The 115343-nt window shown below is 51.0% G+C and carries 104 protein-coding genes, 1 tRNA gene and 1 other annotated feature (2 of these 106 only partly in view); of the genes, 87 read left to right on the top strand and 18 right to left on the bottom strand.

All coding sequences use genetic code 11. From position 1 onward, the window contains the following. The 4 genes from recQ to PJDR2_RS22495 all read left to right on the top strand — a co-directional run. Positions 1 to 1053 carry the end of a DNA helicase RecQ gene (gene recQ, locus PJDR2_RS22510; protein WP_015846031.1) on the top strand. It extends 1113 nt beyond the left edge of the window, so the window shows 1053 of its 2166 coding nt (coding positions 1114-2166); its start codon lies off the left edge, out of view; the stop codon is at positions 1051 to 1053. Between the two features lie 112 nt (positions 1054 to 1165). Next, positions 1166 to 1591, top strand: a complete 426-nt coding sequence (locus PJDR2_RS22505) for a hypothetical protein (protein WP_015846030.1) — start codon at positions 1166 to 1168, stop codon at positions 1589 to 1591. Positions 1592 to 1674: 83 nt separating this feature from the next. After that, a complete protein-coding gene (locus tag PJDR2_RS22500; RefSeq protein ID WP_015846029.1) occupies positions 1675 to 2631 on the top strand; it encodes a sugar kinase in 957 nt (318 codons plus the stop codon). A gap of 2 nt (positions 2632 to 2633) precedes the next feature. Continuing rightward, on the top strand, positions 2634 to 3428 hold the full coding sequence (locus PJDR2_RS22495; RefSeq protein ID WP_015846028.1) for a DeoR/GlpR family DNA-binding transcription regulator: 795 nt from the start codon (positions 2634 to 2636) through the stop codon (positions 3426 to 3428). Positions 3429 to 3473: 45 nt separating this feature from the next. Here PJDR2_RS22495 and nagA read toward each other — a convergent pair whose 3' ends face one another. Together nagA and nagB are read right to left on the bottom strand one after the other, a co-directional pair. Next, complete coding sequence (gene nagA / locus PJDR2_RS22490; RefSeq protein ID WP_015846027.1) at positions 3474 to 4652, bottom strand: N-acetylglucosamine-6-phosphate deacetylase; 1179 nt, start codon at positions 4650 to 4652, stop codon at positions 3474 to 3476. Continuing rightward, positions 4652 to 5377: a glucosamine-6-phosphate deaminase gene (gene nagB, locus PJDR2_RS22485; RefSeq protein ID WP_015846026.1), complete on the bottom strand. Its 726-nt coding sequence runs from the start codon at positions 5375 to 5377 to the stop codon at positions 4652 to 4654. Before nagB ends, nagA begins: the two co-directional genes overlap by 1 nt. Before the next feature lie 259 nt (positions 5378 to 5636). On the opposite strand from nagB, the gene fni reads away from it, so the two are divergent. Together fni and PJDR2_RS22475 are read left to right on the top strand one after the other, a co-directional pair. Next, positions 5637 to 6707 (top strand): type 2 isopentenyl-diphosphate Delta-isomerase, encoded by a 1071-nt coding sequence (fni, locus tag PJDR2_RS22480; protein WP_015846025.1) that lies wholly within the window; start codon positions 5637 to 5639, stop codon positions 6705 to 6707. An 85-nt stretch (positions 6708 to 6792) separates the two neighbouring features. Then, complete coding sequence (locus PJDR2_RS22475; protein ID WP_015846024.1) at positions 6793 to 7779, top strand: MBL fold metallo-hydrolase; 987 nt, start codon at positions 6793 to 6795, stop codon at positions 7777 to 7779. A gap of 47 nt (positions 7780 to 7826) precedes the next feature. On the opposite strand, the gene PJDR2_RS22470 is transcribed toward PJDR2_RS22475, so the two are convergent. The 3 genes from PJDR2_RS22470 to PJDR2_RS22460 all read right to left on the bottom strand — a co-directional run bounded on the left by PJDR2_RS22470 (position 7827) and on the right by PJDR2_RS22460 (position 9849). Further along, the gene (locus tag PJDR2_RS22470) at positions 7827 to 8546 is read right to left on the bottom strand and encodes a sulfotransferase family 2 domain-containing protein (RefSeq protein WP_015846023.1); all 720 of its coding nucleotides are present in this window, start codon (positions 8544 to 8546) and stop codon (positions 7827 to 7829) included. Then, positions 8543 to 9178, bottom strand: a complete 636-nt coding sequence (cysC, locus tag PJDR2_RS22465; RefSeq protein WP_015846022.1) for an adenylyl-sulfate kinase — start codon at positions 9176 to 9178, stop codon at positions 8543 to 8545. Before cysC ends, PJDR2_RS22470 begins: the two co-directional genes overlap by 4 nt. Before the next feature lie 131 nt (positions 9179 to 9309). Next, positions 9310 to 9849 carry a phosphatidylglycerophosphatase A gene (locus PJDR2_RS22460; RefSeq protein ID WP_015846021.1) on the bottom strand — a complete coding sequence of 180 codons (540 nt, stop codon included), beginning with the start codon at positions 9847 to 9849 and terminating at the stop codon, positions 9310 to 9312. A gap of 133 nt (positions 9850 to 9982) precedes the next feature. On the opposite strand from PJDR2_RS22460, the gene PJDR2_RS22455 reads away from it, so the two are divergent. The 3 genes from PJDR2_RS22455 (at position 9983) to PJDR2_RS22445 (ending at position 12582) form a co-directional block, all read left to right on the top strand. Then, positions 9983 to 11047 (top strand): GerMN domain-containing protein, encoded by a 1065-nt coding sequence (locus PJDR2_RS22455; RefSeq protein WP_015846020.1) that lies wholly within the window; start codon positions 9983 to 9985, stop codon positions 11045 to 11047. A gap of 160 nt (positions 11048 to 11207) precedes the next feature. Continuing rightward, entirely contained in the window at positions 11208 to 11945 is a 738-nt protein-coding gene (rph, locus tag PJDR2_RS22450; RefSeq protein WP_015846019.1) for a ribonuclease PH, read from the top strand. Positions 11946 to 11949: 4 nt separating this feature from the next. Then, positions 11950 to 12582, top strand: coding sequence for an XTP/dITP diphosphatase (locus PJDR2_RS22445; RefSeq protein ID WP_015846018.1), 633 nt, complete (start codon positions 11950 to 11952; stop codon positions 12580 to 12582). Positions 12583 to 12783: 201 nt separating this feature from the next. Here the strand turns inward: PJDR2_RS22445 and asnB are convergent, their stop codons facing one another. Further along, positions 12784 to 14628 carry an asparagine synthase (glutamine-hydrolyzing) gene (asnB, locus tag PJDR2_RS22440; RefSeq protein WP_015846017.1) on the bottom strand — a complete coding sequence of 615 codons (1845 nt, stop codon included), beginning with the start codon at positions 14626 to 14628 and terminating at the stop codon, positions 12784 to 12786. Positions 14629 to 14760: 132 nt separating this feature from the next. Here asnB and PJDR2_RS22435 point away from each other — a divergent pair, with 132 nt between their 5' ends. Both PJDR2_RS22435 and PJDR2_RS22430 read left to right on the top strand, forming a co-directional pair. Beyond that, positions 14761 to 15102, top strand: a complete 342-nt coding sequence (locus PJDR2_RS22435; protein WP_015846016.1) for a hypothetical protein — start codon at positions 14761 to 14763, stop codon at positions 15100 to 15102. 166 nt (positions 15103 to 15268) lie between these two features. Continuing rightward, positions 15269 to 15874, top strand: a complete 606-nt coding sequence (locus PJDR2_RS22430; RefSeq protein ID WP_015846015.1) for an AAA family ATPase — start codon at positions 15269 to 15271, stop codon at positions 15872 to 15874. Between the two features lie 95 nt (positions 15875 to 15969). Here the strand turns inward: PJDR2_RS22430 and PJDR2_RS22425 are convergent, their stop codons facing one another. Next, positions 15970 to 16644: an NAD(P)H-dependent oxidoreductase gene (locus tag PJDR2_RS22425; protein ID WP_416202277.1), complete on the bottom strand. Its 675-nt coding sequence runs from the start codon at positions 16642 to 16644 to the stop codon at positions 15970 to 15972. A gap of 194 nt (positions 16645 to 16838) precedes the next feature. Between PJDR2_RS22425 and PJDR2_RS22420 the strand changes: the two genes are divergently transcribed. Further along, positions 16839 to 17240: a winged helix-turn-helix transcriptional regulator gene (locus PJDR2_RS22420; RefSeq protein ID WP_015846013.1), complete on the top strand. Its 402-nt coding sequence runs from the start codon at positions 16839 to 16841 to the stop codon at positions 17238 to 17240. A 111-nt stretch (positions 17241 to 17351) separates the two neighbouring features. Here PJDR2_RS22420 and PJDR2_RS22415 read toward each other — a convergent pair. Next, positions 17352 to 17428 (bottom strand) — tRNA-Arg (locus PJDR2_RS22415). Positions 17429 to 17693: 265 nt separating this feature from the next. Between PJDR2_RS22415 and PJDR2_RS22410 the strand changes: the two genes are divergently transcribed. The 19 genes from PJDR2_RS22410 to PJDR2_RS22320 all read left to right on the top strand — a co-directional run bounded on the left by PJDR2_RS22410 (position 17694) and on the right by PJDR2_RS22320 (position 40359). Continuing rightward, entirely contained in the window at positions 17694 to 18581 is an 888-nt protein-coding gene (locus tag PJDR2_RS22410) for a hypothetical protein (protein WP_015846012.1), read from the top strand. A gap of 88 nt (positions 18582 to 18669) precedes the next feature. Next, a complete protein-coding gene (gene tig, locus PJDR2_RS22405) occupies positions 18670 to 19974 on the top strand; it encodes a trigger factor (protein ID WP_015846011.1) in 1305 nt (434 codons plus the stop codon). A 220-nt stretch (positions 19975 to 20194) separates the two neighbouring features. Continuing rightward, positions 20195 to 20782 carry an ATP-dependent Clp endopeptidase proteolytic subunit ClpP gene (gene clpP, locus PJDR2_RS22400; RefSeq protein ID WP_015846010.1) on the top strand — a complete coding sequence of 196 codons (588 nt, stop codon included), beginning with the start codon at positions 20195 to 20197 and terminating at the stop codon, positions 20780 to 20782. Between the two features lie 26 nt (positions 20783 to 20808). After that, positions 20809 to 22065 carry an ATP-dependent protease ATP-binding subunit ClpX gene (gene clpX / locus PJDR2_RS22395; RefSeq protein ID WP_015846009.1) on the top strand — a complete coding sequence of 419 codons (1257 nt, stop codon included), beginning with the start codon at positions 20809 to 20811 and terminating at the stop codon, positions 22063 to 22065. Positions 22066 to 22154: 89 nt separating this feature from the next. Next, complete coding sequence (ispG, locus tag PJDR2_RS22390) at positions 22155 to 23264, top strand: flavodoxin-dependent (E)-4-hydroxy-3-methylbut-2-enyl-diphosphate synthase (RefSeq protein ID WP_015846008.1); 1110 nt, start codon at positions 22155 to 22157, stop codon at positions 23262 to 23264. Positions 23265 to 23435: 171 nt separating this feature from the next. Next, positions 23436 to 25139, top strand: a complete 1704-nt coding sequence (gene lonB / locus PJDR2_RS22385) for an ATP-dependent protease LonB (RefSeq protein ID WP_015846007.1) — start codon at positions 23436 to 23438, stop codon at positions 25137 to 25139. A gap of 36 nt (positions 25140 to 25175) precedes the next feature. After that, a complete protein-coding gene (gene lon / locus PJDR2_RS22380; RefSeq protein WP_015846006.1) occupies positions 25176 to 27686 on the top strand; it encodes an endopeptidase La in 2511 nt (836 codons plus the stop codon). Continuing rightward, positions 27683 to 28288, top strand: a complete 606-nt coding sequence (yihA, locus tag PJDR2_RS22375; RefSeq protein ID WP_015846005.1) for a ribosome biogenesis GTP-binding protein YihA/YsxC — start codon at positions 27683 to 27685, stop codon at positions 28286 to 28288. Before lon ends, yihA begins: the two co-directional genes overlap by 4 nt. Positions 28289 to 28469: 181 nt before the next feature. Further along, a complete protein-coding gene (locus PJDR2_RS22370; RefSeq protein WP_015846004.1) occupies positions 28470 to 29060 on the top strand; it encodes a hypothetical protein in 591 nt (196 codons plus the stop codon). 364 nt (positions 29061 to 29424) lie between these two features. After that, positions 29425 to 29823, top strand: coding sequence for an adenosylmethionine decarboxylase (gene speD / locus PJDR2_RS22365; protein WP_015846002.1), 399 nt, complete (start codon positions 29425 to 29427; stop codon positions 29821 to 29823). A gap of 195 nt (positions 29824 to 30018) precedes the next feature. Next, the gene (hemA, locus tag PJDR2_RS22360) at positions 30019 to 31389 is read left to right on the top strand and encodes a glutamyl-tRNA reductase (RefSeq protein WP_015846001.1); all 1371 of its coding nucleotides are present in this window, start codon (positions 30019 to 30021) and stop codon (positions 31387 to 31389) included. 46 nt (positions 31390 to 31435) lie between these two features. Next, entirely contained in the window at positions 31436 to 32251 is an 816-nt protein-coding gene (gene ccsA, locus PJDR2_RS22355) for a cytochrome c biogenesis protein CcsA (RefSeq protein WP_015846000.1), read from the top strand. A 14-nt stretch (positions 32252 to 32265) separates the two neighbouring features. After that, a complete protein-coding gene (locus tag PJDR2_RS22350; protein WP_015845999.1) occupies positions 32266 to 32904 on the top strand; it encodes a precorrin-2 dehydrogenase/sirohydrochlorin ferrochelatase family protein in 639 nt (212 codons plus the stop codon). A 19-nt stretch (positions 32905 to 32923) separates the two neighbouring features. Beyond that, a complete protein-coding gene (gene hemC / locus PJDR2_RS22345) occupies positions 32924 to 33895 on the top strand; it encodes a hydroxymethylbilane synthase (RefSeq protein WP_015845998.1) in 972 nt (323 codons plus the stop codon). A gap of 4 nt (positions 33896 to 33899) precedes the next feature. Beyond that, on the top strand, positions 33900 to 35462 hold the full coding sequence (gene cobA, locus PJDR2_RS22340; protein ID WP_015845997.1) for a uroporphyrinogen-III C-methyltransferase: 1563 nt from the start codon (positions 33900 to 33902) through the stop codon (positions 35460 to 35462). A gap of 54 nt (positions 35463 to 35516) precedes the next feature. Then, a complete protein-coding gene (gene hemB / locus PJDR2_RS22335) occupies positions 35517 to 36512 on the top strand; it encodes a porphobilinogen synthase (RefSeq protein WP_015845996.1) in 996 nt (331 codons plus the stop codon). 6 nt (positions 36513 to 36518) lie between these two features. Then, positions 36519 to 37820, top strand: coding sequence for a glutamate-1-semialdehyde 2,1-aminomutase (gene hemL, locus PJDR2_RS22330; protein WP_015845995.1), 1302 nt, complete (start codon positions 36519 to 36521; stop codon positions 37818 to 37820). A gap of 35 nt (positions 37821 to 37855) precedes the next feature. Then, entirely contained in the window at positions 37856 to 38854 is a 999-nt protein-coding gene (locus PJDR2_RS22325) for an RluA family pseudouridine synthase (RefSeq protein ID WP_015845994.1), read from the top strand. 107 nt (positions 38855 to 38961) lie between these two features. Then, positions 38962 to 40359 carry a LysM peptidoglycan-binding domain-containing protein gene (locus PJDR2_RS22320; protein WP_015845993.1) on the top strand — a complete coding sequence of 466 codons (1398 nt, stop codon included), beginning with the start codon at positions 38962 to 38964 and terminating at the stop codon, positions 40357 to 40359. 76 nt (positions 40360 to 40435) lie between these two features. Here the strand turns inward: PJDR2_RS22320 and PJDR2_RS22315 are convergent, their stop codons facing one another. Beyond that, positions 40436 to 41038 carry a TetR/AcrR family transcriptional regulator gene (locus PJDR2_RS22315; protein WP_015845992.1) on the bottom strand — a complete coding sequence of 201 codons (603 nt, stop codon included), beginning with the start codon at positions 41036 to 41038 and terminating at the stop codon, positions 40436 to 40438. Between the two features lie 234 nt (positions 41039 to 41272). Between PJDR2_RS22315 and PJDR2_RS22310 the strand changes: the two genes are divergently transcribed. From PJDR2_RS22310 to yajC, 36 genes are all read left to right on the top strand, one after another. After that, entirely contained in the window at positions 41273 to 42775 is a 1503-nt protein-coding gene (locus tag PJDR2_RS22310) for an MDR family MFS transporter (RefSeq protein WP_015845991.1), read from the top strand. Between the two features lie 72 nt (positions 42776 to 42847). Next, positions 42848 to 43082 (top strand) — a binding site (T-box leader). A gap of 265 nt (positions 43083 to 43347) precedes the next feature. Next, the gene (locus PJDR2_RS22305) at positions 43348 to 45999 is read left to right on the top strand and encodes a valine--tRNA ligase (protein ID WP_015845990.1); all 2652 of its coding nucleotides are present in this window, start codon (positions 43348 to 43350) and stop codon (positions 45997 to 45999) included. 27 nt (positions 46000 to 46026) lie between these two features. Further along, positions 46027 to 47403: a bifunctional folylpolyglutamate synthase/dihydrofolate synthase gene (locus tag PJDR2_RS22300; protein ID WP_015845989.1), complete on the top strand. Its 1377-nt coding sequence runs from the start codon at positions 46027 to 46029 to the stop codon at positions 47401 to 47403. A 7-nt stretch (positions 47404 to 47410) separates the two neighbouring features. After that, entirely contained in the window at positions 47411 to 48799 is a 1389-nt protein-coding gene (gene murC, locus PJDR2_RS22295; protein ID WP_015845988.1) for a UDP-N-acetylmuramate--L-alanine ligase, read from the top strand. A 154-nt stretch (positions 48800 to 48953) separates the two neighbouring features. Then, complete coding sequence (locus PJDR2_RS22290; protein ID WP_015845987.1) at positions 48954 to 50444, top strand: SPOR domain-containing protein; 1491 nt, start codon at positions 48954 to 48956, stop codon at positions 50442 to 50444. Between the two features lie 62 nt (positions 50445 to 50506). Next, positions 50507 to 50749, top strand: coding sequence for a DUF4321 domain-containing protein (locus PJDR2_RS22285; RefSeq protein ID WP_015845986.1), 243 nt, complete (start codon positions 50507 to 50509; stop codon positions 50747 to 50749). A 38-nt stretch (positions 50750 to 50787) separates the two neighbouring features. Beyond that, the gene (locus PJDR2_RS22280; protein WP_015845985.1) at positions 50788 to 51414 is read left to right on the top strand and encodes a Maf family protein; all 627 of its coding nucleotides are present in this window, start codon (positions 50788 to 50790) and stop codon (positions 51412 to 51414) included. 203 nt (positions 51415 to 51617) lie between these two features. Continuing rightward, positions 51618 to 52304, top strand: a complete 687-nt coding sequence (gene radC, locus PJDR2_RS22275; RefSeq protein WP_015845984.1) for a RadC family protein — start codon at positions 51618 to 51620, stop codon at positions 52302 to 52304. A 41-nt stretch (positions 52305 to 52345) separates the two neighbouring features. After that, positions 52346 to 53374: a rod shape-determining protein gene (locus PJDR2_RS22270; protein ID WP_015845983.1), complete on the top strand. Its 1029-nt coding sequence runs from the start codon at positions 52346 to 52348 to the stop codon at positions 53372 to 53374. Between the two features lie 77 nt (positions 53375 to 53451). Continuing rightward, positions 53452 to 54288 carry a rod shape-determining protein MreC gene (gene mreC / locus PJDR2_RS22265; RefSeq protein ID WP_049790071.1) on the top strand — a complete coding sequence of 279 codons (837 nt, stop codon included), beginning with the start codon at positions 53452 to 53454 and terminating at the stop codon, positions 54286 to 54288. Between the two features lies 1 nt (position 54289). Continuing rightward, positions 54290 to 54823, top strand: coding sequence for a rod shape-determining protein MreD (mreD, locus tag PJDR2_RS22260; RefSeq protein ID WP_015845981.1), 534 nt, complete (start codon positions 54290 to 54292; stop codon positions 54821 to 54823). A 66-nt stretch (positions 54824 to 54889) separates the two neighbouring features. Further along, the gene (locus PJDR2_RS22255; RefSeq protein WP_015845980.1) at positions 54890 to 55546 is read left to right on the top strand and encodes a septum site-determining protein MinC; all 657 of its coding nucleotides are present in this window, start codon (positions 54890 to 54892) and stop codon (positions 55544 to 55546) included. A 13-nt stretch (positions 55547 to 55559) separates the two neighbouring features. Then, on the top strand, positions 55560 to 56351 hold the full coding sequence (minD, locus tag PJDR2_RS22250) for a septum site-determining protein MinD (RefSeq protein ID WP_015845979.1): 792 nt from the start codon (positions 55560 to 55562) through the stop codon (positions 56349 to 56351). A gap of 7 nt (positions 56352 to 56358) precedes the next feature. Then, on the top strand, positions 56359 to 57507 hold the full coding sequence (locus tag PJDR2_RS22245; RefSeq protein WP_015845978.1) for an FtsW/RodA/SpoVE family cell cycle protein: 1149 nt from the start codon (positions 56359 to 56361) through the stop codon (positions 57505 to 57507). 503 nt (positions 57508 to 58010) lie between these two features. After that, entirely contained in the window at positions 58011 to 58991 is a 981-nt protein-coding gene (locus tag PJDR2_RS22235) for a peptidoglycan DD-metalloendopeptidase family protein (RefSeq protein WP_015845977.1), read from the top strand. Next, positions 58984 to 59865, top strand: coding sequence for a M50 family metallopeptidase (locus tag PJDR2_RS22230; protein ID WP_015845976.1), 882 nt, complete (start codon positions 58984 to 58986; stop codon positions 59863 to 59865). Before PJDR2_RS22235 ends, PJDR2_RS22230 begins: the two co-directional genes overlap by 8 nt. A gap of 84 nt (positions 59866 to 59949) precedes the next feature. Next, positions 59950 to 61200 (top strand): Rne/Rng family ribonuclease, encoded by a 1251-nt coding sequence (locus PJDR2_RS22225; RefSeq protein WP_041613567.1) that lies wholly within the window; start codon positions 59950 to 59952, stop codon positions 61198 to 61200. A gap of 163 nt (positions 61201 to 61363) precedes the next feature. Beyond that, positions 61364 to 61675, top strand: coding sequence for a 50S ribosomal protein L21 (gene rplU / locus PJDR2_RS22220; RefSeq protein WP_015845974.1), 312 nt, complete (start codon positions 61364 to 61366; stop codon positions 61673 to 61675). A gap of 12 nt (positions 61676 to 61687) precedes the next feature. Further along, positions 61688 to 62023 (top strand): ribosomal-processing cysteine protease Prp, encoded by a 336-nt coding sequence (locus tag PJDR2_RS22215; protein WP_015845973.1) that lies wholly within the window; start codon positions 61688 to 61690, stop codon positions 62021 to 62023. Positions 62024 to 62040: 17 nt separating this feature from the next. Continuing rightward, entirely contained in the window at positions 62041 to 62352 is a 312-nt protein-coding gene (gene rpmA, locus PJDR2_RS22210; protein WP_015845972.1) for a 50S ribosomal protein L27, read from the top strand. Positions 62353 to 62507: 155 nt separating this feature from the next. Beyond that, positions 62508 to 63245 (top strand): Spo0B domain-containing protein, encoded by a 738-nt coding sequence (locus PJDR2_RS22205; RefSeq protein ID WP_015845971.1) that lies wholly within the window; start codon positions 62508 to 62510, stop codon positions 63243 to 63245. 13 nt (positions 63246 to 63258) lie between these two features. Further along, positions 63259 to 64578 carry a GTPase ObgE gene (gene obgE, locus PJDR2_RS22200; RefSeq protein WP_015845970.1) on the top strand — a complete coding sequence of 440 codons (1320 nt, stop codon included), beginning with the start codon at positions 63259 to 63261 and terminating at the stop codon, positions 64576 to 64578. Between the two features lie 146 nt (positions 64579 to 64724). Further along, a complete protein-coding gene (locus tag PJDR2_RS22195; RefSeq protein ID WP_015845969.1) occupies positions 64725 to 65162 on the top strand; it encodes an ACT domain-containing protein in 438 nt (145 codons plus the stop codon). Between the two features lie 18 nt (positions 65163 to 65180). Next, positions 65181 to 66467: a homoserine dehydrogenase gene (locus tag PJDR2_RS22190; RefSeq protein WP_015845968.1), complete on the top strand. Its 1287-nt coding sequence runs from the start codon at positions 65181 to 65183 to the stop codon at positions 66465 to 66467. Between the two features lie 60 nt (positions 66468 to 66527). Continuing rightward, a complete protein-coding gene (gene thrB, locus PJDR2_RS22185) occupies positions 66528 to 67502 on the top strand; it encodes a homoserine kinase (protein ID WP_015845967.1) in 975 nt (324 codons plus the stop codon). Next, positions 67499 to 68371 (top strand): prephenate dehydratase, encoded by an 873-nt coding sequence (gene pheA, locus PJDR2_RS22180; protein ID WP_015845966.1) that lies wholly within the window; start codon positions 67499 to 67501, stop codon positions 68369 to 68371. Before thrB ends, pheA begins: the two co-directional genes overlap by 4 nt. A gap of 157 nt (positions 68372 to 68528) precedes the next feature. After that, positions 68529 to 70865 carry a LysM peptidoglycan-binding domain-containing protein gene (locus tag PJDR2_RS32050; protein WP_015845965.1) on the top strand — a complete coding sequence of 779 codons (2337 nt, stop codon included), beginning with the start codon at positions 68529 to 68531 and terminating at the stop codon, positions 70863 to 70865. Positions 70866 to 71021: 156 nt separating this feature from the next. After that, entirely contained in the window at positions 71022 to 71675 is a 654-nt protein-coding gene (locus PJDR2_RS22170) for a BofC C-terminal domain-containing protein (RefSeq protein WP_049790069.1), read from the top strand. Positions 71676 to 71836: 161 nt separating this feature from the next. Next, the gene (ruvC, locus tag PJDR2_RS22165) at positions 71837 to 72337 is read left to right on the top strand and encodes a crossover junction endodeoxyribonuclease RuvC (protein WP_015845963.1); all 501 of its coding nucleotides are present in this window, start codon (positions 71837 to 71839) and stop codon (positions 72335 to 72337) included. Next, a complete protein-coding gene (gene ruvA, locus PJDR2_RS22160; RefSeq protein WP_015845962.1) occupies positions 72334 to 72972 on the top strand; it encodes a Holliday junction branch migration protein RuvA in 639 nt (212 codons plus the stop codon). The genes ruvC and ruvA overlap by 4 nt, the downstream gene beginning before the upstream one ends. A 20-nt stretch (positions 72973 to 72992) precedes the next feature. After that, positions 72993 to 73994 (top strand): Holliday junction branch migration DNA helicase RuvB, encoded by a 1002-nt coding sequence (gene ruvB, locus PJDR2_RS22155; protein ID WP_015845961.1) that lies wholly within the window; start codon positions 72993 to 72995, stop codon positions 73992 to 73994. A gap of 5 nt (positions 73995 to 73999) precedes the next feature. Continuing rightward, positions 74000 to 74443 carry a thiol-disulfide oxidoreductase DCC family protein gene (locus tag PJDR2_RS22150; RefSeq protein ID WP_015845960.1) on the top strand — a complete coding sequence of 148 codons (444 nt, stop codon included), beginning with the start codon at positions 74000 to 74002 and terminating at the stop codon, positions 74441 to 74443. Further along, positions 74443 to 76548: a SpoIID/LytB domain-containing protein gene (locus tag PJDR2_RS22145; protein WP_015845959.1), complete on the top strand. Its 2106-nt coding sequence runs from the start codon at positions 74443 to 74445 to the stop codon at positions 76546 to 76548. Before PJDR2_RS22150 ends, PJDR2_RS22145 begins: the two co-directional genes overlap by 1 nt. Positions 76549 to 76555: 7 nt before the next feature. Then, the gene (gene queA / locus PJDR2_RS22140) at positions 76556 to 77602 is read left to right on the top strand and encodes a tRNA preQ1(34) S-adenosylmethionine ribosyltransferase-isomerase QueA (RefSeq protein WP_015845958.1); all 1047 of its coding nucleotides are present in this window, start codon (positions 76556 to 76558) and stop codon (positions 77600 to 77602) included. Between the two features lie 47 nt (positions 77603 to 77649). Beyond that, positions 77650 to 78786, top strand: coding sequence for a tRNA guanosine(34) transglycosylase Tgt (gene tgt, locus PJDR2_RS22135; protein ID WP_041613565.1), 1137 nt, complete (start codon positions 77650 to 77652; stop codon positions 78784 to 78786). A 33-nt stretch (positions 78787 to 78819) separates the two neighbouring features. After that, positions 78820 to 79134 (top strand): preprotein translocase subunit YajC, encoded by a 315-nt coding sequence (gene yajC, locus PJDR2_RS22130; RefSeq protein WP_015845956.1) that lies wholly within the window; start codon positions 78820 to 78822, stop codon positions 79132 to 79134. Between the two features lie 86 nt (positions 79135 to 79220). On the opposite strand, the gene PJDR2_RS22125 is transcribed toward yajC, so the two are convergent. Further along, complete coding sequence (locus PJDR2_RS22125) at positions 79221 to 79613, bottom strand: TIGR04086 family membrane protein (RefSeq protein WP_015845955.1); 393 nt, start codon at positions 79611 to 79613, stop codon at positions 79221 to 79223. 149 nt (positions 79614 to 79762) lie between these two features. Here PJDR2_RS22125 and PJDR2_RS22120 point away from each other — a divergent pair, with 149 nt between their 5' ends. Continuing rightward, a complete protein-coding gene (locus tag PJDR2_RS22120; RefSeq protein WP_015845954.1) occupies positions 79763 to 81082 on the top strand; it encodes an ArsB/NhaD family transporter in 1320 nt (439 codons plus the stop codon). 116 nt (positions 81083 to 81198) lie between these two features. Then, positions 81199 to 81966 carry a DUF421 domain-containing protein gene (locus PJDR2_RS22115; protein WP_015845953.1) on the top strand — a complete coding sequence of 256 codons (768 nt, stop codon included), beginning with the start codon at positions 81199 to 81201 and terminating at the stop codon, positions 81964 to 81966. Positions 81967 to 82045: 79 nt separating this feature from the next. Here PJDR2_RS22115 and spoVB read toward each other — a convergent pair whose 3' ends face one another. Then, a complete protein-coding gene (gene spoVB / locus PJDR2_RS22110; RefSeq protein ID WP_015845952.1) occupies positions 82046 to 83608 on the bottom strand; it encodes a stage V sporulation protein B in 1563 nt (520 codons plus the stop codon). Between the two features lie 156 nt (positions 83609 to 83764). Here spoVB and PJDR2_RS22105 point away from each other — a divergent pair, with 156 nt between their 5' ends. From PJDR2_RS22105 to PJDR2_RS22035, 17 genes are all read left to right on the top strand, one after another. After that, on the top strand, positions 83765 to 84046 hold the full coding sequence (locus tag PJDR2_RS22105) for a post-transcriptional regulator (protein WP_015845951.1): 282 nt from the start codon (positions 83765 to 83767) through the stop codon (positions 84044 to 84046). A 94-nt stretch (positions 84047 to 84140) separates the two neighbouring features. Then, entirely contained in the window at positions 84141 to 85373 is a 1233-nt protein-coding gene (gene secD / locus PJDR2_RS32535; protein ID WP_015845950.1) for a protein translocase subunit SecD, read from the top strand. Further along, positions 85363 to 86283 (top strand): protein translocase subunit SecF, encoded by a 921-nt coding sequence (gene secF / locus PJDR2_RS32530; RefSeq protein ID WP_015845949.1) that lies wholly within the window; start codon positions 85363 to 85365, stop codon positions 86281 to 86283. The genes secD and secF overlap by 11 nt, the downstream gene beginning before the upstream one ends. Positions 86284 to 86380: 97 nt before the next feature. Then, positions 86381 to 87271, top strand: a complete 891-nt coding sequence (locus PJDR2_RS22095) for a cation diffusion facilitator family transporter (RefSeq protein WP_015845948.1) — start codon at positions 86381 to 86383, stop codon at positions 87269 to 87271. A 25-nt stretch (positions 87272 to 87296) separates the two neighbouring features. After that, positions 87297 to 89330: a single-stranded-DNA-specific exonuclease RecJ gene (gene recJ / locus PJDR2_RS22090; protein WP_015845947.1), complete on the top strand. Its 2034-nt coding sequence runs from the start codon at positions 87297 to 87299 to the stop codon at positions 89328 to 89330. Between the two features lie 45 nt (positions 89331 to 89375). After that, complete coding sequence (locus PJDR2_RS22085; RefSeq protein WP_041614551.1) at positions 89376 to 89888, top strand: adenine phosphoribosyltransferase; 513 nt, start codon at positions 89376 to 89378, stop codon at positions 89886 to 89888. Positions 89889 to 90205: 317 nt separating this feature from the next. Further along, positions 90206 to 91165, top strand: coding sequence for an ABC transporter permease (locus tag PJDR2_RS22080; protein WP_015845945.1), 960 nt, complete (start codon positions 90206 to 90208; stop codon positions 91163 to 91165). Positions 91166 to 91202: 37 nt separating this feature from the next. Beyond that, the gene (locus tag PJDR2_RS22075; protein ID WP_015845944.1) at positions 91203 to 92102 is read left to right on the top strand and encodes a carbohydrate ABC transporter permease; all 900 of its coding nucleotides are present in this window, start codon (positions 91203 to 91205) and stop codon (positions 92100 to 92102) included. Between the two features lie 123 nt (positions 92103 to 92225). Beyond that, the gene (locus PJDR2_RS22070; RefSeq protein ID WP_041614550.1) at positions 92226 to 93914 is read left to right on the top strand and encodes an extracellular solute-binding protein; all 1689 of its coding nucleotides are present in this window, start codon (positions 92226 to 92228) and stop codon (positions 93912 to 93914) included. 117 nt (positions 93915 to 94031) lie between these two features. Continuing rightward, entirely contained in the window at positions 94032 to 94835 is an 804-nt protein-coding gene (locus PJDR2_RS22065) for a response regulator transcription factor (RefSeq protein ID WP_015845942.1), read from the top strand. Position 94836: 1 nt separating this feature from the next. Continuing rightward, positions 94837 to 96603 carry a sensor histidine kinase gene (locus PJDR2_RS22060; RefSeq protein WP_015845941.1) on the top strand — a complete coding sequence of 589 codons (1767 nt, stop codon included), beginning with the start codon at positions 94837 to 94839 and terminating at the stop codon, positions 96601 to 96603. A gap of 119 nt (positions 96604 to 96722) precedes the next feature. Further along, positions 96723 to 98906, top strand: a complete 2184-nt coding sequence (locus tag PJDR2_RS22055) for a RelA/SpoT family protein (protein WP_015845940.1) — start codon at positions 96723 to 96725, stop codon at positions 98904 to 98906. 17 nt (positions 98907 to 98923) lie between these two features. Further along, complete coding sequence (dtd, locus tag PJDR2_RS22050; protein ID WP_015845939.1) at positions 98924 to 99367, top strand: D-aminoacyl-tRNA deacylase; 444 nt, start codon at positions 98924 to 98926, stop codon at positions 99365 to 99367. 91 nt (positions 99368 to 99458) lie between these two features. Beyond that, positions 99459 to 99626 (top strand): hypothetical protein, encoded by a 168-nt coding sequence (locus PJDR2_RS33260; RefSeq protein ID WP_015845938.1) that lies wholly within the window; start codon positions 99459 to 99461, stop codon positions 99624 to 99626. A 786-nt stretch (positions 99627 to 100412) separates the two neighbouring features. Beyond that, the gene (hisS, locus tag PJDR2_RS22045) at positions 100413 to 101663 is read left to right on the top strand and encodes a histidine--tRNA ligase (protein ID WP_015845937.1); all 1251 of its coding nucleotides are present in this window, start codon (positions 100413 to 100415) and stop codon (positions 101661 to 101663) included. A gap of 24 nt (positions 101664 to 101687) precedes the next feature. After that, the gene (gene aspS, locus PJDR2_RS22040) at positions 101688 to 103490 is read left to right on the top strand and encodes an aspartate--tRNA ligase (RefSeq protein WP_015845936.1); all 1803 of its coding nucleotides are present in this window, start codon (positions 101688 to 101690) and stop codon (positions 103488 to 103490) included. A gap of 84 nt (positions 103491 to 103574) precedes the next feature. Further along, positions 103575 to 104330: a ThiF family adenylyltransferase gene (locus PJDR2_RS22035; RefSeq protein WP_015845935.1), complete on the top strand. Its 756-nt coding sequence runs from the start codon at positions 103575 to 103577 to the stop codon at positions 104328 to 104330. Positions 104331 to 104608: 278 nt separating this feature from the next. On the opposite strand, the gene PJDR2_RS32045 is transcribed toward PJDR2_RS22035, so the two are convergent. The 3 genes from PJDR2_RS32045 to PJDR2_RS22020 form a co-directional block, all read right to left on the bottom strand. Next, on the bottom strand, positions 104609 to 107896 hold the full coding sequence (locus tag PJDR2_RS32045; RefSeq protein ID WP_015845934.1) for a PAS domain S-box protein: 3288 nt from the start codon (positions 107894 to 107896) through the stop codon (positions 104609 to 104611). A 153-nt stretch (positions 107897 to 108049) separates the two neighbouring features. Next, positions 108050 to 109537 (bottom strand): methyl-accepting chemotaxis protein, encoded by a 1488-nt coding sequence (locus tag PJDR2_RS22025; RefSeq protein ID WP_015845933.1) that lies wholly within the window; start codon positions 109535 to 109537, stop codon positions 108050 to 108052. Between the two features lie 39 nt (positions 109538 to 109576). After that, a complete protein-coding gene (locus PJDR2_RS22020) occupies positions 109577 to 110146 on the bottom strand; it encodes a GNAT family N-acetyltransferase (RefSeq protein ID WP_015845932.1) in 570 nt (189 codons plus the stop codon). Between the two features lie 285 nt (positions 110147 to 110431). On the opposite strand from PJDR2_RS22020, the gene PJDR2_RS22015 reads away from it, so the two are divergent. Next, positions 110432 to 111742, top strand: a complete 1311-nt coding sequence (locus PJDR2_RS22015) for a replication-associated recombination protein A (RefSeq protein ID WP_015845931.1) — start codon at positions 110432 to 110434, stop codon at positions 111740 to 111742. 38 nt (positions 111743 to 111780) lie between these two features. On the opposite strand, the gene PJDR2_RS22010 is transcribed toward PJDR2_RS22015, so the two are convergent. The 4 genes from PJDR2_RS22010 to PJDR2_RS21990 all read right to left on the bottom strand — a co-directional run. Continuing rightward, positions 111781 to 112950 (bottom strand): GHKL domain-containing protein, encoded by a 1170-nt coding sequence (locus PJDR2_RS22010; protein WP_265525069.1) that lies wholly within the window; start codon positions 112948 to 112950, stop codon positions 111781 to 111783. A gap of 482 nt (positions 112951 to 113432) precedes the next feature. Beyond that, positions 113433 to 114224 (bottom strand): ABC transporter ATP-binding protein, encoded by a 792-nt coding sequence (locus PJDR2_RS22000; protein WP_015845929.1) that lies wholly within the window; start codon positions 114222 to 114224, stop codon positions 113433 to 113435. A 21-nt stretch (positions 114225 to 114245) separates the two neighbouring features. Continuing rightward, a complete protein-coding gene (locus PJDR2_RS21995; RefSeq protein ID WP_015845928.1) occupies positions 114246 to 115289 on the bottom strand; it encodes a FecCD family ABC transporter permease in 1044 nt (347 codons plus the stop codon). Further along, positions 115286 to 115343, bottom strand: partial view of a FecCD family ABC transporter permease gene (locus PJDR2_RS21990; protein ID WP_015845927.1) — the 3' end only. 929 nt of this gene lie beyond the right edge of the window; 58 of the gene's 987 nt are visible here — the last part of the coding sequence; its start codon lies off the right edge, out of view; it ends in the stop codon at positions 115286 to 115288. The genes PJDR2_RS21995 and PJDR2_RS21990 overlap by 4 nt, the downstream gene beginning before the upstream one ends.

The following is a 115343-nucleotide window of genomic DNA, read 5'->3' as shown; positions in this document are numbered from 1 at the left end:
CAGCGCTGTCTTCAGCAATACATCGTCGATTATTTCGGCGAGAAAGGCGTTGAGCCTTGCGGAAAATGCAGCAACTGTCTTGATAAAAGCGAGCTGGTTGACCGGACGGCCGAAGCACAGAAGGCATTATCCTGCGTGGGCCGGATGAAAGGGCGGTTTGGCGTTACGATGGCGGCCAAGGTGCTCAAAGGCTCGCGGGACAAACGTCTGCTCGAGTTTGGTCTGGACCGGCTGACGACTTACGGACTCTTCAGTAATTGGCCTGAGAAGGAGATTGCCGACTGGCTGTACTGGCTGGTGGCGGAAGGATATCTCAGGATGAGCGAAGGACAGTATCCGACCGTATCGCTCACGGCAAGCGCTCTGCCGATACTGGAGGGCAATGAGACCGTGATGCAGCGCCTGCGGACCAGCGTTCGCAGAAGCGCTTCAGGAGACGGCGGAGCAGCCTCTTCTCCTCTGTTTGATGCCCTTAAGCAATGGCGCAAGGAGGCGGCGGCGAGAGAGAATGTGCCTCCGTTTATGCTGTTCTTTGATGCGACGCTGAAGGAACTGGCGGATGTGCGTCCCGTTACGGAAGAGCAGCTGATGCAGACGAAAGGGATTGGCGCGGCCAAAGCAAGCAAATACGGAGAGGAAGTACTGGCTATTATTCAGGCGCATGCCGGAAGCGGTGGAAATAACGCTACGGCCAGCATCAACACGGTGCCAAAACGGCCGGCAGCGCGTCCTCCGGCATCCTCGGAGGAAACGCCAAGCCATGTTCAAACGCTTGAGCGGTTTAATGCCGGCCTGGAGACAGCAGCTATTGCGGAAGAGCGTGGACTAAGCCGGGTAACGATAGAGGGTCACTTGATCCGCTGTTCGGAAGAAGGCTATGAGCTCGAGTGGAGCCGGATCATTCCGGAGCAGTATGAGGACCGGATTGTACAGGTCATCGGGGAGCTGGGATGGGACAAGCTGAGGCCTCTTAAAGATGCTCTGCCGGAGGAAGTCGACTATTTCGCCATCCATGGAGTAATCGCCAAACACGGCTTTAAGACAAAATCTTGAACATTGCCGAAAATGCTCTTGAAATGCCGTATTCCTTAGGGCTCGGCTTTGTGTTTCAGACAGCCATTTAGTATACTTATTGGTAGATTACGCATATGCAGGAGGGTATTTTATGAATGATGTGTTTTTCTTTTTACACTTGCTAGGGGCAGTCGGGATGGGCTTTTATATCGTGCTTCCGATCATGATTGGCAAAGCGACAAAACTTGCCGGCCTTGGGCAAGGCGGACTGGCTGACGGCCTTGTGTCGGCAAACCGGATTGTGCAATATGCGCTTATTGTTCAACTGCTGACTGGAGGCTACATGATGTCGCAGGCGGATTATTCCGTTGCCTGGATGATTATCGTAACCGTTCTGTTCCTTGCCATCGCAGCTATCTCCGGCATTATGTCGAAGCCGCTTAAGCGTATCGTATCCTCGATTCAGGACGGACAAAGCGCGACAGGCCATATCGCAAAAGCACGCACGTTCAGCTTGATCGTATTGGTTCTTTACGTGGTTGTCATTTATTTCATGGCTTTCCCGATGTACAAGTAACAGTCAACGCTTACGAAGTAAGAATTACCATAGTAGTCAAAGGACGACTACTCAAATGGTAATTCTTTTTAGGAGGAGAAATCATGCATCAGTCATCACCAGACGTAGTAACCTTTGGGGAATCGATGGCATTGTTTATGCCGCAGGAGCATAAAGCTCTGGAACGGGCAACAACGCTGGAGCAAGGCTTCGGCGGCGCGGAAAGCAACGTGGCAATCGGACTTGCAAGACTCGGTTGCTCCGTAGGCTGGTTCGGGGCGCTTGGCAGCGACCCTTTTGGCCGCATGATTGTGAAAACGCTTCGCGGAGAAGGCGTTGATGTATCGCGCGTAAAATTCAGCGACGAGGCTCCGACCGGCATGATGTTCCGCGAACAGGTGGCGGGCCGCCTTGCCGTTCATTACTACCGCAAGCATTCTGCGGCAAGCCGTATGACTCCGGAGGAGCTGGATGCGGATTATATCCGCGGTGCCAAGCTGCTGCATATAACAGGCATTACAACGGCTCTTAGCGAGAGCGCGAAGCAAACGGTGCTTCGGGCCGTGCAGATTGCGAAAGAGGCTGGCATAAAAATTTGTTTCGATCCGAATCTTCGTCTTAAGCTGTGGTCGATTGAAGAAGCTCGCGAAGTGCTGCTCCCGCTTGCTGAAGCAGCGGATTACTTCCTGCCGGGCTGGGACGAGCTGAAGCTTCTGTACCAGACGGATGACTTTGAAGAAGTGAAGGCAAAGCTGAAGCAGCTGAAGGCTGTTACGGTTATTAAAGGACTTGGCGATACAACGGTTGTCCTCGAGAATGGCGAGGAAGCAAGCGTACCGTTCTATCCGGCCGAGAAGGTAGTCGATACGGTTGGAGCAGGTGACGGCTTCTGCGCGGGCTTCCTGGCTGGCGTAATGAGAGGCATGACGCCGGTGGAGGCGGTTGGCCTGGCCAGCATCAACGGATCGCTTGTCGTGCAAATGCGCGGTGACTGGGAGGCTCTTCCGGAGTGGAGCGCCGTTGAGCAGCGCATGTCCTCTAAAGCGTGGGTGGAGCGATAACAATGGTTGATTCGAACGTTTCTGGATCCAAAGGGCAGCGCCGCCGCGAAGCGATATTGCAGCTGCTCAAGCAGCAAGGACGCATTACGATCCAAGAGCTGGTGGAACGCTTTGATTGCTCGGAGGCGACGGCTAGACGCGATTTGGAGCATATGGAAGCGACTTATCCGATCATTCGAACCATCGGCGGTGCGATGTACGACGGCATGAATACGGTCCGCGACACTGCGTTTGCGGAACGGGAAGGGCTGTCGTATTTGGAGAAGGAGCGTATCGCTGCCAAAGCGGCATCGCTTATCGAAGAAGGCGATGTTATTGGTTTGTCGGGCGGAACCACGAACTATCTGATTGCCAAGCTGCTTAAGCTGAGAAGCGGGATCACTGTTGTTACCAATGCCGTTAATATCGCGATGGAGCTTGCGGGCAGCAGTGTCCAGGTTGTCGTAACCGGCGGCATTATGCGTCATAACAGCTTTGAGCTATGCGGGCCGCTAGGCGAAGGAATGGTCGCGCATTTGAATATCGGCAAAATGTTTATCGGGGTGGACGGCATATCCGCTAACGGCGGGATTACGACCTATTCCGAACAGGAAGCTCAGATAGCAAAGGCGCTTATCAAGCGTTCCCATACCACGTATGCGGTGTTTGACCAGACAAAGGTCGGCAAGACCTCGCTGTTCTCGATCGCTGCACTGCCTGAGCTGCAGGCTTTTATTACGGATGTGCCGTTAACGGGAGATTTGTCGGACAAAGCCGGACAGCATCAGATCGTTGTCCATGTAGCAGAACAGAAATAGAAAGAGCGGTTGAAGGGGAAATCCCCTTTTCAACCGCTCTTTTATTTACTCTGCCGAATATACCTGTTTGCCGCTTACCCATGTCGATCGTACTTTGCCGAAATCGGGTTCGGCAAGAACCAGATCTGCTTGTTTGCCAACCGCGATGGAGCCGGTTCGCTCGAACAAGCCGAGCTGTCTTGCCGGGTTGGCGCTGGCATAACGGCTGATCTCATTAACGGATAACCCGGAATTCTCCAACATGTAACGGAAAGCGTTAATCATCGTCAAGCTGCTGCCGGCCAGATTGCCTTCCTGCAGCCTCGCTACGCCATCCTGTACGATAACGGGCAGTCCTCCAAGATCATACAAGCCATCCGGTCTTCCGGCCGCGGAGATCGCATCGGTAATAAGAATAAGCTTATCCTCCGGCTTGGAGGAAGCAAGCAGCTTGATCGCTCCCGGATGCACGTGATGGCCGTCGGCGATAAGCTCCGCGTAAATCCGGTCGTCGGTCAGCACGGCGCCTACGGTGCCCGGCTCGCGGTGATGAAGCGGGCGCATAGCGTTATAAGTATGAACGGCATGCGTAAGTCCGGCTTCCGCTGCTTGCGTCATCACTTCAAAGGTTGCATCGGTATGGCCGCATGCGACAACGACGTTATGGTCGGACAGCCATTTGATTGCATCGACGGCGCCTTCATTCTCGGGAGCAAGCGTCAGCAGCTTGAGAATGCCCGGATAACGCGCCGTCCAATCCTCCAGCCAGTCGATACGCGGCGGCGACAGGAATGCCGGATTCTGGGCTCCGATCCACTTGAGGCTGATAAAAGGTCCTTCCAGATGGACGCCAAGCAGCGGGGCATACGGCATGTCATTTTTCATATAAGCGCTGGTGGCCTTGAATACAGCTTCTATGGCTTCTTGCGAAGCCGTTACGGTTGTAGCCAGCATCCCCGTCGTGCCTTGGGAAGCATGGAACTTCGTGATCGTGTCATAGCTTTCCGCATTGGCATCCATAAAATCTCCGCCAAAACCGCCATGCACGTGGACGTCGATAAAGCCAGGAAGCAGCCAAGCGCTTTGTCCGTCCAGGACATGATCAATGCCTGTTGTCTCTTCCTTGCCTTCATTAATGCTAGCAATAATACCATCCTTGATGCTTACGCTGCCTTCGACAATCCGGTCTTCCAGAACAATCCGTACGTTATGAATGAGCAGCGATTTGCCGCCTTGTTGTGTCATTACCCCAACATCCTTCCTGCCTCGCGGTCAAGGAGCACGGTTACGCGCGGATGCGTCTGGAGCAAGGATGCCGGTACCTCCGTCGTAATGGGCCCGGTCAACGCTTGTTTGACGATATCCGCTTTATCCGCGCCACGCACCACGAGTACAATCGAATTTGCCTTCAAGATCGAGCCAACGCCCATCGTAATCGCGTATTCCGGTACTTCGTCCATGCTTGCGAAAAATCTCGCATTCGCTTCACGCGTCTCATCCTTAAGCTTCACAACGTGAGTCTCGCCCGATAAAGCATGGTCCGGCTCGTTAAAGCCGATATGCCCGTTATGGCCGATCCCTAGAAGCTGAACGTCAACCTGCCGTTCCAGCAGCATGCCGTCATATTGCGCGCATTCTGCATCCAAATCCTCCGCCATGCCGTTCGGAAGGAAGGTCTGCGTATCCGGAATATCGATATGAGCGAATAAGTGCTTGTTCATATAATAAGCGTAGCTTTGATCATTGTAAGGCTTCAGCCCGACATATTCGTCGAGGTTAAACGTCGTAACATCGGCGAAGGACACATCGCCTTTGCGATATTTCTCTACCATTTTGGCATAAATGCCTACGGGTGTCGATCCTGTTGCAAGTCCTAGTACCGCGTTTGGCTTTGATTTAACGATATCGATAAAAAGATCGGCCGCAAAGGCGTCCAGCTCTAATTGCGTGTCAAAAATTCTTACGTTCATGGAAGATGCCCCCTCAATCTCATTTGATTCTATTCTAAATTATAATATTCATTTTAACAACAAAATTGATTGTAAAATTCATTTTAATGATTGTAAACGTCAAAAATATAGTCAGTCTTTGTCCTATCCTTGCTCCGCTCCTGATCGCTGGGTTATGATGAACAAAAGTATTCTCGCAAAGCTTAAAGCTTATGCTAAAATGCCTGTTGCATTTATGTATAAGCGGAGGTTGGCTATACAAATAGGAGGATTGCCCTATATGACAGTAGAGCAAATATCGGGGGCAAGCGCTTCCACATCGAAACGCAAAAGCGAGCATATCCGCATCTGCCTGCAGGAGAACGTAGCGGGCGAAGGCATTGAAACGGGCTTTGACCAATTTCGTTTCCGTCATAATGCCCTTCCCGAAATTGCGTTTGACGATATCAGGCTGGATACGGAATGGCTGGGGCGCCGTATGCGTACGCCGCTGCTGGTCAGTTCGATGACTGGGGGCACAAACGAAGCAGGTGCGATAAACCGGCGCCTGGCTGAAGCGGCAGAAACAAGAGGCTGGGCGATTGGTTTGGGATCGATGAGGGCCGCAATTGAACAAGAAGAATTGGCGGCTTCCTTTTATATAAGAGATATCGCGCCTTCCGTTCCTGTGATCGCGAATCTGGGCGCTGTTCAGCTTAATTACGGATATGGGGTCGATGCCTGCCGCAAGGCGGTGGAAATTGCGGAAGCCGATGCGCTTGTCCTTCATCTAAACAGTATGCAGGAAGTGTTTCAGCCGGAGGGGGATACGAACTTCCGCTCGTTGCTTCCCCGGATAGGGGAGGTATGCCGCGCTTTATCCGTGCCTGTGGGAATCAAAGAAGTAGGCTGGGGGATTGACGCTGATACGGCTGCAGCTCTTGCTTCGGCAGGTGCAGCTTTTATAGATGTAGCGGGAGCGGGCGGCACGTCCTGGAGCCAGGTTGAAAAATACCGCCAGAATGACCCGATGCGAAGGCTCGCGGCCGAAGCTTTCGCCGGCTGGGGAATTCCGACTGCCGAGAGCGTCAGGGAAGTGAAAAGCCGGCTGCCGAATACGACGGTAATAGCAAGCGGAGGCCTGCAGCATGGCGTAGACGCAGCGAAGTCGATTGCGCTTGGAGCCGATATTGCCGGCTTTGGACGGGCGCTTCTTCCGCGTGCGGCGAACGGGGAGACTCGGGTTTCGGTTGAGCAGCTGATTGAACAATTCGAACGTATTGAATTTGAATTGCGTGCGGCCATGTTCGGAATTGGCGCCGCGGCGATATCCGATCTTCAGCATACAACCCGGCTTATTCCAGCGCGGTAAACAAGTAAGTATGGGAAGTAAAGCGAATACTAGACTGTCGGCAGGGTTACGATGGTTGAATGGCGTATAGGGAGGCACAGCATCCATGACGGTGGAGACAAAGGTATGGGACGGCGGATGGATTCAAGTGAAAATTCCGCTTCCTTTTTCATTAAAATGGGTTAACAGCTATTTGATTCCCGAGGACGGCGGGACTTATACCGTGATAGATCCCGGTCTGCATACGGACGACGCGCTTGCGGCCTGGGAGGAGGTATTCCTCAACCACGCTCTAACTTTGGAGCAGATCAATCGTATTGTGCTTACGCACCAGCATCCGGACCATTACGGGTTAGCCGGGTATTTCCAGGAGCGGACGGGCGCGCCTGTATATATCTCGGAACGTTCCCACGGATATACGCGGCGTTTATGGGGAGAGAGCAGCACTTACGCGGAGGAGCTCCGCGCGCATTTCGCCATCCACGGGATGCCGGACGAGCTGACGCTCGATATTAAGAACAACCTGGACGGATTTGTCCGCCAAGTATCGCCGCAGCCTGAAGTGACTTATCTGAAAGCTGGAGGGACCATTCGGCTTGGCGGAACGGAATGGCAGATGATTGATGCTCCGGGACATGCTTTTGGGCAATTGTGCTTCTACGAGCCTAATAAGGAAACGATGATATGCGGGGATCAGGTATTGCCCCGTATTACGCCCAATATTGCTTTTAATCCGGGAGAGGAAGAGGATCCGCTTGGCTGTTTCTTGAACAGCCTGGACGAGCTGTCAGGATACAAGGTGAAGCTTGCTTTCCCGGGCCATCGGGAGCCGTTTGCCGATTTTGCCAACCGGATCGTTGAAATAAAAGAGCATCATAAACGGCGGCTGACTAAAATGCGGGACATGCTTAGAGAGCCAAGCAGCGCTTTTGAGGTATGCGAGCATTTATTTGGCGGTCATCTGCGGACGAATCCTCATAATTTGCGTTTTGCTATGTCGGAGACGATTGCCCACCTCCATTATTTGGAGAAACGGGGGAAAGTGATTCGGACGGGTACGCCGGATACGGTCATGTTCCGGACTGCCGAGTAAAAGAAGAAGAATCGAGAAGGCTTCACGGTTGTGAGGCCTTTTTTGTTTTAACTTCCGGCCGCTCTTAAATAGGCTTTGAGCTGATTCGTTTGTTCAGACGACAAGTTCAATACGCTTTTGTTAAATCGATTGCAGGCATGCTCATACAGTTTCCGGTCAATCTCGTTTTTTAGAATGACATTTTTAATGGCTTCGCTGGATAAGGTGCTGTACGCCGGACGGTTAGGCGTTACGTTGACTTTAGGGTAATACAGCGGTTTCCAGTTCATGATTTGAGCAAGCAGAAATAACGAAATGTCATATTGCTCCGTAAGGCCGACAAATGCGAAATGTTTGTCTAGGTGAGCACGGGCTTTTTTGAAATTCGGATACGGGTTATTGAGCTCGCCTGATATCATTCTAGCTTGAAGATTGCAGTACTCGGCATCGTAGTAAGGGTTAAGAACATACTCCTCGAAGGTCAGCTCTTTATCGTAAGAAACTTTGTATGCAGGATTTTTATACTTGAAGTAAAAATGGGAGAGGGTCCGTTCGAGAGGATGCCGGAGCATGGTAATATACCGGTAAGGCCTCTTCGTAAAATGATGAATGCCGTAAATGAAATGCCCGCTTAAGGCATCCGCGTCGATAAGCTGTTCACTTAATTGCAAACCGTCTTTCAGCGTATGGAAATGAACGGTGTTCGGACAATTATCGGTGATCGCCTGGGTAAACGAGGAGCCAGCCGTTTTGGGAATATGCAAATATAGCAGCAGGTTGTTTGTCATGATTCCGTCTCTTTTTCCAGGCTTGAACGGTCAAGCTGCCTGCTCCGGATATAGGCCATCACTTGGGTAACCGAATCGTATACGGTATGTTCATCTGTCTTAAGTACAAGCTCTGCTTGAAGAGGCGGCTCATAAGGCGCAGAAAGGCCGGTAAAATGCCTGATTTCCCCGGATCGTGCTTTTTTGTAAAATCCTTTCGGATCTCTTCGCTCGCATTCCTCAACCGTGCAATGCACGTACACCTCGATAAAATCGCCGGGTTTACATGTTGCCCTCACTTTGTCCCGGTCTTGTCTATAGGGGGAGATCGCGGCCACAATCGTAATAATGCCGGCATCGGCAAGCAGCTTCGCTATTTCGCCAATCCTTCGGATATTCTCCGACCGATCCTCTGGATCAAAGCCCAGGTCCCGGTTTATCCCGTGCCGGAGATTGTCGCCGTCCAGAATATAAGTGCGGCAGTGCTGCTTATACAGTTCCTTCTCTAGGGCTGCAGCAACGGTAGATTTGCCGGAACCGGACAAGCCGGTCAGCCACAAGATACAGCTCTGGTGACCATTCATCTGCTCTCTGTCTTCCCGGGCCACACAGGAGGTATGCCATGCCACATGTCTCTCATTCCTCTCTTTCATCCTGCCTGGTCACTCCTCTCGCATTTTGCTTTACTAATAAAATATTCCAAAATTTAGAAAAGGTTCAGAGAGAAGTCAAGCCATAGAAAAAGCTGTCCTGCAAATGCAGGACAGCTTTTTTCTGCCAGTTTCTATTCCTTCAATCGTTCCGCTTCTTCTTCGCGTCCTGCTTGCTTGCGGTGAGCCAGACGGCTTGCGGCTGCAGCGGCAATTGCTCCAACGATATCATCCAAGAAGGTATGGATTTGACCGTCGTTCTTGTCATTCAGCTTTTTCAGAATACCCGGCTTCAGCTTGTCGATATAGCCAAAGTTAGTAAACCCGATGCTGCCGTATACATTAACGATGGAAAGAGCCAATATTTCATCGCATCCGTACAGGCCTTCGTCATTTCGGACCATCTCTTGCAACGGAGCCATCAGCTTTCCTTCTTCTGCCAGAAGATCGAGCTGGATGCCGGTTAATACGGCATTCTGCACTTCTCTTTTGGACAGAACGGCTTCCACGTTTGTAATGCACTCGTCTAACGTCAGTTCAGGATAATAATCCTTCTGAAGAAAATGCACGAGCTGTGCAATGGATGTTTTGGATACGCCGCGTTTGTCGAGCCATTCGTTGGTGGCTTCCGCGACTTCGCGGCTGTTTAAGCTGTAAGTGACTTGTTTGAACAATTTAGTTAACCCCCTCAGATTTTGTGGACAAAACTGGTCTAAAAAAGGGAAGGGCTCGTATACATAGTACTACAAATCAACAAATGTACAAAGTCGCCGAACAGGCAATAACTTAATTTGGGAGGAAATTTCAATGACTCAAACAAGATGGATTCGCCGTGCAGCAATTTGCGGTGTACTGGTTTTTCCCATTCTTGCAACAGGATGCGGCTTGATTTCGCAGGATGCAAAAGGGGAGATCGATCCGCCGCAGCAAACCGCATCAACAGGTAATGTAGACGGTACAACTACCGGACAGGCTGTTATGCCTGGACAAGATGATGATTCCAACCTGACCGTTTATCTGGAAGACCGGAACGGCTACCTTGCACCGGTATCGCTGAAAGCATCGCTTACCGAGAATGCGGTAGAGGAAGCCGGCAAGAAAGCTCTCGAAATTATGGTGGACGGCGGAAGCTTCGCAAGCCAGCTGCCGGAAGATTTCCGTGCGGTACTGCCAAAAGGCACGGAAGTGAAGTCGCTTCACATCGATCAAAAAACGCAAGTCGCTACGGTTGAATTTGGCGGAACGTTTACGGATTATCCCGCAACGGACGAGCGTACAATCGTTGAAGCCATTACTTGGACATTGACGGCAATGGGAGCAAAAGGCGTTGAAGTGTGGTATGACGGCGCCAAGCTGCCGGAAATGCCGCAGGGCGGCTTCCCGCTTGACGAGCCGCTTACGCGCTCCGTAGGGATCAACCTTGAGGCTGCTGACGGAGTCAACTATTTGAACTCCACGCCGGTAACGCTCTACTTCTCGTCGCAAACCGCTAATGACGAACAGTATTATGTCCCAGTTACGCGTTTGATTAACCGTTCCGACGAAACGTCCGCGCAAGCAGCTATGGAGCAGCTTATAACCGGTCCTCTGAACGCTAAAAATCTGACAGCTGTTCTTACTAACGATGTTGAAGTGAACAGCATTAAACAGAAGGATGATACGGTTACGGTAGATCTGAAGGATCAGGCGTTTGAAACGGGTCTCCCTGCTCCGGCCGAGATGCTCGAAGCTATCGTCCTGTCGATTACGGAGAACACCGGTGCCGCCCAAGTCCAAATTACGCTGAACGGTCAGACGGTAACCGACGAAAATAACGTGGATTACAGCAAGCCGGTATCCCGTCCGCATCATGTCAATGCGATAAAAAGCTAAGCAAGCATCAAGAAGAAAAGCAGTCCCGTACTGGTCGCTGAGACCGGTCGGGACTGTTTTTTGTCGGAAAAGATGCTTTTCGCATGCTGCTTTGGTAAAATAGGAAAGATTGCATAGCTAGTACATAAGCGAAAGCGAATGATTCAGGAGGAACAAAAGAATGAGGACAGACGGTCGGCAACCGAACCAGCTTCGGCCCGTTACGATAACGACAGGGGTTAATAAATATGCGGAAGGCTCCGTTCTGATTGAGGTTGGCGAGACAAAGGTTATTTGTACCGCCAGCGTAGAAGAGCGGGTTCCGCCTTTCATGAAAGGACAAGGCAAGGGCTGGATTACGGCCGAATATTCGATGCTGCCGCGTGCTACCCATTCCCGTAACCATCGGGAGTCGGCAAAAGGCAAGCTGTCGGGCCGTACGATGGAAATTCAGCGTCTGATCGGACGCGCGCTGCGCTCTATTGTGGATCTGCAGGCGCTGGGCGAACGGACGATTACCCTGGACTGCGATGTTATCCAGGCGGATGGCGGTACGCGCACAACGTCGATTACCGGCGCATTTGTAGCGCTATGTCTCGCCGTTAACAAGCTGTCGAAAACAACGCAATTTCCAAAATATCCGATTACGGCTTTCCTCGCCTCGGTTAGCGTTGGCGTTATTCAGGAGCGCGAGCTGCTGGATCTGAACTACGACGAGGATTCCAAAGCGAAGGTCGACATGAATGTGGTCATGACCGGAGAAGGCAAATTCGTCGAGCTGCAAGGCACGGGGGAAGACTCGCCGTTCTCGCGCGAAGAACTGAACAAGCTGCTCGAGCTGGCAGAAGGCGGGATCGAGGAATTGATCGAGAAGCAGCGTGAGGCACTAGGAGAGATTGCGGACCGGATTGGAGGGTAACGAAGTGGCACAGCCTATATTGATCGCGACGAAGAATGAGGGCAAGGTGAAGGAATTCGCCCATGCCTTCGCAAAGCTTGGCCGTACGGTTGTCAGCCTGAACGAATATCCGGATTTCCCGGATATTGTGGAAGACGGCGATACGTTCTCCGCCAATGCCCGGATCAAAGCGAAAGCGGCAGGAGATGTATTTAACGTACCCGTGCTCGCCGACGATTCCGGCCTGCGGGTAACGGCGCTGGGCGGAGCTCCCGGAGTCTATTCGGCCCGTTACTCGGGCGAAGGCGCTACGGATGCCTCTAATAACGCCAAGCTGCTGGAAGAGCTGAAGTGCCTGAATGCACCGGATGCAGCAGAACCGCTTGCGGACGGCACACGGCTGTTAAGCTCTGCGCAATTCGTCTGCGTGCTCGCTTTATACGATCCGGCTAACGGAGAGTTTGTCGAGACGGAAGGCACGGTTGACGGCTATATTGCCGAGCGGCCTCGCGGAGACGGCGGATTCGGCTACGATCCGTTATTCTGGCTTCCGCAGCTTAACCGCTCGATGGCGGAGCTGTCCAAGGAAGAGAAGCAGGCGATCAGCCATCGCGGCAATGCTCTCGCTAAGCTGATCGAGAAGCTGAAAACTAACTAAATAATGCTTACACAAAAAAACGTCACCGGCTTATACCGGTGACGTTTTTTTCTCTTTTAAGGTTTGGTGAGCGGAGCGATCGAATGATTCTTGAAAAGCGCAGCGTCCGCCTTTGCTCGGGGATTCTAACCTTTAGTCAACTTTATTCAAGGAATCCCCGAGCAACAGCGGTTGAAAGAACATTCGAATGCGCAGCGATTATCACTTCACGCTCACTCCATACTCCTTCAGCCAAGTATTCACCTGATATAAATAAGCAAACAGCTGCGGCCCCGACATCAGCTGACCAAACCACGGTATATTCGACTTCGCCGAATCCGATTCGGCCAGCTCTCTGATCTTGCTCACATTAATGAGCGGAAGCAGCGGAGAGGAAGGATCGTTTAATATATCAAGCATAAGCCCTTTAACGGCCGAGAGATAATTCGGATTATGCGTTTTTGGATAAGGGCTTTTCTTGCGCGTCAGCACATCGTCGGGCAGCACGCCGCGTAACGCCCGGCGAAGGATACCCTTTTCGCGGTCGCCGGCCGTTTTGATTTCCCAAGGGATATTCCAGACATATTGAACAAGCCGGTGATCGCAAAACGGTACCCGCACCTCCAGCCCGGCAGCCATGCTCATCCGGTCCTTGCGGTCGAGCAGAGTCGGCATGAAGCGGGTGATGTTAAGGTAAGACATTTTGCGCATTTTGCGTACCGTCTCGGACTCTCCGTCCAGATGAGGCACTTCAGCAATGGCCTGCGCATAACGGTCGTTAATATAATCAATCGGCTTGATCCATGCCGCAACATCCGGTGCTAGCAGCTCAGCCCGCATGGAGGAGGCAAGGGACCATGGGAACGTATTGGCGCTCAGCGCTTCCTCGCGGTGGAACCACGGATAACCGCCGAAGATTTCGTCCGCCGCTTCACCGGAGATTGCTACGGTAGCGCCTTTTTTAATCTCTCGGCAGAACAGAAGGAGGGAGGCGTCGACGTCTGCCATGCCTGGCAAATCGCGTGCCAGCGTTGCATCGCGGAGCGCGCCAACCAGTTCCGGCGTATCGAATTGGATCGGATGATGAATCGTATCCAGATGGGAAACCATGCGTTCAATCCATGGAGCGTCGCTGTTCGGCTGAAAGGCATGCGCTTGGAAGTGCTTGTCGTTATCCCGGTAATCTACGGAGTACGTATTTACGTTGCCTTGGCCGGTCTGCTCGTAATAACTTACGGCTAGCGCCGTTAATGCGCTGGAATCGAGACCTCCGGAGAGCAATGTCCCAACCGGCACGTCCGATACAAGCTGGCGCTCGGTTGTATCCTTAAGGAGCTCGCGGACATGCTCGGCGGTCGCTTCCACATCCTCTTCGTGGGGGATGGTCTCCAGGCTCCAATATTTTGTCTTGCGGACGCCGGAACGGGTAACCGTCATGCATTGCCCCGGCAGCAGCTCCGTAATATCTTTGTATACGCCTTGGCCCGGCGTGCGGGCAGGACCGATGATAAAGATTTCCGCCAAGCCTTCAGCTCCTACTTCCGCTTTGACAGCCGGATGGGCCAGAATGGCTTTCGGCTCGGAACCGAAAATAAAAAGTCCATCCGCAAAGCTGATGAACAACGGTTTGACGCCTAGTCTGTCGCGGGCCAGGAACATCTCTTGTTCGGTAACATCCCAAATCGCAAAGGCAAATATGCCGTTGAACCGTTCGACGCAAGCCTTGCCCCATTCCATATAAGACACCAGAAGAACTTCCGTATCGCAGTGGGTCGTAAAGGTTCTGCCGCGGTCCTCCAGCTCTTTCCTCAGCTCAAGCGCGTTGTAAAGCTCGCCGTTATAGACAACGACATATGTGTCATCGCCCGAGCGCCGAATCATCGGCTGAGCGCCATTCTCGGGATCAATAACGCTAAGCCTGCGGTGGCCTAGAGCGCAGTGGGATGAAATCCATGTACCCGATGCATCAGGACCGCGCAGCGCTAATGTCTCGGTCATCTTGATCAGGCTGCTGCTGTCCTGGGTTAAATCCCGGGTCCAATCGATCCAGCCGGTTATTCCACACATAATCTCATTCCTCTCTTCTGCTGGACTCCTGTAGCGATAATATCCGTTATATGCGGAAAAAAGGGATAAAATGTCTGTCCGCCGGGGGATGCTAAAAGCGCATGTTTGTAAAAAGGAGCTGAGTATTCACCTATGTCAGGCGATGAGCGTAAAAAATATTATGTCTCGGTCCAGGCCGGTCAAATTTTGCAGGATCAGGGAGCGGCCTCTTACGAGCTGGAGATTTTGGCTAACGATGAGGAATTTAATCAGCTGCAGGTGATGTTCGAGGATCTATCCAGCATGGACGAGGCGATAACCGGACATTACAATTACGCGGTAGGCACACTGCAGGACCTTCCGAGCGACAAACGGATGAATGCAGGTTACGATGCCATTCTCCGCGATATTTATCTGTTTATACATGAACATGGAACCGAGACCACGAGCAAGCATGTAGAAGCGATGGGAATTTTGGATCCGGGCCGTCTATAAGTTAGAGCAACAAGGGATAATGGACACTCTCAGGAGATCATTATCCTTTTTTTTGTAAGGGAATTGTCCGGAACTGACGGATTTTGTTACCTTTGTGATACCTTTATTGGGCAAGGGATGGTACAATGGGAGGATAAAACTAGTTTTAAAGTGGAGGCATCAAGCATTGCAAAAGTTAGTGTTTTTCGTAGGTGTAGCAGGTACGGGCAAGACAACCGTAGCCAGAAAAATTTCGGAACGCATTCCGGCTGCTTTTCTGGACCGCGATACGGTAGGGGGACGTTTCGTTGAGGCGATGCTGGAACGTAACGGGCTCGACAAGAACGACCGCGATTCGGATTTCTACAAACAAAACCTTCGCGATTTGGAATACGATACGACCAAAGATATTTGCATCGAGAATCTGGCTGCTGGACAAAACGTATTTATGATCTCTCCTTTTACGGCGGAGCTTAAAAATAATGCTTGGATAAAGGAAGTCATCTCGGCTGCAGGTTTGACTAGAGAGCAAGTGGACGTAAAAGTAATCGTAGTAACTCTGGAGAACATCGAGCTGCAGAAAAACCGGATTATCGGGCGTCAGACTGAACGCGATCAATGGAAGCTGGATAACTGGTCGCATTTCGAGAAACGCGTAGCCTTTGTACCGGATATTCATTGGGAAATTCCGCAATCGTCCATCCTTGTTTATGACAACAGCTGCGAAATGACGGACGGGCAGATAGAGAAGCTTTATCAATTCATAGCGGACAAATCCGCAGCTATCGTATAAATCATTAAGAACGGCGATAGCCGTTTCACCTTGATCCGCAACGCCTTGAAGAAAACCGTAACGCCTTGAAGAACAAGGCGTTGCGGTTTTCTTTCTTAATGAACCCACTCCACAACTTCATCAATCGGGCGCCGGGCTTGAGGATGTTTTGGCTCAGACGCGCGATATCCGAAAGTTACCATTACAGATAGATCGTATAACTCCTCATCCAATACGCCGGCATCTTTCAATATAGCCGTAACCTTATCTTTGTTGTATCCTTCCATCGGGCATGAATCGATGCCGATTTGCGCAGCGGCCGTCATCATGTTGGCAAGCGGAATATACGTTTGCTTGGATGCCCAGTCAATCAGCGTTCTTTCGTTATCGAGGATGCGAAGGTCATTCTCTTGGAATTCCTTGTACACCACGGGGATAGGCTCGAATGCCTCATCCGACAAGCCCTTGATATTTTTGTAAATGTACTCGACATATTTGGAATCGTATCTTACATCTTTTCGGGCAAGAAGAATGACCAGGTGGCTTGCAGTCGGGAGCTGTCCTTGTCCGCCGAAGGCAACTTCGCGGATCTTCATCCGGAGTTCTTCGTTCTGAACGACGAGGAACCTCCACGCCTCAAACCCGACGGAGCTCGGGGAAAGTCTTCCCGTTTCCAAAATAAATTGAAAATCCTCATCGGAGATTTTCCGGTCGGGATCAAATTGCTTGGTGGCATGCCGGAATGCGTATGCATCCAGAATATCTTTCTTTTTTTGCACGTTATTCATTATAAGTGTCTTCCTTTCATGTATCACAGGGTATGGATCAACGCGTCGATAAATTAGATCTTACATTCACGAATGCATTACAACAAGTACGCACAATTTTGTTGGATAATATCAATATTGTGCTATAGTATTAAAAAGGATACTAATGGACTGGCAAGGAAAAAAGCTTATAGTTTCAATGCAAAGGAGTTTTTATCATGGATAATAAAACGGATATCATCAATTTCGGGTGCCCGGTGACCGTGACGGTAGACGTCATAGGCGGGAAATGGAAAGGCGTTATCTTGTACCATTTAACGGATGGGCCTAAACGCTTTAACGAGCTGCGCAGACTGTTTCCCCGGATCACGCAGCGCATGCTTACGCTGCAATTGAGGGAGCTGGAAAGTGACGGCGTCATCCACAGGGAAATTTATAAGGAGATTCCGCCAAGGGTAGAATACTCGCTTACCGAGTTTGGAGAAACGTTAAGGCCGCTTATCGTTCTTATGAGGGACTGGGGCGTGACCCATGAGAAAGCGGTTCTGACAAATCGCGAAACCAATAATGTAATGGCTAGGAATAGCGAGTCAATTAGCAGCTGCGGGGTTGAAGCGTAACGGAAGATATAGCTTTAGGGGAATTTCGATCGTGGTGTATCTGAAAGCAACGCAAAAAACCCGCAATCCCTTGATAAACAAGGTATTGCGGGTTATTAGTAGGCATAAAAATGGCGTCCCAGGAGGGATTCGAACCCCCGACCGCACGCTTAGAAGGCGTGTGCTCTATCCGGCTGAGCTACTGGGACACGTAAGAATTAGTATAGCATGTAATTGCTTAACTTGGCAAGAAGTAATTTTCGAAATAACTTAAACTACATCCGCGAATCAAATTCGCTTGGTAAATATAGCATAGGCGCGAATAGAAAATCAAGACTAAAGGGAAGTAAGTTTTTATATTTATAGGTTCCGTGATATAATCGAACGCAAGCAATAGGCAGACGAATGATACGGTTTGACCGATAAGGCGGTGATACCATAACTACACCAGACAACGTATATTTATTTCCGAAGATGCTGGATCATTATCAAATTCAGCTCACCCGCATGCTGGAATCCGAGCAATACGGCGAAGCCAAAAATCTGCTCCGTTTCCTGCTGCAGTGCCGCGGTGAGGATGAACGGCATTATGAGGAATGGGGCAGCCTCCTTACCTGGCTGGAAATGGCATTCCCGGGCTCCGAGGAAGCCGGCTTGCTGACCGGCGCTAACGATGAAGAGGGAGAGAGCGAAGAGAGTTTCCGGGAGCAGCTCTTGAACCCGCCCGAGCAGGATGAGGCTTATATCAAGCAAGTGCTCTATATCATGGAGCATCATCCGATGGTTGATCAGCAGATCCTGGCGCTGGAACGCGCGGCATACATACACTCTTCGGAAGTGGACCAGTTCATGCTGGACTGGCTCTCGAGCGGCAAGACCATTCACCCGGCTGTGCAATTCAAGGCTTTGCAATGCCTGAAGAAGCGGGAAATATCCGGATCGGTCATGCTGGACCGGATGGGCGAGAAGGTAGAGCTTGACATAGAGGAGACGCCGCTGGCGCTGGATGATTTTCCGCAGCCCGTCATCCGGATTCTGGAGCGGGTGGAGGCCGTGACGGAAGCGGATGATCCGACTCTTCCTCATTTTGCCAGAGAAATGTGGAAGGAAAGTCTCCAATTTCTGTATGGAACTTCTGCTTACCAGTGGATGCAGAGAGAGGACGACGAGACGGTCGACAGCTATGCGGCTGCGCTCCATCTTACCTTGCTGCTTACGGTTTACGGCTCTGCGAACGATGATGATATCCGCGAAGCGTACGGCATAACCGAACCTTTGAGGTTCCGTTATGAACAGGCATGCAGGACTCTTCGGCAGGTTGCTGCCATGCAGCAATCTACCGAAGATGATCATCAGCCTTGAAATGATGGCCAAGGTTGATTATAATAGAGTGGTTTATGAAGCGAATACTAATTGGCGTGATGCGTAATTTTGGAGGGGAAAGCATAAAATGAAAGCAACTTGGGAAAAAATAGACAAGAACCTCGTGTCGATCGACGTTGAGGTTGATGCTGAGAAAGTCGCTGCAGCACTTGATCAAGCATTTAAGAAAGTCGTTCAAAAGGTAAACGTACCTGGTTTCCGCAAAGGTAAAGTGCCTCGCGGAATGTTCGAATCCCGTTTCGGCGTGGAAAGCCTGTACCAGGATGCAATCGACATCCTGCTGCCGCAAGCTTACGAAGAAGCAGTAAAAGTGACGGAACAACGTCCAGTTGACCGTCCTGAAATCGACGTTGAACAATTCGCTAAAGGCCAATCGTTCAAATTCAAAGCAAAAGTTATCGTTCGCCCTGAAGTAACGCTTGGCGAGTACAAAGGTCTGGAAGTTCCATCCTTTGAAGCAACAGTCAGCGAAGAAGAAGTGAACGCTGAACTGGAGCGCCTGCAACAACGCCATGCCGAGCTGACTGTCCTTGAAGAAGGCGCTGCTCAAAACGGCGACATCACTGTAATCGACTTCGACGGTTATGTAGACGGCGAAGCGTTCGACGGCGGCAAAGCTGAAAGCTACTCCTTGGAACTGGGTTCCAACTCGTTCATCCCGGGCTTCGAAGATCAAGTTGTGGGCATGCAAACAGGCGACTTCAAGGATGTTGAAGTAACATTCCCTGAAAGCTACCATGCTGAGAACCTGGCTGGCAAACCAGCTGTGTTCAAAGTGAAACTGCATGAAATCAAACGTAAAAACCTGCCGGCTCTTGACGATGAGTTCGCAAAAGACATCAGCGAATTCGACACTCTTGAAGAGTACAAGCAGGATCTTGTCTCCAAGCTGAAAGAAAACAAAGAAGGCGAAGCGGAACGCAACCTGCAAAACGCTGTAATCGAAAAAGCGGCTGAAGCTGCTGAAGTAGAAGTGCCGGAACCAATGATTAACACTGAAGTTGACTTTATGCTCCGCGATTTCGAGAACCGTCTTCGCATGCAAGGCATGAACATCGACCTGTACTATCAGTTCTCCGGCCAAAGCGAGCAAGTTCTGCGCGACCAAATGAAAGAAGACGCACAGAAACGCGTTCGCAACAACCTGGTTCTGAATGCAATCGCTAAATCGGAAAACATTCAAGTTTCCGAAGAAGACGTAAACGAAGAACTCGAATCCCTGTCGAAAGCTTACAACCGTCCTGCGGCTGAGCTTCGCGACGTCTTCGAGAAAAACGGTCAATTCGACAGCTTGAAAGAAGACATCGAGCTGCGCAAAACGATTGAATTCCTCGTTGAAAACAGCAAAACAGCTGAAGTTGCTGGAGCGTAATAGATCAATTGAATAAATAGGAAGGAAAGGCACGTCATCGTCAGATACGTGCCTTCTTTTCACCCTACATAATGAAAGAGCTTTACCTGAAGAATGATCTTCAGTACATATCGAGCGATGCTCACCGTATACTGTATTATGGAAAAATGACATTGATCATTTGACGTGATACAATAGAAAACATGAACCAAAAAGCCATAATAGAAAAGAGGTTGGTCGCATGAATCTGGTACCTATCGTAGTTGAACAAACGAATCGCGGAGAACGGTCTTACGATATTTACTCGCGCTTGCTCAAGGACAGAATCATTTTTCTCGGGAGCGCTATCGATGATGATGTAGCAAACTCAGTTATCGCACAGCTGCTTTTTTTGGCGGCCGACGACCCGGAGAAAGACATCCATTTGTACATTAACTCACCTGGCGGCTCGGTAACAGCCGGTATGGCGATTTATGATACAATGCAATATATTAAGCCTGACGTATCTACGATTTGTATGGGCATGGCAGCAAGCATGGGCTCGCTCCTCCTTACAGCCGGCGCGAAAGGCAAACGTTTCGCTCTTCCGAATGCGGAAGTTATGATTCATCAGCCGCTTGGCGGCGTTCGGGGCCAGGCATCGGATATCAAAATCCATGCGGACTGGATCCTGAAGACGAAGCAAAAGCTGAATGAAATTTATGTGGAGCGTACCGGTCAGCCTTACGAGAAAATCGACCGCGATACGGACCGCGATAATTTCATGAGCGCGGAAGATGCTCTGAATTATGGTTTGATTGACAAAGTAATAACAACTCCGGTATCCTAAGGATTTAATCGAAGGGGTGAAATGGCATGTTTAAATTCAATGATGAGAAGGGCCAGCTGAAATGCTCGTTCTGCGGAAAATCCCAGGAGCAAGTACGTAAACTGGTAGCCGGTCCCGGCGTTTATATATGCGACGAATGTATCGAGCTCTGCACGGAAATCGTGGAGGAGGAGCTTGGACATGAGGAAGAGCTTGATCTGAAGGACATTCCGAAACCAAAGGATATCCGCGCTATTCTTGATTCGTATGTAATCGGACAGGAATTTGCGAAGAAATCCCTTTCCGTTGCGGTATACAACCATTACAAACGGATCAACTCGCAAAGCAAGATTGAAGACGTTGAGCTTCAAAAGTCCAATATCCTGCTTGTAGGTCCTACCGGCTCGGGTAAAACTTTGCTTGCTCAAACAATGGCAAAAATCTTGAACGTACCGTTTGCGATTGCGGATGCAACTTCGCTGACGGAAGCCGGCTATGTCGGTGAAGACGTTGAGAACATTTTGCTCAAGCTCATTCAAGCTGCGGATTACGATGTGGAGAAGGCTGAACGCGGCATTATCTATATCGATGAGATTGATAAAGTAGCCCGCAAATCCGAGAATCCGTCGATTACTCGCGATGTATCCGGTGAAGGCGTGCAGCAGGCATTGCTCAAAATCCTCGAAGGCACGGTTGCATCCGTACCGCCGCAAGGCGGACGCAAGCACCCGCACCAAGAGTTTATTCAAATCGATACAACGAACATCCTGTTCATTTGCGGTGGTGCATTTGACGGTCTGGAATCGCTGATCAAACGCCGTATCGGCAAAAAAGTGATCGGTTTCAGCTCGACTGGCGAGGTTCAAAAGGACTTGAAGCCGGGCGAATACCTGTCCATGGTTCTGCCGGAAGACTTGCTTAAATTTGGCTTGATCCCAGAGTTCGTAGGCCGTTTGCCGGTTATCTCGACTCTAGAGCCCCTCGATGAAGCAGCCCTGATGCGTATTTTGTCCGAACCGAAGAATGCTTTGGTGAAGCAATACCAGAAGCTGCTTGAGATGGATAACGTGAAGCTGGACTTTGAACCTGCTGCTCTGGAAGCAATCGCTAAAGAAGCGATCAAACGGAACACGGGTGCCCGCGGCTTGCGTGCCATTATCGAGGGTATTATGCTTGAAGTAATGTACGAAGTCCCTTCGCGCGACGACGTGAGCACTTGTCTCATTACGGAGAAAAACGTAAAAGACAAAATCATGCCTGAGCTGACTGCGAAGAAGGGCAAGAAGAAAGAAGAAAGCGCCTAAGTTCATTACCGTCATCGCCTCCACCCTTTGGCCGCGGATTTTTCGCTAGTCAAAGGGTGGACTTTGACGTTCATGGGAGAGATCATTTTATGTATTTGCGCAAGGATACTGTGCCGGTCAAAGTCGGTAACCTGACGATTGGCGGCAGCAATGAAGTCATCATTCAGAGTATGTGTACTACAAAGACGGCTGATGTAGAGGCTACAGTAGCCGAGATTTTGCGTCTGGAAGAAGCGGGCTGTCAGATTGTGCGGGTTACCGTCAACAATAAGGAAGCTGCTGATGCGATTAAGGAAATTAAGAAACGGATTCATATTCCTCTTGTTGCCGATATTCATTTCGACTACCGTCTTGCCCTTCAGGCAATCGAGAACGGCATTGATAAAGTCCGGATTAACCCGGGCAACATCGGCCGACGCGAGAAGATTGAAGCTGTCGTAAAGGCCTGCAAGGAACGCGGAATTCCAATTCGGATTGGCGTTAATGCCGGTTCGCTTGAGAATCATCTGCTTGAGAAATACGGCTACCCTACGCCCGAAGCGATGGTGGAGAGCGCGCTCTTCCATATCGGCATTCTGGAGGAGCTGGATTTCCATGATATTATCGTATCGCTGAAGGCGTCCGACGTTCCGATGGCGATTGCGGCTTACAGCATGGCTGCGGAGAAAATCAAGTATCCGCTGCATCTTGGCATTACCGAAGCAGGTACTCTTCATTCCGGTACAATCAAGAGCTCCGCTGGTATCGGCGCACTGCTCGCGATGGGCATCGGCAATACGGTGCGCATCAGCCTCAGTGCGGATCCGGTGGAAGAAGTTAAGGTAGCCCGCGAGCTGCTCAAGACCTTTGGTCTGATTACCAACGCGGCAACCCTGATTTCCTGTCCGACTTGCGGACGACTGGATATCGATCTCTTCTCGATCGCAAACGAAGTCGAAGAGTATATTTCCAAGTTGAAGGTACCTATCAAGGTATCTGTACTTGGCTGTGCGGTTAACGGCCCGGGTGAAGCACGCGAGGCGGATATCGGTATCGCCGGAGCAAGAGGCGAAGGCATGCTGTTCCGTTACGGAGAGATGATCCGCAAAGTGCCTGAAGCAGAGCTCCTTAACGAGCTTAAGAAGGAAATCGATGAGATCGTACGCGTATTCGAGGCGACTGGCGAAATTCCAGGACGCAGCAATCATGCGCATGCATAACGAACTCTCTGCCATCTGAGAATAGAGGCATTCTGAAGCAACCCCAATCGGCGGTTGACGAGGAATGCCTCTTTTTTCTTCCGGAAGCGATTATTACCTGCGGCAAGGGGCAATACTACCAATTACGTACTCTTTTGCCGGAATAGTTCGCTTTGAGAGGAGAAGATGTTAATGAGTTTAAGTATGGTTTTGATGCTGATCCAAGTTTTTTTTGCTGTGGTTATTGGTTTATATTTCTGGAATCTGCTGCGCAATCAGAAGACGAACCGCTCTGCGGTCGATCGGGAATCGCGCAAGGAGATGGATAAGCTGCGCAAGCTGCGCTCCGTTTCCCTGACAAAGCCGCTTGCGGAGAAAACACGCCCGCAAGCGATGCAGGACATTGTCGGACAGACAGACGGTCTGCGCGCGCTTAAGGCGGCGCTTTGCAGCGCTAATCCGCAGCATGTCATTATTTACGGACCGCCGGGTGTCGGAAAGACGGCGGCTGCCCGCGTTGTATTGGAGGAAGCGAAGAAGAATCCTTCCTCGCCGTTTCTGAATGAAGCGAAGTTTACCGAGATTGACGCAACTACGGCCCGGTTCGACGAGCGGGGTATTGCCGATCCACTGATCGGCTCCGTTCACGACCCGATTTATCAAGGAGCAGGGGCGATGGGCGTAGCCGGCATTCCGCAGCCGAAGCCGGGTGCGGTAACGAAAGCGCATGGCGGGATCCTGTTTATCGACGAAATCGGTGAATTGCATCCAATCCAAATGAATAAGCTGTTAAAAGTACTGGAAGACCGCAAGGTGTTTCTGGAGAGTGCTTATTACAATTCGGAGGATGCGAATATCCCGCTTTATATCCACGATATTTTCCAAAACGGTCTGCCTGCCGACTTCCGTCTTGTGGGAGCGACAACACGTTCGCCGCAGGATCTGCCTCCGGCTATTCGCTCGCGCTGCATGGAGATTTATTTCCGTCCGCTGCTCGCAAGCGAGATTGCGTCGATTGCCGAGAATGCCGTTAAGAAAATCGGCTTTGGTCCATGTCCGGATGCCGTGGATGTGGTGAAGAAATATGCGACGAACGGACGCGAAGCGGTTAACGTCATTCAGCTTGCCGCGGGTATTGCATTGTCGGAGAAACGGGATGCCATTACCGCCGCTGATGTGGAATGGGTTGTGAACAGCAGCCAAATACCGCCTCGTCCGGACCGAAAAGTGCCGGAAGCACCTCAAATCGGTTTCGTTAACGGCTTGGCGGTGTATGGACCTAATATGGGGACATTGCTAGAAATCGAAGTCAGCGCTATTCCGGCGGCTGCCGGCAAAGGCCAATATACGATTACCGGCGTAGTTGACGAGGAAGAGCTTGGCGGCGGTTCCCGGACGCTTAGACGGAAAAGCATGGCGAAGGGCTCGGTTGAAAACGTGCTGACGATGCTCCGCCGCTACGGATTGACCCCGCAGGACTTTGACCTGCATATCAACTTCCCTGGCGGCACGCCGATTGACGGGCCATCCGCCGGCATTGCCATGGCAACGGCAATTGCCTCTGCAATCAAAGAGATACCGATTGACAACAAGCTGGCGATGACCGGCGAGGTTGGCATACACGGTAACGTGAAGCCGGTAGGGGGCGTGCTTGCCAAGGTAGAAGCGGCGTTCCAGTCTGGTGCGGAGACGGTCATTATTCCGCGCGAGAACTGGCAGGCGATTTTTGCTGATCTGGAAGGGCTGAAGGTCATCCCGGTAGACCGGGTTGACGAGGTGTTCAGATATGTCTTCCCAATTGGCGAAACCGTTGTCGCAGAGGTTGAAAACCATGTCGGTTCCGATCTTTTTATCGCTTCGGGGGTTCCCTATTTGCAGGCGGATTCCGTGGAATGATAAAATAGGGTATTCGAAACAATTGGAGGTGCTGGTGTGGGATCCGGAAAAACAAAAGGCCGTCGGCTTCCCCTGCTTCCTTTAAGGGGGCTGCTTGTATATCCCAGCATGGTGCTCCACCTTGATGTGGGAAGGGACAAATCGGTGCGGGCGCTGGAGAAATGCATGATCGACGATCATATGATTCTTCTGTGCTCGCAATCCGAAGTCAATATTGAAGAGCCTACAGAAGACGATATTTACCGCGTCGGCACCATTGCGAAGGTCAGACAGATGCTTAAGCTGCCAAACGGTACTATCCGCGTGCTTGTTGAAGGCGTTGTAAGAGCCGAGGTTGTGGATTATGTACCAAATGAACAGTTTTACGAAGTAACGGTGCTCGAGCTTCCTGAGCCGGAGACTGACGATCCTGAAGTGGATGCGCTTATGCGGTCGGTACTCAGCCAGTTCGAGCATTATATTTCGCTATCGAAGAAGGTAACGCCGGAGACGCTTGCGGCGGTATCGGATATCGATGAGCCGGGCAGGCTGGCCGATGTCATTACGAGCCATTTGTCGCTGAAGATCAAGGATAAGCAGGATATTCTCGAGACCATTGACGTCCGGGAGCGCCTAGAGCGTCTGCTTGATATCCTGAATAACGAGCGCGAGGTGCTCGAGCTCGAACGCAAAATTAACCAGCGCGTCAAGAAGCAGATGGAGAAGACGCAAAAGGAATATTATTTGCGCGAGCAGATGAAAGCGATCCAGAAGGAGCTTGGCGAGAAGGAAGGACGTGCCGGCGAGGTCGAGGAGCTCCGCAATCAGCTGGCTGAAGCGGGAGTTCCTGCCAATGTGCGGGAGAAAGTAGAGAAGGAAATCGACCGTCTGGAAAAAATGCCCGCAACCTCAGCCGAGGGCGGCGTTATCCGCAATTATATCGATTGGTTATTAGCATTGCCTTGGAGCAAGCATACGGAAGATGACTTATCCCTAAGCAAGGCGGAAGAGATCCTCAATAACGATCACTACGGCCTGGAGAAGCCGAAGGAGCGCGTGCTTGAATATTTGGCGGTACAGCAGCTGGTGAAGAAGATGAAAGGACCGATCCTTTGCCTGGTAGGGCCTCCGGGTGTCGGTAAAACTTCACTTGCCCGTTCGATCGCCAAATCGCTTGACCGCAAATTCGTTAGAATCTCGCTGGGCGGCGTTCGTGACGAAGCGGAAATCCGCGGTCACCGCCGTACGTATGTAGGCGCTATGCCTGGACGGATCATTCAAGGAATGAAGACGGCAGGATCCTATAATCCGGTTTTCCTGCTTGACGAGATCGACAAGATGGCAAGCGATTTCCGCGGAGATCCTTCATCTGCGCTGCTTGAGGTACTTGATCCGGAGCAGAATAATACGTTTAGCGACCATTTCATCGAAGTGCCTTTTGATTTGTCTAATGTGATGTTTGTCACAACGGCCAACTCGCTGCACAATATTCCGCGTCCGCTGCTCGACCGGATGGAAGTGCTTTATATTCCGGGCTATACGGAGCTGGAGAAGCAGCAGATTGCGGAACGCTATCTGCTGCCGAAACAGCGCAGGGAGCATGGACTGGCGGAAGATCAGCTTGTCGTTGAGGATGAAGTTGTCTTGCAGCTGATCCGAGAATATACGCGTGAATCCGGCGTACGGAATCTGGAGCAGCAAATTGCCGCTTTGAGCCGGAAAGCTGCGAAGCATATTGTATCGGAGGGTTCCAAGTCCGTAGCCGGAAGCAAGGAGCGGGGCGAAGAAGATTTGGCCGGTCAGCCTTATGAAGCTCCCGAGCTGAATACGCTGGAGGCGGCTTTTGGCGCAGACGATGATGCGGCGGCAGCCGAGGAGAAGCAAGCCCAAGCGGAGGTTTCGGCAGTGACATTGACGGTTACGCCGGATCTGCTGAAGGAATGGCTAGGACCTGCGAAGTTCCGTCATGGCACAGCCGAGGTCGAAAACCAGATTGGTGCCGTAACCGGCCTCGCTTGGACCGAGGTTGGCGGCGATACGCTGGTTATCGAGGTAACGGTTATGCCGGGCAGCGGCAAGCTTACCTTAACCGGTAAACTTGGCGACGTTATGAAAGAATCGGCACAGGCCGCATTCAGTTATACTCGGTCCAAGGCCATTGAGCTTGGAATCGATCCCGAATTCCATGTGAACAAGGATATCCATATTCATATTCCGGAGGGCGCCATTCCTAAAGACGGACCATCAGCCGGCATAACGATGGCAACCGCTTTGATTTCCGCCCTGACGAACCGGTATGTATCAAAGGAAGTAGCAATGACCGGCGAGATTACGCTGCGCGGCCGTGTGCTTCCGATTGGCGGCTTGAAGGAAAAATCGCTCGCCGCTCACCGGGCAGGCATCCGAAAGGTGCTTCTGCCGAAGGATAATGAACGCGACTTAAGCGATATTCCGGACAGCGTGCGCAGTGCAATGACTTTTGTTCCTGTCAGCCATATGGACGAAGTTCTGCAGCATGCGCTGCTGCCGGCTAACACCGAAGAGAAAGCAGGAACAGTAATCGGATGAAAATTACCCAATCAGAATTTATCATAAGTGCAGTAAGACCTTCGCAATATCCAGTTGACGCCTTGCCAGAGATTGCTCTGGCAGGGCGTTCCAATGTCGGCAAATCATCGCTTATTAACAAATTGATCTTGCGTAAAAACTTGGCGAGAACAAGCTCGCAGCCCGGCAAAACGCAGCAGCTTAACTATTATCGTGTGAATGACATGGTCTACTTCGTCGATTTTCCCGGATATGGATATGCCAAAGTATCAAAAACGCAGCGAGAGCTGTTCGGGCAAATGATTGAGACTTATATTCGCGACCGTAAGGAGCTAAAGCTGCAGCTTCTGGTTATCGATATGCGGCATGCTCCATCAAAGGACGATGTGCTCATGTATCATTGGCTGAAGCATTATAACGTGCCGACCTGCATCGTCTGCACGAAAGCGGACAAAATCCCGAAGGGCAAATGGGACAAGCACGTAAAGGTAATCAAGGAGACGCTTGAGGCAGATCCACGCGACTCGCTGGTCATGTTTTCTTCGGAGACGGGGCTTGGCCGCGAGAAGCTGTGGGAGGTCATTAATGGAGCGATTGGGCATATAACGGAGATAGATCAATAACTTCCTCTATAATGCAGAGGATACAGCAAGAAATACAGCGTTCCTCGTGAAATCTACGGGATTTTTCAGAAATATGCGAGAATATCGAGGCTGAACGACAGGAATAAAAAGCTCTGATCACGTATAATATACTTAGGCATTAAGAACAAAAGCGCAAGTTTAAAGAATTGAGGAGATTTTTATGGCTCAGCGGCTAGCCACAGAGTATGTAAGCGCCAAACTGCAATTGACGAGCGATGAGATGAAGCAATTTATTCGGTTTTTCGATGACCAGCAGGTATGCATGAACGTGAAGGTCCTCGATAACGGAAACCAGGAGCTGGTTCTCGAAGACGTAGCAGGGAAGGAAGAAGTCACACTGACGTTTGAACGTCAGCAAGACTACTATGTATGTGAACTCTCTTGCCGCCTCATTCACCCCAAGCTGACCAACGCCATGCGCAAAGCCGTAACGGCTTTCCGTGGAGACGCAGTTGTTAATCGTATCTACAGCCATTATACGATGATCTACCATTATACAAATGGCAGCGTCCGCAAAATCGTTGAAAGCACATCGTCGGGCACACGGGTCGTATTCGAATATAAGGATACGGTCGGCCAGTTGGAGCGTGTGTTCAAGAGCCGCTTGATCGAACGTGAAATCGAGCTGGTCAACAACGCGATTAATGAGTTGCTTGACCTGCGCAATCAAACGAAGGACCGTCTGCAAATTGCCGGCATCGACGAAAGACTGACGATGCTGACCAAGAAATTGTTTGTATTAGAAGCTTAACCGATAAGCCTTGAATTTAGGAGCCGCTGAATGCGGCTTCTTTTTTTCGTTTTTGTTCACAAAAAAAATGATATCGGATTGGACGCTGTGCAAGGTACCGAAACCGCTTCACCTACATACTGTGTATACGGGATTAAAGCGGAAAAAAGTTTTCGTTTCTTCCCGAAAAAAAGAGTTGCAATTCTGCCCAATAGATGTTATTTTTAATCTCGTTGAAAACATTGGTCTAAACAAAATAGGAACCAGGATTCACTCAGGACATGGTTATGTTGCGAGAGATTATTCCCTCGGGAAGTGAATGACGTAGGTCCTAGCGGATGAAATTTTTTTAAACATTTTATTCCTAGGAAGGGGGAACCGGAAGATGGAATATTCAACTTTCGGAAGACACGTTGCTGTTGATACTTGGGGAGTAGACTTTGATCTGCTGAACAACGCTGAATTTTTGCAAGCCCAAATGGTGGAGGCTGCTGAAGCATGCGGCGCTACCGTACTATCGGTGCAATCGAAACAATTTGAGCCTCAAGGAGCAACAGTACTTGTATTGCTGTCGGAGAGTCATCTCTCGATTCATACGTATCCTGAGAAAGGATTCGCCGCTCTCGACTGCTACACTTGCGGTGAAACTGTGGATCCACAGCTTGCGATTGACTACATGATCGCTGTACTGAAGCCAACGACTACTCATGCGAAGAAGCTTGTTCGCGGCATGGGCGAGTTGAAAGTAGAAGAACCAAAAATGCAACAAGTTGAGCTTGTTTAAGCTTTTAAATTGAAAAGATATAGAGATAACCATAGACCTCGGTCCATGGTTATTTTCTTTGTATAAACAGGGAATAATGGCAATGAGGGTTTTCAAACATTATTCATAAATGAAGCCAATATGAAGCCGTACGGCTTGTCGAACTATGTTATAATCATTCTAAAGTTAATTTTGAAGAAAGGCAGGTGAACGCGCATGCACATTATCGTAGTCGGCTTGAACTACCGGACGGCTCCCGTTGAAGTAAGAGAACGGTTTGCGATTGCCGAGAAAGAATTACCGGAAGCAATGAAACAGCTGATGAACACGAGCAGCATTATGGAATGTGTCATTGTTGCGACCTGCAATCGTACCGAGCTGTATGCGGTAGTGGACAGACATCATCTGTGCGGACATTATATCCGCAGCTTTATGGAGCAGTGGTTCAAGCTGCCTAGAGAGCAGTTCACTAGCCATTTATATATGCATGAGGATGACAAGGCTATCGAGCATCTATTCCGGGTAACAAGCGGGCTTGATTCGATGGTGATCGGCGAGACGCAAATCCTGGGTCAAGTAAAGGATGCTTTTGCGCTTGGACAGCAGCAGAAGACGACAGGAACCCTGTTCAACATGCTGTTCAAACAAGCGGTTACGATGGCCAAGCGTGCTCATTCGGAGACAACGATTGGAGAATCGGCGGTGTCGGTCAGCTATGCGGCTGTTGAGCTTGGCAAGCGGATTTTTGGCCAGTTCAGCAAGAAGACGGTAATGGTGATTGGCGCTGGCGAGACAGGCGAGCTTACGGCGAAGCATCTGTACGCGAATGGCGCTGACCGCGTTATTGTGGTGAACCGGACGTATGAACGCGCGGCCCAGCTTGCAGAAAAGTTTAACGGTATTGCCTGCCCGATGGAAGACGCGGCAAGCAAGCTTCACGAAGCGGACATTGTTATCAGCTCTACGGGAGCGGATGGTTATGTGTTGGAACGCCAAGCGGTAGCCGAGGCGATGAAGCGCCGGAAGTCGAAGCCTTTGTTCATGATTGATATCGCCGTTCCGCGCGACCTCGATCCGGGGATTGCTGCGGTCGAGAACGTGTTCCTGTACGACATTGACGATTTGGAAGGTATTGTGGCGAGCAATCTCGAGCAGCGCCGGAAGGAAGCGGAGAAGATCGAAACGATGATTGAACAAGAGTCGGAGCAGTTTGAGCAATGGTACAAAACGCTTGGCGTTGTTCCTTTAATCCGTGCCCTCCAGACAAAGGCTGCCCACATTCATGAAGAGACGCTTAACAGCCTGACGAACAAGCTGCCAGATCTGGACGAGCATGAACTGAAGGTGATCCGCAAGCTGACGAAGAGCATTGTGAACCAGATGATGCAAGATCCGATCCTGCGGATTAAAGAGATGGCCGGGGAGAAACATTCCGAGGAAGCAATGGATATGTTCGTTAAGTTGTTTGCGCTTGAAGATGAGCTGGCCCAGTCGAAACAAGCTGAAGCAGACACGGCGTCTGCGGCGAAAAAGAAAACGATGCCTGCACGTCCGGCAGCTTCGGCACTGGCGTCCATCCTTCGATAATAGCGCGCTACCCGAATAATCGCGAAGGGCGGCAAGGTGGAGGCTTATGTTTTTTACGCAAAAATGGCTTTACGACGCGATACTTTATATTTACGCCCTGAGCCTTCTGTTTTACTTCTCCGATTTCATGGATGCGAACCGGAGAGCGAAGCGGATTGGAACAGGGCTCCTTATTTTTGTATGGATATTGCAAACCGTCATTCTGGTGAGCCGGCTCGTGACCCATTTCGAGATAACGGCAATCTCATCCTTTGAATATTGGCTAGGCTTCTCGTGGCTGCTTGTTACGATATCACTGGTCATCAGCCAGTTTTTCAAAATCGAGTTTCTCGTCTTTCTGGTCAACATCATCAGCTTCTCCGTGCTGGCTCTTAACTTGTACAGCCGGCCTGGAATGGATGAGCAGTTTGGAGTTTCGCAGGCGATGCGCGACTTGCTCCTTGTACATATTAGTTTGGTGCTATGCGCTTACGCATCGCTTACGATAGGATCCATCTTCGCGGGGATGTACCTGTTCCTGCACAAGCAGCTGAAAGGAAAACGATGGACCCCGTTCACGCGGAGGCTGCCAAGCCTCGATAGGATAGAACGTTTCTCGGACAGGGCCATTATAATCGGGGTACCGCTTCTTGCGATGTCCTTATCGGTTGCCGTTACCGTGCTGCTTGCGGAAGGACGCCCGCAGCTGCTGCTTGACTGGAAGGTGCTGACCTCGTTTGCGACTTTGATCTTTTACGTCAATTATATCATTCAAAGGGCGATGCTAAGACGCCCCGGCACGCAGCTTGCAAGACTTCATCTGATTGCATTTGTTATGTTGATTATTAATCTGTTATCCAGTTATTTATCGACGTTTCACTAGAAGAGGGGATGCGCATGAACGGCTACTACCCGGTGATGCTTCAGCTTCGCGGCGAACGCTGCGTCATAATAGGCGGCGGACGGATTGCCGAGCGCAAGGCGTTAGGCCTTCTGGAGGCGGGAGCGGATACGGTCATTCTTGTCAGTCCGCAGATCACATCCCGGCTGCAGGAGCTTGTTTCATGCGGATCCCTTCGATGGCATTGCCGGACCTATGAGCCTGAAGACGCGATCGATGCCCGACTGCTTTTTGCCGCAACGAATGATACCGGGCTTAACCGACGAATCGCGGATGACGGCAGGCGGGCCGGTGCTTTGGTAAATTCGGTTGATGAGGCCGCGGGAAGAGGGTTTCTGAATCCCTCGGTTATACGGCGTGGAGATCTGCTGATTGCCGTCTCCGCTACTGGAGCAAGCCCGGCTTTTTCTGCCAGGTTGAAGCGGGAGCTGGAACGGCAATACGGCGAAGAGTACGGTTATCATGTGGAGCAGCTCAGGCGGCTGCGCGAATATGTGAAGGCCGCTGTCTCTGAACCTGGCGAGCGGGAAGCGCTGCTCAGACTGGCCGCCGAAGAGGTGCCGCTCACGGATCGGATGGACATCGAATTGAAAGCTTGGGTAGAACGACTTCGGGCGAAGAGGCCCTTGGATTGACGACGGGAGGAAGACAATAATGGGAGCTCATAATAATGGACCGCGTACAATCGTGGTTGGGACACGCCAGAGTGCTCTTGCTTTGACGCAGACGGGGCAAGTCATTGACGAATTGAAACGTATCAGCGAGAAACACGGGTTTGATTACCATTTTGAAATTCGGAAAATTGTGACGAAGGGTGACCGCATTCTGGATGTTACGTTGTCCAAGGTTGGCGGTAAAGGCTTGTTTGTAAAAGAAATCGAACAGGCTCTTCTAGACGGCGAGATCGACATGGCTGTCCACAGCATGAAGGATATGCCATATGAGCTGCCGGAAGGACTGATGAACGGCGCAACTCCGAGACGGGTTGATCCCCGCGACTGCCTGATTATGAAGCAAGGGAGCTCGCTTGATGATTTGCCTGCCGGCGCACGTGTCGGAACAAGCAGTCTGCGCCGTTCCAGTCAGCTTAAAAATATACGTCCGGATCTTAAGCTTGACTCTATCCGCGGCAATATCGATTCACGGATCCGGAAGCTTGAAACGGAAGGCTTTGATGCGGTTGTTCTGGCTGCTGCAGGTCTATCCCGCATGGGCTGGCAGGACCGGATCTCGGCGTTTATTCCGGTTGATCTATCCATCCCGGCGGTTGGACAAGGAGCGCTTGGCATTGAGTGCCGTACGGCCGATGCCGGCGTGCGCGAGCTGCTCAATTTGTTGAATGATACCGAAACCTCGTTGTCTGTCCGTGCAGAGAGAAGCTTCCTAGGCGCGCTGAACGGCGGCTGCCAGGTTCCGATCGGTGCTTTTGCAGTGGTGCACAAGAAGTCGGAAGACAGCTTTGATAACGCTGAGCTGGAGCTGACCGGGATGGTAGGCTCTCCCGACGGAGAAGTGATGCTGAAGGAAATCCGGAAGGGAACGGATCCGGAGCAGCTTGGCCGGGATGTAGCGGCGGCATTGTCAGCAAGAGGCGCGGATCGCATTTTGGCGGAATTCGGGGGATAACGTTATGAATAAAGGAGTTGTCTATCTCGTAGGCGCCGGACCGGGAGATCCGAAGCTTATTACGCTTCGTGGACTGGAATGTCTGAGACGCAGCGACGTTGTTGTCTATGACCGCCTGGCGAGCCCAAGGCTGCTGAGATATATGAAGGAAGGCGCCCGTAAAATTTACGTCGGCAAACTTCCGGACCGCCATACGATGAAGCAGGAAGAGATCAACCAGCTGCTTGTTGATCTGGCTTTGGAAGGCCATACGGTCACAAGGCTGAAAGGCGGGGATCCAACAATCTTCGGCCGTGTCGGCGAAGAAGCGGAATTGCTGCAGGACAATGGCGTTTCCTTTGAGATTGTTCCGGGCATTACGTCGGCTATCGCGGTTCCCGCTTATGCCGGTATTCCGGTGACCCACCGCGATCTGGCTTCTTCCCTATCCATCGTTACGGGGCATGAGAGCCCGGAAAAACTCGACCGTACCATTCATTGGGACAAGGTGACCAATGCGACGGGCACGCTTATTTTCCTAATGGGTGTAGCCAAGATCGGTTATATTGCCGAGCAGCTTATCCGTCACGGCAAGCCGGCAACAACTCCGGTTGCCCTTATCCGTTGGGGGACCCGCGTGGAGCAGCAGACGATTGTTGGCACGCTGGAGTCGATTGAACGGATCGTGAAAGAGGCGAACTTCCAGCCGCCGGCGGTTATCGTTGTTGGCGATGTGGTTCTGCAGCGGGACAAGCTGAAATGGTACGAGAAAAAGCCGCTCTTTGGCGTACGCGTGCTTGTCACGCGGGCTAGAGCCCAAGCCAGCGACCTGGCAGACCGGATTGAAGAGCTTGGCGGCGAGCCTTGCGAGCTGCCGGTAATTGAGACGCGCGAGCCTCGGGATGAGGCTGCTGTCGAAGGAATCCGCACTGCCCTTGCAGGTGCAGAGTCGTATAATTGGATCATGTTTACGAGCGTGAATGGGGTGGAGTATTTCTTCAACTGGCTGGATCGCTTTAACGTGGATATTCGGCGCTTCCATGCAGCCCGTATTGCGGCAGTTGGTCCTCGGACCGCGGAAGCTCTGCGGAAGCGTGGCTTGATTGCGGATCAGCTGCCAGCCAAGTTCCAGGCGGAAGGCCTGCTCGAACAGCTGGAAGGCGAGCTGAGGCCGGGAGAGAAGGTTCTTCTTCCGCGAGGAGATCTCGCTCGCGAGATTCTGCCGCGTGAGCTGAAGGCTAAGGGACTTGTCCCGGTTGAGCTGGATGTCTACGAGACGGTGATTGCGGACTCGCAGGATGAGCAGGCGTTCGAATGGATCCGCAACCGGGAGATTCATGCGATTACGTTCACCAGTTCTTCGACGGTAACGAACTTGCTTGAGCTGCTTCGCAGGAACGGGTTCGAGGATCCGGTCGCGCAGCTGGCCGGCATTGATGTGGTCAGCATCGGTCCCGTAACCTCGAAGACGGCTTCGGAAGCCGGACTTTCCGTTACGCTTGAACCGGAGAATGCTACAATCGAGGCACTGGTTGAAGCGCTGGTTCAGCATCAAATAACCAAACGTTTGAAGGCTGATCCGTCTTAATTATCGGCAATTATCGCATACCCATCGCTAGCAGGATTAAAGGAGGAATATAAAATGGCATTTCCCATTGTGAGACACCGCAGATTACGTCAATCGGCCGCTATGCGCAATATCGTACGCGAAACCGTACTGACGGCGAATGATTTTATATATCCAATCTACGTGAAATACGGAACGAACATCAAGGAAGAGATTAGCTCGATGCCGGGTGTATACCGCTTCTCCCTTGATCTTCTGGAAGCGGAGATCCGCGAGATTACTTCCCTTGGCATTCAGGCAATTATGCTCTTTGGTCTGCCTGACCATAAGGATGCTGAAGGTACTTCGGCTTATGATCCGAACGGTATCGTTCAGGAAGCTACGCGCCTGATCAAAAAATGGGCGCCTGAGCTGATCGTTATGGCGGATACTTGTCTGTGCCAATTTACGGATCACGGACATTGCGGCATGGTGCATTTGGATCAAGCTACGGGAACGGCGGTTGTGGATAATGATCCTTCACTGTCGCTGCTCGTTCGCACGGCTGTTTCCCAGGCGGAAGCGGGAGCAGACGTGATTGCTCCATCGAACATGATGGACGGTTTTGTATCGGCTATTCGTGAAGGCCTTGATGAGGCAGGTTTCAGCCATGTTCCGATTTTGTCGTATTCCGTTAAATATGCTTCCGCCTTCTACGGACCATTCCGGGATGCTGCGAAATCCGCGCCGCAATTCGGCGACCGCAAGACGTATCAGATGGACCCGGCCAACGCCCGTGAAGCTTTGCGCGAAGCTGATTCCGACGTGCTCGAAGGCGCGGATATGCTGATGGTCAAGCCTGCTCTTTCTTACCTCGATATCGTTCGCCAGCTTCGCGACAGCTTCGATCTGCCGATCGTCGCTTACAATGTAAGCGGTGAATACGCAATGGTGAAAGCCGCTGCGGCCAACGGTTGGATTGACGAAAAGGCGATCGTGCTTGAGAAGCTGATCAGCATGAAGCGTGCGGGTGCGGATCTGATCATTACTTACCATGCGAAGGATGCTTCGCGCTGGCTGAGAGGAGAGTAATCAGGGATGAGCAAATCGATTGGCAACAGACGCGACGACCGTTCGAGAGAGGCTTTCGCCCGTGCGAAGCAAGTGCTTCCCGGCGGTGTGAACAGCCCGGTGCGTGCTTTCAAATCCGTAGGTCTTAACCCGGTGTATATGGATCACGGCAAGGGTAGCCGTGTTTATGATATCGATGGCAACAGTTACATTGATTACGTGGGTTCCTGGGGACCGCTCATCATGGGTCATGCCCATCCCGAAGTTATCGAAGCGATTAAGAAAACCGCGGAAAAAGGAACAAGCTTTGGCGCTCCAACCGAGCTGGAGACACTAATGGCCGAGCTGGTCGTTGAACGTGTTCCTTCCGTTGATATCGTCCGTATGGTAAACTCCGGTACGGAAGCGACGATGAGTGCTCTGCGTCTTGCGCGCGGTTATACGAAGCGCAGTAAGATTTTGAAATTTGAAGGCTCCTATCACGGACATGCCGACAGTCTGCTTATTAAAGCGGGCTCCGGCGTAGCAACGCTTGGACTTCCGGACAGCCCCGGCGTTCCGGAAGGCGTAGCATCCCAAACGATTACCGTTCCTTACAACGATCTGGAATCGGCCAAGCTAGCCTTCGAAAAGTTTGGTGAAGAGATTGCCTGCATTATTGTCGAGCCTGTAGCGGGCAATATGGGAGTTGTCCCGCCGCTGCCGGGCTTCCTGCAAGGGCTCCGCGAGCTGACGGAGCAATACGGCAGCCTGCTTATCTTTGACGAAGTCATGACTGGCTTCCGCGTCAATTACAACTGTGCGCAGGGGCTGTATGACGTAACGCCGGACTTGACTTGCTTCGGCAAAGTCATCGGCGGAGGTCTGCCTGTCGGCGCTTACGGCGGGAAACGCGAGATTATGGAAATGATCGCGCCAAGCGGCCCGATCTATCAAGCCGGTACCTTATCCGGCAACCCGCTTGCAATGGCAGCCGGCTATACAACGCTGAAACTGCTGACAAAGGAAACTTACGAGCTGCTGGAGCGTCAAGCCGTCCGGCTTCAGCTCGGCTTTGAGAAAAATGCCGCTAAGCATGGCATTGCAACAACGATTAACCGGGTCGGTTCGATGGTATGTCCGTTCTTCACCGATACGCATGTCATTAACTTCGAAACAGCCAAGACTTCTAATCTTGAACAATTCAGAGCGTACTTCTCTGCGATGCTTGATCTGGGCGTAAGTATTGCTCCTTCGCAGTTTGAAGGCATGTTTGTATCAGCCGTCCATTCGGACGAAGATATCGACGCAACGATTGCCATCCATGATCAGGTGCTTGCAAGCTTATAAAATATAAAATGTAGAACAGGAAGGTTTCGATATCCATGCATAAACGTCCTTATCGACGCGAGGGGCAATGGCTGTCGCTTCTGCCGGCGGATTTGGCCGGGGAGGCGGCAGGCAAGGATACGGCTTCCGGGCAGCAAACGGAGCAGCTTTCCATTCCGGAGGCCGGCAGTCACCCGCATCTTGTGCGGCAGTGGCTGCTGGCCTGTTCTTTATTTCCGGCAAAATGGATTAACCGTTTGTTCTCGGTAGGCGGTATCGGCTGGGAGGGAGAGCGGATTCGCCTCCTAGCTTTCCCGCCGGTTGACCCAGTCTCGGATTCGTTATACCGCAAAGTAAAGAGCAGCGGCCATTCCTTGCTGGAACAGACAACGGAGGTCCTCTACGAGGATGATTTCAGTCTTGTCCTTAATAAACCCGCGGGCATGCCGGTCCATGAATCCCATTCCGGTCAGACCGGTACACTGGATGAAGCGGCGGCGCGATGGCTGCTTGAGCAAGGCGATCCGCTTCCCGTGCGGCATATCCACCGCCTGGATGACGATACATCCGGTCCGGTGCTTTATTCGAAAAATGATCTTGCCCAATGGGTTCTGGATGAAGCCATGCGCGAGAAGCGGATTGACCGGCGTTATCTTGCTGTCGTCCAGGGGAAGGTGAAGAAGTCCTCCGGCACGGTTAATGCCCCAATCGGCAAAGACCGTCATCATTCTTCAAGACGACGCGTAACGCCTGGCGGCGATCTAGCTATTACCCACTATGAAACCATCCGCGCTTTTTCGGATGCTACTCTTGTCCGCTTACAGCTGGAAACCGGCAGAACCCATCAAATTCGCGTGCATATGAGCCATCTTGGCCATCCCCTGCTTGGCGACAAGCTGTACGGCGGGGATACTAGGCTGCTGCAGCATCAGGCGCTACATGGCGAACGGCTGCTTTTTCCTCATCCATGGACGGGTGAATTAGTAGAAGCCGCCGCGGCGAAGCCCGAATGGCTTGTGAATCTTCTTGACAAGCTGGGCGGACGGACAAATTGATAGTCATGCTCCTTATTTCCGCGCCATATAGATAGTAGTGAATGTAACTTTAGCCCAAGCTTTAGGCATTTGCTTTTCATTTATGGTATTGGGAGGGAGGATATCGCGTGACAGATCAATCCAAAGGCTTGCGATTTGATTTGTATGAGCGTATTCATTTGCCGGATGAGGTAGCGGCGATTGACGAACTGGAGGAAATTGAGCTAACCCCGCGTATTCAGGTGATTGAGCAGGGTGATCATGCTGTATTGAAGGGGCAGCTGCTCTTGAACGGCGTGTATCGCGGCCAATCGGACGGAGGCAGCCTGCAGACGCTGGAGCACTGGATTCCGGTCGAAATTACGCTGCCGCTCAACCGGGTATCTCGGCTCGACGACATTTCGGTAGAAATTGATAATTTTGATGTCGACTTATTGTCTGCGCGGACGCTTAACGTGACCGGCGTGTTATCGCTTAGAGGTATACTCGTTGAGCCGCTTCCGGATGCGGAAGAAGTTTGGCGTGAGGAGCCGATCACGGTCGTACATGAGCGCGAGGCTTCGAATGAAGAATCCGAATTTGAGGCAGAGGCGCAATCGGACATTGAGGCCCAGCCTCAGGAAACTTGGCAGTCCGTGACCCAGCAGCCTTATTTTACAGGTTATGCGGGCCAGCTGCCGGGAACGCAAAGAGCTCAGGAAGAAGAGGTTGAGGAAGAAGAGGAAGAAGAAAGCTTCGAGGCATTCGAGGAAGAAGAGCAGGAAGAAGAGATTGACGAAGCGGATGCTTCCGTCACGATCTCGGCTTCGCCGAGGGACAGCGGCTGGTCTGCTTCGCAATGGTTCCAATCGGGCCAGCCGGCCAATCAGCCAGTGAATCAGCCTGACGCGCAGTCCTATCAGCCGGTTAATCAACAGAATGCTTCGTTCTATCAGCCAACGGTTCCTCCTCAGGCGCCTCCGCCTTCGCAGAGGGAGAATACTTACGAGTTCGAGCACGAAAGCGAAGAGGATTGGCAGGAAGAGCCATACGCCGGGCAAGCGGATGAACCTAACGAGGAGGCGTTTGCTTCCTTTGACGGAGAGTCGGCTAGCGAAGCGGAATGGCAGGCACAGCCCGAGGCTCCCCGCGTGCCGGACAACGATAAGCAGGAGATCCGGATTGGCGTAGGCAGCAAGCAGCCGGAAAACAATCCGGAGCAAGCGCCGAATGTTGGTCTGATGACGCTGCTGCAAACGAGCAAGCGGGAGCAGGCTGCACGCCAAGCGGCGGAAGAAGTTGCAGCCCAGCAAGCCGAGCAGGCGAAAACCCGTTCTTCCGGCGACGATATCGAGTGGAAGACTTTATTCCTCGGCAAACAGTCGGAGGAGAACGAATTCCGCAAAATCCGTGTCTGCATCGTGCAAAGAGACGAGACGCTGGAGTCGATCGCGGTCAGATACAGTCTGAATCCGCGTGAGATTTTGCTGTATAACGGCTTGAACGAATCTTCCGTTGCGGAAGGACAACTGCTTTATATTCCCTAATTAAAAAAGCTCCGCCGTTAGCCTTTATATTGGCTGACGGCGGAGCTTTTTTAAAGGACGGAGAAGCCGATTCACCTTACTTGGTCTTGAACAGCGGATTCAGCATCGTAATACAGAAGTTGTCCGCAATCTGTTCGATCGAATAACCCAGCACCTTCGAATAATAGATAAGAGATTCGGGAGCCATGGCACTGATCAGCATATGGGCTGTAAATTCGGGAATAAGCGCTATAATTTCGTCTTTGCTCTGTGCTTCCTGAAGAAGAGATAGAAACAGATTATTTAGTTTCCGGTAGTTTGGACTTTCGTAGAAATCCATGTCATCAGGCTTGCACGTTTTGCTGACCTTAATGACATTGAGCCATTCCAGCTGATCATTCGAGAATACGATCAGACGCCGGAGAACGGCTGTCAATCTGTCCCGGACAGGCTTATCGGCGAGCGGCTCAAGCAGCCGGCGGATTTCCTCCATCAGATCCTCGAAGGTATCATTCATCAGGTCCATACATAAGTCGGATTTATTCGCATAACGCCTGTACAGCGTGCCTTGTCCAATTTGAATGGATTTAGCAATCTGGTGCATGCTGACGGCTTCAACACCGTGCTCGGCAAAAAGGGACCTTGCGGTTTGCAGAATCATCTTGCTCACCTCTTGCGAGTCCTTCTTTTTATCGGTCATGCGCGCACCCTCCATTTCATGAAAAAATAAATAAAGCATGACTGTATTGACAAACCGGACAATTGTCCGGTATCATACGTTAGCGGACAATTGTCCGCAGTCGTCTTGCGCCTTACTCATTTTACTGCTGGATAGTACAGAGGTCAAGGCGTCAGCGGATTTGCAATAGAGGGAAAGTAACTTGCTGCCCAAGCAAGAATTACTTCAATATTTTTTAGGAGGAGAGAGGAATACATGACTGAAGCAACAAACAACAACTCCATGTCTATCAAATCCATAATGGTACCGCTTCTTGCTATCATTGTGGGGATGTTCATGGTTATTCTCGACGGTACGGCAATGAACGTAGCGATTCCCAAGCTGCGCGAAGATTTTGGGGGAGCAAGCCTGTCGCTTATTCAATGGACGGTAACGGGCTACGCGCTTGCGCAGGCTGCCGTTATTCCGCTTGCCGGATGGTTATCCGACCGTTTCGGCGCGAAGCAAATCTATTTGACTTCCATCGTTTTGTTTACAATTGGTTCCGCGCTTTGCGCATTTGCGACAACGGCTGATCAATTGATTATTTTCCGTATTATTCAAGGTCTAGGCGGCGGTATGGTTGCCCCGATTGCAATGGCCTTTACTTATCGTTTAAGCCCTCCGGGCAAACAAGGTGCCGTGATGGGCATGATCGGTATTCCGATGCTTCTCGCGCCTGCTCTTGGACCTGTTCTTGCCGGCTGGCTGGTTGACTATGTAACCTGGCACTGGATCTTTATCATTAACATCCCTGTAGGCGTTGTGGCGGTGGTTCTTGGTATTCGCACCTTGCCGGCTTTAGCCCGCCAAACGGTTCCGCAGCTTGACGTGCTTGGCATGATCTTTGCTCCGCTGGCTTTCGCCGGTCTTGCTTACGGCGTCAGCGAAGGCGGCACGGACTGGGGCTCTGCGAAAACGTTGACCGGTCTTATCGTAGGCGGCGTCTCGCTTATCATCTTTATTATCGTGGAATTGAACCGCAAACAGCCGCTTCTTGAGCTTCGCGTGTTCAAATCGGCGGATTTCTCCAAAGGGATTGTGGTTCAATGGGTATCCCAGATCGCCCTCTTTGGCACGTTGTTCCTGTTCCCGCTGTTCCTGCAGACAGCCAAGGGCTACTCTGCACTTGATACCGGCTTGATCCTGCTTCCGCAGGCTTTGGCGGCAGCGGTCTTTATGCCGATTGGCGGCAAGCTGTTTGACAAGATTGGCGCTCGCCCGCTTGTTATGAGCGGTCTGGCAATCGTAACGATCGGAGCGTTCCTCCTGTCGAACATCTCGTCCGACGCAACGGTAGGCTCGTATATCTTGCCGCTTATTCTGCTTGGAGCGGGTATGGGTCTTTCGATGATGCCGCTGAATACGCATATTATTCAATCGGCTCCTCCCGAGCTGGTCAGCCGCGTAACCTCGCTCACGAATGCAGCCCAGCAGGTTATGACTTCCTTTGCGGTAGCGGGGCTTGCAACGATTCTGGCAAGACGCACCGAGCATTACATGGCTTCCGAAATGGCGGCTGGAGGCATTACGAATCCTGCCGACATCACTCCTGTAATTGCTTCCCATGTGGCGGCATCCTCTTACGGGGATACGTTCCTGATTCTGACGATTATCGGTGTCGTTGGCACGCTGATCGGGTTCTTGTTGTCGAAGCCGAAGCGCGCGGAAGGCGCAAGCACGGAAAAAGCCGAAATGCCAATGATGATGGGTCACTAATTAGGCATAGACGCAAGTTGACTTTCGGGGACATCTTGGATAAAATATGCTATATCTGATTTTTTTCAACATATATTGACGTTGAAGGGGAAGAGTAAGCAGCCAAGCCTTCAGAGAGCGGGACTGTAACGCTGAAAGGTACCGCAGGAATTTACTGCTTCGCTTGTCGCCCCGGAGTTGCTTGAAAGAAGCGGGTTTATCCGTTATTTCAAGCCGGCCGCAGCCGTTATCTGTTTGAGTGCCGTGCTTGCTTTTCTGAGGTGCGGAACAAAGGTGGTACCACGGAAGATAACCTTTCGTCCTTTGCTATAAGGGCGGAAGGTTTTTTTGTATTTCTATCCATGCAATGACAAAAATGGTAATGCTTACGAAGCATGAATCACCACAAACGGTTGATGAACAACCTAGTTTGGCAATTCATTTGGTTTATGCTTACGAAGCATGAATCACCACAAACGGTTGATGAACAACCTAGTTTGGCAATTCATTTGGTTTATGCTTACGAAGTATGAATCACCACAAACGGTTGATGAACAACCTAGTTTGGCAATTCATTTTAGGAGGAAGTAAAGATGTCAGACAAGACAACGATGCCGACGACTTATGATCCGAAGGCAGCTGAGCAGAAATGGTACGATTTCTGGCAGCAGGGGCAATTTTTCAAGGCGGGCCAGCGCCCGGACGCAAAGCCTTTTACGATCGTAATCCCGCCGCCAAACGTTACGGGGATGCTTCATATCGGGCACGCGCTCGATTTCACCCTTCAAGATATCATTATCCGCACCAAACGGATGCAGGGCTTTGACACGCTGTGGCTGCCGGGCACCGACCATGCGGGTATTGCTACTCAAACCAAGGTAGAACAGAAGCTGCGCGAGCAGGGGCTGAGCCGTTACGACCTTGGACGCGAGAAGTTCCTGGAGCAGGTTTGGGACTGGAAAGAGCTTTATGCGGGCACGATTCGCGAGCAATGGGGCAAAATGGGACTGTCTCTGGACTATTCCCGCGAACGTTTTACATTGGATGAAGGTTTGTCCAAGGCGGTACGTGAAGTATTCGTCCGTTTGCATGAGAAGGGCCTTATCTACCGAGGCAAAAAGATTATTAACTGGGATCCGGCTGCCCGCACGGCTTTGTCCGATATTGAAGTAGAGTACAAAGAGCTCAACGGCCACCTGTACCATCTCCAATATCCGCTCAAGGACGGCAGCGGCCATATTACCGTTGCAACAACGCGTCCGGAGACGATGCTCGGCGATACGGCCGTAGCGGTTCATCCGGAAGACGAGCGTTACAAGCACCTGATTGGCCAAATGATCGTGCTGCCGGTTGTTGGCCGCGAGATTCCGATTATTGCCGATGAATACGTGGAGAAGGATTTTGGTTCCGGCGCGGTAAAAATCACGCCTGCGCATGACCCGAATGACTTCGAGGTTGGCCTGCGCCATGACCTGCCGCAAATCATCGTAATGGATGAGACAGGCACCATGAACGAGCATGCGGGTCCTTATCAAGGTCTCGACCGCGCAGACTGCCGCAAGCAGCTGGTGAAGGATCTGCAGGAGCAAGGCGTTTGCATCCGCATCGAGGATCACGTGCATCAAGTTGGCCATAGCGAGCGCAGCGGCGCGGTTGTTGAACCGTATTTGTCGACGCAATGGTTCGTTGCGATGAAGCCGCTGGCTGAACGCGCGATTGAAGCGCAAAAATCCGGCAATGGCGTTAACTTTGTACCGGACCGCTTCGAGAAAATTTATTTGAACTGGATCGAGAATGTTCGCGACTGGTGTATTTCCCGCCAGCTGTGGTGGGGCCACCGCATTCCGGCGTGGTACTGCGAATCCTGCGGCGAGATGCATGTTGCCCGCGAGGACGTAACAGCCTGCGCGGCTTGCGGCAGCGCATCGCTGCGTCAGGACGAAGACGTTCTGGATACCTGGTTCAGCTCCGGGCTTTGGCCGTTCTCCACGCTCGGCTGGCCGGAAGAAACGGAAGACTTCAAACGTTACTACCCGACGGATGTTCTTGTAACGGGTTATGACATCGTTTATTTCTGGGTTGCCCGCATGATCTTTACGGCACTTGAGTTCACGGATCAAATTCCGTTCAAGGACGTGCTGATGCATGGTCTCGTTCGCGACGCGGAAGGACGCAAAATGTCCAAATCGCTTGGCAACGGCGTTGACCCGCTTGACGTAATCGAGAACTACGGTGCCGATGCGATGCGTTACATGATCTCGACAGGCAGCACGCCGGGTCAGGATCTGCGCTTCCGGATCGAGAAAGTCGAGCAGGCCCGCAATTTTGCGAACAAGATTTGGAACGCATCCCGTTTCGCTCTGATGAACCTCGAGGGCTTTACGTCTTCCGATATCGATATCAAGAGCAATCTCGGTACGGCTGAACGCTGGATCCTGCATCGTCTTAACGAAACGGTGCGCGAAGCGACCCGTCTGATCGACAGCTACGAGTTCGGAGAAACCGGCCGTATTTTGTACAACTTCATCTGGGATGATCTGTGCGACTGGTATATCGAATTTGCGAAGCTTAATCTGTACGGCACTGACGAGCAGGCAAAACGCGCGACGCAGTCGGTACTCGCTTATGTGCTTGACCGTACGCAGCGTCTGATTCATCCGTTTATGCCTTACATCAGCGAGGAAATCTGGCAGCATCTGCCGCATGAAGGCGAGTCGATTACCTTAGCCGCTTGGCCGGTATACGAGGAAGCTCTTGAAGCGCCGGAAGCGGTAAAAGAGATGGAGCTTCTCATGGACATTATCCGTGCGGTACGCAACGTTCGTGCGGAAGTGAATGTACCGATGAGCAAGAAGGTTGAGCTGATGATCAAGCCTTCCGGTGAAGCGGAAGCGGCGATTGTCAGCCGCAACGAAGAATTTATCAGACGTTTCTGCGGCACTTCGTCGTTTGAGACCGGTCTTGGCTTGGCAGCTCCGGATAAAGCAATGACGGCAATCGTAACCGGTGCGGAGCTTTACCTGCCACTTGCGGGCCTGATCGATATTTCGCAGGAGATCGCCCGTCTAGAGAAAGAGCTCGCAACGCTGAATTCCGAAGTAGAGCGCGTAGAGAAAAAGCTTGGTAACGAAGGTTTTGTTGCGAAGGCTCCGGCTAAAGTCATTGAAGAAGAACGCGCCAAAATGGCAGACTACGCAGGCAAACGAGATAAGGTTCTTGCGCGTATCGAAGAGCTGCGCAGCTAATGATCTGATGGAAGAAGGACGCTTACGATGATCGAAAACGGAACAGGAATGGAACGAAGCGGCATGCTTCGTTCCTATAAGGAAGCGGTCGATTGGATCAACGGGCTTATTCCGTTTGGAATCCGCCCGGGTCTTGACCGTATTGAGCAGCTGCTGGAGAGACTGAATAACCCTCACCGCAGACTCAAATTTATTCATATTGCGGGTACAAACGGAAAAGGTTCAACCTGCGCATACTTAACAAGCGTATTGATGAAATGCGGATATGATGTGGGGACGTTTACTTCGCCTTATATTACGAAGTTCACAAACCGGTTCCAATATAACGGCCAGGATATTGACGAAGAGACTCTTCTTCGTCTGTCCAATGTGCTTAAGTCGCATGTAGAGGAATTAGCGGAGACGGAGTTCGGCTCGCCTACGATGTTCGAAGTATCTACGGCTCTTGCCATTCTGTTCTATGCGACCGTCACTTATCCGGATTATGTCGTTTGGGAAACAGGGCTTGGCGGAAGAATGGACGTTACGAATATCGTTACGCCTATCATCTCCGTCATTACGAATGTCGGCCATGACCATATGGACCGGCTTGGCGACACGCTTGAGGCCGTAGCCTTCGAGAAAGCCGGCATTATTAAAGCCGGCGTTCCAGTAGTAAGCGCAGTGGATCAGCCTGAAGTCGTTGAGGTTGTGAAGCGGACGGCAGCAGAGAAGAAGAGTACGCTGTATCTGTTAGGCGATCAGTTTAACATCAAGGAACTGTCGAGCGAAGAGGATGAGCAAACCTTCCGTTTCGAAGGGATGTTCCGTTCTATTGATCCGCTCACGATTACCCTTAATGGCGCGCATCAGCGGACGAATGCTGCCGTTGCGGTCATGACGCTTGAAGTGCTTCGTCAATATTACGCTTTGATCGTAGAAGACGATGCGCTAGCAGACGGGCTGCGCGAGGCGAAATGGCCGGGACGCCTGGAAATGGTATCCCGTTCTCCCCGCATTCTGATTGACGGGGCGCATAATCCGGAAGGTGCTGAATCGCTTGTGCAGGCACTTCGTTCGACTTACCGGTATGATCGTCTTCATGTCATGATGGCGATGGTAGAGAATAAGAATCATCGGGATGTTCTAAAGCATATACTACCAATAGTGGATACGCTTATCGTGACCGAGCCTGATTTCCGCAGCAAGCTAGATGCGGAACTTCTCGCCGATCTTGTCCGCGATGTGAAGCCTGCGGAGTCTTCCTTTGAGCTTATCGTGGAGAAAGATTGGCGAGAAGGCCTCCGCAAATTGCAACAATTGACCGGGGAAACAGACCTTGGGGTTGTGACTGGTACGCTTTATTTAATAGGTGACGTTCGCTCCCGCATATTGTACAACTCGGATTCTGAAAAAGGTTGGTGAACCGTCTTTGAATACGGCAGAACATGTTCATTTCATCGGAATCGGCGGTTACGGCATGAGCGCAATCGCCCGCGTTATGCTAGAAATGGGATATAAAATTACCGGTTCCGATGTAGCCCGTCAGGAATTGACGGAAAAGCTAGCGGCGAAAGGCGCGCAAATCTATATCGGCCATGAGGCGGAGCATGTCAAGGGCGCCGATCTTGTCGTTTATTCGACAGCGCTCTCGAAAGACAATGTGGAGCGGATGGCGGCGGAAGAGCTGAATATTCCGGTGCTGCACCGTGCTCAAATGCTTGCGCGGCTCATGAATGCCGGCAAAGGCGTGGCCGTAGCCGGAGCACATGGGAAGACGACTACTTCCTCCATGATCGCGCTTGTTATGGAAAAATGCGATGCCGATCCAACTTATATTATCGGCGGCGAGATCGTCAATGTGGGAACGAACGCAAAAGCCGGCAAAGGCGAATATGTCGTTGCGGAAGCGGATGAAAGCGACGGTTCATTCTTGCAGTATCACCCGAGCATTGCCATTGTCACAAACATTGAGCCTGACCACCTGGAGAACTATGACGGAGATTTCGGGAAGCTGAAAGCCGCTTACGTGAAATTCCTTTCCCAGGTTAAAGAGAACGGCAAAGCGATTGTATGCGCGGATGACGAGACGATTACCGAGCTGCTTCCGAAGCTTGATGCGGACACAGCTTCGAAGCTGATTACTTACGGTATCGACAGCGATTCCGAGTATAAAGCGGAAAATATCAGCCTTGGCGACCGAAAGGTATCGTTTGAAATGACGCATCGCGGTACGACGCTTGGCACACTCGAATTGTCGGTTCCGGGCCGCCACAATGTGTACAACGCGATGGCAACGGTCATTACCTGCCTCGAAGCGGGACTGTCATTTGACAATATCGCGAAAGCCATTCACGAATTTATCGGCGCAAAGCGACGGTTCCAGGTGCTTGGCGAAGTGAATGACATTCTGGTCATTGATGACTACGCGCATCACCCGACGGAGATTCAGGCAACGATAAGCGCAGCAAAAGCAACGGGTAAGCGTATTATTGCGGTATTCCAGCCTCAGCGCTACACGCGCACCTTCTTCCTGCTGGAGCAGTTCAGCCGGGCATTCCCGGAGGCGGATGAAGTTATCATTACGGATATCTACTCTCCGGCAGGCGAACAGCAGATTGAAGGGGTTCATTCCCGGAAGCTGGTTGAAATGATTAAGACAAACAGCAACGCCAACACGTCTTATATCCCGACAAAAGAAGAGGTGCTGGTGCATTTGACCGCTAAGGTTGCTCCGGGCGATCTTGTTATTACAATGGGTGCGGGCGACATTTGGAAAACGGCGGATGCACTTGCGAAGACGCTGAAAGCAAAAGCATAAACCATAAAATCAAGCATGGCGAAGAACGCCCTAAAATCCTCGAACGAGGTTTTTTAGGGCGTTTTTTTACGGAGTGAATCGGGGCAAATCTATCATAATTCTCTATCGAATCTCATAGAGTAGCAATAGAAGAACGGGACAAGGAGAGAATGACATGAACAAGAATAACAGGATCACTTACCGATTTGACCGCACCGGCCAGAGTGTTGAAGATAACGGCCGCAAGGAAATTAGCGCTAAGCCTCAGCAAGCCCCGGAACGGGAACAGGGCAAGCCTTCGAATATTGTACCTCTCTATGCCAAATCCGAGTATGAGACTGCGGAAAGCCCTTTTAGTCCCTGGATGAGTCCGTTCCAGGAGGATGTCGGCGCGCTTGAGGATCTGATTCGCGATACGGAACCACAGCCAGCTCCGGCAACGGAGAAGAAGCCGGCAGCAGCTCCCGCCGTTCTACCGGTAACAAAGCCAATGCTTGTTCAAGATCCGGCTGATCTTGATTCTCAACTAGAGACCGGACCATCGGCCAAGCAGAGGCAGCGTCCCGCGCAGTGGCATCCCCGCCAAAAGTTACAACCCTCTGCGGTATTGCCGGAGTCAATCCCGCAGTCTGAATCAAAGTCTGTTCAGCCGGAGCTGCATGCCATGCCTATGCAAACGGAGTCCGGTCCTTGGGGCGAGCTGCAGCATTATCCGGAGCTGGACGTGGACTTGAACCTGAATAACAATGGACAGAAGGCAAACCGCTGGTCCGGTCCGGTTCATAATTATTCCGCGCCTCCATCCTGGATCAAAGTGTTTCTATCGGTAGCTGGAGCCTTGGCAACGGGTGCGTTGTTCGGCTATTTGCTGCTATCCCTGTTTACAAATACGCCGGATCAGTCCGATTCCAATAATAAGTTGGCCAATCCCGTTAACGGATCCGTAACCAATCCAAGCGCGTCGCCAAACGGGGATAAAACGAATACAAATAGCGGCAAGTCCAGTCCGTCGACTAATCTGACAGCCGGCCGCGTGAAGCTGGACATACCGCTTCAATCGTATCAGCTGCTCCAATACGGGGTATTCAGCAACACGGAAGGCAGGGATGCTGCCATTAAGGAACTGACGGATAAAGGGCTGGCTGCAGCAGGGCTGCAAACGGCTAACGACTACCGGGTATATGCCGGAATGGCCATAGATCGGGCACGCGCGCTTGCCCTCAGCAATGATCTTGGCGAAGATGTTCCCGTCTATATCAAGCAGATCGACGTTCAAGTGCCCGAGCAGTTCCCGTTTGCAGGAGATGCGAAAGCGGCAACGGCGTTTATGAACAACATGATCGGCTTGATCAGCATGCTGGATGAACTGGCATTAACGCAGCTGGAGCAGCCAAGCTTGTCGCCGCTGAGCTCAGCCGCTGCCGAATCCTGGCAGGCAGAATATCAGAAGTGGACGGAAAGCGTCAAAGCGATGCAGGCAGGCGTAACGGACGAGTCCGGAAAAGCATTTCTCATAAAATTAATTCAATCTATGAATACTGCGGCTAAGTCGCTAGAGGAATACGATAAAAAGCCGTCGCAATCGCATTTGTGGGCTGTCCAAGACGCGCTTATGGACGCGGTTGGCACGCAAAAACAGTGGTATGAATCGATCAACGCATTGTAAACGAAATCGAACCTAAGTATAATAGGGAACAGGTGTCAATAAATGGCGAGAGGCGTTGAATAATGAAGAAAAACGGCTGGATTTTATTGCTTTTCCTCGTGCTGGGCTTAGTGGCCGGCGCACTCGTTGCGCGATGGCTGGAGCCAGTATCCGGAATCTCTTTTTTGACCAAAACAATCGATACAACCTGGTCTCCTGCCGTTGATCTGTATGTGCTCAGCCTGGATCTGAATGTACATGTTCAAATTAGCTTATTCAGTATTATTGGCGCTCTAGCCGCTATTTGGTTATATCGTAAAATGTAAACCGGCCAGTCTGCCGGAAATGAAGGAGCAAGTGGACTTTGAGCAAGTATGAATCGACTAAACCGATCAGCCAGCTTGTGCTGGCATCGTCGTCACCGCGCCGGAAGGAACTGGTCGCATCGCTGGGCCTTTCCTTGCCGGTTTATATTTTGTCCTCTGATGCCGACGAGTCGGTACCTTCCGATTGGGCGCCTGCACATATTGTCGAGCAGTTGGCTCTCCGTAAGGCGCATGCGACGGCAGCAATTCTGAAGGATCGCCGGGAAGAGAACCATTCTCTCGTGGTTGGAGCAGACACGATTGTTGTTGTAGACGGCCGGGTGCTTGGCAAGCCGAAGGACCATGAAGAGGCATTGTCCATGCTGCGAAGCCTTCAAGGGCGCGAGCATGAGGTTTATACGGGAGTGGCTTGCGTGGTTGCGGAGACCGGTGCCGAGACCTCCGCGCATCGGATGACGAAGGTTTATATGAAGCCGATGCGAGATGAAGTACTGAAGCGGTATATCGCAACGGGCGAACCCGATGATAAAGCGGGTGCTTACGGGATTCAAGGACTTGGCGCAACGCTGGTCGAGAAGATTGACGGCTGTTATTTTAATGTCGTTGGCTTGCCGGTGTCCCTGTTGTCGGACATGCTTGCTCATTATGAAATTCAGGTTTTCTAACCACATCAGCAAATATAAGTTTTGGAACTCGAAAACTAGCTTTCTGATTGGCGATAAAAACCACCACTGGATCGCGGTCGCTCATCTTCGATGCGCATCGATAGAAGTTTTTCTCAATTAACTTTTCATGAAGTGACCTTGATTTGGACATAACACCAAGTAATGCCATATCATTTTAGCTGGAAGAAGAGGCAGGGACGGACATGGAGCAAGGCAATCTGTTACGAAATGTCCCCCATGAAGAGCGACCAAGAGAACGCATGATGCAATATGGGGCCGAAGCGCTTAGCCATACCGAATTGCTTGCGATTCTGCTGCGTACGGGTACAAAGCAGGAATCGGCTGTGCATTTGGCTGGTAAAATATTGAAAGAATGCGGAAGCTTGCGAAATTTGCTTGATATGAGCATGAGCGAGCTGACGGCAATAAAAGGGATCGGACCGGTAAAAGCGGTCCAGCTGCGGGCCGGAATCGAGCTTGGACGCCGTATCGTACGGAGCGGACAAGGCGAGCTTGTGACGGTACGTAAACCGCAGGATGCTGCGAACTATGTGATGGAAGAGATGCGCTACCTGAAAAAGGAGCACTTCGTCTGCCTGTTTCTGAATACGAAGAACCATATTATTGCCCGGGAAACGTTATCGGTCGGCACGCTTAACGCGTCTCTTGTTCATCCAAGAGAAGTTTTTAGGGCGGCCGTGAAGGCCGGCAGCGCTTCAATTATTTGTGTTCATAATCATCCGAGCGGAGACCCTATGCCAAGCCCGGAGGACATCACATTAACGAAGCGTCTTGTGGAGGCTGGTGAACTGATGGGGATTGAAGTGCTGGACCATTTGGTCATCGGGGATGGAAGGTTTATCAGTTTGAAGGAACATGGTTACATGTAATATAATAAGTAGGATTGTCGCAATTAGAAGGGAGCATTAACATGTTTGGTGGTTTTTCGAAAGATTTGGGAATTGATTTGGGTACTGCAAACACGCTCGTATTTGTAAAAGGAAAAGGTATTGTTGTAAGAGAGCCGTCTGTTGTAGCTCTGCGTACTGACACAAAAACGATTGAAGCGGTTGGTGAACAAGCGAAAAAGATGATCGGCAGAACACCGGGCAACATTCGTGCTGTTCGTCCGATGAAAGATGGCGTTATCGCCGATTTCGAAACAACCGCAACAATGATTAAATATTTTATCCGTTCCGCGCAAAAACAAAAATCGCTGTTTCCTAAGCATCCTAACGTTATGGTTTGCGTACCGTCCGGTATTACTGCGGTAGAAAAACGCGCTGTTGAAGATGCGGCCAAGCAAGCGGGCGCTCGCGAAGCGTATACGATCGAAGAACCGTTTGCAGCTGCGATCGGTGCTGATCTTCCTGTTTGGGAGCCAACAGGCAGCATGGTTGTTGATATCGGCGGCGGCACAACGGAAGTTGCCGTTATTTCGCTTGGCGGTATCGTTACAAGCCGTTCGATCCGCGTAGCGGGCGACGAGATGGATGAAGCGATTATCCAATATATCAAACGTTTCTATAATCTTATGATTGGCGAAAGAACAGCCGAGCAGTTGAAGATGGAGATTGGCACGGCGCTTCCTTTCGATATTTCAGAATCGATCGAAATCCGCGGCCGCGACCTCGTAACGGGCCTGCCTAAGACGCTGCCTATTACATCGGAAGAAGTTACGGAAGCGCTGATGGACACGGTGAATTCAATTGTAGACGCAGTAAAAATTACGCTGGAAAAATGCCCGCCTGAATTGTCTGCCGACATTATGGACCGCGGTATTGTACTTACTGGCGGCGGAGCGTTGCTTCGCAACCTGGACAAGCTGCTGGCACGCGAGACAGGAATGCCTGTCATTGTAGCGGATAATCCGCTTGATTGCGTAGCTATTGGTACAGGCCGTTCGCTTGACCACATTCACTTGTTCAAAAAAGGCGGATCTTCCCGCTCGAAACGATAAGAGAACCAGAGCGGTTAGGATATGGAACGGGCAGGTGATTAAAACTGTTTAAGCTGCTAAGAAATAAGCGGTTGTTTATGCTTATGATCGGATTAATCCTGTTCATTGCGGTTATCGGTTTCTCACTAAGCGACCGCAAGGAGCTGACTTGGCCCGAGAAGTTTCTCGGCGATTCTGTTGGATTCGCGCAGCAATGGTTCTACAAGCCCGCTGGATTAGTAGCGGGCTTCTTTGAGGACATTCGCGAACTCAAGACGCTGCATGAGGAGAATGAACAGCTGAAGCTGACGGCTGCTGCTTATGCGCGGGACAAGATTAATTACAATTTTGTCCAGAAGGAGAACGAGCGGCTGCAGGAAGAGCTTCACTTTACGGAACGTCAGAAGAATATGTACAAATATAATTATTTGATTGCTCAAGTTATTGCAATTGATAACGATCCTTACAATCATACGATGGTTATTAACCTAGGTTCAAAGAACGGAATCAAGCCTAATATGGCAGTAACGACAATTGACGGACTTGTTGGACTTGTCAGCAATGTTCGTCCGTACACGGCAACGGTAACTCCGCTTACGGAACTCGATGACACCTCGCCGACGTCGAACGCCATTGCGGCAACGGTTCTCGGCAGGGAGAACGAGTCGTTTGGTATTGTCGGCAGCTATGACAAGGAAACGGATCGCCTCATTATGACCAAAATTGCCGAAAACGACAAAATGATTGTTGACGATACGGTTATTACATCCGGACTTGGCAATGTCTACCCTCGGGGTCTCGTGATCGGTACGGTGGAAACAAGGCAGGTCGGCGATTTTGGCCTTACCCATACCGCTACGATTAAAATGGCAGCCAAATTCGATCATCTGACCGAAGTGTTCGTCGTTCAGCCGACCGAATCGGGAGATGAATAAGATGGGCGATAAAGGCATCAACCGGCTTATTCTTGTCATGCTGCTCTTGTTTATCGTAGAGGGCGCCATAATGCCTTGGCTTATTCCGATTGAGCTGACGGGAAGAATCGTACCTCATTTTATGTTCGTTTTTGTTGTTTTTTCTGCCTTATACAGCGGGCGGCACCGGGCTTTATTTTTCGGAATAAGCTTTGGATTTCTGCAGGATATCATCTACTTCGGACATTTAATGGGTGTTAACGCCTTTTCCATGGGACTTATCGGATACTACACCGGCGTACTGCTGGAGCGCCGGCGCAGCACGCTGCTCACGGCGTTGTCCGTGGTCGGCCTCGGCTCTATTTTATACGACACGATTGTGTATTTCGTAAATATGGTTTTCCGGATTACGAAAGAAACGTATGCCTGGGCGCTAATGGATCATATTTTGCCAAGCCTGTTCCTTCAACTGGTCTTTGCGCTGGCGGTTTACGTACCGGCAAGGCGTCTTTTCGAAAGCCATTTGAAGCTGAATCCGGATTCGGATGAAGAATAATTTATAGGCAGAAAGCAGGAATTTGCACACCGCGAAAAGAATGGATTACGTTGGGGAGGGACAGACGTGACCGAGAAGCAGCATATTATGATTAAAGGTGTCAAGGAAGGTCTCGTGTTCCTTCTCGACGATAAGTGCGAATTCGCAGTTTTGCTTGACGAGCTGCAGTATAAGTTGGAGAAAACGCATCAGCAGCTGCTGACCGGCCCGCTCGTTCACGTGCATGTGAAACTTGGGGCAAGGCAGCTTGGCGAGGATGATAAGGAACGGATCAAATCGGTCATTCGCTCGCAGGGCAATTTAATGGTCCAGTCGATTGAATCGTCCTCTGCGGGGCAGGATGGAGCGAATACGGCTCCCGCCGGCCCTCATGTTATAACGGGAATTGTCCGTTCCGGCCAAACAATTGAGCATGACGGTGACCTGCTGCTAGCCGGGGATGTCAATCCGGGCGGTACAATCCTGTGCAGCGGAGATATATACGTAATGGGCGCACTGAGAGGTGTCGCCCATGCAGGCGTAAACGGCCGGCCGGATGTCATTATCGCCGCTTCGCTTATGCGTCCAACCCAGCTTCGAATTGCCGATGTCATCAGCCGTCCTCCGGAGGAATGGATGTCCGGGGATGCAGCCATGGAATTCGCTTATTTGTATGAGGGAAACATGCAGATTGACAAAATGACGCAATTATTCCGTTTACGCAATAATCCGATTAAGGTATAAGGGGTGTTCATGCATGGGAGAGGCGATTGTTGTAACATCAGGCAAAGGTGGAGTCGGTAAAACGACGACCTCGGCTAATTTAGGTACGGCACTTGCTTTGCTTGGCAAAAAGGTTTGTATGGTCGATACCGACATCGGATTGCGTAATTTGGATGTTGTAATGGGACTTGAGAATCGAATTATTTATGACCTGATAGATGTAGCTGAAGGACGCTGCCGGCTTAATCAGGCTTTGATTAAAGACAAGCGCTTTGAAGAACTGTATATGCTGCCTGCTGCCCAAACAAAGGATAAACAGGACGTATCGCCGGAGCAAGTCCGGGATATGGTGCTCGAGCTTAAGAAGGATTTCGATTACGTAATCATTGATTGTCCGGCAGGCATAGAGCATGGCTTCCGTAACGCGATTGCAGGCGCGGATCGTGCGATCGTTGTAACAACGCCGGAGAATGCAGCGGTCCGCGATGCTGACCGTGTTATCGGATTGCTCGAGAAAGAGCAGATTCCGTCCAAAATTATTATTAACCGGATTCGCCAGAACATGGTGAAGAACGGCGAAATGCTAGATATTGACGAAATTTGCCAGGTGCTTGCCGTTGATTTGCTTGGTATTGTCCCTGATGACGAGAAGGTCATCAAGGCTGCCAATTCCGGAGAACCAACGGTAATGGATCCCTCTTCGCGGGCTGCTATTGCTTACCGCAATATTGCGCGCCGGATCCTGGGCGATATGGTTCCGCTAATGCTGCTCGATGAGAAGGCCGGTGCCTTCAAACGTTTCCGCAAGTTTCTTGGAATAGGATGATTGCCTTGTGCTAAACAAGCTGAAAAAGATAGACTGGGGCATCGTAGCCATTCTGGTCTGCCTGATGGGCATTAGTACCATTTTGGTTAGAAGCGCTACGCATAACAACCCGCTTTATCACAACTATGATCTGAAAACAGTCGTCTTTTATATAGCCGGTTTTTTAGTAGCTATAATGGCTACCGTATTTGATTATCGCATCTTACTGAAAAGCTGGTACGTTTTATACGGTATCGGAGTGGCGCTGCTTATAGCGGTCTTCTTCTTTGGGGCAAACATTAACGGCGCGTCCGGTTGGTTCAAACTGCCGGGCGGCTTCTTGTTTCAGCCTGCCGAGATTATGAAGATCATTATTATTATCGGTATTGCTTATATTATGGGCCGTCGGCAGGGAGATCGGTTAACCTTTATCGAGGACTTGCTACCGATTGCGGCCTTTGCATTTCTGCCGTTCCTACTCGTCATGATTCAGCCTGACCTTGGCAACGCGATTATTTACATTGTTATCGTCTTGGGAATGCTCTGGATCGGCAACGTCAAGTATACCCATGTGCTTGTTGGATTGACCGCGGTTGTTGCGGCGGTCGTATTGTCTATCTCCTTGTTTTCCATGTTTAACACCGAGATTGAGACTTACCTGAAGGACCATCATAAGGAACACTGGTACAAACGGATCAATACGTTCCTGGACCCTAGCCAGGCATCATCCGATGACAAGCATCAGTCGGAAAATGCCAAGATAGCGATCGGTTCCGGCGGCCTCAGCGGCGACGGCTATTTGCAGGGCGACATGATTAACGGGAAGTTCATTCCCTATCCTTATTCCGATTCGATCTTTGTCGTAATCGGGGAGGAGTTTGGCTTCCAGGGCTCGGCGATCCTGCTGCTGCTGTACTTCCTATTGATATACAGGATGATACTTATCGCCTTCCGATGTTATGATAATCGGGCTGCGTTTATCGTTATCGGGATCGCCTCCATGTACGTCTTTCAGATATTTCAAAATATCGGCATGATGATCGGGCTTATGCCGATCACGGGGATTACGCTGCCTTTCATCAGCTACGGCGGTACCTCGCTCCTGCTCAACATGCTGTGTGTCGGTATTTTGTTTAGTATTAACGCCCACCAAGAGAAGTACGAGCTGGCCGAATAGGCCAGCTTTTTTGTTTTACAGGTAAATAGGCCGCGCTGCGCATCAAATGTTCTTCCGATCGCCATTGCTCGGGGATTCCTTGAACTATTCCAATCAGATTGGAATCCCCTCGCAAAAGCGACCGCTAACGCTTCTACAGAATCATTTGATGCTCCGCCCTTGCCCTTAACCTGCATCTCAAAAAGAGCTGAAGCCTTTCGCCCAGCTCGTGAAGAAACCGCCATGTCCGAGCAGACATAAACCTGCTCGGCTTTTTTCGGCCCTCAAGCTAAAACGGAGCAGTTGAATGATTCTGAAGAAGCGGCAGCGCTCGCCTTTGTTCACCGGATTCCAACCATTGACCAGTAAATTCAAGGAATCCGGGAACAACAGCGATCGAAGAACATTCAACTGCGCAGTTTCTGGCGCAGCATACTTGTCAGCTTGGCCACATATTTATGTAGAAAGGAAATGTGGGCTGCGCCAATGGCAGCCGGCTTGTCTTGCGAGAGGGAGGCTATTCGATGAGTAAAAAAGACGGTATCAGAGAGCGGCGTCAGGAGAAAATCAGACAGCTGCTGGAGCAGCAGGAAAGGCAGGCCAAGCTGTGGCAGCAGCAGGAGCGTAAACAGGAGCAGCAGGTCATGCCGGCCAAGGTACGGCCGGTTAAGGAAAAACAGAATCCGAGGTACGAGGAGCAGTCCTTTTTGCCTGTGCCCTATCATATGGATACGGGCGGCGGGGACGAGCTTGACCCGGAGAAGCTGTGGAAAACCAATCCGCATCCATGGCTGGGCTGGGAGTCCGGTGATGGGAAAAACGGCCGCCATGGAGGCGATATCGCTTCGATTTACGAGTCGATTAACGAAGGCGGCGGCCGCAGGCCCTTTTTCCGCAGCGAACTGAAATGGAAAGTCATTATAGCCGCACTTCTGTTTGCCGCGATCTGGGGTGTTTTTCACAATGAATCGCCGCTTGCGCAGAAGGGGCAAACCATCGTCAAAAACGCTTTAACGGATGAAATGGACTTTACGGCTGTTGCGACCTGGTACAAGGAGACTTTTGCCGGCGCGCCGTCTTTTATCCCGATTTTCAACCATAATACGAAAGAAGCCGAATCCGCTAACGGTTCAGTGGAATTGCCTGTTGTGTCTCCGCTTCCCAGCGGCGCTATCGTCCGCACCTTTGCCGAGCTCTTGAACGGAGTTGAGCTGGCTGGCACGTCCAAGGAAGAGGTATCGGCCATCGAGACGGGCAGAGTCCTGGTTGTATCGGAGGCAGAGAACGGCAGCGGCTTTACGGTTGTGATTGAGCATGCGAACGGCCGTGATTCCGTGTATGGCAAGCTGGGGGCTGCGAACGTTAAACAAAATGATTGGGTGGAAGCGGGCGACGGAATCGGGACATTGAAAGAAACCGCAAGCGAGGAGCCAAGTCTTCTTTATTTTGCTATACGTCAAAATAACCAATACGTCGATCCCGTGGGCGTGATTCCGATTGATTAAATGGAAGGGGATCCGCTGGTCCGTTCATCCGCTGTTTGTGCTTGTCATGATTGGTTCTGTTGTGACCGGTTATTTCGCCGAGCTCTTCACTTTATTTCTGATCGTGCTAGTCCATGAGATTGGACATGTCGTGGTTGCAAGAGCCTTTGATTTGACGGTGCGGGAAGTGAAGCTGCTTCCCTTTGGAGGCGTTGCGGAGATTGAAGATGCAGGCAGCATTCCGGCCAAGCAGGATTCGTTAATCGCCATCGCGGGTCCTCTTCAAAATGTATGGATGGGACTAGCCGCTTGGGGTTGCGGCCAGTTGGGCTGGTGGGATCCGGAATGGGCAGCTTATGTGTGGCAGGCAAATCTTATGATTGGCTTATTTAACCTGCTGCCTATTTATCCGCTGGACGGAGGCAAGCTGATGCAAGCTGCCTTCAGCTATGGCTTCAATTACTATTCCATGATGAAGTGGACCTCCTGGATCAGCATTAGCCTTAGCATGTTGATGATAGGCTATGCGTTGTCTAACGCATTCCGACCGGATGCCGGCATTCAGCTTAATCTGCTTGTAGTTGGCTTGTTCCTTCTGATGACGAATTGGACGTACTACCGCAACATGCCGTATTTGTTTGTCCGCTTCCTTATGCACCGCGACCGGGTTGCCGTCCGTGCCATCTCCCGCGGCACGCTGGCTCGTCCAATAATTGTAAATTTGAAGCAACCAATTATTGGTGTTGTTCGTCTATTATGGCGTGAACAGTACCATCTCTTTTATTTGATGGAGCTGGAAGGCCGAGTCGTCAAGGTTGTTCCCGAGAAAGAAATCGTTGACCGCTATTTGACCGAGCCGGATCCGAACCGGGCTGTTATCGAACTTTTTCGATAGAGGTAAAATAGACCACTTTTTCGCTTAGGAGCCTTGGTGTAGAATAGAGTAGATGACAAAAAGTAAGGCGGTTGATATTCGGGAATGAAGCGGATGTTAATGCACGGACACGGCGAGCTGCTGCAGACCGCCGTGCTGATGGACGGTCGGCTTATCGATTTTTTTATGGAACAGTCAGAGAGCAGCGGATTAGTCGGTAATGTATACAAGGGACGAGTAGTCAATGTTCTGCCAGGCATGCAGGCCGCTTTCGTAGATATCGGTCTGGGAAAAAACGCGTTTCTATACATAGATGATCTGCTGCACCCGCATTTGGAGAAACAGCCGGAGCACAAACCCTCTATCACGGAGCTGGTAAAACCCGGGCAGGAGCTTGTTGTACAAGTGATGAAAGAACCGATGGGCAGCAAAGGCGCCCGCGTAACGACTCATTTTACGCTGCCCGGCCGTTGGCTGGTCTACATGCCGATTGCCGGTTATATCGGAGTATCGAAGAAAATTATGGCCGAAAGCGAACGATCGCGGATCCGGATGATTGGCGAGCGGCTGAGGCAAGGCGAAGAAGGCATTATTATGCGTACTGCGGCGGAAGGCGAATGCGAGGAATCGCTTGGAGCCGACGTTGATCAGCTGCGTCAGCTGTGGACAAGCGTTCTGCAGCGTGCCGATCATGCCAAGGCGCCTGCGGAGCTGCACCGCGAGGCGGGGTTGCTGCGGCGGGCGGTAAGAGATACGCTGACGGACGATATGGATGAGGTATGGCTGGACGATCCTTCCCGTTACAGTGAAGCGGTTTCTCTTCTGAAGGAGATGACTCCGCATCTTGCCGGACGGTTGAAGCTGTTTGAAGCACGTAAGGAAAAGGTTTCTTTGTTCGACCGATTTGGGGTAACCGATCAGATTGAGGCAGCCTTTTCGTCCCGCATCCGTCTGGAGAGCGGCGGCTCACTCGTATGGGATGAGACGGAGGCCTTAACCGTTATTGACGTAAATACGGCAAAATACATTGGCGCTACAGGACTTGAAGATACGGTATTCAAGACAAATATGGAAGCGGCGGATGAGATAGCAAGGTTGCTCCGGATTCGCGACGTTGGCGGCATTATCGTTATTGATTTTATTGATATGGAAAATGAATCCAACCGGGAGAAGGTTATGGCCAGACTGTCGGATTGGGCGAAGAAGGACCGGACCAAATGCACGGTGTTTGGCTGGACAAGACTTGGACTTCTTGAATTGACGAGGCGGAAAGCCCGGGACAATGCCGCGCGGCAATTAACGGAGCGATGCCCGGCATGCGGCGGCACAGGAAAGAAATCTTCGATTCATTCCTAGGTAATAGTTGATTGGTTAGGCATAGTGTGCTAGAATGTTCTAGTATGTCTCATCCTATAACTGTGTGGACATGCATGAACCGCTCCAATCGGGTATAAGCGCGGCAGCTTTTGCTGCAGCCACCTGGATTAGGCGAGTCTTCGACAATAAGGAGGTGCAACTCATGTTCGCAATTATCGAAACTGGCGGCAAGCAATACAAAGTTCAAGAGGGCGATGTAATCTACATCGAAAAACTGAACGTAACTGAAGGCGAAAGCGTAACGTTTGATCGTGTATTGGCAGTATCTAACGGCGAAGGTCTCGTAACTGGTACTCCAGTTGTTTCCGGCGCTACGGTTTCCGGCAAAGTCGAGAAACAAGGTAAAGGCCAAAAGATCATCGTTTACAAATACAAAGCCAAAAAGAACTACCGCCGCAAGCAAGGTCATCGTCAACCGTTCACTAAAGTAACAATCGAGAAAATCCAAGCGTAAGAGGACTTTCTTATGATTTCCGTTACAGTGAAACGTAGAGCCGCTGACAGACGGATTGTATCTTTTGCGATCTCCGGACACGCTAAATATGCAGACCGCGGCAAGGATATTATCTGCGCCGGGGTGTCGGCCGTTTCGGTCGGAACCGTCAACGCTATCGAGGCTTTGGCGACGGTGGAATTACCTGCTGTGATGAAGAATGGCTGGCTATCGTCGGACATTCCGGAGCAGCCGGATAAGGAAATTGACGACAAAGTGCAGCTGTTGCTCGAATCGATGGTCGTTATGCTCGGCACAATCGCAAAAACTTACGGCAAATATGTCGTAATTCATGAACAACTTCTTTAACGAAGGAGGGAAACACCATGTTGAAATTAGATCTTCAGCTTTTCGCATCGAAGAAAGGTGTAGGTTCTACTAAGAACGGCCGCGACAGCCATTCGAAACGTCTTGGCGCTAAACGCGCTGACGGTCAAGTCGTATCCGCTGGCAGCATCTTGTTCCGCCAACGCGGTACTAAGATTCACCCAGGTACTAACGTGGGTATCGGTAAAGATGACACGCTGTTCGCACTGGTTGAAGGCGTAGTGAAGTTCGAACGTCTGGGACGCGATCGCAAAAAAGTGAGCGTGTACCCTGTTGATCTGGCTCCGGTAGCCGCAGCAGTAGAAGCTTAATAGCACCAAGTGCCCCGGCCTGATGAACAGGTCGGGGTTTTTGTTTGATTTTATAACGGCAAGACGTTTCACCTTGGTTTTAGATCTTTCGGCTACCGAAATCGCATGCTATACTGGTTTAGCTAGGAAACAAGCAGAAAGTGGGAACGATCAGGATGGATCGCATTAGAATGGCGAGACAGTCGGCAGCGGCTACCGTTGTGCTGCCCGGTGCGGCTGTACTTATTTGGCCTTCTTCGGTATGGCTGGTTGCACTTTTTCTCTTATGGACAATAGCAGCTGCGGTATTTTGGATCAGGACAGAACGCAAGGAACAGGAACACAGGCTGGCACGGACCGTGTATATGCTGCAGACGGCCAGTGTAAAAACACTAAATCACCACCGGCATGATTGGATGAACGATCTTCAGGTATTGTTTGGTTACATACGGATGAACAAGCTGGATAAAACCGTGGAATACGTGGAGAAAATAAGGGCTAGAATGACGGAAGAGAGCCAAATCGCAAAGCTTGGCGTTCCGTCGCTAATCAGCTATATACAATCTTTCCGTACCCTTACCAATGCCATGCAGCTCCAGGTGAAGCTGGATGAAGGCATTTACCTGAACGAGCTGGATGATGGGGGCAAGACTATTGCGGAAACGTTGATCAGTCTGATCAACGCCTACAGATTTTCGGTAAAGACAGGATACGGCGATCCGGCAGTACTTACTGTACAGCTCTCCCGCGAAGAGGAGATGCTGATTGTAGCTATTTATTACGAGGGCGATTTAACCAGCGAGCAACAGCTTGCGGATAAAATAAAACAGCAGTTGGAAGGCGCGTCTCTATTGCCGGTCGATGTGGAGCATCCGCAGCGGAAATTGGTATTAAAAGCGGAATGGCGCGCTTGAACGGGGGCAAAACATGTTTGTCGATAAAGCGAAGATATTTGTAAAAGGCGGCAACGGAGGCAACGGGATCGTGTCCTACCGCCGCGAGAAATACGTACCTGAAGGCGGACCTGCAGGCGGCGACGGCGGAAATGGCGGCGACGTTATTTTCCGTGTGGACGAGGGTCTCAGAACGCTGATGGACTTCCGTTACCAGAAGCACTTCAAAGGACCGGCAGGCGAGCGCGGCAAAGTAAAATCGATGCACGGCGCAAGCGCGGACGATATGATTATACGTATCCCTCCGGGAACTGTCATTGTGGATGACGATACGCAGGAAATTATCGCCGATATGACGCGCCACGGGCAAGAAGTTGTCGTTGCGCGCGGCGGGCGCGGCGGACGAGGCAACATCCGGTTCGCGACGATTAACAATCCTGCTCCGGATATTTGCGAGAACGGGGAAGAAGGGCAAGAGCGCTGGGTAACGCTGGAGCTCAAAGTGATGGCGGACGTGGGGCTTGTGGGCTTCCCGAGCGTAGGCAAATCGACGCTTCTCTCGGTTGTGTCCGGTGCTAAGCCAAAGATTGGCGCGTACCATTTCACAACGATTACGCCTAACCTTGGTGTCGTAGACGTTGGCGACGGCCGCAGCTTCGTTATGGCCGATCTGCCTGGCTTGATCGAAGGTGCTCATGAAGGCGTAGGGCTTGGCCATGAATTCCTGCGGCATGTTGAACGCACAAGAGTAATTGTGCATGTCCTGGATATGGCGGGTACGGAAGGCCGCGATCCGTTCGAGGATTGGGTCAAAATTAACGAAGAGCTTGTGAAATACAACGAGAAGCTGTCGGAACGTCCGCAGATCATTGCGGCGAACAAGATGGATATGCCGGAGGCGGCTGATAATCTGGAGCTGTTCAAGCAGCAGCTGGACGAGGTTCGCGGTGACCGGGAATACCTTATCGTGCCGATCTCCTCGCTGACCAAGCAAGGCGTGCAGGAGCTCTTGTACAAAGCGGCGGATACGCTGGACTCGGTTCCGGAAGAAGTATCGGTTGAAGAAGTGAAGGATGTCGCGGAACGTAAAGTATTCACGTTCGAGAAGCGTGAGGATGACAGCTTTACGATTCATCGCGAAGACGAGATTTTTGTCGTGCAGGGCGCAAGAATCGAGAATTATCTGAAGCGTATGAACATGAACTCGTACGACGCGATTATGCGTTTTGCGCAAATGATGCGCAAAATGGGCGTTGACGCAGCGCTACGCCGCGAAGGCGCGAGGGACGGAGATACGGTTCAGATTGCCGACTTTACGTTCGAGTTCTTCGAGGGCAGCGACTATAACGGTTAATGAAATATAGCAAAAAAGAGGAAAGACGGCCTATGGCCGTCTTTTTTTTGTTGAAAAGCATCGCAGTTACCTATTGCCGCATTTCTTATATTCCGATATAATGTCCATTATAGAAGAACATCTGTCTTTGTAGGGAGGACGAAATAGTGACGCAACGTTATTATGTCGTTCGTGAGGATATGCTCCCGGAAGCGATCGTAAAGACGATCCAGGTCAAAGAGATGCTTGGCCGGGGCGAGGCGTCCACGGTGCATGAGGCGGTAGAGAAGGTAGGACTTAGCCGAAGCGCCTTTTATAAGTATAAAGATGGCGTATATGCGCTTCAGGAGCTGGAAAGAGAACGGATCGTGACGATATCGATGGATTTGGAGCATCGATCCGGTGTATTATCTAAGGTATTGGCTCTTGTGGCAAGCCTTGAAGGGAATGTGCTGACGATGAATCAGAGCATTCCGCTGCAGGGTTTAGCCAATGTCGTTTTATCCGTAGATATTTCACAGCTGAATGAGGAACTAACAACGCTGATTGAAGTCATTCGCAGCCAGGAAGGCGTGCGGAAAGCTGCCGTTATCGGACAAGGTTGATTAGATGGAGGGAAATGTATGAAGCCAGTGAAGGTAGGATTGCTTGGTCTCGGTACTGTAGGGACTGGCGTAGTGCGCATTGTTGAAGGACATCAGGAAGATTTGCAAAGCCAGGTCGGCTCCCCGATCGTTATCGAGAAAATTCTCGTGCAAAATAAAAGCAAAGCCCGCAGCATTTCGATTGACGCAAACAAGCTGACGGAAGATCCTTGGGAAATTATCGGCAATCCGGATATCGACGTTATCGTTGAAGTGATGGGCGGCATTGGATCAACAAAAGAATACATCATGGAAGCTCTTTCCCGCGGCAAGCATGTCGTAACCGCGAATAAGGATCTGATGGCGCTGCACGGCCCGGAGATTCTGGCGAAAGCGCAGGAGCATGGCTGCGACGTGCTGTACGAAGCAAGCGTTGCCGGCGGTATTCCAATTATCCGTACGCTGGTGGAGGGCTTCTCTTCCGACCGGATTACGAAGATTATGGGTATCGTGAACGGTACGACCAACTACATTTTGTCAAAGATGAGCCTTGAGGGTGCATCCTATGGCGATGTGCTTAAAGAAGCGCAGGAGCTTGGTTATGCTGAAGCGGATCCAACCTCCGACGTAGAAGGCCTGGATGCGGCGCGCAAGATGACGATTCTTGCAACGCTTGGCTTCCGCGCGAAGGTAGCGCTTGAAGATGTGTCCGTACAAGGCATGTCGAAGGTGTCCAAAGAGGATATCCTGTATGCGAAGCGTCTTGGCTACGAAGTGAAGCTGCTGGGTATCGCAGAGCGTCAAGATGACCAGTTCAGCATCAGCGTACAGCCGACAATGGTGAAGAAATCGCATCCGATCGCATCGGTTAACGGCGTATATAACGCGGTATACGTGTATGGCGAAGCGGTAGGCGAGACCATGTTCTATGGTCCTGGCGCAGGAGAGCTGCCAACTGCAACTTCGATCGTATCCGACCTTGTAGCGGTTGTGAAGAACCTGAAGCTTGGCGTTAACGGCAAGCAAAGCGTACTTACTTACAAAGAGAAGAAGCTCAAATCCGACGAGCAGATCTCTTCGAAATATTTCCTTTTGCTGCATGTGGATGACCGCGCGGGCGTACTGGCGCAAATTACGCAAATTTTCGCCGAGTACGAAGTAAGCCTGGAGTCGGTGCTCCAGCAGCCCAATCCGAATAATCCGGATGCCGAAATTATCGTGATTACGCATGATGCGAATAAAGCTGCAATCCAAAAAGTTCTGCAGAAGTTTGAGTCGCTGGACGTTATTCGCAAAGTGAAAAGCGTATACCGTGTAGAAGGCTAAGCCGTCTGTACTTAAGCAGCAGGATTTATTGCAAAAGCAAACAAAGGAGCTTTATCCGTCATGAATAATCGTCGAGTAATTGTGAAAGTGCCGGCCAGCACGGCGAATTTGGGTCCTGGCTTCGATACGCTTGGCATGGCGCTTTCGCTCTATGCGTGGATCGAGATGTCGGCAGCGGAGACTACAACCTTCCGGCTGTACGGCGATCAAATGCAAGGCATTCCAACCGATAAATCGAATCTGTTGTATAAAGTGGCTCAGCTTGTATTTGAAGAAGCGGGCGTGAGCGTTCCGGAGCTTGATGTTGCGATGTACAGCGATATTCCGCTTGCGAGAGGTCTTGGAAGCAGCGCTTCCGCTATCGTTGGCGCGTTGGTTGCGGCAAATGCGCTGATCGGAAGTCCTCTGACTGATCATAAGCTGTTCCAGCTTGCGACCAAGCTGGAGGGACATCCGGACAATGTCGGGGCTTCCTTGTTTGGCGGTATCGTTGTATCCGCCTGGGACGGTGAGCGTGCGGATTATGTAAGACTTGCGCCGCATGCAAAGCTGGAGACGCTTGTTGCGATCCCGGCTTTCCAACTGGCAACGGAAAAAGCCCGTCATGCCTTGCCTAAGCAAATCAGCATGGCTGACGCCGTATTTAATGTCGGACGCAGCTCCCTTCTTGTTGCGGCGCTGGCTAGCGGTGAGCTTGGATTGATCCGCCATGCGATGCGCGACCGGCTTCATCAGCCATACCGGGCACCTCTTATTCCCGGCATGTCGACGATTCTGGAGCAGGCCGTCGAATACGGCGCGCTTGGAGCTGCGCTTAGCGGAGCGGGCCCTACTCTTATCGCGTTTGTTGATGCTGACAGCAAGAGCAAATCCGAGCTGGAGCAATTCCTGCTCGCCACATTGAAGCAGGAAGGCATCGAAGCAGAGACGATGTGGCTGAAGCCAGGCGGAGAAGGCCCGTTGATTACGGTCGAGGATGCAGCAACCCCTACTCCAGGGCTTATGGAACGGATCAAAGGAGAAGTTGTTCGATGAAGACGATAGCAGTACTCCCGGCCGGCTCCGTATCGGATGAAGCAGTGAAGCGGCTGTTTGCCGGAGAATCCATGAATTGGAAGCATCACCGCCTGATTGCGGACGTGTTCATGTCGACCGTAAACGGCGTAAGCGATTATAGCGTTGTTCCCATAGAGAATACGATTGAGGGCTCCGTCAATCTGCATGTGGACTGGCTGGTTCATGAGGTGGATCTGCCCATCCAGGCGGAATGGGTATACCCTTCGATTCAGAATCTGATCGGACGCAGCTCCGAAGCAGCCGGAGAAGGCGGTACGGTTGATTTCAGCCAGATCAGGAAAGTGATCAGCCATCCGGTAGCGATTGCGCAATGTCTCCAGTTTTTGCGGAGCGAGCTCCCGCATGCAGAGATTGAGACGGCTGGCAGCACGTCGGAGGGCGTCAAGATCGTGAAGGAAAACCCCGGCCAAGGCTGGGCGGCGATTGGCACGATGACCGCTGCCGGCAACAACGGGCTTGATGTGCTGAGCCGGGGAATCACAGACCACGATAATAACTTTACCCGTTTCCTGCTGGTGGGGAGCAAGCCGTTTACGGCACGGCAATCCGATAAGCAGAAGACGAGTATTCTGATTACGCTGCCTGAGGACTACCCGGGTGCCTTGCATCAAGTGCTTGCCGCGTTTGCCTGGCGGAAGATCAACCTGTCGAAGATCGAATCCCGGCCGACGAAGAAAAAGCTGGGCAATTATTATTTTTATATCGATATCGACATGGCGCTGGATACGGTACTTCTGCCTTCGGCACTGGAAGAAATCGAAGCGATCGGATGCCAGGTGCGGATTCTTGGCAGCTATCCAAGCTTTACATACGAGCAGCTTCTGTAATGAAATGATAAGCCATAGCGTTGCCCTTTTATGGGCAGCGCTATTTTTTTTGCGTGAAGGTGGAGACACCAGCCTACGTTCTGCATAGGATGTAATGATTGATAGCAGGCATTCGCCGTGCCGTTACACAAAGAACGTGACAGGAGGTTTTTTGCTAGTGAAAATCCATGTTGTAAAGAAAGGCGATACATTGTATTTCATTGCCCAGAAACATAATGTATCGATCGAAGACATTTTAAAGCTGAACCCTTCCATTACGAACCCGGATATGCTGGATGTTGGAATGAAGCTGAAGGTTCCATCGGCAAACGAGGTTGGCGGCGGAACAGGAGGACTGGATATTATGCATCAGCATGTAGTGAAACAAGGGGATACGCTTTGGAAGCTGTCGAAAGCTTGGGGAGTGCCTCTGGCAGACATGATTAAAGCGAATCCGCAGCTTAAAAACCCGAATGTGCTCCTGACAGGCGAAATTGTCAACATACCTAAAACAGCTACTCCGACAGAAGTACAGGGCGGCGGCGTAACCGCACAAGGTACAGGAAACGCGCATCATCCGCTTCATCCGATGTCGCTGATGCATGGCGTACAGAATTGGGTTGGCAAGAAGCCAACTGGCCAAATGCCGGCAGCTCAAGCACCGGTTCAAAAAACGCCAACCGCTCCAATAGCTCCTGTAGCTCCGATCGAGAAAAAACCAACGGCGCCAATTGTTACTCCCGTAGCTCCGGCAGCGAAAGAGCAGCCTGCAAAGAAAGCTCTGCCTATTCAAAAATCGCCGGGTAAAAAAGCGAAGCATGCTGAAGAAGCAGCAAACGTGAAGCCGAATATGAAACCAAACATGAAGCCTGTTATGGAAGCTAACGTTCAACCAAATATGAAGCCAAACGTGTCGCCAATCATGCAATCCAATGCCGAGCCTAGTCTGCAGCCAAGCGTAGATTTATTCAAGCAATACGGTATTCCTGCAGTAGAAGCGGCATCCCAGCAGCACCATGGCTACGGCAATATGGCGCCAATGGTATCCCCGATGCAAGTTGGCCCTGGTTTCGGTTACGGTCATGGCGGCTGGCCAGGATCCAATGTGAGCCCTGCAAGCGAAGGACCATGGTGCCCTCCAGGGACAATGCCTATCGCGGCTGGTCCTGGCTACGGTTACGGCATGGGTAACGTATCGCCGGCTGTATTTGGTTCCGAAAATGCGTCTCCGGTATTTGGCGCGGAAAATGTAAGCCCCGCAGCGATCGGAAATAATGCAGCTCCTGCGGCTCTAGGCAGCAACGCGGCTCCAACTAATGTAAGCCCTGCTGCAGTAAGTCCAACGCAAGGCTACGGCTTTGTATCGCCGGCAAATGTCGGCCCAGAACATGGATATGGCTACGGCCCAACGGCAGTATCGCCAGCAGAGATGGGACCTGGTTACGGCTATGGCTGGCCAGGTGCGGTGTCTCCAGCAGAGATGGGACCTGGTTACGGCTACGGCCCAACGGCAGTATCCCCAGCAGAGATGGGACCTGGTTACGGCTATGGCTGGCCAGGTGCGGTGTCTCCAGCAGAGATGGGACCTGGATACGGCTACGGCCCAACGGCAGTATCCCCAGCAGAAATGGGACCTGGTTACGGCTGGCCAGGTGCGGTATCGCCAGCAGAAATGGGACCTGGATACGGCTACGGCCCAACGGCAGTATCGCCAGCAGAAATGGGACCTGGATACGGCTGGCCAGGTGCGGTATCTCCGGCTAGCTTTGGTCCCGACAATGTATCTCCGGCCGCTTTGGGAGAAAATAGCGCCCCAACAGCCGTTAGCCCTGAAATGACAGGTCCTGTTGGCGGTTATGGCCACGGCTGGCCGGGAGCTGTATCGCCGGCAAGTATGGGTCCGGAATATGGCTATGGTTACGGCGGAATGGTATCTCCGGTTAACGTTGGCCCGGATTTTGGCTACGGGTACGGTCATCCAGGCATGGTATCGCCGGCAGAAATGGGACCAAACGTGTCGCCTGCAGCGCTAGGCTCCAATGTATCACCTGCTGCGCTTGGATCTAACGTATCGCCTGAAGCGTTAGGCTCGAACGTATCTCCAGCTGCGCTAGGCTCCAATGTATCGCCTGCGGCTCTAGGCTCGAATGTATCTCCAACCGCGCTTGGATCTAATGTATCGCCACTTGCACTTGGACCAAATGCCGCCCCGGCTGCGCTAGGTTCGAATGTATCCCCAGCAAGCATGGGACCAGCCGGCTACGGCTATTACGGCAATCAGGTTGCCGGCGCTCAAGGCTTTAGTCCTTATTCTTACTGGCCTGGCCAAACGGCTGGCGCGCAGAATGATCCATGCGGATGCGGCGGTAAACGCACGGAAGAAGAGCTGATTGAAGCGGTAGCCGAAGCGGTAATCAAAAAATCAAAGCCGCGCAAAACAGCCAAAATCCGTTCGGTTGCTCCAAAATCGTCGAAAAAAACAGACCGCAACAGCAAACCTTGGATTAATCGCTAATGCATAATTTAGAACAGCCTCTTGCCTTTTTTAAGGGCAGGAGGCTGTTTGCTTTTTCTGAAAAATCTCCGTCGATCGCCGTTTCACTTTATGCGTGCATATTATTGGAAGCATTGAGTTAAACTAGGTCAAAAAGAAATACAAGGGGCTATTATTATGATGATGAAGTTCAGCTTATGGAAGCAATTGAAAAAAAGACTGCGACGAGGGCGGCGTCCGATGTGGACCTTGGGATCATTCTTAATTGGAGTGACAGTGCTTGTACAAGCTGTTTACGGCACGCCGGCTGCCGCAGCGGCAGGGGCTGCTGTTAAAGAACCGGGAGAAGGTAATCCCGGTCTGATTCGTATTTTACAGGAGCATGAGGAGCCGCTGGCCGTTCAGTTGCACCGCCAGTACATTTGCGGAGAGGAAACGCAGCCGCTTGGTCAATTGACCTCCGCTGAAGTGATACGAATGCTGGTGTCTCATCCCGAATGGACGGCGATGCTGTCGCAGGACGGCCAGACCGTGCTGCTTGAGCAGGAGATAGAAGATTTCTCTCAATCCTGCAAAGGCAATATTTATATCGGGCTGGATAAACAAGGCTACCTGTCTCTGTTTGAAGGGGCACCAAAAAAAGAGAAGGTCGTAAAGACCTTTTTTCAGTTGGACGTGAAATATATGGAGAGCAGCCTGCCTCAGGATAAGGTAGACCGTCTGTCCGAAGGGATCAAGATAACCGATATGGACGAATACAACAGCGTATTGTCCACCTACAGCGATTTTGCAATGCCGGCCAACCAAAAAGTGATGAAGCCGACTTATTGATCGGATGTTGACCTTCCGCGTTCTCCAGCGGAAGGTTTTTTCATAGACAGAGCGATTCCGCCTCCCTGCGGCGATCTCAAACGCGTGTTCTCATATGGTCCATCTTTTGCTATAATGGACGGATAAGAAGCGGTAATGGCTGCCGCAAAGGAGTTGGCGGATTGCGCGTTCTTGGTATAGACCCCGGCATTGCGATCGCGGGATTTGGTTTTATTGATAAGGATGGCCATAAGCTGAAGCCGGTCCAATACGGCTGTATTCAGACGGCTGCCCATACTCCTCAGGAGGAGAGGCTTGTGCAGATTTACGACTCGGCCGTTGCGCTTATGGATAAGTATAAGCCCGATACCGTGGCCGTAGAGAAGCTGTTCTTCAACCGTAACGTTACAACCGCGTTTGCAGTGGGGCAGGCGAGAGGAGTAATTATTCTGGCTGCTGCCCAGCGGGGACTTCCGGTAGCAGAGTATACGCCGCTTCAGGTAAAGCAGGCCGTTGTAGGTTATGGCAAAGCAGAGAAGCGCCAGGTGCAGGAGATGGTCAAAATGTTTCTTAAGCTGTCGGCCATACCGAAGCCGGATGATGTCGCGGATGCGCTCGCGGTAGCGATCTGTCATGCCCATTCTTCGGGATTGTCGCAAAAAATTAACGAGGTGCTTCGATGATCGATTTTTTACGCGGACTTATATCTCATGTAGAATCCGAATATGTCGTTTTAGATGTCAGAGATGTCGGCTACCAGGTGTTTACGCCTAATCCGTATGCTTTTGCGGGCAAGGAAGGTACCGTCACCATTTATATTCACCATCATGTCCGCGAGGATGCGATTCTTCTGTACGGCTTTGAGTCGCGGGAGGAGCAGACCTTGTTCCGCAAGCTGCTCGAAGTATCGGGTATCGGTCCGAGGGTGGCGCTTGGCATACTGGCCGGCGGGCGTCCGGATGCCGTTATCGGCGCGATTCAGCAAGAGAACATCGCGTTCCTGACGAGACTTCCCGGCATTGGGAAAAAGACCGCCCAGCGCATGATTCTTGACCTTAAGGATAAGCTGGCCGGTTTTGCGACGGATGCCGGGCTTCTCGCTGCAGCGGGGCTTGCGCCTCATCAGCCTGTTTCCGCGGCTAGCGCGCAGCAAGGCGCCGGTACAGCCTGGGAAGAAGCTCGCGACGGGCTTTCCGCGCTTGGTTATACGGCCGCCGAGCTGGATAAAGCATGGAGCGCCTTGGCTCCGTCGGTAACCGCGGACGAAACGGTAGACTCATTAATGAAACGTGCCTTGCAGCAGCTGTTTAAAGGCTAACATAAAGGAGCTGAGCGAGGGTGGAAGATCGGATTATATCCGCTAACCTGATGATGGATGAGCAGGCCATGGAGTTAAGCCTGCGCCCCCGGTATCTGGCCGAATATATCGGGCAATCCAAAGCGAAGGAAAATTTAAAGATTTATATAGACGCAGCCAAGATGCGGAAGGAAGCACTGGACCACGTTCTGCTGTACGGGCCTCCCGGGCTCGGGAAAACAACGCTGTCGAACATTATCGCCAATGAGCTTGGCGTTAATTTGCGCACAACGTCGGGTCCGGCAATCGAACGCCCCGGCGACCTTGCCGCCCTGCTGACCAATCTGCAGGAGGGCGATGTACTGTTCATCGACGAAATCCATCGCCTTCACCGGACGGTAGAGGAAGTGCTCTATCCTGCAATGGAGGATTTCGCGCTGGACATTATGATCGGCAAAGGGCCAAGTGCCAGGTCGGTCCGTCTCGACCTGCCGCCGTTTACGCTTATTGGCGCGACGACAAGAGCGGGCCTCCTGTCGGCGCCGCTGCGCGACCGGTTTGGCGTCATCAGCCGTTTGGAATTCTATACGATGGATGAGCTGGCTTACATCGTATCCCGCTCGGCTGAAATTTTTGACATTGCCATTATCGGAGAAGCATCGGAAGAAATCGCGATGCGTTCCCGGGGAACGCCGCGTATTGCGAACCGTCTATTGAAGCGGGTACGCGATTACGCGCAGGTACGCGGAGACGGCATTATTACGCACGAGATTGCAAAGTCCGCGCTGGAGCTGCAGCAAGTCGATCCGGTGGGGCTTGATAGTATCGACCACAAGATGCTTTTGGCCATGATGACGACGTTTGCCGGCCGTCCGGTCGGCCTGGATACGATTGCCGCGTCCATTGGCGAAGAGAGTCAGACGATCGAGGATGTCTACGAGCCTTACTTAATGCAGATCGGATTTCTTCAGCGGACGCCGCGCGGCCGAATCGCAACGGATCAGGCATACCGTCATCTCGGGATGCCTGTACCGGAAAGGTGAGGAAGATGAAGAGCGAGCGGGAAATGCTGTATGTCGTATATGACGGAACCTGTAATTTGTGCATGGGTACGGTAAGGAAGCTGCAAGAGCTTCGTTCCAACGCCAATCTGATTTTCGTGCCTATTCAATCGCTTGGCGAAGCGGGGAACCGTGTTCCGGGAATCGAGAAGGTAGCGGAGGCGGAACTATACGAGAAGATGCATGTCGCAGACGAAAAAGGCCGGCTCTATGCAGGCGCTGACGGCGTTGTCCGGATTTTGCGCACCATAAAAGGCTTCCGCCTGCTTGCTTTGCTTTACCGCTTGCCCGGCTTAAGCCGGGTTGGCGATTTATTGTACCGCTATATTGCGAAACGCAGATATGACTGGTTTGGACGTACGGAGCAAAGCTGCTCCGTGAATGGCTGCTCCGTGCCGCCGCAGCATGAGAGGGGAAAGGGGAATCATTGATGAATTTTCAACGATGGTCGTTCAAGCGGTTATCCCTGCTTACGATCGCCGGATTATTGTTTGTATCGACTTGGTGGGCCAAGCCGTCGCTTGGCGCCGTTCCGCAGCTTGATACGATTCGTGTTGCTATCTATCTGCAGCTGCCGGGAAAATACCAGGTTAACACGGCGGCAGCTACATTTTCTTCTGCCGGCGGTTTAACTATAGGAATGAGCGATCCTTCTGGTACGGTACCGTGGATCAATACCGGGGCGAATGTGCAGTCCCGGATTGCGAAGGACGACTACAAGGTAAAAGTAATCGAGACGGAAAGCTTTGATACGGCTCTTGCCGTTTATAAACGGCTGCAGGCCTTGTCGGGAAGCGGCTTTATTACTTCCCTGAAGAAAAAAGGAAAGACGGTCTATCAGGTAACGGAAGGTACATACGGCAATGCGGCGGATGCTACGGCAGCCATGACCAAATGGATAGCCGACAGCACGATCAGCAAACTGATCGGCAGTGCCAAAGCGGCTATTCAAGGGCCGTACCACCTGGAAAGCGCAACAACTTATGCTTCCGAAGCGGAGGCGGTTAAAGCTTCCGATGCCTTTAGCGCGGCGGGAGTGGATGCATTTGTAGGCGTTCGTAAAGCTGACGGCAGCGCAAATGTGCGTTATTCCGTGTTTGTTGGCACAGCAGCCAGCACGGCTGAACTTAATGTGGTTAAGACAGCTGCCGGCGCAGCGGGCAGCGGGCTGAAGACGGCGGATGATTCCGCTTATCTTCTGGAACGCAATGACCATACTTTAAGCGGCAAGGCAGACAGTCCAATTACGCTTTACGCATTCCCGGTTAATAATGCAAAGGTACGGATTATGCCGGCCGGTGAAAGCACGATCAAGCTTACGGAGCGCAGCAGCCGGACTTACCGGGGGCAATTCGAGGTTAGCGAATTTAACGGCAAGCTGGCCGTCGTTAACGAACTTCCGTTCGAGCAATATTTGTATTCGGTAGTTGGCGGTGAGATGATTGCGTCATGGCCGCTTGAAGCGCTTAAAGCACAGGCGGTATCGGCACGAACGTATGCGCTGTATCAGGGTGCCGGCTTCCAAATCGCTAACGTGGTGGATAGCGTAAGCAGCCAGGAATATCAGGGGACTGTAACGGAGAAGCCTTCTACTATTCAAGCGGTAGACGAGACGGCCGGCGAAGTGATGCTGTACAACGGCAAGCTGATTGAGGCTCTGTTCTCGTCGAACGGCGGCGGTAAAACGGCCGACGCTTCAGAGATTTGGGGTAATTCCGTTGCCTACTTGAAGAGCGTTTCCAGTCCGACGGACAGCTCCTCGGAGAAGGGCTTGTACAACTGGTATCGCGTTGTTCTTCCGAACAATCAGACCGGTTATATCCGCGAGGATCTCCTGACCGATTCCGGTCAGACGAATGCGGCCGGCGTAAAACTGATGACCGTAAATACGGACGCCTCTAAGGTGCGGAAAAATCCGAAAGTGGAAGATACCGTTGCGTTAGTCGGGCAAGTGAATAAAGGAACGGTTGTTGCCGTTCTGGACAAAGCGGTCGAGAACAACGCGATGTCCTGGGTGAAGGGGCCTTTCACGTCTTCGGAGCTTCTTGCTACGATGACGAAACAGGCTAGCGTCACAGGTCCGATTACTTCCTTGCAGGTCGGAACAACGGGTCCTTCGGGCCGTGTTACGCAATTGCTTGTCAATGGACAGTCTTACAATGTAAAATATCCAGATGTGCTTCGTTCGGCGCTTGGCGGATTGCCCAGCACGCTGTTTAAGGTAGACGAGACGGCGAAGGTGACCATGCTTGGGGCAAACGGCTCGACCCGCACGAAGACTTCCTCCGCTCAGCCCGTCTATATGATTCAGGCAGGCGGCAAAGTCACGCAGGCGGACAGCAACGTTATTGTTATGAACGGGGACAGCCAGATCCGTGCGACAACCAAGGATCCTTCCTTCCGTTTTGTCGGATCGGGGTACGGCCACGGAATCGGATTATCTCAATATGGAGCCTTAGGTCTGGCGCAGCAAGGGTATGACTACTCTTATATCTTGCAATACTACTATAAAGATGTAACCATCGCTAAGGAATGATTGATTCATGAACGTAGATTGGTTTGATTTTGAATTACCCGAGCATCTGATCGCTCAAACGCCTCTTGCAGACCGTACGGCTTCAAGATTACTGGCGCTTAACAAAGAGACGGGCGAAATCGCGCACCGTACCTTTACGGATCTCGCCGAATATATGAATGCGGGAGACGTGCTTGTTCTGAACAACACGCGCGTCATTCCGGCGCGTCTCACAGGAGTGAAGCCCGATACAGGCGCGAAGATCGAACTGTTGCTTCTGAAACAGCTGGAAGGCGACCGTTGGGAGACTTTGGCCAAGCCGGCCAAGCGTATAAAGGTAGGCTCTGAGCTGTGGTTCGGCGACAACGGAAGCGGTGAACCGCTTCTCCGCGCGATTGTAGAGGATGAAGGCGATATGGGGGGGCGGACGATTCGCTTCCGGTACGAGGGCATCTTCCAGGAGCTGCTCGACCGTCTAGGGGAGATGCCTCTGCCTCCTTATATCAAGGAAAGGCTGGAGGAGAGAGAACGCTACCAGACCGTATATGCCAAGCATGAAGGTTCGGCTGCAGCTCCTACGGCGGGGCTCCATTTTACGAAGGAGTTTCTGCAACAACTGGTCGACAAAGGGGTTAAGCTTGCTTATATTACCCTTCATGTTGGTCTCGGAACCTTCCGGCCGATGTCCGTTGATAAGGTTGAAGAGCATGAGATGCATTCGGAGTATTACGAGCTGGACGAACAAAATGCCGTAATAATAAATGAAGCCAAATCGTCGGGAGCCCGTATAATAGCTGTGGGCACAACCTCCTCGAGAACGCTCGAGACGGTAGCCGCAAGGTTTGAAGGCGGACCTATTGAGGCATGCAACGGCTGGACGGATATTTTTATTTTCCCGGGATACAACTTTAAGCTGGTAGACGCCCTGCTGACAAACTTCCATTTGCCGAAATCGACACTCGTAATGCTGGTCAGCGCACTGGCCGGACGGGAAGCGATTATGAAGGCTTACGGGGAGGCTGTTCGCGAAGAATACCGATTCTTCAGCTTCGGCGACGCCATGTTTATCTATTAGCACCAGCTTGCGCAAGCATGATAATTCCAAGTAGACAGGAAGAATGAATAGTGGCTGTAAAATACGAATTAATTAAAGTTTGCAAACAGTCCGGCGCGCGTCTTGGACGAGTCCATACTCCGCACGGCGTTATCGAGACGCCAACGTTTATGCCGGTAGGGACCCAGGCAACCGTCAAGACGATGAGTCCGGAAGAATTAAAAACGATGGACGCTCAAATTATTTTGAGCAACACGTACCATTTGTTCCTTCGCCCTGGCCATGATATTGTCGGCCGGGCAGGAGGCCTTCACAAATTCATGAACTGGGACCGTCCGATTCTGACCGACAGCGGCGGTTTTCAAGTATTCAGCTTAAGCGACATGCGCAAAATCACGGAGGAAGGCGTACAATTCCGCTCCCATCTGAACGGGGACAAGTTGTTTATCTCTCCGGAGAAGGCGATGGAGATCCAGAATGCGCTTGGCTCGGATATTATGATGGCCTTTGACGAATGTCCGCCATATCCGGCTGATTATGATTACGTGAAGCAATCGCTTGAGCGCACAACGCGCTGGGCAGAGCGTTGCCTGAATTCCCATGCCCGCAAACATGACCAAGGATTGTTTGCAATCGTGCAGGGTGGCATGTACAAAGACCTGCGGATCCAGAGCGCGAAGGATTTGACTTCCATGGATTTCCCGGGGTATGCTATTGGTGGACTAAGTGTAGGCGAGCCTAAGCATTTAATGTATGAGGTGCTTGATTACACGGTACCTGAGCTGCCAACAACCAAACCAAGGTATTTGATGGGCGTTGGTTCGCCGGACGCATTGATCGAAGGTTCGATCCGCGGTGTCGATATGTTCGACTGCGTATTGCCGACACGTATTGCCCGCAACGGGACAACGATGACAAGCCAAGGCCGGCTTGTTGTCCGCAACGCGAAGTTTGCGGAAGACTTTGGCCCGCTTGATCCGGAATGCTCTTGCTACACCTGCCAGAACTACTCGCGGGCTTATATCCGCCATTTGCTCAAAGCAGATGAAACGTTTGGCATCCGATTGACGACTTATCACAACTTACATTTCTTATTACAGCTCATGCGTGATGTACGTCAGGCGATTATGGAAGACCGTCTTCTTGATTTCCGCGATGATTTCTTCACGAAGTATGGACTGTTTGATAACGACAAAGGCTTTTAAAAATTAGATTTTAGGGAAAGGGGGGGAATTTCCATGAATGCATATCTAGCAGCAGGCGAGGCAGGCGGCACGAATATTTTCCAAATGATCTGGCCTTTTATTCTTATGTTTGCGGTGTTCTATTTCTTGCTTATCCGTCCGCAACAAAAGAAAACCAAACAGCGCAACTCGCTTCTCAGCCAGCTGAAGAAGGGTGATAAAATTCAAACGATTGGCGGTCTTCAGGGCACAATCGTTGAGCTGACGGACGACATTGTTGTGCTTCGCGTAAACGACACAACCAAGATGACGTTCGACCGCAGCGCAATCAGCTCCGTACTGAACAGCGCGCCGGCAGCAACGGAATAATGCCAAATGAAAAGAAGCTGATCCTTAGGGTCAGCTTCTTTTTTGCATGCTTGTAGTATGTGCAATGGCATCGTTATTCATTACCCTTATTTCTTAAGGTTAACCCCGATCATTCCGCCAAAGGCGCCAGCCAGCATTGCGGCAAGCAGCATCATGGCGCTTTTGCCGGACAATCCGCTGTTGGCTGCAAGGAAACCGATGGTCAGCACGGTAATGCCGTAAATTAAGCCGAGCAGCGCACCGTGATACCAGCCTTTCATACCGGAGCGTTTGCCCGATACAAATCCGCCGGCTAGAGCGGATAAGCCATGGACGGCAAGCGAGTACTGAGGCAGGTTATTTTCCTTCATATTGCTGAAATAAAGCAAAAACGAAAGCAACAGTGCGCCTATAGCAAGCCAAATAATCGAATATATAACGCCTGCAATTAGCGGAGAGCCGATACGCGGCGGCCGGGCGATCGATTTGATCGAATTCATCTTATTCCCCCCTTGTACAAGACTATTAGTACACCTTATGGTCAAGCTGCCCCGATTAGACCTGTCGTTTGGTGTGACTGGACGATATTTGCAACTTTTTTGTATAATGTGCTTTATTGTTTGAATCGCTGAAACAAGGAGTTGTTGGTTTGGAACAGATTTACCATCCTGCTTCCTGGCAGGTAACCGCGGCTGTCGTTATTTTCCTCACGACGTATGCCATCGTCATTACGGAGAAAATAAACCGTACCGTTATCGCTTTATTTGGTGCGGTTATCATGATTGTGCTTGGCGTATTGGATATGAAGCTGGCCTTCACCGAACACATCGAATGGGGAACGATTTTCTTGCTGATCGGGATGATGCTCCTGGTTGGCATTACGAATAAGACGGGCGTGTTCCAATACGCTGCCGTTAAAGCGGCTCAGACCGCAAAAGGCGATCCGGTTAAGATTTTTATTATCCTGTCTTTGCTTACGGGGCTTGGCTCAGCTTTTCTCGATAATGTAACGACCGTGCTTCTTATCGTTCCGATTACGTTTTCGATTACCCGGATACTGAAAATCACGCCGGTACCTTTTCTGCTGGCAGAAATCTTGTCGAGCAATATCGGAGGAACGGCTACCTTAATCGGCGATCCGCCTAATATCATGATTGGTTCGGCCAACGAGAATTTAACGTTTAATGATTTTCTTCTGAACCTGGCACCGGTTATTCTTGTTATTCTGGTTGTCACAATCGCCCTGCTTGTCTGGATTTACCGGAAAAAGCTGATTGTAACCGACGAATCCAAGCAGAAGCTTATGGAGTTAAAAGCGGAGGACAACATCACTGACCGTAAATTAATGATGAAGTCTTTAACCATCCTGCTGCTGACGATTGCCGGCTTTGTTCTTCACTCGGTCATTCACATTGAAGCGGCAGCGATTGCCATGGGCGGTGCCACGCTTCTTATGCTGATCGGAGTGAAGCGGGAGGATGCAGAGGCGACTTTCGATATGGTGGAGTGGGAAACGATCTTTTTCTTTATCGGATTGTTTATGCTTGTTGGCGGTCTGGTGGAGACCAATATCATCTCGAATCTGGCCAACGTCACGCTGCAGATTACTTCCGGCGATATGACTAAGACCTCCATGCTGGTATTATGGGTGTCGGGCATTGCTTCTGCGACTATCGACAACATCCCGTTTGTGGCATCGATGATTCCGCTCATTCAAGATTTGGGAGCTCAGATGAATATTACGAATCCCGATGATCTCAATCCGCTATGGTGGTCTTTGTCGCTTGGCGCATGCCTTGGCGGAAACGGAACGCTTATCGGGGCATCGGCCAACGTAGTTGTAGCGGGTCTTGCCATGCGGGAAGGCAAAGGCTTCAGCTACTTGGATTACTTGAAGATCGGAGCGCCGTTAACGCTGCTTGCTCTTGTTATTTCAACCATATATATCTATTTTATTGTACTGCCATAGGTTAATTACCCATATATTCGTTACTCCTTCGTTCGCATGATGTGTCATGCCTAAGGTCAGAATAGCTTTACGTGCTGTTCCGATGCTGGCATGACAAAAACGAGGAGGCGGTTAGGATGGAATATGGGAGCATGCTGCTCCGAACCGTATTGATTTACTTCGTCGTATTTCTGATCATGCGTTTTATGGGAAAAAGGGAAATTGGCAAGCTCTCCGTGTTTGACCTGGTGATCTCCGTTATGATTGCTGAAATTGCCGTTATCGTTATTGAAGATGTGGACCGTTCGATGTGGGAAGGCATTTTGCCCATGGTCGTGCTTCTGATCGTTCAGGTAGGCATCGCGTTCATTGCCTTGAAAAACCGCAAGCTGCGGTTATGGTTTGACGGGAAACCCAGCTTCATTATTGCCAAAGGGAAGCTTAACCGGGATGTCATGCGCAAACAGCGCTATAACCTTGATGATCTGCTGCTCCAATTAAGAGAAAATAAGATTAGCAACGTTGCCGATGTCGAGTTCGCGATTCTGGAGACAACGGGGAAATTATCGGTCATCGAGAAGAAAGACGCCGAGAACAAGGACACCGAGAACAAGGAACAAGAGGAATTAATGGCAGAACGAAAAGCAAATGCGGCAACCGACGACCCCATCCTTAAGCCTCAGTCCAAAATGCCGGCACATTTCCGGTTCGAAATGCTGCCGATTCCGCTCATTATGGACGGTAAGGTTCAGGATGAGAATTTGGCCAAAATGGACAAAACCAGATTCTGGTTGAAAAATGTGCTGCAGGAACAGGGCGTGCACGATTTCAAGGAAGTATTTCTTTGCACGATCGACCATAAAGGAAAGCTGTTTATCGATACCGACAAAAAGACGCGCTTCTAGCTGGAACGAGCCCCTGTTACTACTTAAACAGGGGTTCTCTTCCGGCAAGGAAGCGCGGCTTTTTTCATGCGGGTGTTTCTCATTTGAACCATTGTCCCAATACCGGAATGCGGGCGATATCGTAGCGGTCGATTATTTTCATCCAGACCATTAAAAGCAGATACAGGATTACGCTGATCATGCAGGCGAGGATCAGATTAATCCACTCCAGCGATAATGGCTTGGTGTTCATCATCCATCTGGCGGCGGCGCCCATTATGACCATGGCTGCCCCAACCTTTACAAAATCCAGCACTTGCATATGGAAGCCAATAAAGCGTAATACGCTGATGCCATGGAGGACCGTAACGAGCACGATATTGACGTTAATGGCAATAAGCGCGCCGTATATGCCAAGCTCGGGCTTTGAGGCGAGCATAACGATCAGAACAAGTTTGACGGCAGCCCCGATAAAGGTATTCATAAGCGCGGTACCGGGCTTGTTCAATGCTTGAAGAGCCGCTTGAAGGGGAGCCTGCAAATAAATGAATATGCCGATTGGAGCTATCAACTGAAGCATCGGAGCGATGTCTGCTTGATTGTAAAGCAGGCGGCAGATCGGTTCCGCAAACAGCCACATCACAACAACAAACGGAGCCCCTGCTACAAGAGCAAGCCGCATCGATTGATGCATTCGGATATGGATTGTTCCTTTATCTCCCTTAGCGGCTGCTTCAGACAAAGAAGGAACGAGGGAGGAAGCAAGTGAAAAGGTTAGGGCGGTTGGCAATAGCAGCAGCGGAATGATCATCCCTTGCAGAGCGCCGTATTGAGCAGTAGCGGCACGGGTTGCAATTCCCGCGGCCGCAAGGCTTCGGGCGGTCAGTATCGATTCCAGCAAATAAGACAAGGAGCCCACCATCCGGCTGCCTGTTACGGGAATGGACAATCCCAACAGGCGGCGTAGCACAGGCGTGTTTTTATCGAGCGGTGAAGCGTTTGTACCGTCTTCCGGAGCGGGCTTTTGCTTCCTGCGTTCTTTCCTATACGTCCAGAGCAGTACGGCAAGAGCACCAATCTCGCCCGCTACAACCCCAAGCATGGCGCCGGCCGCAGCCCATTCGATCCCCCTCGGAAGCAGCATGGAAGCAAAGGCAAGGGAGCCGATTATGCGGATGATGGTCTCAATGATTTGCGAGGCAGCGGACGGTATCATATTTTGCATGCCTTGGAAATATCCCCGATAGACCGAGGAAACTCCTATGATAAGCATCAGAGGCGTCATTACGATAAACGTCTGATAGACTCTGGAGTCGGTTAGCAGATGGGTTGTAATCCATTTCGCGAAGAGAAGCAGCACTGCTGTCATCACGATAGCTAGTACAATTGTAAGGCCCATTGCGGTCCGGAAAATTTGTTTGACCCGCGTAGAGTCGCCGCGGGATACGGCCTCCGCTGTCCATTTGGTAATGGCCAGCGGAATGCCGCCTGTTATAACGGTCAGCATAACGGTCAGGAACGGGTAACTAAGCTGGTACAGCCCGACGCCTTCCGCTCCGATGATTCTAGGGAGAGCAATACGCGGAACAAAGCCGAGCAGCCGGTTAATGATGCCGGCGGCCAGCAGAATCATAGCCCCTTTTATAAACGTTTGCTTCGTCATTCGTCGCCCTCATCTCTTCAATAATCCCACCTACTGTATCCGTACATCTTTATGCGCGGCATGTCCGAATCATGAATCATCCAATTTTATCAATTCAAAAGATTCAGCAGGAAAATCGACAAGCAGTAGCGAATAGGTAGGAGGACAGTTACCACTATGGGGATAGGACATTTGCAAGGCCAGAAGGAGGAGACAGCCGTGGGAGATGAGGATCTGAACAGCGCGATTGAACAGCTGTGCAACAGCAAGGCGGAAGAATTTCATCTCATCGGATATGAACATGTAACGGGAAAAGAGATTTGGGAATGCGTAAGCGAGAAGTATAACAAGACCGGTCAGCCGGAGCTTCATCAGATCGTAAACGATATCTTGTCCTTAAAAGTGACAAAATTTATGAATTTTATGACGCTGAGCGCTTTTCGGGGAAACCATTTCTAACGGAAGGGTTTTCTTTTTTTTTCGTGCAATTTTACACGCAAGTACAACCTAAGTATAATAGGAATATTGAGATCTTAAGGGGGACTATGTACGTATGAACTGGAAGAGATTAACTGCCTTCCTTGCGGTCGTTGTCATCATGTTTGGCGCAATCGCATGGACGAGCCCGGCTCTTGTCAAAGATATCCGGCTCGGTCTTGACTTGAAAGGCGGATTCGAGGTATTGTACGAAGCCTCGCCACTTGAAGGCGGCGAACAGGTAACGTCTGAGTCGCTCAAAGAAACGGCGCATAGCCTGGAGCAGCGAATTGACTCCACGGGTACGACGGAGCCTGAAATCACTCGTGAAGGCAGCAACCGGATCCGTGTGAAAATTCCCGGTGTTACGGATGAAACGGCAATCAGAGAAATGCTGAAAAAGCCGGTTAATCTGACATTCCGCGGTCCTGACGGCACCGTTGAGCTGCAAGGCAATGATTTCGTGCAAAATGGTGCGAAAGTCGAGTTTGACCAATTGGGCAACCCGATGATCACCATTAAACTGAAAGACGCGAAAAAATTCGAAGATGTAACAACAAAGCTGACCGGCAAAACATTGTCGATTTATTTGGATGATGAATTGCTTTCCAGCCCTAGCGTTAACTATCCGATTACAGGCGGTTCGGCACAAATCTCGGGTAATTATTCCCTTGATGAAGCGAACAAGCTGAAAGATACGATCAACCTTGGTGCTTTGCCGCTGAAGCTGACCGAGATCTACACGCAAAGCGTAGGCGCGAAGCTTGGTCAAAAATCGCTTGAAGATACGGTAGGCGCAGGTATTATCGGCACAGTCATCATTTTGATTTTGCTGATCGCCTTGTTCCGTGTTCCCGGTTTTGTAGCCGGTATTACGGTTATTTCCTACACTTGGCTGCTCGTTGTCGTGTTTGAGCTAATGAACGCTACGCTAACCTTACCGGGTATCGCGGCGTTTGTACTCGGGATAGGCATGGCGGTTGACGCCAATATCATTATGTACGAGCGGATCAAGGAAGAGATTCGCAGCGGCAAGAGCTTGCTGTCTTCCCTGAAGGCCGGTTCGAAAAACTCGTTCCGTACCATTATGGACGCGAACGTAACGAATATCATCTCTTGCGTCGTATTGTACTTTATCGGTAACGGCGCAATCCGCGGCTTTGCCTTGACGATGATCTTCAGTATTCTCGTAAGTATCGTGACCAACATCTTCTTGGCGCGTCTGCTGATTCACTTGCTGGTCCGCAGTAACCTCTTTACTAAACCTGGCTACTACGGCGTGAAGGAGGCAGAAATCCGTGCTCTATAATGCAAAGGTTCGGTTCGACTTTATTAAACATCGCAACAAATTCTTTATGTTCTCGGCTATTTTGACGATTGTCGGCATCTTGATGGTCAGCATCTTCCATTTGAACTTTGGGGTCGACTTCAAGGCCGGTACAAACATGGATATTCTCGTTGGGAAGAAAATCAGCCAAGAGGAAGCCAAAGATATTTTGTCCCAGTCGGGTTATTCCGATATTACGCCTACGGTTGGAGGCACAAACGGCGACCGGGTCTCGGCCCGTTTCGACGATGTTCTGGAACAGTCGAAGGTACAGGTCATCGAGGATGCTTTTAAAGCAAAATACGGTGATAATGTATCTTCGGAGGTAAACGTTGTATCGCCGGATATCGCGCAGGAGCTAGGCGTTAAAGCGATTTATGCGGTTATTATCGCGAGCGTAGCCATTATGCTCTATGTGATGATTCGTTTCGAATGGCGTATGGCGCTTGCAGCCAACATTGCGATTTTGTATGATGCCTTTGTCGTTATTACCATGTTCTCGATTTTCCGTCTGCAGGTTGATCTGCCGTTTATCGCGGCTGTACTGACAACGATTGGTTACTCGATTAACGATAAGATCGTTATCTTTGACCGGATCCGCGAAAATCTTCGTTTTTCCAAAACGAAAAATGCGGACCAAATTGGCGACCTTGTTAACCAAAGCTTGTGGCAAACCATGGCGCGTAACATCTACACGGTACTCGCCGTTCTCATTATCGCTACGTGTCTCTTTATCTTCGGCAGCGAATCGATCAAGCTGTTCGCTCTCGCGAAGATGATTGGTCTTGCAAGCGGCGCTTACTCTTCGATCTGTATCGCAGCTCCGCTGTGGATGGTTATGAAGAGCAAGCAAAAGCCATCTACAAAAGCAGCGGCTAAAAAAGCGGTTTAAGCATTAACGTCAAATATAGAAAAATACTCTATGAAAAAGTGGAATGGGAGCTGGGATTGTTCCATCACCAGCGGTCCATTCCACGCTGGAGGCATAAATGTCAACTGAACAACGATATGCGAAGGCAAAGCCGGCTGAACAGGCGGGCTTATGGGGAACTGCGGCGCTGGCGTTGTTTAAAGGCATAGTAGGCGGACTCGCGGGCAGCAAATCGCTGCTCGCCGATGCCTTCCGTACGGCGGCAGAATGTGCCGCCGCTTTTGCTTTGTTGTCCGGTAAACAGGGCGGAAGCAAGAAAAATGCTGCGGTGCTGCGGACAGAAACCCTGACGAATGTTTTCCTGGCCGTGTTTTTTCTGATTACGAGCCTGGAGATAGGCATTTCCGCCATACGTTCCATTGCGGAAGGGGTCGATAATCCGCCGCACTGGACCGCGCTTGCCGCAATTCTCCTTAGTTTGCTTGTAAGGGAGATGTTCTTCTCCCAGAAGGAACGTGGCTCAAGCTTGTATTGCTCGCTCGCGGCGCTTGTTGGAGCGGGGGGAGCAATGCTTGGGAAGGCTGCGGCGCTGCCGGCTCTGTATTATCTGGATCCTGCGGCTGCAATTGTGATTGCGGTCATTGTCATGTTAAGCGGATATCGTACGATAGCCGGATTCGTAAGAAAAGATGCAAAGGCTGAGATCCAAAGCGAGGACACGGAAATACTGATGCAGCTTATTCAGCGTGTAGAAGGGGTTATTACCGTGGAATCGATTCAGGCCAAGGAACAAGGGCATTATGTTGTTGCTGATATTGTGATCAGTGTAAATCCGCGTATCTCCGTATTGGAAGGTCATGAAATTGCAAAGCGGACTAAGCAGCTGCTGCTTACCCGGTTCGGCCATGTTACGGACGTAACGATCCATGTGGAGCCTTATGATCCTGGTTATCCCTACAAATCGAATCATGACCCGAACCAGGAGCAAATGCCAACGCTTCTGCAATAGAATGGAAAGGGGTTGAAACTTTAGCGTGATACAGGCAAAAACACGCTGGAATTTGGCGCCTTGGAATAAAGAGGATGAGCAGCAGGCGGAACAGTTGTCGGCACAGCTCGGAATTCCTCCTCTTGTTGCCAAGCTTCTTGTCCAGAGAGGCTATAAGGATAAGGAAGCGGCAGAGACCTTCCTGCGGGGAGGGGAAGACCGGCTGCATGATCCGTACCTGCTGATTGGGATGACGGAAGCCGTAGCCCGGATTCGGCAGGCGGCAGATAATGGTGAATTCATTCGGATTTATGGGGATTATGATGCTGACGGTGTATCCAGTACATCGCTGCTCATCCATGTATTCCGAGAGCTAGGTTATACCTTTGACTATTATATTCCGCATCGCGCCTCGGAAGGCTATGGCCTGAATACCGGGGCGATCGATATAGCCGCAGCGGACGGCGTCCGTCTTATCGTTACGGTTGACACGGGCATCAGCGCTTACGAGCAGGTAGAATATGCGAAGTCGCTGGGCATTGATATCGTCGTAACCGATCATCATGAACCGCCGGAGAGGATTCCGGATGCGGTTGCCGTCGTTAATCCGAAGCGGGAGGATTGTCCTTATCCGTTCAAAGGCTTGGCTGGTGTTGGCGTAGCCTTCAAGTTAGCGACGGCTCTTATGGGTCGTGCGCCAATGGAATGGACGGATATTGTCAGCCTTGGCACGATTGCAGACATCATGCCGCTCACGGATGAGAACCGGGTATTGGTCCGGGCTGGACTCGCTAGGCTGCAAAATACGGACAATACCGGTTTCCGGGCATTATCGGAAGCATGCGGCATAGAGCTGGATCAAGTGACGTCCACGACCGTTGCCTTCGGCATGGCGCCGCGCATTAATGCTGCGGGCCGGTTGGATCATGCGAAACGTGCGGTAGAGCTGCTGACGACCGGCGATTACGATGAGGCCATCCGGGCAGCATCTTCCCTGGACGTGCTTAACAAGGAAAGACAACGAATCGTAGACGGGATTGTGAAGGAAGCCGAACTGCAGTGGCAGGGGAAAAGGGACGCTGCACGGGCGGCTGGCAGACCAGAGCCTGCCGTCATCGTTCTTGCTGGCGAAGGCTGGAATGTTGGGGTAATAGGAATTGTTGCTTCCAAGATTCTGGAGCGTTATTACAAGCCGGTTATTGTCCTTGGCATCGATCCGGACAGCGGGATGTGCAAGGGTTCGGCCAGATCCATTGAAGGTTATGATCTTCATGCCGCGTTAACCGAATGTGACGAGCTGCTGGACCATTACGGCGGTCATCAGGCGGCGGCCGGCATGAGTCTTCGCCGAGACCAACTGCCCGCATTTGAAGAGAAGCTAGGCGAGTTGGCGATGGAGTGGCTGACGGAGCAGGATTGGATTCCCAAGACGGCTATTGATCTAGTCTGTTCGGTTGGTGACGCAAGTGTCCATACGATAGGACAGCTTGCTCTGCTTGAGCCGTTTGGAGCGGGCAATCCGTCACCTAGGCTGCTGCTTCAATCCGCCGAGCTGTCTGACTACCGAACGATGGGCAAGGATGCCAGACATTTGAAGCTGTCGCTCCGCAGCGGGCGTACTTCGCTGGATGCGGTTGGATTCGGATTGGGAGAGCTGTCGAATCAGCTGCAGTCCGGTCTGCCTGTTGATCTCGTTGGCGAGCTGTCGATTAACGAATGGAACGGCCAGCGCAAAGCTCAGCTGCATATTCATGATCTGTATTTCGGAGGAGCGCTTGCCAGATTCCCTGAACGGGAGCACTTCGGACAGGTATACCAGCTGCTTAGAAGAAAACAACGCATTCCGGTAAAAGGAATCGAAGCCTATCTGTCCGGGCAATGCGGCTGGCCGGAGCAGATGATAACCGTCATGTTGGAGGTATTCCTCGAGCTTGGCTTTATTGCGGTAGACGGCACTCATTTTATTGTTGCTGAGGCACCGCAAAAGCGTGATCTTGGTACCTCTCAGAGGTATCAAGAGGCAAAACGCGAAGCCGAAAGGCTGCGTTCGCCGTATGTTCCAAACGAAGTAATGGCATAATTGATATGGGAAGTAGAGAAAGGATTGAACAATAGAATGAGTGAAATTAATTTCAAAGACTACATCCGGGTGATTCCCGATTTTCCGCAACCAGGCATTAGGTTCAAAGATATTACAACCCTTCTGAAGGATGGCGACGTATACCGCGCAGCTATCGAGGATATCCGTAAAGCGGTTGAACATCTGAAAATCGACATTATTGCCGGACCGGAAGCACGCGGCTTTGTCATTGGCGCTCCGCTTGCTACAACGCTTGGCGTTGGCTTTGCGCCAATCCGCAAAAGCGGCAAGCTACCTGGCGAGACGATTCAGGCCAGCTACGACCTGGAATACGGCAATGACAGCCTGGCAATGCATAAAGACGCGATTTCTCCCGGTCAGCGCGTACTTATTGCGGATGACCTGCTTGCTACAGGCGGTACAATCGCAACATCGATGAACCTTGTCCGCCAACTGGGCGGCGAAGTGGTTGGCGCTGCATTCCTGATTGAACTGTCCTACCTGACCGGCCGCGAGAAGCTGGAAGGCGTGGAAGTATTCTCTCTCGTAACATACTAAGACTAAATACTAACCTAAACTGTCCCTGACGCGTACGCGAAAGGGGCAGTTTTTTTGTTTTCATACACCTTTCAGGGAATGTCAGGTGGAAACGGATTCATTTTTCGAGTCCGAAATGCAACCGCATACATCGGAATGAGGTGTTATGAAAAATAACATTAATCAATTGAAATGTATCATTTTTCGTTGGTCTGGCAAATAGTAACGAACCCTCTCTGATTCTAAAATAAAAACAAGGCAGTTGCTTCCAACCGAAGCTTACGAAGTAAGAATCGCAACCCAAAACTTGTTGCCATTCTTTTTAAGGGGGACAACGAATGACAGAGATCACCGTAGCCGTTGCAGAGAAACAACAAGCGCTAAGGCGCAAATCCAAGCTTGTCCGGTTCCTTAAGCAGTGGGATTTGCAGTTGATGGTTATTCCGGCACTTCTGCTTATTTTTGTGTTTAGTTACATACCGATGTACGGCGTACTAACCGCTTTCCAGGATTACAGCATCTTTAAAGGTTTTTTGGATAGCCCTTGGGCGGGGCTTAAGCATTTCGAAATGTTCTTCCATGCACCTGAGTTTGAGCGGGTGATGCGAAATACGATCATCATCAGCGTATTGAAGCTGTTATTCGGCTTCCCGGCGCCAATCATTCTGGCGCTTATGCTGAACGAAGTAAAAAACATGTATTTCAAGCGCGTTGTACAGACGGTGAGCTATTTGCCGCATTTCCTATCATGGGTTATCGTGTCGGGTTTTGCGATGTCGATCCTGTCGGTGGAGAACGGCAGTCTGAATATCCTGCTCCAATCCGTGCATCTCATCAAAGAACCGATCAGCTTCCTGTCCATTCCGGAATACTTCTGGACGATTATCGTAACGACGGGAGTCTGGAAAGAAATCGGCTTCAGCTCCATCGTCTACCTGGCCGCGATTGCCGGAATCGACCCAAACATGTACGAAGCGGCTTCCATCGACGGAGCAAGCCGGTTCAAGCAAATATTTATGATTACGATTCCAACGATCATGCCGGTCGTCATCATCTTCCTTATTCTCGCAATCGGCAATCTGCTTAGCGCAGGCTTTGAGGATCTGCTCCTTCTCGGCGTGAATCCCGTTCTAAGAGAAGTGTCGGATGTGCTTGATACTTACGTGTACAGAACGGGGATAACGGGACAACGCTTCTCCTATGCGACGGCAGTTGGCTTGTTCAAGGCAGTCATCAGCGTTGGTTTGCTCACCTTTGCCAATCTGCTGGCAAGAAGAACCGGGAACAGCTTATGGTAAGGCAAGCACATATTCGCATAAGGAGGACCGCCCGCGTATGAGAATCAAATCCAGCTTAAGCGATAAAAGCTTATCGATCTTCGTCTATATCTGCCTGACCGTTATCGCCTTTTTCACCTTTTATCCATTCTGGAACGCCGCGGTTATCTCGCTTAACAAAGGAATGGATACGGCGCTTGGCGGCGTCACCTTCTGGCCGAGGGCGTTTACGGTCGACAATTACGAAATCGTCTTTCAGGATAAACGGATCATTAACGGATTTTATATCTCCGTCATGCGGACGGTGATCGGTACGCTCTGCTCTATTCTGTTTACCGCCGTATTCGCTTACGGCATGACCAAACGCGAGCTGATCGGCCGCAAGTTTTATATGATTGCCTGCATTGTTACGCTCTACTTCAGCGGCGGCATTATCCCGACGTTTCTGCTGATCCGCGGTCTTGGCTTGATGGATAACTTTCTTGTCTTTATCATTCCGGGTTTGATCAGCGTATGGAACATGATTATATTCCGGACCTTCTTCCAGGGACTGCCGAAAGGTCTCGAGGAATCGGCGCAAATAGACGGATGCGGCTACTGGGCAACGTTCTTCCGTATCATTCTGCCGCTATCCGGTCCCGTTATCGCTACGCTTGCCTTATTCACGGCAGTTGGCCACTGGAACGACTGGTTTTACCCAAGTCTCTATATTACGAAGGAAAAGCTTATTCCCATTCAGACGATGCTTCAGCAGATTCTGAATTCCAATATTATGAGCGAGCAGTTCTCGCAGCTGGACTCCGCTTCACAGAGCAGGCTCAGCTCGATGAAAAGCGTGACCAGCAAGTCGCTTTCGATGGCTACGATGATGGTGGCCACCATTCCGATTATCGCCGTGTATCCGTTCGTGCAGAAATATTTCGTAAAAGGGGTATTGGTAGGCTCTTTGAAGGAATAGGGAGCGTAAGTCCAACCAGCGTTTTCAACGTGAAACGGATACGGCTTGCCCGGCAGCATGGATCGACAAATCCGCTTCCGCTGAACATAATTAAAAGCATGGGGAGAGAGGGGTATTATGAAGATGATCAGATGGAGGAAATCGGCAACGATTGGACTAGCAAGCGTAATGGCTATCACTTTGGCAATGACGGGATGCTCCAGCGGTAACGGGAACAAGACAAATAACGAACCGGCTGCAACAAGCAGCCAGAAGCCGGCTGATAGCGCGTCGCCCGCGAACACGGCTGGCGATTCGGGAGCATGGAAGCTTGGCAGCGAGCCGCTGAAGTTCTCTTTTTACGGGCATTACGACTGGTATTCCATGCCTGCCTGGGGCGGGGATGAGGCAACCAAATGGATAAAGGACAATATGAAGGTAGATATTACACCGGTTCAATCGGGCGGCAATGCCGCACAGAAGCTGAACACCATGATTGCTTCGGGAGACCTTCCGGATGTCATCTGGATGGACCGCGGAGCGGACGTAGAGAAGCTGCGCGAAGCGGGCATGCTGGTTCCTTACGACGATTATCTCGATAAATATCCGAACTTCAAGAAATGGGTTGGCGAAGAGGCGATCAATATGCTGCGTTCGAAGGACGGCAAGATCTATCAGTTCCCGAACTGGTATACGTCCCAGCCTAACGGCAACGCCGGCTACCTTTTAAATAAGAAGATCTACGAGGAGCTCGGCAAGCCGGCACTCGAAACAACGGATGATTTCTACAACTATCTGAAAATGGTTAAAGAGAAATATCCGAACGTAACGCCGTTTAACCCGGATTTGGCGATTGACGGCCAAGGACTTGACGTGTTGTATTCGGCCTTCGGAGAGGATTACTCGCCGGCGTATGTTTCGAACCGTGCCGTGCCAAGCGGCGATAAGCTCACTTCGCTGTTCCTTGATCCGGTCTTCCGCGAGTCGATGCAGTTCGCGAGCAAGCTGTTCCGCGAGAAGCTGATGTCCCCCGATTCTCTGACGCAAACGAAGGATCAAGTGAAGGAGCAGGCCTATAACGGCACGGCAGCGGTATTTGCCGGCGCGAGCCCTACGGAATACGGAGCGGTTGGCGACGCCGAGCTGAAGAAGAAGGATCCGAATTCCGGTTACATGATGGTATGGCCGATTCATAAAGCAGGACTCGATAAGAATAAAATTTGGGCAGGCACTTACACGCAGCTGGGCTGGAACGTAAGCGTTATTACCAAATCGGCTAAAGATCCGGAGAAAATTTTTGCATTCCTCGATTATCTGACAGGTCCCGAAGGCACGCGTACCTTGTTCTGGGGCCCTGAAGGCATCTACTGGAAAGGCACGGATGCAGACGGTTCTCCAATCTTTACGGATGCATACACCTCCGACGTAGAAGGCCGCACGAAAATGATGGATGCAACGGTTAACTTCCAATGGAACGGCAATACCGTCTTTATCGATACATCCAAAATGAAGTTCGAGCTGACCTTGCCTGAAGAGCAGCAGTCCTGGGAAGCGCGCTGGCAAAATGCGATTACGTGGAAAACGCAGAAGAACGCTACGGAATTCATTAATCTTGCGCCTGCACCGGATTCCGAGGAAGGCATTATCGCTCAAACCTTTGAGGAGCTGTACAAGGAAGCAAGAGCAAAAGCGCTGTACGCGAAGAGCGACGAAGAAGTTCTTGCGATCCTCGATAAAGCGCAGAAGGATGCCGAAGCGATTGGCTATGACAAGCTGCTTGCTTACAAAACAGCTAGATGGCAGGAAAATGTGAAAAGCATGAAAGGCAATTAACATCCAGGCTAATGCTGGAGTATAATTTGGTCAAGCGGTCAGCGCCGTCCCTATGCATAGGGGCGGTTCTGCCGTTTCACGGCTTAACCACTCTGCGCGAACGGGAGGAGATGCCTCATGTATAAGGTATTGATTGCAGATGATGAAGTGCTTGATCTGGAAGGCATGCGTTTGTTTATTCCCTGGACAGAGCTTGGCCTTGAAGTTGTGGCTGCCGTCAACAATGGCTTTGATGCTTATGAGGTGTTAAAGGGCGGGAAGATTGATATTCTCGTTACGGATGTACATATGCCCAGCATGTCCGGACTGGAGCTCGCCCGTAAGGCGCAGGAGACCGAAAGCTGCTTGGGTCTTAGAGTGATTTTCGTAAGCGGGTATCAGGATTTCCATTACGTCAAGCAAGCCTTGTCCCTTCGGGCATACAGCTATGTATTGAAGCCGATGGACGACTCCGAGCTGGTCGATGCGCTGGTTCATGTAACCAAAGAGCTGGATGAAGTAACAAGAAAGCAAGAGGAAGAAAGACAATGGCGGGAGGCTGCCAGGCGTACGGCTCCCCGTTATCAGCAGCTGCCGGAGAACGTTTCTGTTGAACCTGGCAAGCATACGAAGCTCATTCAAGAAGTCACCGCTTATATGAAGGAGCATCTGAACCGTTCCCTTACGCTGAAAGAAGTGGCGGAACGGTTTGCTTTTTCCCCGAACTATCTGGGTCTGATGTTCAAGGAAGAGATGGGTGTGGGCTTCAGCGAATATGTCATTACGATGCGGATGGAGAGGGCGGGAGAGCTGCTGAAGGATCCGAAGGTGAAGATATACGAGGTGGCTGATCAGGTGGGTTACCGCTACATGCCTTACTTCAGCCGTCAGTTTAAAGAGACCTTCGGCATGACGCCAATCGATTTCAGGAGACATCGCTAATATGATGCAATCGCCGCTTACAGGCACTAATCATCCCCGCAAGTTTATTCCGTTTGGCATCAAGCTGCTGATCTCTTATATGATGCTGATCATTATACCGATCTTTCTGTTTGGCTATTTCGCCAGCGACATCATGACGGATTCGATCCGTTCAAATACGACGAATACCATTAAAGGGACGTTGAAGCAAATCGAAGATAACGTCGTCTATAAATTGGAGGATACGGTCCGCTTATCCGATCTTCTCTATTATGATACAACTTTATCGAAGCAGCTGCTCCACTACGAGGAGGGCTGGGTAAGCTATGAAGCAACAACCAAGCTGCTGCTTCCGAAGTTCCGGCAGACCATCGATTCGACGAACCGGAGCATGTGGCTGAGCGTTTATTTGCGCAATGAGACATTGCCGGAAATCTATTACGACACCAAAAATATCGATCCTCTTGCCATGAAGGGCAAGTTCTTTGACCTGCTTCATTTGAACCGGATTACGCAGAAGCCCTGGTACAAATCATACCCGGCCGAGCAATACGGAGAGACGCAAGAGTGGAAGCAGATTGAGGATGACGGCCGCTATAACCGGATATCGATGCTCAGACGGTTAGTTGATCTGGAGTCGGCGAAACCGAAAGAAATCGGCTTTATGCGGATCAGCGTCTACTTGTCCGATATGTTCCAGAGCGTAGATTCCCGCAAGATTGGCGTAGGCAGCACCCTGTTTATTACCGATGGCAGCCGAAATATTCTATATGCTTCGGGAGCAACCGAGCAGTCGACTGAGCAATTGTGGGATGAGGGGAGAAGCAAGAATTATCTCGTCATCCGGCAGCCGCTTCCCGGTCTGAACTGGAGTCTCACGGCGATGGTTCCATCCTCGGTATTAGAGAAGGATACGCAGAAGGTCAAGCTGCTGACGTTGGTCATTTGCAGTGCGAGCTGCGTGCTGATTCTTCTGGTCGCGACTTTTGTCTCGAGAACGTTTTCACGGCGGGTATTAAAGGTGATGTCCGTTCTTCAATCCTTCCGCCAGGGAGACTTTCAGCGGCGGATTCATTACAGCGGCAACGATGAATTTACGACGATTGCTTCCTCGCTTAATGAGTTGGGCAAACGAACGCAGAATTTGATTGAAGAGGTCTATACGACAAATTTGAAAAAGAAAGAGGCGGAGCTGGAGACGCTTCAAGCGCAGATCAATCCGCATTTTTTATATAATACGCTCTCCTCGATCAGCCGGCTGGCCAAATTCGGGCAGGTCGAAAAGCAGCATCAGATGGTCATGAACCTTGCCAAGTTTTACCGGTTGTCCCTGAATGAAGGTCAGACCATTATTCCAATCGTCAAGGAAATCGAGCAGGTCCGGGCTTATATGGACATCCAGCAAATAAAATACGGCGACCGGGTCCAAATCGACTATAATATTTCCCCGGAAATTGTCGATCTCGCAACCGTCAAGCTGATCGTTCAGCCTTTTGTCGAGAATGTGCTCGAGCATGCTTGGCGCGGAGACCAGATTGATATACAGGTGAGCGGCTATCTGGAAGGGGAGGTTGTCCATCTGCTCGTTGCGGACAACGGCAACGGCATGCCTCAAGAGACGATTTTCCATATATTTAGCGGCGAAGGAGTGGAACGCGTAGGTTACGGAATCCGTAATGTACACGAGAGGATCCAGCTTTATTACGGTAAAGATTTCGGCGTGGCGATTGAGAGTGCGGAAGGTGAAGGTACATGTGTTCATATTCGCATTCCGGCCGAATCCGCTTAGCTTCCTTGCGCGAAATTTGGTGAGGGATGCAGGTTGACGCGGATGCCTACTTCCAGCATAATATTAAGAAAACTCGGAAAATGCGCGAATCGGAGTCAAGCGTTCGGAAAGGACAATTCATGGGCATAGAGCAGTTAATCGAAAAGGCGTCGGCCTATATAAAAGAACAGGATCTTGTACGCATCAGGGAAGCCTATGAATTTGCGGACCAAGCCCACCACGGACAAGTGCGCAAATCAGGGGAGCCTTACATTCTTCACCCTGTTGCCGTTGCCGAAATTATCGTGGATATGCAGATGGACGTACTGTCGATTATCGCGGCATTACTGCATGACGTTGTTGAGGATACAACAGTTGACCTTGAGGTCATCCGCGCGAAATTTGGCGAAACCTGCGCAATGCTCGTCGACGGATTGACCAAGCTTGAGAAGATCAAGTTCCGTTCGAAGGAAGAGCAGCAGAATGAAAACTACCGGAAGATGTTCCTGGCGATGGCGCAGGATATCCGGGTCATTCTGATTAAGCTGGCGGACCGCCTTCATAATATGCGTACGCTGAAGTTCCAGTCCGAGGAAGCACAGCGGCGCATCGCCTACGAGACTCTGGAAATCTTTTGCCCGATTGCTCACCGGCTTGGTATTTCCGCGATTAAATGGGAGATGGAAGATATCGCTCTGCGATACTTGAATCCGCAGCAATACTACCGTATCGCGAATCTGATGAAGAAGAAGCGGGCGGAGCGCGAGCTGTTTATCTCCGATGTAATCGGCCGGATTAAAGAGAAGCTCGAAGAGATGGGCATCGATGGGGATATCTCTGGCCGTCCGAAGCATATATACAGCATTTACAAGAAAATGACCGTCAAGAACAAACAGTTTAACGAGATTTACGATCTGATGGCTATCCGGATTATCGTAGACAATATTAAAGACTGTTATGCCACGCTTGGCATTATTCATACGCTGTGGAAGCCGATGCCGGGACGGTTCAAGGACTATATTGCGATGCCGAAGGCAAACATGTACCAGTCCTTGCATACGACGGTAATCGGACCAAACGGGGAGCCGACGGAAGTGCAGATCCGTACCTGGGATATGCATCGCACCTCCGAATACGGTATCGCGGCCCATTGGGCTTACAAAGAAGGCACTGTTGTGCCGAATAATAATTTCGAGGACAAAATGTCCTGGCTGCGCGAAATTATGGAGCTCCAGAACGAAGCGCGCGATGCCTCGGAGTTTATGGAATCGCTCAAGATGGACTTTTTCGCCGATCTTGTATTCGTGTTTACGCCAAGCGGTGAAGTCATTGAGCTGCCTGCCGGCTCGGTACCGCTGGACTTTGCATACCGGATTCATACGGAGGTCGGCAACCGGACGATTGGCGCGAAGGTCAACGGACGGATTGTGCCGCTTGACCATAAGCTGAAGACCGGCGACATTATCGAGATACTAACGTCGAAGCATTCCTACGGTCCTAGCCAGGACTGGGTGAAGATTGCGCAGTCGTCCCATGCCCGCAGCAAGATTCGTCAATGGTTCAAACGCGAGAAGCGGGAAGAGAACGTCGCCAAAGGCCGCGATCTGCTTGAGCGCGAGCTGAAGCGCTTGGGCGTTGAGCCGTCTGCCTGGATGAGCGATGACAAGCTGCAGGAAGTGGCGAACAAGTTCAATTTCAACGATATTGAAGATATGATGTCGGCTATCGGCTTTGGCGGTATTACGGCTGCTCAGATTTGTACGCGTCTGACGGAGAAGCTTCGCAAGGAAGCGGAGAAATCCAATCTGATCGAGCTAACCTCCGAGCCGAAGGAGATGAAATCTCCGGGCCACCGCAAGAACCGTCCGACCAATGGCGTAACGGTAAAAGGGATCGACAATTTGCTGGTCCGTTTTGCGCGCTGCTGCAACCCGGTGCCGGGCGACACGATTATCGGTTACATTACCCGCGGCAGAGGCGTGTCGGTCCATCGGATGGACTGCCAGAACATTCCGTTTAATTCGGAGGGTGAAGAGGCGGACCGCGTCATTGAGGTGGAGTGGGAGGATTCGATTGAATCCAACTATAGCGTAGATATCGAGATTACGGGTCATGACCGTTCGGGACTTCTTAATGAGGTTCTGCAGGCTGTGTCCGAGAGCAAGACGAATATTTCGGCGGTTACGGGCCGCTCGGTGAAGAATAAAATGGCGATGATTCATATGACCGTGCTTATCCGTAATATTGATCATTTATCCTCTGTAGTAGAGAAAATCAAACGCGTTCAGGATGTTTACTCCGTTCAGCGCATTATGAACAGCTAGTTGGAGGTTTACCCGCAGTGAAGGTAGTTGTACAGCGCAGTAAGCAGGCAAGCGTAACCATCGACGGGGAAGTCGTTGGGGCAATAGATAACGGTCTTGTGCTTCTCGTCGGAATCACGCATGAGGATACGGAAGACGACATCCGCTGGATGGCGGATAAGGTAGCAGGTCTGCGGATCTTCGAGGATGAGAATGAGAAAATGAATTTCTCCGTTGTTGACGTCGGCGGACAGATTCTATCGATTTCGCAGTTCACGTTGTACGGGGACAGCAGAAAAGGGCGGCGTCCGAACTTTATGGCTGCCGCACGTCCGGAGTTGGCGGAACCGCTCTACAACCGTTTCAACGAGTTGCTCCGCGCAGCAGGCTTGATTGTTGAGACAGGCCGTTTCGGCGCGATGATGGATGTCGCACTCGTGAACTCGGGACCCGTGACATTAATTATCGACAGCAAACAGTAAATAGCGGGTAAGATAGGCTCCGGCTGGCAACAATAGAGACAGGCATGGCTTAATCAGCCTCAAGTATCTGTTGGCAGAAGGAGCTTATCTTATGCATCAATCCCGCAAGGAACAAGGCGTGGAGCGGGCCTCCCGCAGACTTCTTCATACGGATCGCCGCGAAGCGATTGTAATGTCGAGGCTGGAGGAGCAGGTGGAGACGGCGGAGGAATTTTTCGCATTTCCTTCGAACCGGCGTGAGCCCGGCGGACGCATGTAAATCAAACATAAGCGAAAGGCTGCTCTTGCCGGGCAGCTTTTTTGCTTCAAAGCCGAATGTTCGTAAATGAACCGCTTACTATTTTGTAATATTACTGTAATGAGTTTATAACGCTTCTTTAACATCCCTATCCTATAATAAATATCGACCCCCTTTTTAAAAATATAATTTCTGGACCTGCAACGATGGCTGCAGGTTTTTTTTTGTCCGCAAAGAGGCATACTGGTGAAATGTGATTGACTATTGACTTATTTTGTCGACACGGTTAGAATTAGGTCTCAGTATATAAATTTCTGATTCGTTGATGGAACAAAGTAATCCCGTACACGTACCCAGAGAGAGGCGCCAAGGCTGCAAGCGTCTTTATGGTGACAGGATGAATCGACCTTCCGGAGAACAGACGGTGAACGGATGATCCGCAGGATCATTGCCAATAGCCAGTCTGCGTGTAACGGGCGTTAACCGTTAATGAGCGGACTAGATTGTCCGGAATATGGGTGGCACCACGGGAGTTCAACTCTCGTCCCTAACGATTAGCCTTTAACGGCGTATCGTTAGGGGCGGGAGTTTTTTGCGTGATTATGAGTTATTAAGTACAGACGCGACAATTCTTTAGGATTACGCTTACGAAGTAAGAATTCTCGCCAAAGTCGCGACAATTCTTTTTAGGATTACGCTTACGAGGCAAGAATCATCGCCAAAGTCGCGACAATTCTTTTTAGGATTACGCTTACGAGGCAAGAATCATCGCAAAAGACGCGACAATTCTTTTTAGGAGGGTTTGCAATGGCTTTTCAAAAGTCACCGGGCACACAAGATATTTTGCCTGGAGTAGTTGAGCGATGGCAGTATGCGGAGCAGAAAGCCCGCGATATTTGCCGACGCTTTAATTTTCGTGAAATTCGTACGCCGATCTTCGAAGCAACGGAGCTGTTCCAACGCGGCGTAGGCGAAACGACGGATATCGTGGAGAAAGAGATGTACACCTTCACGGACCGCGGCGATCGCAGCATTACGCTTCGTCCGGAAGGAACGGCGGGTGTTGTCCGTTCGTATGTCGAGAACAAATTGTACGGCGAGCCGGATGTATCAAAGCTGTATTATATCGGACCGATGTTCCGTTATGAGCGCCAGCAGGCCGGCCGTTACCGCCAGTTCCACCAATTCGGGATCGAAGCGCTTGGATCGGTGGAGCCAGCCATCGATGCGGAAGTTATCGCTTTAGGTTATACCTTCTTCACGGAGGTAGGACTGAAGGGTGTCCGCGTAGAGATTAACTCTGTTGGTACGCCTGCGGTTCGCGCAGCCTTCCGCGAGAAGCTGCTTGCTTTCCTTATGCCGATGCGCGAGCAGCTCTGCAAGGACTGTCAGTCCCGCATGGAGCGTAATCCGCTTCGCGTACTCGACTGCAAGACCGACCAGGCTCGCTTTGAAGCTGCGCCATCGATTCTCGACAGCCTGGACGAGGAGTGCACGACCCATTTCGAGAAAGTAAAAACATGCTTATCGGATATGGGTATTCCATTCACTATCAATCCTAGACTTGTTCGCGGCCTCGATTACTACACTCACACCGCTTTCGAATACAAAGCGGAGGGGATCGGCGCCATCGATACGATTGGCGGCGGCGGCCGTTATAACGGACTTGTAGCCGAAATCGGCGGACCCGATCAACCGGGCGTAGGACTTGGACTTGGCCTGGAGCGCACGATTATGCTGCTTGAGCATCAACAAGCCGAGCTGGACAATGCGCATCAGGTTGACGTTTACGTGGTAGCGCTGGGCGAAGCGGCGGACCGGGAAGTAACAAGACTGGTCTATGAGCTCCGTACCTCCGGTATCCGCGCGGAACGCGATTATCTGGGTCGTAAAATGAAGGCGCAGATGAAGTCGGCAGACCGTCTGCAAGCCCGTTATACGGCTATTCTCGGCGATGACGAACTGGAACGCGGCGAGATTGCCTTGAAGGAAATGGCGACTGGCGAGCAGCGCGTTGTGGCGTTAGCTAGCCTTGCTTCAGAACTGAAATCCAACTAATTATAAAGGGGAGTTACATCCATTATGATGCTGAAAACTCATCAGTGCGGCACCTTGACAAAAGCCAACATTGGCGAAGAAGTAACACTGAACGGCTGGGTACAACGCCGTCGTGACCTTGGCGGTGTATTGTTCATCGACCTGCGCGACCGTACGGGTATCGTGCAAACCGTATTTAACCCTGATTTCTCCGGCGAAGCTTTGGCAATCGCTGACCGTGCGCGTAACGAATTCGTACTGGCTGTAAAAGGGACGGTTGTAGAACGTGACGCTGAAACAGTTAACAAAAACCTGGCAACGGGCGAAATCGAAATCCGTGTTACGGAGATCGAAGTAATCAACGCAGCAAAAACGCCTCCATTCCCAATCGAAGACGGCGTTGAAGTGGACGAATCGCTTCGCCTGAAATACCGTTACCTCGACCTGCGCCGTCCTGAAATGCATAAAACACTCTTGCTTCGTTCGAAAGCGGCAAAAGTATTCCGCGATTTCCTTGACGGTGAAGGCTTTATTGACGTTGAAACGCCAATCCTGACGAAAAGCACGCCGGAAGGCGCTCGTGATTACCTGGTACCAAGCCGCGTTCACGAAGGCGAATTCTTCGCATTGCCGCAATCGCCGCAAATCTTCAAGCAATTGCTGATGGTTGGCGGTATTGAACGCTACTACCAAATCGCTCGCTGCTTCCGTGACGAAGACCTTCGCGCGGACCGTCAACCGGAATTCACGCAAGTCGACATCGAGACTTCGTTCCTGACGCAAGATCAATTGCTCGGCATGATGGAGCAGCTGATTGCCCGCCTGTTCCGCGAAACGATTGGCGTAGAGGTTGAGCTTCCGATCCAACGCATTACTTATGCGGATGCAATGAACAAATACGGTTCCGACAAGCCGGACCTTCGTTTCGGCATGGAAATCGAAGATATTACCGATATCGTTGCGACAAGCGACGTTAAAGTTTTCGCAAGCGTTGCGGCAAGCGGCGGCGTCGTGAAGGCGTTCAACGCAAAAGGCTGCGGCCACTGGAGCCGCAAAGAGCTTGACGATCTGCAGCCGTTCGCTGCCCGTTATGGCGGTAAAGGCCTTGCTTGGATCACGATTAAAGACGGCGAGTGGAAAGGTCCAATCGTTAAATTCCTGAAGCCGGAAGAAATCGCAGCTTTGACCGAGCGTCTGAACGTTGAAGACGGCGACCTCCTGACATTCTCTGCCGACAAAGCAAAAGTTGTTGCTGACGTTCTTGGCAACCTTCGTCTGAAAGTCGGCCGTGAGCTGGGTCTGATCGACGATTCCAAGTTCAAGTTCGTATGGGTTGTTGACTTCCCTATGCTGGAGTGGGACGAAGAAGCAAAACGCTATGTAGCGGTTCACCATCCGTTCACGCGTCCAAAAGACGAAGATCTGCACCTGTTCGATACAGATCCGGGACAAATCCGCGCGCAAGCCTACGATATCGTTCTGAACGGCTACGAAGTAGGCGGCGGTTCGATGCGTATCTACAAGCGTGATATTCAGGAGAAAATGTTCGGCGCGCTTGGTTTCAACATGGAAGAAGCGCATGAGAAGTTTGGCTTCCTGCTTGACGCCTTCGACTATGGTACGCCTCCACACGGCGGTATCGCATTTGGCTTCGACCGTCTCGTCATGCTGTTGACAGGCCGCACGAACCTGCGTGAGACCATTGCATTCCCGAAAACGGCAAGCGCAACCGACCTGCTGTGCGATGCACCGTCTCCGGTCGAGCTGTCGCAGCTTGAGCAGCTCCATATCCGTACTGTTCTGAAGCCTAAGCCGGAAGCGGCTGCTGCAGGCAACAAGCAAGCTTAAGCTTATGCTTTCGATGTAAGAATCATCACGAACAGCCATAAGGCTGTTTAGGTGACAATTCTTTTTAGGGGGCGGCAACGAATTATGCTGCATCAATTTTCTCGTACCGAGCTTGCGATTGGCCCGGAAGGCCTAGGCGTGATGAAAGGGAGTACCGTCGCCGTGCTTGGCATTGGCGGCGTAGGCTCCATCGCGGCAGAGGCTCTTGCCCGGACCGGTGTAGGCCGGATCATCCTGATCGATAAGGATGTTGTTGATATTACAAACGTGAACCGCCAGATTCATGCGCTCACAACAACGGTAGGACAACCGAAGGCTGATCTGATGCGCGACCGGATTAAGCTGATTAATCCGGAATGCGATGTCATCTCGCTAAGGATGTTCTATACGGAAGAGACGTATGAGCAGCTGTTCGCTTATGACCTTGATTATGTCGTGGATGCTTCGGACACCATCTCGTATAAAGTCCATCTGATTAAGGAATGCCTTGAGCGGAAAATTCCGATCATCTCCAGCATGGGTGCGGCCAACAAGATGGATCCAACGAGATTCAAGGTTGCGGACATCTCGAAGACGCATACGGATCCAATCGCACGCGTCGTACGCACGAAGCTGCGCAAGGATGGCATCAAGAAAGGCGTGAAGGTTGTCTTCTCCGACGAGTTGCCCAAGAAGCCTCGTGAGGATGTGACGCAGCGTATCGTACCGGAGAATGCTCCGGAGATCCGTAAAGCGAAGCAGCCGCCTGCGAGCAACGCCTTTGTGCCCCCTGTTGCCGGGCTTATCATGGTAAGCGTAGTGGTGCAGGATCTTTTGGCGACGAATGGTATAGAAGTGTAGTGGAAAGGCTGTCCTTTGGGGCGGCCTTTTTATTTTGGTTGATGCTGAGATGGGATTTACAGAAAAGGATCTCCTTCCAGTTGCTGTTGGAATCGTGACTCTCTGAATCAATTTTTTAATGTAAATTCACGATTCCAAAGGCAAGCGCTACGCTCTTCCAGGAGATTCTTTTCCTCCAATCCCACAGCATCAAAAGAAAAGGGCAGTGCCAAAAGATCCTGCGGGGGAGGGGACAGAAAGAACCGCAAGCGGAGATTCGCTTGCGGTTCTCTTTGGGATTAGAGGGAGGAACGATGGTCGGAGAAAGCACGCAGGTATTGAACGCTGTCTTCTTTTATAAATCTGCAGCCGGGAACGATGGTGTTCTTCATGAGCTGTACGGATAACGCGTGGAGGACACGGGTTAGCGGCGTTCTTTCGTTGTCGCTGATTTGGAATTCCAAGCCGTACTGATAAATGCCGGGTTCCAGTTCATTCAACCAGACAACCTTGCCGTATAGCTTAAAGGTTTTATGGAGAAGCTGGACTTCGATCTCCAGCAGGATTCCGGGATGGACGGCATGCTGGATGGAGGACAAGAAACGTAAGCCTCCGGCTCCTATATTTTCAATGACGATTTCCGTTTTGCCAAGCTCAATGCTTCTCCCGTTGATCTCGATGACGGTCATTAAAGCGCTGATAGGGTGCGGAAGATGAATCCGGAAATAGGCCCGCCTGTTCTCGAATGGAGCCTCTGCCCCTTTAATAAGGGGAGTCAGGGATCCGCGCTTTAACAATTGGGCAAACGCTTCGGCTTGCACGGGTCTGCTGAACAAGTAGCCTTGAACCAGATCGCATTTCAGAAGCTTGAGAATATGAAGCTGCTCTCCGGTCTCTACCCCTTCCGCGACAACGGACATGTTCATATGCTGGGCCAATTGGATAATCGCGCTGATAATGGCATTATCGTCGCTGCCTTGATGCAAGTCGTGAATAAACGACCGGTCAATCTTCAGAATGTTGATCGTATGCTTAAACCGTTTCAGATAGGATAGGGATGAGTAGCCCGTTCCAAAGTCGTCAAGCGAGATGGTAACGCCAAGCTTGTTCAGCGAATCAAGGGTATGCATGACCGTTTCCGCATTTTCAAGCAGAGAGGATTCCGTAATTTCAATCTCCAAGTAATGGGGTTCCAGCCCGGTCTCGGCTAAAATCTGCTGAATGGCATCCATAAAATCTTTGGATAAAAACCGTTTGGCCGTTACATTAATCGAGATCGGAATAGGCTTCAGGCCGGCTAGCTGCCACTCTTTGTTTTGCCGGCATACCGTCCGTTTAACCCAATTGCCAAGGGATAAGATTAATCCGGTTTCTTCCGATATCGGTATGAACTCATTGGGAGATACCAGTCCCCATTCGGGATGATTCCACCTGATTAGCGCCTCGGCGCCTACAATTTCGCCCGTATGGATATTCACCTTGGGCTGATAATACATTTCGAGCTCATCGCGCTGGATGGCCTTCCGTAGATCCTTCTCCAGCGTAAAGACTTTATAGGTCTGTACGTTCATCGAGGAGGTGAAAATCTGATAACCGTTTTTCCCAAGGTCTTTAGCCCGAAAAAGGGCGGAGTCGGCATTTTTCATCAGAGTTGAAGAGTCGTCCCCGTCGTTAGGGTAGATGCTGATCCCTATGCTCGTTGTGATAAAGAGCTCGTAATCCTCGATATAAAAAGGCTCCCGGGTCCTCTCGATAATACGCCTCGCGACCTCGATCGCGCTGTTATTGTCCCGGATATGCGGGAGAATGACGGTAAATTCATCCCCGCCCATTCTTGCCGCAAAATCGGTTTCCCTAATCTGCTCCTGCAACCGTTTGGAGAAGGCAATCAACAGCTGGTCTCCAACGGCATGTCCTAATGAATCATTGATATATTTGAAACGGTCCATGTCGAGATACATGACCGCGAAATGGCGCCGGGCAGTCTTGGCTGTTTCCAAGGCATTCTCCAGCATCTCTTCGAACTTTCTCCGGTTGGGCAGCTCGGTTAAGGAGTCGTGATAGGCGAGAAAAGCATTCAATTCCTCGGCTCTTTTCCGCTCCGTTACATCAAGGATGGTACCAATGACGGCAGGGGATCCTTGATACATAATCCGGTTGGAATACATCTCGACATCAAGCAACTTCCCTTCCGCCGTTAACACGCGGAGAGGATGGCGGATGGCATCCGTTTCGTTATACAGGATTTGAATGTTTTGTTTTACAACCGAATAATCGTCCGGGTAAACAATGTCCCAAATGCTCATTCCGATAATCGCTTCTTTATAACCAAGCATGTCTATCAGATAGGGATTGGCATACAAGATGATATTTTTTTGAATGATATAGACGCCCACAATCGATTTTTCCACGAGGCTGCGGTATTTGGATTCGGCTTCGATAAGGGCATTCTCGGCTTGTTTTTTCGTTGTGATATCCTTGGCGATGGAATAAATCCCGACGATACGGTTATCAACCGTGATGGGGAGCTTCGTCAATTTCATGTAGACGAGGTGTCCTTGCTTATGCAGGCATACCAGTTCATAGCTCTGAACCGTACCCTGCAGGGCCTGATCGAAATAAAAGCGGGCTCTATCCCGTTCATATTCGGCAACTAAATGACTATAGTTGGAATATAATAATTCCTCTCTGGAGTAGCCTAATATATTTTCAAGCGCGGAGTTGCAATCCATAAAGTTGCCGTTCAGATCAAAGTAAGAGATCGCATCGGGGTTTTGTTCGAACAGGGATTCGTAACGTTGTTTGTTAATCTGAAATAATTGCTTGTTTCTTGTTTCATCCGAGATATCGTTGCTTATTCCGATGATGCCCGTAATTTGATCATGCATATAGATAGGAGATAGGGTAGTCATGACATCTACGTTATGCCCGTTTTTGTGAAGAATGGATATTTGAAAAGACAAAGTCTCGCCTTCAAGAGCCCTCTGATTATAAGCCATCGCTTGCTCAAGGTCCTCAGGATTAATAAATTGACTAAAGTGGACATGCTCCTGCTTGTTGTAGCCGGTTAATTTAACGGCCGCATCATTCACGTCAAGGATGTTGCCCTGCAAATCGATGATAAAGGCCGCGCTGAACATATTTTTTAACAGGGTAATATAACGCTGCTCCATTAACTTAATATCCGATAGATCCTTCGCAATAGCATAGAAACCATCGATTGCATCGTTCAACTTTCTTGGAAAAGCGGTAACCGTCAGGTCGATGAATTGGCCTGTTTTATGAAGAACGCGGATTTCAAAGATTTGAATTTCGCCATGCAGCAGCTTCTGAAAGTGCTCCTTTGCCCGTTGCCTTTGATTGCCCGGTAACAGGGAACCGTAGGTCAAATGCTTGAACTCTTCCAGGGAGTAACCTAATGTATCCGTAAAGGCCTGGTTTGCTTCAATCAGCCTTCCGTTGTGATCGAACAGCAGGAAGATGTCTGACCGAAAATCAAACATGGTCGTATTAAACCATTCGGATAGAATCGGGATATCCTCTTGTCTCTTATTTCTCTTCAAGAAATCCAGCTTAAATAAACTCATATAAGTATTCCGCCCACCTGCAACTATGTATGTTGAATCATTATATCAAGCTTTGTATTTTTTTGTCGATTTACTATGGGAAGTAATTAATGGACGGGGCTGTTAGTAGAAAAAAACCGCGAGCGGTAATCCGCTTACGGTTTGTCGTTAAAGTTATTTTCTTGTTGGCTCTACCAACTGTTTAAGCTCGGAGATCAGGACATCCAGCTGCGCGTAACCTTCCACAAGATGGCCGATCTTCACATCCTGCGTTTCCATGCTCGCGCAAACCTCTTCAACGGATGCCATATTCTGCTCGGTTATGGCGGCCATACCCGTCATCTCGCCCGCGATAGAGGAGTACTGGTCATAGAGCTGTTTGGAGGATTCGCCGACGGTATCGGACTGCTGCTTAACCTGCTCGGTATTGCTGTTAATCCGCTTGATAATGCCCTCTACCTTTTGCGATGCCTCGTAGCTGGTATCAACGGCCTGCTGACCGAGATGCACCTGCTCGCTGACGGCTGTAACCGACGCATGGATAGTGCTCAGAATGTTCGTAATCTCGCCGGCTGCAATATGCGCGTTATCAGCGAGCTTGCGAACCTCGCCGGCAACAACGGCAAAACCTCGGCCATGCTCGCCGGCACGGGCAGCTTCGATAGCCGCATTCAAGGACAGAAGATTCGTCTGCTCGGAAATCTCCCGGATCGAGCCAACGATCGAGCTTACTTGCTCGTTCTGCTCAATCAACTGCTCCATCAGGGAAACGGTCTGGGCGATAATCGCCTTGACGCTGTTCACATCCGTTGTTAAAGTCTGGATCAGCTCATTGCCTTCAACGGTAAGCCCGGCCGTATCCGCGGAATACTGCTGCAACTGTGATGATCCTTCACGAAGCTGGGAGACGGCCGTTTCAATCGTGTGGGCAGAATCGCTGACGTTAAGCACCATGCTGGTCTGCTTCTCAATGGAAGCGGACATTTCCGCAAAGGTAGTGGTGACCTCGCGCGAGATTTTGCCGGTCGATTCGACGGTGCCTTTTTGCTCGTTACTGAATTCGCCAAGAATAAGAATCATCGATTTGAGCTTCTCGACCACCTTTTCGGTAAGCTCCTTCGCTTCCAGCGCTTCGCGCCGCTCGCTTGTAACATCGGACTGCAGGCGTTGACTGAATTTCGCGGAGAAGGAGAGCGCGACCGTCGCAAAGATCAGATATAGGAACAGATAGAGCAGGGAATCATTCGGGAATAACTGCTTCTGCAAATCGGGATCCAGGAAAATGTACGTGCTGACGCCCATGCCGAGCACGCCGGTGAAAATGATAGGCTTGTAATCCGCATAAAGCGTCATGACGGCAATGTTGACGTAGACGAGGAAGTATGTACTAATAATCGGATGCGGATCGGATACGATCAGCAGCACCGTTAAGGCGGTTAGAATGACCGGGACGACATACATAATGTACTGGATCATAATCCGCTTGTAAGTCATCAAGGTTGCCAAGCCGCAGCTGATGAGGCCAACGACAGCCAGCAAAATAATCATATCGCTCCCGAGACCTGCGCCTACATCGGCGAGAAGGCCTAGGGCAAGCAGTCCCCATAAAATTTTTACAAATAAGCGATTCCGTTTGTCGAGTATAAGCTGATCTTTGGTCATAGTCGTGATCTCTACCTTTACACAGTGGTTTTATAGTGCTTACATAGCTCTGCTGGCAGATCTGGTATGCGATGCGGCCGGGTAGACCAGCCATTTGTATTCCTCTTTATTGCGGTAAATGGACTCCATGTCGAAAATAACGGGAATGACGTCATCCCCCTTGTAAAAGGTTTTGCCGCCGACCTTTTCCATCGGAACACGGAAGGTGATTCGTAGAGCACGGTAGAATACGGGCTCCAGCAGCGATATAAAATAGCGGAAATGGTACTTCTCGGCACAGTATACGGCGGAAGATAATAAATCCGAGATCGGCTGCTGTCCTCTATAATGCTGCAAGACTGCGATTTTATCGATTTCCGCTACGCGGGTGGGATCTTGGGTGATTTTGAAATGCTGTTGGAAAGGAGCGACCGTATCGATCTCGTTAAGGCCGGGCAGGTAAGGCTTAATTTCGGACGTTCCTACGAATTGTCCATCCTCGGCTACAGCCAGGTAACGTTCGACGACCTGTGCCGCATGCTCGAGCTCATAGCCCTTTTCCTCCCATACCGAGACCCAAATGCTGTTGAACACCGCTAATTCCCACTCGCTCTTCACAGATTTGAACAAAACACAACTCTCCTTATCCTCTCTCTCTGTCTAATGTTTTTTTATCTCTTTAAGTTCCCTCTCATGGCTTGTCATTCGCTTTGCGCGGCATGACAAAGGAAATATATTCCTGCGATTTATATCGGATTTTTAGTAGTAAAATATTATAGTAATACCTACAAATTAACTAGGTTTTAACAAAAAAATATGGCAACGGTCCCATTTCCGGATGGTGGCGAACGTATGTGCGAGTATGCTATCATCATAGTAACGTATTTATGCAGGTAAAAAGGTTGTGACTTTATAATGGACTTATTCTCCTATCAGGAGGCGGAGACGCCGCGGGCAAGACTGCTTGCCGACCGGATGCGGCCGGAGACGCTGGATGACTATATCGGACAAGAGCATATCATTGGAGCGGGCAAGCTGCTGCGCAGGGCGATAGAAGGCGACCAGGTATCGTCGATCTTGCTGTACGGCCCTCCGGGCTGCGGCAAAACCACGCTCGCGAATATAATCTCAAAACGGACAGCAGGGGAGTTCGTGAAGCTGAACGCGGTAGACGCGTCGGTGAAGGACGTCAGGGAAGTCATTGACACGGCGAAGACAAATAAGCTGATGTACGGCAAAAAAACGATTTTGTTTCTCGATGAGGTTCACCGGTTTAACACGTCCAGGCAAGACGCGCTGCTGCCGGCCGTTGAGCAGGGGATCATTATATTTATCGGGGCAACGACGGAGAATCCGTTCCATCATGTGAACGGGGCGCTCCTGTCCCGCTCAACGCTGTTCCAGCTGGAGCCTCTTAATGAGAAGCATGCGCTGGAGGCCATGAAGCGGGCTTTAACGGACAAGGATCGCGGGCTTGGCTTTATGACCCTCCATGCCGAGGAAGAGGCGCTTCAGCACATCGCGGCGATGGCAGGCGGCGATATCCGCCGCGCATTAAATGCGCTGGAGCTCGCAGCTGTCACAACGCCCTCGGAGCCGGACGGTTCGGTCCGGATTACGATGGAGGTTGCGCAGGAATCGATTCGGAAGCCAACCGTACGTGCGGATACGTCTACGCAGTATGATGTTCTGTCGGCGTTCCACAAGAGTATCCGGGGCTCGAGCGATGCCGCCTTGTTCTGGTTTCTATACGCGGTCGAGAAGCTTGGCATGGATCCCATGACCTTCCTCAGACGGCTTATTGTGGCCTGCAGCGAGGATATCGGTCTTGCCAACCCTCAGGCGATGGTGCAGGCGGTAACGGCCATGGATGCGTACCATAAGATCGGGTGGCCGGAGGCGAAGTACAATATTGCACAGGCCATATTATTTGCCGTCGAGAGTCCGAAGTCGAATGCGGCAGCAGTTGCGATCGGCAAAGCGATGTCCGTTATCGAGGGGGCGGGACAAGCCGAAGTGCCGCTTCATCTGCGGGATACGCATTACAAAGGCGCCCAGCAGCTTGGCCACGAGGGCTACAAGTATCCGCATGATTACCCCGGCCATTACGTGAATCAGCAATATTTGCCGGACAACTTAAAGGGCGTAACGATCTACAAAGCGACCGAGCAGGGAATGGAAGGGAAAATACGCCAGAACCAGGAGCTTCGTCAGCGGAAAAAATAATAGGAAAGAGGACCTTCGACGGAAGGTCCTCTTTTTGTTTAGAGCGTAATTTGGATTTTTACGGTTTCGTTGTCATAACGGAAGCGGATATCGCCGTTATATTTATGAACCGTCTTGGTTATGATCGACAGCCCGTTGCCGCGCATCGCGTTCGGATTCGCTTTGGTCGTATATCCGTCGGTGTGGAATAGATTCTTCTGATCCTTGGCGTTTAATATTGCCGGATTTTCTACTGTGTAGACGCATTGAGCGCCTTTGGAGCGGGAAGTAACAAGAATGCGCCTCGGCAGCCTGCCCTCGTAAACCTCGGTAGCTTCAATAGCATTGTCGAGCAGGTTCGAGAATATTTTGACCAGATCCATCGATTCGATTTTGCTGAATTCATCGGTATCGGTTTCGAACCGCATCTCGATCCCTTTCGACTGCGCCAGCTCCCACTTGCTCTGGAACAAGATCAAAATAACGGGATTGTTGATTTTCATCGATAGATCAAGGGCCTTGGAGTCGGCAGCCAGCTGCTTCAGATATTCCGTTGCCCTGTCGTACTTCTTAAGGGTCAGTAAGCCGTGAAGCACCTGAAGATGGTTCATCCGGTCATGACGGCTGGACTTGATGGAATCGATGACTTTGCCCATTTCGGAGATATACATTTGCTCGGATTCGTAAAGATCCTGCTTCAACCGGGTTTTGTGCCATTTTCTAAGGACAAAAAAGGCGAGCAGCAAAATGACGGCAAAAAGAATGTCAATGGTGAAGACGACTTTGTTGCTGTTAATAACCTCTTGGCTGATGGATTCCAGCTGGCTGGCATCTATATCGATGGCCATGACGCCAAGCAGCTTCCCGGACTCGCTGACAATAGGCACGCCAATTGACAAATAGACGCCATGCGACTCATCCTTGATGATGCCGGTATAATACGCCAAGCCGTCTTTCGCCTGATTGACCTGTTTGGGCGGCACGGTGCAAGCGGATCCAATCGGCAGCAGCTCGGACGAAGTAGGAACCGCCGACAGCATAACCTTGGCTACATTCGTGTCATCCAGCAGCAGCGTATAGACGTACAAGGCATGGATCCGGGAGCGGTACTCCTCGAGATACTGAATGATGGCGGCATCCGGCTGCTTGGTTTGCAGGAATCGTTCGTACGCGGATTTATCAAGTCCGTCCGCCATATCTTTCGCAATGGTAATATACTGCTTGGCCAAAGTCGTCTGCGTTGCGTTTCCCGTCGAGTAGTAGGTTAGAACGAGCTTTGAGCATGTTAAAATACTCAATATACTAAAGGAAGTTACTAAAAAAAGCAGTTGCCTTCGAGAATTCATTGGTAATAATCCTTTTCAGAATAGATTGTATGCATAAATATACATATTTTGTATCTATAAAAATCGTCTAATCTTCATTATTAATCAAATTCATAGCTACATCAACCCTTATTTTTTGAAATCAAATTGAACATGAAAAAGGACTACCGGATCGGAAGTCCTTTTTGCTTTTTATTATTTTTTTTAAAAGTGAAAGGCGCATGGGTAAAGGCATATCTCGTGAAAGAGCGGAGCGCCCGCCTTTGTTCTCCCTTTTCACCCATAAACATTCGGATCAGGAAAAGGGAGAACAACAGCGGCTGGAAGGAGATATACCTGTCCATGGCGTATCGATTCACTACCCCTCGTCATGTTATTCCTCGAAGTTACTTCGCTTTTCTCCGTCCATGGGGCACAATCATCGGCGTATCGTATAGCGGATCCCGAATGACATCGCATTTCAGATGGAACACTTCCTCGATCATCGAAGCGTCAACAATCTCGGAAGGCGCCCCTTGCGCATAGATGGCGCCGTTCTTAACGGCTGCAATATGATCGGCGTACCGGCAGGCCAAGTTAATGTCATGCAGAACCATAACGATGGTCCGGCCATCCCGTTCGTTCATTTCCTGGAGCAGATCAAGCACCTCAATCTGATGCGTCAGGTCCAGGTAGGTGGTTGGCTCATCCAGCAGGATAATGCCTGTCTGCTGCGCCAATGTCATGGCGATCCAGGCCCGCTGCCGCTGCCCGCCGGAGAGGGAAGAGACGGAACGCTCGGCGAGTTCTTCAATACCGGTTGCGCGCAAAGCGGACTGCACGGCTTCTTCGTCTTCCTTCGACCATTGCTGCAGCCAGGTCTGGTAAGGATAACGGCCCTGCTTCACAAGCTGCAGCACGGTAAGTCCTTCCGGAGCAATAGGCCCTTGCGGGAGCAGGGAAAGCTGTTTGGCCGCAGTCTTGGCCGGTATAGACGATAAATCCTTACCGTTAAGCATCACTTCGCCCTTAGTTGGTTTAAGCAGCTTGGACATAGCCCTCAGAAGCGTAGATTTGCCGCAGCCGTTGCTTCCGATCAGGACTGTTATTTTACCATCGGGGATGGATAGGTTTAATTGTTCAAAGATGGATGCTCCGCCGTAAGAAAGGGAGATTCCTTTCGCTTCAAGCATGCTCATGGTTGACTTCCTCCAGCTTAGTTATTGGTTGCGGTGGCGATATAACATAAATAAGAAGAACGGTGCGCCGATAGCCGCGGTGAAAACGCCTGCCGGTATATCTAGCGGAGCGAATACGGTCCGGGCTACCAGATCGGATACAAGCAGTAAAATAGCGCCTATCAATGCGCTGACCGGCAGCAAGCCGCCAAAGGATGAGCCAACAAGCTTCCGTGCCATATGCGGGGCAATCAGTCCTATAAAGGCAATTGCGCCGCCAATCGCAACGGCAGCACCCGCCAGTGATACGCTCAGGAGCAAAAGAATAAAGCGGTGCTTCTGCACATGAGCTCCGGCACTGCCGGCAACCTCGTCACCAAGCGCCTGAACATTAATATGGCGGGCCATGAGCCACGTCGCAGGAAGCAGTACAATGAGCCATGGAAGCAACGTATAAACATCTTTTGCCCAGGACGAGCCATAGATACTGCCCGTCATAAAGGTCATTGCCCGGTTAGCCAGGAAATAGGGACTTGAAATAATAAACATATAAGAAATCGATTTGAACGCAGCCGATAACCCGGTTCCAATGAGAACCATCCGGAGCGGCGAAGCGCCGTTTTTCCAGGATAGTAGATAAAGAATAAACGTAACCGCGTAAGCGCCAAGTATGGCAGCTACGGGCATCCAGTGTACCGATACGCGGCCGCCAAGGAAGAAGAGAAACAGGACCGTGCCGAGGGATGCGCCTTCCGTTATTCCGGTAACATCGGGCGAAGCCAGCGGATTGCGGATCAGTCCCTGCAGCACGGCGCCAGCCGAAGCCAAGGCGGCTCCAACAAGCATGGCGATTACGATGCGCGGCAGCCTGAGCTTTAATACGATAACATCGTGCATGGCACTGCCTTTGCCGATGATCGATTTCACCACGTCAAGCGGCGAGATGAACTGGCTGCCGATTCCGGTGCTGATAATGGCGCCGGCGGCGCATAGCAGGAGCAAAATGAGCGTTGTCCATAATGCCCTGCGTTCAAGAAGATAGGACAGCTTGGGGCTGCTCAGCCGGACCGTCTTGTATTTGCTCATGATGTTTGTCTTCCTTTCCTAGCGATATAGACAAAGAAAGGTACCCCGATTACG

It is taken from the genome of Paenibacillus sp. JDR-2 (genome assembly GCF_000023585.1).
In the GTDB taxonomy this organism is placed as follows: Bacteria; Bacillota; Bacilli; order Paenibacillales; family Paenibacillaceae; genus Pristimantibacillus.
The sequence above is the reverse complement of the archived record's forward strand: the minus strand, read 5'-3'. Positions and strand labels throughout refer to the sequence as shown.

Bases quoted from the DNA above. Each gene is read 5' to 3' on its own strand.
- PJDR2_RS32045 (WP_015845934.1), bottom strand. From the start codon at position 107,896: ATGAGTTTATTTAAGCTGGATTTCTTGAAGAGAAATAAGAGACAAGAG.
- PJDR2_RS22285 (WP_015845986.1), top strand. From the start codon at position 50,507: ATGAAGAAAAACGGCTGGATTTTATTGCTTTTCCTCGTGCTGGGCTTA.
- PJDR2_RS22270 (WP_015845983.1), top strand. From the start codon at position 52,346: ATGTTTGGTGGTTTTTCGAAAGATTTGGGAATTGATTTGGGTACTGCA.
- PJDR2_RS22145 (WP_015845959.1), top strand. From the start codon at position 74,443: ATGAATTTTCAACGATGGTCGTTCAAGCGGTTATCCCTGCTTACGATC.
- PJDR2_RS22325 (WP_015845994.1), top strand. From the start codon at position 37,856: ATGCATAAACGTCCTTATCGACGCGAGGGGCAATGGCTGTCGCTTCTG.
- PJDR2_RS22315 (WP_015845992.1), bottom strand. From the start codon at position 41,038: ATGACCGATAAAAAGAAGGACTCGCAAGAGGTGAGCAAGATGATTCTG.
- PJDR2_RS22190 (WP_015845968.1), top strand. From the start codon at position 65,181: ATGAAGCCAGTGAAGGTAGGATTGCTTGGTCTCGGTACTGTAGGGACT.
- obgE (WP_015845970.1), top strand. From the start codon at position 63,259: ATGTTTGTCGATAAAGCGAAGATATTTGTAAAAGGCGGCAACGGAGGC.
- PJDR2_RS22410 (WP_015846012.1), top strand. From the start codon at position 17,694: ATGCTGGATCATTATCAAATTCAGCTCACCCGCATGCTGGAATCCGAG.
- PJDR2_RS22505 (WP_015846030.1), top strand. From the start codon at position 1,166: ATGAATGATGTGTTTTTCTTTTTACACTTGCTAGGGGCAGTCGGGATG.
- hemA (WP_015846001.1), top strand. From the start codon at position 30,019: ATGCACATTATCGTAGTCGGCTTGAACTACCGGACGGCTCCCGTTGAA.
- rplU (WP_015845974.1), top strand. From the start codon at position 61,364: ATGTTCGCAATTATCGAAACTGGCGGCAAGCAATACAAAGTTCAAGAG.
- ccsA (WP_015846000.1), top strand. From the start codon at position 31,436: ATGTTTTTTACGCAAAAATGGCTTTACGACGCGATACTTTATATTTAC.
- PJDR2_RS22435 (WP_015846016.1), top strand. From the start codon at position 14,761: ATGTCAGGCGATGAGCGTAAAAAATATTATGTCTCGGTCCAGGCCGGT.
- PJDR2_RS22500 (WP_015846029.1), top strand. From the start codon at position 1,675: ATGCATCAGTCATCACCAGACGTAGTAACCTTTGGGGAATCGATGGCA.
- PJDR2_RS22000 (WP_015845929.1), bottom strand. From the start codon at position 114,224: ATGAGCATGCTTGAAGCGAAAGGAATCTCCCTTTCTTACGGCGGAGCA.
- PJDR2_RS22055 (WP_015845940.1), top strand. From the start codon at position 96,723: ATGGGCATAGAGCAGTTAATCGAAAAGGCGTCGGCCTATATAAAAGAA.
- PJDR2_RS33260 (WP_015845938.1), top strand. From the start codon at position 99,459: ATGCATCAATCCCGCAAGGAACAAGGCGTGGAGCGGGCCTCCCGCAGA.
- PJDR2_RS22095 (WP_015845948.1), top strand. From the start codon at position 86,381: ATGTCAACTGAACAACGATATGCGAAGGCAAAGCCGGCTGAACAGGCG.
- PJDR2_RS22025 (WP_015845933.1), bottom strand. From the start codon at position 109,537: ATGACCAAAGATCAGCTTATACTCGACAAACGGAATCGCTTATTTGTA.
- lonB (WP_015846007.1), top strand. From the start codon at position 23,436: ATGAGTTTAAGTATGGTTTTGATGCTGATCCAAGTTTTTTTTGCTGTG.
- clpX (WP_015846009.1), top strand. From the start codon at position 20,809: ATGTTTAAATTCAATGATGAGAAGGGCCAGCTGAAATGCTCGTTCTGC.
- PJDR2_RS22310 (WP_015845991.1), top strand. From the start codon at position 41,273: ATGACTGAAGCAACAAACAACAACTCCATGTCTATCAAATCCATAATG.
- cobA (WP_015845997.1), top strand. From the start codon at position 33,900: ATGAATAAAGGAGTTGTCTATCTCGTAGGCGCCGGACCGGGAGATCCG.
- nagA (WP_015846027.1), bottom strand. From the start codon at position 4,652: ATGACACAACAAGGCGGCAAATCGCTGCTCATTCATAACGTACGGATT.
- rpmA (WP_015845972.1), top strand. From the start codon at position 62,041: ATGTTGAAATTAGATCTTCAGCTTTTCGCATCGAAGAAAGGTGTAGGT.
- PJDR2_RS22420 (WP_015846013.1), top strand. From the start codon at position 16,839: ATGGATAATAAAACGGATATCATCAATTTCGGGTGCCCGGTGACCGTG.
- aspS (WP_015845936.1), top strand. From the start codon at position 101,688: ATGATGCTGAAAACTCATCAGTGCGGCACCTTGACAAAAGCCAACATT.
- PJDR2_RS22225 (WP_041613567.1), top strand. From the start codon at position 59,950: ATGAAGCGGATGTTAATGCACGGACACGGCGAGCTGCTGCAGACCGCC.
- radC (WP_015845984.1), top strand. From the start codon at position 51,618: ATGGAGCAAGGCAATCTGTTACGAAATGTCCCCCATGAAGAGCGACCA.
- hisS (WP_015845937.1), top strand. From the start codon at position 100,413: ATGGCTTTTCAAAAGTCACCGGGCACACAAGATATTTTGCCTGGAGTA.
- PJDR2_RS22495 (WP_015846028.1), top strand. From the start codon at position 2,634: ATGGTTGATTCGAACGTTTCTGGATCCAAAGGGCAGCGCCGCCGCGAA.
- cysC (WP_015846022.1), bottom strand. From the start codon at position 9,178: ATGAAAGAGAGGAATGAGAGACATGTGGCATGGCATACCTCCTGTGTG.
- PJDR2_RS22060 (WP_015845941.1), top strand. From the start codon at position 94,837: ATGATGCAATCGCCGCTTACAGGCACTAATCATCCCCGCAAGTTTATT.
- PJDR2_RS22300 (WP_015845989.1), top strand. From the start codon at position 46,027: ATGATCGAAAACGGAACAGGAATGGAACGAAGCGGCATGCTTCGTTCC.
- nagB (WP_015846026.1), bottom strand. From the start codon at position 5,377: ATGAACGTAAGAATTTTTGACACGCAATTAGAGCTGGACGCCTTTGCG.
- mreD (WP_015845981.1), top strand. From the start codon at position 54,290: ATGGGCGATAAAGGCATCAACCGGCTTATTCTTGTCATGCTGCTCTTG.
- PJDR2_RS22125 (WP_015845955.1), bottom strand. From the start codon at position 79,613: ATGAATTCGATCAAATCGATCGCCCGGCCGCCGCGTATCGGCTCTCCG.
- hemC (WP_015845998.1), top strand. From the start codon at position 32,924: ATGGGAGCTCATAATAATGGACCGCGTACAATCGTGGTTGGGACACGC.
- ruvA (WP_015845962.1), top strand. From the start codon at position 72,334: ATGATCGATTTTTTACGCGGACTTATATCTCATGTAGAATCCGAATAT.
- PJDR2_RS22170 (WP_049790069.1), top strand. From the start codon at position 71,022: ATGATGATGAAGTTCAGCTTATGGAAGCAATTGAAAAAAAGACTGCGA.
- spoVB (WP_015845952.1), bottom strand. From the start codon at position 83,608: ATGACGAAGCAAACGTTTATAAAAGGGGCTATGATTCTGCTGGCCGCC.
- queA (WP_015845958.1), top strand. From the start codon at position 76,556: ATGAACGTAGATTGGTTTGATTTTGAATTACCCGAGCATCTGATCGCT.
- PJDR2_RS22475 (WP_015846024.1), top strand. From the start codon at position 6,793: ATGACGGTGGAGACAAAGGTATGGGACGGCGGATGGATTCAAGTGAAA.
- speD (WP_015846002.1), top strand. From the start codon at position 29,425: ATGGAATATTCAACTTTCGGAAGACACGTTGCTGTTGATACTTGGGGA.
- PJDR2_RS22105 (WP_015845951.1), top strand. From the start codon at position 83,765: ATGGGGATAGGACATTTGCAAGGCCAGAAGGAGGAGACAGCCGTGGGA.
- PJDR2_RS22290 (WP_015845987.1), top strand. From the start codon at position 48,954: ATGAACAAGAATAACAGGATCACTTACCGATTTGACCGCACCGGCCAG.
- hemL (WP_015845995.1), top strand. From the start codon at position 36,519: ATGAGCAAATCGATTGGCAACAGACGCGACGACCGTTCGAGAGAGGCT.
- PJDR2_RS22215 (WP_015845973.1), top strand. From the start codon at position 61,688: ATGATTTCCGTTACAGTGAAACGTAGAGCCGCTGACAGACGGATTGTA.
- PJDR2_RS22455 (WP_015846020.1), top strand. From the start codon at position 9,983: ATGACTCAAACAAGATGGATTCGCCGTGCAGCAATTTGCGGTGTACTG.
- yajC (WP_015845956.1), top strand. From the start codon at position 78,820: ATGAATGCATATCTAGCAGCAGGCGAGGCAGGCGGCACGAATATTTTC.
- rph (WP_015846019.1), top strand. From the start codon at position 11,208: ATGAGGACAGACGGTCGGCAACCGAACCAGCTTCGGCCCGTTACGATA.
- fni (WP_015846025.1), top strand. From the start codon at position 5,637: ATGACAGTAGAGCAAATATCGGGGGCAAGCGCTTCCACATCGAAACGC.
- tig (WP_015846011.1), top strand. From the start codon at position 18,670: ATGAAAGCAACTTGGGAAAAAATAGACAAGAACCTCGTGTCGATCGAC.
- pheA (WP_015845966.1), top strand. From the start codon at position 67,499: ATGAAGACGATAGCAGTACTCCCGGCCGGCTCCGTATCGGATGAAGCA.
- PJDR2_RS22470 (WP_015846023.1), bottom strand. From the start codon at position 8,546: ATGACAAACAACCTGCTGCTATATTTGCATATTCCCAAAACGGCTGGC.
- PJDR2_RS22150 (WP_015845960.1), top strand. From the start codon at position 74,000: ATGAAGAGCGAGCGGGAAATGCTGTATGTCGTATATGACGGAACCTGT.
- PJDR2_RS22035 (WP_015845935.1), top strand. From the start codon at position 103,575: ATGCTGCATCAATTTTCTCGTACCGAGCTTGCGATTGGCCCGGAAGGC.
- asnB (WP_015846017.1), bottom strand. From the start codon at position 14,628: ATGTGTGGAATAACCGGCTGGATCGATTGGACCCGGGATTTAACCCAG.
- thrB (WP_015845967.1), top strand. From the start codon at position 66,528: ATGAATAATCGTCGAGTAATTGTGAAAGTGCCGGCCAGCACGGCGAAT.
- PJDR2_RS22370 (WP_015846004.1), top strand. From the start codon at position 28,470: ATGGCTCAGCGGCTAGCCACAGAGTATGTAAGCGCCAAACTGCAATTG.
- PJDR2_RS22235 (WP_015845977.1), top strand. From the start codon at position 58,011: ATGAGTAAAAAAGACGGTATCAGAGAGCGGCGTCAGGAGAAAATCAGA.
- yihA (WP_015846005.1), top strand. From the start codon at position 27,683: ATGAAAATTACCCAATCAGAATTTATCATAAGTGCAGTAAGACCTTCG.
- mreC (WP_049790071.1), top strand. From the start codon at position 53,452: ATGCTTATGATCGGATTAATCCTGTTCATTGCGGTTATCGGTTTCTCA.
- PJDR2_RS22080 (WP_015845945.1), top strand. From the start codon at position 90,206: ATGACAGAGATCACCGTAGCCGTTGCAGAGAAACAACAAGCGCTAAGG.
- hemB (WP_015845996.1), top strand. From the start codon at position 35,517: ATGGCATTTCCCATTGTGAGACACCGCAGATTACGTCAATCGGCCGCT.
- PJDR2_RS22075 (WP_015845944.1), top strand. From the start codon at position 91,203: ATGAGAATCAAATCCAGCTTAAGCGATAAAAGCTTATCGATCTTCGTC.
- clpP (WP_015846010.1), top strand. From the start codon at position 20,195: ATGAATCTGGTACCTATCGTAGTTGAACAAACGAATCGCGGAGAACGG.
- PJDR2_RS22205 (WP_015845971.1), top strand. From the start codon at position 62,508: ATGGATCGCATTAGAATGGCGAGACAGTCGGCAGCGGCTACCGTTGTG.
- minD (WP_015845979.1), top strand. From the start codon at position 55,560: ATGGGAGAGGCGATTGTTGTAACATCAGGCAAAGGTGGAGTCGGTAAA.
- PJDR2_RS22350 (WP_015845999.1), top strand. From the start codon at position 32,266: ATGAACGGCTACTACCCGGTGATGCTTCAGCTTCGCGGCGAACGCTGC.
- PJDR2_RS22115 (WP_015845953.1), top strand. From the start codon at position 81,199: ATGGAATATGGGAGCATGCTGCTCCGAACCGTATTGATTTACTTCGTC.
- secD (WP_015845950.1), top strand. From the start codon at position 84,141: ATGAACTGGAAGAGATTAACTGCCTTCCTTGCGGTCGTTGTCATCATG.
- PJDR2_RS22305 (WP_015845990.1), top strand. From the start codon at position 43,348: ATGTCAGACAAGACAACGATGCCGACGACTTATGATCCGAAGGCAGCT.
- PJDR2_RS22065 (WP_015845942.1), top strand. From the start codon at position 94,032: ATGTATAAGGTATTGATTGCAGATGATGAAGTGCTTGATCTGGAAGGC.
- PJDR2_RS22070 (WP_041614550.1), top strand. From the start codon at position 92,226: ATGATCAGATGGAGGAAATCGGCAACGATTGGACTAGCAAGCGTAATG.
- PJDR2_RS22015 (WP_015845931.1), top strand. From the start codon at position 110,432: ATGGACTTATTCTCCTATCAGGAGGCGGAGACGCCGCGGGCAAGACTG.
- ispG (WP_015846008.1), top strand. From the start codon at position 22,155: ATGTATTTGCGCAAGGATACTGTGCCGGTCAAAGTCGGTAACCTGACG.
- PJDR2_RS21995 (WP_015845928.1), bottom strand. From the start codon at position 115,289: ATGAGCAAATACAAGACGGTCCGGCTGAGCAGCCCCAAGCTGTCCTAT.